The organism is Niastella vici (assembly GCF_002077945.1).
GTDB lineage: Bacteria > Bacteroidota > Bacteroidia > Chitinophagales > Chitinophagaceae > Niastella > Niastella vici.
Genome location: NZ_LVYD01000002.1, coordinates 403,701 through 518,155 on the forward strand (window position 1 = coordinate 403,701; position 114,455 = coordinate 518,155).

Below are 114,455 nucleotides of genomic sequence, written 5' to 3' on the forward strand. Positions count from 1 at the left end.
TAAACCCGTTTGCCAACTATTGGGATGGAACCTATGGTTTGTATGCAGGTATCAGGGATTGCAATATTTTCTTACAAAACGTAAGCGATCCCAAAAAGGTGTACGACCTGGAAAGCGATCTGCGTACCCGCTGGCTGGGTGAAGTAGAATTCCTGAAAGCCTATTATCACTTTTACCTGTTGCGCAATTATGGCCCCATTCCCATTGCAGATGTAGCGCTGCCTATATCATCAACCCCCGACCAGGTAAGGGTGAAAAGAGCTCCTGTAGACTCTGTGGTGAATTACATCGCCAACCTGTTGGATAATGCAGCGGAAAAACTGCCGATGAAAATAACCGATGTAGCCAATGAAACAGGCCGCATCACCAAACCGATTGCCCTGGCAGTAAAAGCCCGGTTGTTGGTAATGGCTGCCAGCCCACTGTTCAATGGGAACAGCGATTTCGCATCCTTAAAGAACGATGATGGCCAGGCGCTTTTTTCCAGTGCTTACAGTGTTGAAAAATGGCAGCGTGCCGCTGCTGCAGCCAAACAGGCTATAGAAGTGGCTAACCAGGCGGGTTTTGAATTGTACAAATTTACCGGCCTCAATAAAATGACCGACACCACCCGTACACAGATGAGCATCCGCAATGCGGTGTGTGAACGCTGGAATAGCGAACTGATCTGGGGTTCTACAAAGAACGTATCACTCACCGCCCAGGGACCCGACTACATCCAAAGCATCTGCATGGGCCAGATAGATCCACGGGCGCCCATCAACCTGGCTGCCTACAATCAATTGTGTGCTCCGTTGAAAATAGCGCAAACCTTTTATACCGATCACGGTGTACCCATTACCGAAGACAAGAATTATAACTTTTCGAACTTTTCAGAATTACGTACAGCAACAAATGCGGAACGGTTCAATTTGACCGAAGGCTACACAACAGCCCGGCTGAACTTCGACCGCGAACCCCGGTTCTATGCCGACCTGGCTTTCGACGGAAGCATCTGGTATATGCAGAACAGCATCTCAGGCAGCGACAGCGCCACCTACACGGTTGAAGCCAGACACGGACAAAGAATGAATGAGGTGAATACCGATTACATCAACATGACCGGCTACTGGATAAAAAAACTGGTGAACTGGAAATTTGCCTTCTCCGGAACTATTAATTCCGCCACCTCTGAAAATTATCCCTGGCCTATGTTCCGCCTGGCCGATCTGTACCTGTTGTACGCTGAAGCGCTTAATGAAGCATCGGGCCCATCAACAGAAGTATACCAGTACCTCGATAAAGTGCGGGAAAGAGCCGGCCTCAAGGGCGTTCAATTTTCCTGGAACCAATACTCCACCAGTCCGGAAAAGCCCTCTTCCAAAGATGGCCTTAGATCTATCATCCACCAGGAACGGTTGATCGAAATGGCTTTTGAAGGAAGCCGGCTGTGGGACCTTCGCCGCTGGAAAGATGCGGCTACAGAATTGAATAAACCGATCACCGGTTGGGACCGTACACAAGGCGCCCCTGCCGATTACTACCGGGTCGTAAATATCTTCTCGCAGAAATTCATAGCGCCGCGCGATTATTTCTGGCCCATTAGGGAATACGAAATTTCTGTAAATCCTAAACTTGTACAGAATACCGGATGGTAGACCTCTAACTATTATCAATAGCAAAACTTAGTAAATCATGAAACCAGCTATATATAAGTTCCTGTTACCGGCCCTGGTGCTGATTATAGGTTTGTGGTCCTGCAAAAAAAGAGATGTAATAGGACCATTAGACCATAATAGCACCCCGCCAGGTGCTGTCAGCAACGGTAAAGTAGAAAACCTGAAAGGGGAAGCCCGCATTACCTATACGTTGCCTACTGATAAAGACCTGTTATACGTAAAAGCCGAATATGAAATAAGACCCGGCGTTACCAGGCAGGTAAAAGCATCGTTTTACACCAACAACCTGCTGGTTGATGGGTTTAAAGATAGCACTGCCACCGAAGTTGCCCTATACGCAGTCAATAGCAGTGAGGTAGCTTCCGCACCTTATAAGGTAACGGTTCATCCGTTGAAACCAGCGTATCTCACTTCATTCGACAGCCTTAAAGTGGCAGCCACTTTTGGCGGCATAAACATCCGCACCAGTAACCCCGACGCAAAAGCGCTTTCCATTATCGTGCTGCTGAAAGATCAGTATGGGCAATGGGCGCAATATGGGGCAGTGTACAGCTCGCTCAAGGACATCAATCAATCCTTACGCGGTATGGACACTACCAAAAAGCATTTCGCTTTTTACGTGCGTGACCAGTTCCAGAACGAGAGCGATACGCTGTTTGCCGATCTGTCGCCCCTGTATGAAACTCTTATTCCCAAATCGGGTTTCACCGAATTCCCACTGACCGGCGATCTGGCGGTAAACGCCTATGGACGACAAATGCGCAATTTGTGGGATGGCGTATACAGCGGCTGGGGCTCGGCCATTTGTACCTATGAAACCATTACAGATACTACCAATGGCGTATGGTTCACCTTCGATATGGGTGTTACGGCGCAACTTAGCCGCTTTACCTGGTGGCACTATCCCGATCCTACTTATTTCGCGAACGCCAGTATGAAAGTGTATGAATTATGGGGAAGCACCAATCCATCACCCAATGGTAGCTGGGCCGGCTGGACAAAGCTGGTTGAATGCCGCGAAACAAAACCCTCCGGTTTGCCTTATGGAACCGAAAACTCTGACGACGTAGCGGCCGGGCAAGCCGGCAGTGGCTGGGAAATTCCCATTACGGCCCCACCTGTACGCTATATAAGAGTACGGCATAAATATAACTGGAGCGGCTTGCGGCAAACCCTCACCGGCTGTGAGATCTCTATCTGGGGAAAACCATTGTAAACAAACCTCAATCTGAAAATATGAAAATAAGAAGATCATATATTTTAATACTGGGCATTATAGCTGTAACCGCGGCCTGCAGAAAGATGGACGATTACAAGGATAAATATCTTTCATCGGGCAGCATTACCTATGCCGGAAAAATAGACTCGGTAAAAGCGCATCCGGGCGATGGCAGAATTATGTTATCGGGCCTGCTCATAGCAGACCCTAAAATAACAGAACTGCGTATTTACTGGAACAACTATGCAGATTCTTTCAAGCTGCCCATAACGCGTACGCCCAATGTTGATACCATAAAGGCCTTCCTGAATAAAATGGAAGAAGGCGTAAAAACCTATACCCTTGTCACATTCGACAAATATGGCAACCGCTCTGTAGCTGTGACCATCACTGGCAGAGTGTATGGAGATGTGTATAGAAGCCTGTTGCTGAACCGAACCATTAAGGACGGGCTGTTTGTTGGTGATTCTGTTAGCCTTGAGTGGAATGTACTGGACGCCAGCACCGGCGCATTGGGTTGTGAATTGCAGTATACCGACAAATCGAACAACCTGCAGAAGCTGTTTGTAAAACGCACTGATACCAGAACCGTGCTTACCAATTACCAGTATGGTACAAAGTTCTCTTATCGCACGTTGTTCTTACCCGATTCCCTGGCCATTGACACGTTTTACAGCAAATACCAGGATGTGGAAGTAAAAGCAGATATTACCAGTTTTTACATTAAAAATGCAGGAACGAATTTTGCCAATTCAGACGGTGGTAACGGCCGCTGGCAAACACCTGCTGACTGGACCACAACCGATGATGTGCGCAACGGAGGAAATAATATCGGTGGGCTCGACGCAGCTGGCTGGCTTCCTTCCAAAGCGCTGTCGCTGGAAGCCTGGTGGGGCATGACACCCATCCCTAACGGCAAAATATACCAGACGTTCACCCTGCCAGCCGGAAAATATGCATTAATAGTAACTGCAGGCGACTGTAGTACCGGCGGCACCAAATACATCACCGTTGCACAAGGCACTTCCCTGCCCGATATAGGCAATGTACCTGCGCAGGCGCTGGCATATACACTGATAAACAAATATACCGACAATACCCTTTCATTCACCTTGACCGGCTCATCACCGGTTGCGATCGGACTTCAGGCAGGAATGACTGCCGAGGGAAATTACATGAAAGCCTTCAAGGTTAGATTGATGCGTTACCCTTAGTGTTTTATATGTCTCATACCCGTACCCTATACCCCGGTAACCCTATGCCGGGGTATTTTTTTAGGGCTTACAGATAAGTATAATTCCTGATGGTTGTTATTCCATCGCTCGAAACCGCTTTTTCGCTGATCAGCCTTTTGTCGCCATCGAATGTGTACGTATGTACAATTGTAATCAGCGTTCCAAAACGCTGGGTATATGTATGTGTAGGCAATTGTTCCTGAACAGGAAAATAAAACGGTTCCAGCTGAACTGTATTCTTATAATCAGCATCGTAGCGGTAGGAAGTTTCATAATAATCATCTGATTTCTTGGTAAGCGTTCCCTGCAGATCATACTGGTATTTAACCGTATTAACCCATACCGGGCTGGGAATAAGATAAGAATGCAGGTATTCCTTTTCTTTTATGATTTGCCCATCGCTGTTATAAAGATACTTTACCGATAAAGTGTCTTTCCGGATATTATACTGGTATACGCTGTCGATCTTCGAAACTTCGGCATTAATATAATAAGTGCTGTGCAAGGTAACTTTATCGTCCTCGATCCTGTCAAAAGTGAATTGATCGCTATTTATGTAATTATAAACCAGCTTGTGGCCAGGCTTGGTAGTAGAGACCACACTGGTGATCCTGCCCTGAGCATCGTAGGTAATATTAAAAGTCTCCACGGTATGCCCTACTCCCAGGGCTGATACATCCTCGGTATAACTTTTTAATTTACGGGGAGCGTTGCTGGTTGAATCTTTTTTACAGGCTGTATTGAATGTAACAAGAGCCAGTAAGCATAGAGTAGCAACAGAAGCTTTGTTTAACATGAGCATAGGGGTATAGATTGACCGGCGCGAAACTATAAAAAATTATGGATTCATGCCAGCCAAACTAATAAGCGTGCAGTTTCAGCCCTTTTTCGTGCAGTTTTGGGGAATAAGTGTACAGCTATGCGTTTGCCATTATGACAATTGCCGGGCAATTACAGCCGGATCAATGGCATTATGGGAAGAGGTGTATACCACCTGTTTGTCTTTCAGTAGGATGATCTGTGGCGACTGGTGGGTAACCCGCAACTCCTGGGCTATAAGATTGGAGACAGGCCTGAAAGTCAGTAAATCGAGGTAATGGAAATCGGCCTTGCCTTCTATTAATTGAAAACCAAGCTCTAATCTATGCTTTGCATAGGCGCTGATGCCACAAGTGGTGCTGTCTTTGAAGATGATCTGCGGTTTTTCGGCCGAGTTTTCCAGAAGGGTAAAGAAATGTTCTTTCTCTGTGACAGGTTTCCAACTATTCATGAGGCAAAAATACAAAATATCCCGGATTCATAATCTGCTTTAGCTTCCAAAAGGATCCCCTACTCCACCTCCAGCTCAAACGCCTCATTCAACTTCAGTTTGCCTTCGGTTTCATTAGCGGCGCCGGCAAGTTTCCACCCTTTTATTTTTCCGGTTTTACCCCTGGTTAACAGATCGGCGATCTGTTTGTCAGTGAGTTTTTTGCCAAAAACTTCAAACGGTATCTTGAAACCACACACCTTGAAATTGGCGCAGCCGTAGGCTGTATTGCCTTTCTTCAGCACATGCGCTTTGCATTTGGGACATTGCTGTTCTTCAATAACCATCGCCTTTTTCGGCTCTTTGGGTTCTTTAGGCTTTGCTTCTTTCTTTGTTTTTTCTTCTTTCTCTTTTTCTTTTTTCTCCGGTTGATCTGCAGCAACGGTAATAGCCTTATACGTAGCCGTTTTTACTTCTACCGTAAGGTCAATGACCATTTGAATGAGTTCCTGTTTGAAGGTCTCAATGGCATATTCGCCCTTTTCTATCTGGCGTAATTTACGTTCCCAGATACCGGTGAGCTCAGGACTTTTCAGCAGCTCGGTTTGAATAGTATCAATTAGATCGATGCCGGTTTGGGTTGCAAAAATGTTCTTTTTACGTTTCTCTATATACTTCCGGCGGAACAACGTTTCAATAATATTGGCGCGGGTAGAAGGGCGGCCAATACCGTTGTCTTTCAGCAGTTCGCGCATTTCCTCATCGTCTACCTGTTTGCCTGCAGTTTCCATGGCTCGTAGCAGGGATGCCTCGGTATAAGGTTTGGGTGGAGTGGTTTTACCGTGATGTACCCTCGGCGTATGCGGGCCGCTCTCCCCTACCACGAATACCGGCAGCACTTTTTCTTCTTCCTCTTCTTCTTTTTTCGACTTCGCATCATTGGCATACACTTCCTTCCAGCCCGGTTCCAGAATTTCTTTTCCCGTCACTTTAAAGGGCACCTGCCCTACCTTACCCAATACGGTGGTATTTGATATTTTACATTCAGGATAGAAAGCTGCAATAAAACGCCGGGCAACCAGGTCATATATACGCTTTTCTTCCGCCGACAAATTGGAAGGATATACGCCGGTAGGAATAATAGCATGGTGATCGGTCACCTTTTTGTCATCGAAAACCGTCTTCAATTTGGGAATAGGATTGGCCAGAACCGGCGCCGTCAAAGCCGCATAAGGCGTCAGGTCCTGCATAATGCCGGCAATTTTTGGATGCAGGTCTTCGGAGAGATAAGTGGTATCTACCCTTGGGTAAGTGACCATCTTCTTCTCATACAGGTTCTGGATATATTTCAGCGTATCGTCGGCAGTATAAGCATATTTCTTATTGGCCTCTACCTGTAAGGCGGTAAGGTCGAACAGGCGGGGATTACCTTCTTTACCCTCTTTTTTCTCAAAGGAAGTGATCTCGAACGGATGTTCCTTCAGATAAGCCAGGCCTTTTTGCGCCCTGTCGAGCACCTTCATGCGGTCGATGGTCGCCGTAAATTCTGTTTCTCTGTAAATGGTTTTCAATTCCCAGTATTCTTCCGACACGAACGCATTGATCTCCTTCTGCCGCGCCACGATCATCGCCAACGTGGGGGTTTGAACCCTGCCAATAGAGAGCACGGTTTTGCCCTGCGCGAATTTTTTGGTGAACAGGCGGGTGGCGTTCATCCCCAACAGCCAATCGCCGATGGCCCGGGCGCTGCCGGCCGCATACAGGTTGTCGTATTGATCGGCGTTCTTCAGCTTCTGGAAGCCTTCCCTGATGGCGGCTTCTGTAAGGGAGGAGATCCATAACCTCTTAACAGGGGCCGGGCATTGCGCTTTAAGCAGCACCCAGCGCTGGATCAATTCCCCTTCCTGGCCGGCGTCACCACAGTTGATGACCTCCTCACATTGGTTCACCAGTTGTTCTATGACCCTGAATTGCTTTTCAACCCCGTTGTTATTGATCAGCTTGATGCCAAAGCTGGGCGGTATCATGGGCAGGTCTTCCAACCGCCAGTATTTCCATTGCTCTGTATAGTCATGGGGTTCCTTCAGGGTACAGAAATGCCCGAAGGTCCAGGTAACCTGGTACCCGTTGCCTTCAAAATACCCGTCTTTACGTACTTTGGCCCCAATAACCGCTGCAATGTCTCGGGCCACACTGGGCTTTTCTGCAATGCAAACCTTCATAGTTGTAAAAGTGGGCAAATGTCGTATTTTTTTGGCAGCCACGGTTATTGCCACAATCAGTAAATATTACCATAAAACCCATAAAAAACACCCCTTGTGGTGGTACACCTTTTATAGCTTTGTGCTACAAATAGATGAAATGACCAAGCAAGTGCTGCCGGTTTATGGCATAAGCAATTTGAATGAGTCGAAGCCTTCGCCCGAAGACTTTATGACCGATCATTTTGCGCATTATCTCGATGAGCATAAGAACCTGCGTTTCCCGCACAAGCACTCCTTTTACCAGCTGGTATATTTTTCAAAAGGATCGGGTAGTCATTCCATCGATTTTATTGAATTTCCTGTAGAGGCCGGTCAGTTGTATTTTATGATACCCGGACAAGTACACAGCTGGAATTTTGCAGACCAGCCCGATGGGTTTATCGTCAACTTTTCTGAACAGTACCTGAACGGTTTTATTACCAACGCCCGGTATCTCGATCAGTTCATCTTCTTCTCCGGCATTGCCCAGGAACAGGTGATCACCATACCTGAAAATGCAAAACAGGAAATAGAAACCACCCTGGAAGCGATCGTGCGCGAAGGCCTCTCAAATGCCAAATTCAAAGATGATTTTGCCCGCACTGCCCTGGTGCAATTGTTCATATTGGTTAGTCGCATTCCTGCAACAGCAAGCGACCGGCAACAGAATCAGTACAACCAGGTATTGTTACGGAATTTTCAAAAATTAATAGAGCAGCATTATAAAGAGAAGAAGCTCACCAAAGATTATGCAGCCATGTTATATATAACGCCCAACCACCTGAATGCCCTTTGTAAAGATGTAACGGGGCGGCCGGCCGGTGAGCTCATCAGGGACAGAGTGCTGCTGGAAGCAAAGCGGTTGCTGGTGAATGCCAGGCTCACCATTGCCCAAATAGCCACAGAGCTGGAGTTTATGGACAACTCCTACTTTTCAAAGTACTTTAAAAAATATGCAGGGGTAACTCCCGAAATATTCAGACATCAACATGTTAAAAAAAATAGCTAGTATATGGAAACCGCAATTAAAATAAATAACCAGGATGAAAGCATATCGTCAACAGCAGATAAAAAACCTGGCATCATTAATTTGCTGAAATGTAAATGCCCACGATGCAGGCGGGGCGATATGTTTGAAAATAAAAATCCTTATGTATTGACGCAAACCATGAAGATGAAAAAAGAATGCGCCGTTTGCGGGCAACTATTCAATCTGGAAGTTGGCTTCTATTATGGTTCCAGCTATATAAGCTATGTTGTTACTGTGGCATTAAGTGTAGCAACCTGTGTAGCCTGGTGGCTATTGATCGGATTCTCCGTAAACGACAACCGTTTCTTTTACTGGTTAACGTTTAATTCAATTTTACTGATCGCTGCGCAGCCTTATTTAATGCGTTTGGGCAGAACCGGTTGGTTGGCGTTCTTTGTTCGCTATGATAATAACTGGCGGGTGAAACCTGAGCAATCACTCGAAAGGCTGAATGAGGCACAGGAAGGGAACTGGTAAAGTAACTACCATATATTGGATTTCGGGGACATGGCTTTGTAAGCCTGCCCCGCCAATTTATTTCTTCACCCACTCCATATACGTCGCATCCTCTTTAATATCCTGAAAATCGCCAAAATCAGGAGAGAGTGTCAGAATCCTTTTTACAAGCTGATAGGCTTCTTCCTTTCGGCCAAGCTTTAACAATATTCTTACCTGTGTGTCATGAATATAATAATGAGACTCGCTTTCAATATAAGCAACGCCTTTTAAAATGATCTCCAACGCTTTCTCCAGGTCCTCCTGCTTATCTGAGATCACATGCATTTGCCAGGCTACAGAATTGGCAGTTATGCGGGTCACTTCCTCATGAAATTTACCAAGGTCGGTATAATGCCAGATCATTCCGGGAACCAGGTCAAGGGTATGCAGCCCCTGTTTAATAGCGGCCTGGTTCAATTCGAGTAAATCAGCCGGTGAAAAGGATGCTTTATGATTGGAGGTTAAATAACTATACGCATACACTTTACCATAGTTTGCATATAAGAGATTGTATTCATCAACTACCTGGCCCGAACTAAAAAATGCAAGCACCTCATCGTATACCTTCAATGATTGCAACAGCTTTTCCCGGTCATCTTTGGCATTCATCAGGATGTTGGCTTCCTTCATACGGTTATTCATCGCCTGCCATTGCTTCACATCTTCCCTATCGGTAACTTCATTATCAATCCGGTTATCGCGGAAATCAATCGTACAACCCGGCAGTTTTTTGCTGATCGTTAACCGCTCGCTCGTTGGCAGCCGGTTGTATCGAAGATTTAAATGTTGTAATCCTTTCAATGCATAAACCTCTTCTGGCAATGTGGTGAGGTCATTAAAAGAAAGATCAAGGACTTTCAGATTTTGCAAATTGGAGATCCCTTCCAGGTGCTCCGCTTTCAACGCTTCCCGTACGATCCCTTTTCTTCCGTCGCCATGTATGATGTTGGGCACAATGGATAGTTTGGAAACAAATGCAGCTAACCGTTCCGGATCATGCGCCAGGTTTTGTTCTATTTCTTTAAACTGATCCATTTTGATGAACTTCTCATTTCGTTCACCGTGACGGTCAATATACAATGTTTCCAGGCTGGTGATCTTAAAAAACGCTTTCAGTAAACTTTGCTTTGGAGTAGGCCGCGTAGTGAAGTTGATCAAACCATCAGCATGCAGGGTTTTCAGCTTTTTCAATTTCGACAGATCAGGCAATTCGTTCAGGTAACACAGGCTGGCATCCAGGTTCAACTCTTCCAGGTTCTGCAGATTAGTAAAACTATCCGGGATTGTTTTTATTGAAAGGCTACCCATGTTCAACCGTTTCAATCCTGTTAGTTGTGTAATCACTTCAGGGAAATCAACAGGTGCTGCGGTACTGCACTGGTAACACGTTAATTCTTCGAGGTTGGTAAGTTCAGCTACTGATGCCGGCAGGCCCAAACCCACATTATACGAAACATTCAGTATTCTGAGCGAAGAAAGCCGGTTGATGCTTTCCGGTAACACCAAATCGCCATTGTAGGCTACATTCAATACCCGCAGGTTGGGCAACATCCCAATTTCAGGCGGCAAACTCTTTAGACTGCATTTTTCCAAATGCAATTCTTCCAGGCTAACCAGGTCTTTTATACTTGCAGGAATGCTTTCAACGGGATTTTCATTAAGCACCAGTTTTTTGAGTGAAGTGAGCCTGGTAAGCGTGCGGGGAAATTCTTTCAGTTTTCTGTCGGTAAGGTCTAACTCCAGGAAGTTCGTATTCACTTTACCTAGTTGTTCCAATTCCTCTTCCAGGATCAGGCGGGCAGGGCGCGCCCCCTTTTTCAGGGGAGATTTGCCCGCTTTGAGCAGCTCAATAAATGCAACAGGATTGAATTTCATTTTTGCATCAAACACAGCTGACACCATCACCCTTTCAAAATCCTTTGTTGTATAATCGTATTCAAAAAAATCATCCCGATCGTCATAATAATTGATCAATATCGCTCCCTGGGGCGTAATGGTTGAGCTGTGATCTGAATTCAATACAAAGGGCACCCTTGTATTACCGCCAATTACGATACTGCCATCATTATAATTGCCGTCAAACGCATAAGTAATATCAGCATCCCCGGTGATATAAATACATTCATCATAACTCTGCAGTACGTCACAGGTAACATTCCCCAATACCAGTAAAAAAGGGAAGCACCCATCAGATGGACTTATAGTTCCTGCTACTGTAAGGTTGCCATTTACCAGGATCAGGGTACTGTCGGTATCGGCATCTGCGCCCAACGCAGTTAAGGTATTTTCTGTATAATCGTTGTTTAGGTCTCCGTTAATATACGTGTCGCCATCCAGCAATATCACCTTGTTAAAACCCATATCACCAAATGGGTCATACTGGTCAAGGTGGAATCGCTGTTTTGCTTCCCCATTACTAATGAGTTGGGGTATTGCTGTTATAGTAGTGGCGGGGTCGAATGACACCCGCTGCCTTTTGCCTTTTATATATTGCTCGCTGATAATATGACGGCCTTCATTAATGTATTGGTCCAGCTTTCCACTATTGCTGTAATGATCATTTTTGATGAGCTCGTCGAGCAGTGGCTCCGTGGTATTAAAATCAGCCTCTACCCCATCGATATTACCGGTATTTATGATCAGTCCCTGTACATCGCCGACGAATTTAAAGAAATGGTCTTCGGCAAAAATGGTAGTGGCTTCTGTATTGCCCGCTACAGTCAGGCTGCCGTGGTTATAATAGCCATAAATGGTTTGCTCAACGATCAGGTTCCCTTTGATGTAGAATTCAGCCCCGCCTTTATTAATGCTTTTGGCGCGCAGGTCGCCGGTCACAAACAAGGTTTCACCATAATCCATATCCGGTTGATACAGGACACCGGTTAACGTAAGATTACCATCTACAATGATGCCATTGGCGCCGGCTTCGGCACAAAATTTCTGGATATTTATGTCCTGGGGCATTTCAACATTTCCTTCCAGCAACAGGTATTTACCTTTGTTGCCATATTTCCCCCGAATATAATTTGACAGCTGAAAACGCGTGATGGCATCTTTCTCGGTGATAATTTTGTACTGTGACATTTGTTTTCAAAGGAGGTTTTAGATTCTTTTTCCTAACGGAAATTTTATTCCTAAAGTATTGACTGGCAGGAATAAACATTAATTATGCCAAATTAATTACTGATCAAAAGGACGTAATTTTTCTACCGCCCACCATTCCCGAAAAATATTCCGTAACACTACTAACAATGGCGCCAATATCTGCATTATAAAAGCCGGCACTGTTCAGGCATCCACATTCTACAATATAATAACTATCGCCAGTTTTGCAAATATCCATGACAAAAATATCATGGGGCGTATAATCACGGCATCGCTGCTCAGCAAATTGTATGACTGCTGGCGGGCAGCCCCGCTCCTTTTTAAGTTTGAAGTCTTCCCGGTATTTGGAAGCTGCCACTACCTGTTTGTTCACTATCCATAGCCGCCATTCATAGCGCAGCTGGTACGGTTCCGACACTATTATTTTACTGTCTAAAGACAAACTGGTGTTATCGAACATTTTTAATCGTTCGTACCATTCTCTTATTTCTCCATACTTTTTCACTTCCCCTGAAAAGGACTTGCTGTCATCATCGGGCCTGATGAAAAGTAATTTATCAAGCTCATATTCCTTTGACATTAGTTCGCTGAAAGACGTTACCAAAGCACCATAATTCAACATATGCCGGCGCCAATGATCAAAATAATTAGCGATTGAAAATGACTGATCATTAAAAAAGAACCCTTTATTAAGGCTGTCGTTCTCATAAACCAGCTTTCCCATAGTGGTAGACCCATAAAATATGCTATGCCTGCTTTTATCAAAATCAGGTAACTGCCCAATAAAAGGGATAATATCAAATTCAATATACTTTACTTCAATGCTGTCGCAGCTTTGCTTTAATGCGAGCAAATCATCCACATTGGTCAAATTTTTCTGGATCATCCATTGTATATTGTTATAGTTAGGTTTCATAGGTTAAAAATATTAATTTGGAAGCTGATTTTCGACCGGGCAATTGTAAATATTAATTAAATGAAGTTGCCTGGGAAAAATGCGGATATCCCAATTTGGAAAGAGGTAATTTTATATAGTTTACACAAGCTTTAGAGTTAAATCATGAAAACTTGTCTCGAGATAGGTTTTTTTCGACGATAATTTACTCGCCGGGATATATTTACTTTTGAGGGGCCAATAATTACTTTTTACAGGGAGATATTTACTTTTTGCGGCCGATAATTACATATTGCCGGGAGATAGTTACTTTTTGGGGACGATGCTTACTTTTTAATGGGAGATAGTTACTTTTTTGAAGACGATAATTACTTTTTCCGGTTTATAATTACTTTTTCCCGGGCTATAACATCAGAGTGGGCCCTTATAACATCATTTGCATTGGAGATAATTTTTTTTATCAGAATTAACATCATTTAAAGAAAAGATAATTACTTTTTGCCGGTTGTAACATCTTTTCATTTGTAGTTAATTACTTTTTAGCTGAAGTTGATCGCGGGATGCCAGAAGTACGTTTTTTTCCTATTTGTACATCATTTTTTATTGTAGCTCCATTGATTTCAGAAACAGTTCACTTAATATCATTAATAGTTGACTTTTTAAGGCGCAAGTGCACTCATTTACCTGTTTATTCACTTAAATACCGGAAGAAAATACTTTTACTTGCCTTATAATACCTCAACGCTGCCAAATAATAAAGTATGTTATGTTATGGTTCCCCAAATCCCCAGGTATTTGACTTGATCTAGTTCCTCCGCCAGTCCCGACTAGTCGGGAGAGGCTGGGGAGTAAATAAAAAAAGGTCTACTGTAGAAACAGCCGACCTCTAACGATTGCTTGCCATATGAAAAAAAACGTAAGCCTGAATTGTGTGAAGCTTTTGCTTCGGGGTAGCTTTCTGCTCTTTCTTTACCGCTTTACCGTACTACCGTTGTTGATGATGTAAAAATACATCACAGCCCAACACTTACATAGTCATGTTTTTCACAACTTTATTATGCCTAACGTTGCTATAAATTTGCAAAACCGGCCACAGGCGCGCATTTCAGCTGATTTTATAAATTATCTCCGGCACATGCAAACAGGATGGAGCAGGATAGTAAAGGGTCAATGTGGAAGGGTTCTGAGCGAAGGGAATAATCAACGGTTCATAATACATCCATCGTATGCCAGGTTAACGTAACACATACACCTTAAAATTAGAAAAGCCCCGGTGTGGAAACATCGGGGCTTTCAGTCAAAGTACTGATTAGTGTACTTATTAAAACAGTTGAACTTCGATACTGACTAAAGGATGACCATATTATTTTTTCTAAAATTCAGGTTTTCAGGGTGGTCTTACCCGCCTCTCTTTTAACTATCAACCTGTAAATCAACCACATTCCCCTATTGACAACAGGTTTTTGGGGTTGCCTTGGTATAAATATTAAATAATGGAATATCCACGAGAACCGATATGCTGAACCGGAAATAATAGTTTTTGTCTACATTGATATCCTTTGCATTGACACCCCTTAGTTGCGGCCCTAACTGCCCACCTAAACCCAAAGAAATGGGGCATTTACCAAAACCATAATATACAAACAAACCGGGCGACAGGATGTTCTTAAGCTTTACCTCAGATGCTACATTGCTGCTGTCATCTCCTAACCTGAATGCCGCCATAGCGCCAATATCTATCAAAGGAACGAACAGCGTTATACTTTTACCACCGATCTCTCTACCATTGCTGCGGAGCTGTCCTTTCCGGCCTAAATTACCCCAACTGAATGCCGGGCCTACCGGCGCAGTTAATCCAGTTACAAATGAAGCTTTCTTTTTCTTTAAAACAGGCATGTACTCTGTTCCGGCAAAGGGACCAATATAAGCGTTCAATGCAATATTGAAGTCAGTTTCTCTTTTTATGGAAGCACTTCCTACCGGCAATACAATGGCTTCAATGGCTTCTTTAACCTCGTCGGAGTTTTTGGCTTCCACTACATTCGCCATAAAAGTGCCATACCTTATAAACTCCTCTTTGAAAGTATAATTCGAATCCAATATTTCGGCCAGTATTTCAGAAGTGTGCATCACCAGGGCCGAATAGTTTTGCGATTTTATATCATAACAGGCATCTGTGGCCGGATCAATAATGCGCGTAAAATGCAGCATATCGTCTTTTAACTTTTCGAAACCGGGAAACAGGTTTGCATCGCCAATAAACAGGATGGAAGCTTTCAGAAAAGTAGACAAAGCCGAAGCATAATTGGCATAAATTAGTATAGATGACTCCTGCCCCTTCGCTTCACTGGTAGTTATATTATCAGTAAGAGAAGATACGCTGGCTGCTGAATTGGCGATCGAGCCAAAGTCGGTCCTGAACCGAAAATTCAGCGAAGCCCAATTGTCGTGGAGATTATTGATATATTGCTGCAGGGTTGTTGTAATGGCTGGGTTGCCGATGTTGAACCGGATATTATTTGCTCCTCTTTTTTTATCGGCATTAAAAACAAGCCCGAGGTATATTTTGATGGCAGCCTCATTTTTTAACAGATTACCGATCTCTGTTTTGGTAACCCATACCCTTCCTGCTTCATGACTGACCATAGATTGGGAAATGAGATTGGTAAACTGAACTATGTTCGATACATTTTCCTCACTATGCTGAAATACCGGGTCGTTGGCCAGGTTATTCAATGTTTCCGCGGCATTGTTGCCTTCCAGAATATTATTGCTTACAATTAAACCTGCAATAATACCACGTCCGGCCGGGTTGTTGTTTAAAAAAACGTTGATGGCAGTCAACCGGTCTTTACACTTTTGATTATCTGTGGGGCAATCAGCAGCACTGAGATCACGTAACGCGATCAGGTTTTTTGAAAATGCATTCAGGTCTTTTTGAAACCCCGCCCGTAATGCCGGCAGCATAGCTGCATATTGATAGGAATAAATATCCATCAGAAATTTATAAGTTGTGGGAAACACCACCTGTACTTCGGGATAAGCACGGATAAATTCCTGAAATTTCCTGAAAAAAGCGATGTTCAATTCCTCCTTGCTTCTTGCTACAATAAACTTTGCCAATCCATCAGCAAACTTTGTAACATCGGCATTGCCTACTGAAGATAATAGCCCGTTCAGCGAGAGATTACCCTGAACAAGATTAGTACCAGCAACCGCACGTACCAATGAATCCAAAAACTTATTGTCTTTATAAAATTCACCTAACTGTTCGGCACCTTCACCATTCGCATAAAAAGAAAGGATCTTGAGTTTGAGGACCACGCTGGTATTCTTATCAGCCAGGGTAACTGCATCGTACACAAACGACCCGGGCTGATATTCCCCGGAAACAGCAGTCGGGTTGCCGCCACCGTTACCGGTACCACCGCTATTAACGGCACCACCAGCACTGCTATCCTGCATAAAAAATGATTTCTCCACTTTTCCATTTAACAAAACCCTTATTCCCACCTTATTGGCTAATTTAAAATTACTTCCTTCTACCTGCCTGTTTGCAATTTTGGTAGTTTGACCAGGCGCCAGCGTTATTGTATCCTGGGACGCTTCTGTATTAAAAAGCAGGACCTTGATCTTAACTGCTGCAGGAGCGCTTGAGGTTACCTCCACCTGCTTTATATCATCTATCTTTATTGCAGCATTTTCGGCCGGCAAAGGGTTGCCATTAAACTCCAATACAATCTTTCGTGATTCTGTCCCCTTTATTTTCAGGTTCAGTTCCTGCGCATGAGAAAGGCACGTGCTAATAACAATTAACACCGTAAGTATAGATCTGATCTTCATAATTGGTTGTGTTTATGCAATTATCATTTCTGTATGAATGTCGAATATGTGTGAAAGCTTCACTGCATACGTATATTTAAGGTCGCCGCTGATGATCATAGCAATTGCAGCCCCATTTTTTTTGTCAAATACAATGGAACCTGAATTACCGGGATTGCTGATGGTTCGCTCATCGTCGTTTGTCAACAGCAGTAAGTCGTTAATGACCCTCGTTTTATCGAGGTAGTTGACGTTCGTTTCCCGGGCATTCGCAAAAATGAATCCAGTACGTACCGTTTGGTTAAGACTGTCGTAATACTGCACCTCAATCTGATCTTCAATATTGGCCGTGGTCAGCTCCCGGAACTTTATAGGCCCATTCAATTTCAATTTCTGTTTCAGGGTTGTATTAAACGTATTTCCCTCTGTAGTGATCCGCGCAAGGCCATAATCAAATTGGGCTTTAATGCCGCCGGCCCAACGTTGGGCGCAATCCTCCTCTTCATTATCGATTATTATATCCAGGTTATCACTGGTGTCGTACAGGGTATCTCCCTTCAAAACATGCCAGCAGGAAAGCATATGCAGCGAATTGGTATCGGTCCTTCGCAAAATGCAGCCAAGTGACCCAAATCCATTTCTTCCCGATTTATTAGCAATGGTACCAACATTACCCTGATGGGTTTGGGGCGTACCGCTTACAACTATCAGCGGTTGCAGTTGAATGGAGCCCACCGACAAGGTTGGAAATTTCTTGCCCACTTCCTGGGCTGTACCAGCAGTATCTACATTTATCTGCAGCTGTTTTTGTTTTGTTTTTCTGTCAACAACTTTGAAAACCGTTTTTACACCAGGTATGCTTTTGATCACCTTTTCATACAGTTTCAGCGCTTCATCGATGACGTCACCTACCGGTTCAACATTGGCTGGTTGTTCCTGGGGTTTATTTCCGGCTGTTACAGCAGGTTGTTCTGTCTCTTTTTTCTTCACCGGTTTTTCTTCGGGTTTAACACCATCACCTCTTACAGAAACCAGTTTCTTTAACAGGTCGAACCAAAAGGGGGCGCCCAGCGAAAGCATCAATGCTGTTATTACAAAACCAGGGAGGCCATACCAGAATACAGTAGCAAAAAAATGCCCTACCCTTCCCCAAAAACTGTATTTGCAAGATCCGCTGACCACATAAAAGCTTTTCTTTTCCCGTTCTTCCCGTGTTACAGACTTAATGATCGTAAATTCATTGCCGGTGGCGGCATTTATACTGCGCTGTATGTCGCGAATGCGCTTGCCGGTTACCTGCAGGGAAAGCGAATCCCTCGACTTGCTTTCCAGGCCAATTTGCAATTGTTTTTGCGCTGCATCAATTTCCTTTTGAACGGTAGTGGTATCCGTTAGGGGAACAGTCAGTAATTTAACTTTCAGGTCCTTCAACGATTCCCGGGTATTATCAATGTTTTCAAGATCATTTACCAGATCAGTTTGTTTGGTATGGAATTTCTGTTGCAGCTCATTCAGCCTGGCTGCATCTTTTGCAACGAGGGCAAAGGCTTTGTCCTCACTGCTCAATTCAACCTGGTGTGCTTGTAGCAGGGTATCCAGGTTCCAACCCAGGCCCAGCACCAGGTTGGCATCGTGAAGGTCTTTTGATACATGCGCATATCCACTGTCGAGAATATTTTGCGCATACCCCGTATCGCCCGGTGAACCGGTAAACTTACCATACCGTGCAGAATCTTTGGCGAGCGCAATGCCCATACTCACCAACTGATTACGTGCGTCTTTATCTTTCGACAATATGCGCGCTATTTTGATGGAGTCTACATTGAATATAATGGCAATAATGATCCCCAATGCAAAAAGGATAAGCTGTAACTTACTCTTGTACCAACCAGTCGTTCTGTCCTGTGTTTCATTAAACCAGATCTTTAATTTCTCCTTAAACACATTGATATCAGGCCCGGCTACCTCGGCCATATTGCGGAGGTTCCTTAACGTATCGGGTTGAATATGGTAGGTATTGAAGTTGAGACTGAAATGAACTTTATCCATATCTGTTTCCCCCGCCCCTTTATCTTTCAAAAGCTGAATAAGACTGTCGGCAAAAACTTCAGCCGACAGGTACGAAGGTTTTGTTTGGGTTACCACGGTGGTTTGTTCACCAGCCCGCATCGAAAGGTATTTGATAGCGGGGTAATGATAGAATTTACCGGCAAAACTGTGTTTGAAATCAGGGAACTCTTTCAGGAAATACCGTTGTACACGGTACCAAAAGCCACGATATTGCTTCGGTTTTAAATTGGCATAATACCCGTCATTGAGCATTTTTTCGATAGACACTCTTAGAATACGGGCACGCAACCCGATCCAGTTGCAAATAATTTCGCCCACAATAGTAACCAGTAAACTGTACAGGAGGTATACCAGTATTAAACCGATACATACATCCAGAACGGGACTGTTAAACATAATAGAATAATTTTTGAAAATATGAAGTGAATCAGGCCAATAGGTGAAGAGGGATCCCTACAAAGATTATAAAAAAGGATTGCCAAAGAGGGAGGTGTTTTCCCCGTATTTTATGGTAGGCTAACGGCAATATATAGGGAGGCCACGCCCCCCGAAGCTAAGGGATTGGAGATCAGCAACAAGCTGCAACGGGACTTAAACAATTAAGCCTGTTAACTTTTTACCAGCAGGTGTTCAAATGCCGCTTTGATCATTCCCTGTTCTGCAGCAGAAGGTTGTAGCTTTTCCATCAACCTGCATGCCTGTTTATATGTAGATTCAAGGGAGCCCTTTTCTTCCAGTGCCATGGCAACGGCTTTCTGAAACATATCGCCGGCTGCCGGGTAATTTTTCTGGATCAGAAAGACTTCTGCAATAGTGGCCGTTCTCCAGTAATCGCCAGGCACTTCTTTTGTGCCGGTTATCTCTTCCACCCGTTTAGCAAATGCAGCCCCTTTTGTAAGCTCTGCTTCGGTGCCTATTAATACACTCTTAGCCGCTGCATTAATGCCGGTATAATAATCATATGGTGCTTTTTCAAACCCTTCTACATACAGGTCCCGGGATTTTTTTAGCTCATTGATATCTCCGGATAATTCATAGCGGTTCATCCACGTTCTTGCAAAGATCCCCATTGTTTCAGGATCGCGTTCCCCTTCCACGTAGAGCTTAGCCATTATTATTTGCGCCTGCTTAAAACCTTCCAGTTTTACTTCCTTATTTTCTTGTTGTTCTGCTTTCCGGGCCAACGCCAATGCATGTAATTGTTTTGGCCGTATTGATTTGGGGAACTGCTCTACTACACATTCCAATATTTCAATAGCCTCATCATTTTTCTTTAGTTTGATGAGATTTTCAGCAGCCGTACAGCCTATGGCGGCGTTTGTTCGCCAGGGCAATGTGTTTGCTTTTGCTAATTTAATGATGCCTTCTGCATCGCCAATTATTTTGGCCGCATTCAATTCGGTGATAATATCTTTCGTTAAAGTCGTTTGATCATTAGCAAACCTGATGGCTTCAGCGCTCATCGTTTGTCCGGTTATAGCATAGACCAACCGAAGTAATTCGCCCCCGTTCGGTCCGTCAGGATAAGAGGAGAAATCTTCAAATACACGATTTTGTGCAAACACAGGCAATTGCTGGCCATCCAGTTTAACGGGAACAAATCTGAATTTCTCATCATTGGTAGCCCTGGTTTCCATTGTTTGAAATTCTTTGAATACCCATTTCGAATCTGCAGCAGCAGTTGACCAAATCAGCACACCGGCCTGGCTCATTGCCAATCCATCCTGCAGTTTTGCTATAAGCTCATCACCATCAAGGAGCTCATACTGATCAAGGAAAACTTTATAATCCAGCTCTTTCAGTACATCATACAGGTTCAGCACCCAAAACCTGTTCACAGAACGATATGATAAAAAAACATTCCATTTTTCATTTGCGCCAAGCGCTTTAGGCTTTGGTGCATATTTCAACCATTCATCTGGTATAGGCATGTTATAAAGATTAATTAGTTTTTACTATGCTGTTGCGTGTTCAAATTCCAGCGTTTTCAAATCAAACGCTTCAGGCAAATGCGCAGCCTTTACTTCAACACCGGCTGCGGCAACGCCTATTTGGGTAAGCAGGTCAATGTTTGCCGGCACATCCATATTCATGATGTTAGTGATAGTTGCCTCACTCAAATTGGTAATACCCAGTTTGTCGAACGTATCTTTTACCATTTCCACATTATACCGTACATAACTGCAGGCTTTCTGTTCGCCAAGTATATCTTCACTCAAATTTTCCACTTCAGTATCAATTTTCCGCAATACGCCAGTGCCTTTCCCAATAAAATGCATCATGAGCTCGACCATATCATTGGCATCGCTCATCAATTGATCGGGCGCAAACTGGGCAATATTCCACAACTTGGGATCTTTCCACTGGTTACCTGTCAATTTCTTATCGCGCCTTCCGGTTCCCACAGATACTATCAGCAAATTGTTTTCTCCCATTTTCCAGTCAAGCCTGTAACCTTTTAAAGTAGCTACCAGGAATAGCTGCAACGCAGGATTGTTCATGATGCTCATACCGCCATCTACAAAAATGCCTTCCTGCTCCTTGCCTACATTTATTAATTGAGGTTCAAAATAACTGGGCGCAGCCGTGCTTGCCCTTACTATCTCCTTTATAAAAAAACGGTTCTCTTCATAATATATCGCATTGGGATTGTTCGTTACCGGCCAGGTACTGCAGGTATCCAACCGCTTGGTCACTATGCATAACCCGGTTTTATTGGTATTGTCGCCCAGGCGGGCATCGCCAAATATTTTTTCCAGCTCTTCTTTCAGTGGCGTTGAATCATATTTCCTGTCCAGGTATATTTGTTTGCCCAGTAAATTAAAGCCATGATGATCACTGAATATTTTACCACCCAGGTCTTTATACATTTTTTTTATCTCTCCTACTGAATAACCGCCAACAGCCAGCAATGCGGCTATAATGGAGCCCGTACTGGTTCCACCAATAAGATCAAAATAATGGTGCAGCCTGAAGTCTTTTTTCGGAATGAGATGTTGGTGCCGTTCTGCCAGTGTAGCCTCTATTTTTTCCAGGAAACCAAGGGTAACAGCCCCTCTTAAACCACCGCCATCCAAAGCAAGTATGCGTTTGGGGCCTTTTGCGGCAAGCCGCTCTTTGAGCAATTGCGACGTTTCAAGCATAAAAAGAGTTTTGGTTTAATGAATGGTTCAGCGTGTTATTATTTCCTTTATCCCAAAACCATTTCTTTCTGCTTCGCGCTTAAAATTTGCTGTTGTGTCATCTTCCTTTTTCGGTTGCCCTTCCCATACAATAATTGCCACCAGGTCATTTGAATGGAATTCGAGCGCCAGTTCCTTAGCCCTTTTCAAAATATCTTTATTGGTATTGAGATAAGTGTCATTGTCTGTTTCATCATAATGCATTACCTGAATGCCTTTTTCTTTCTTAACGGCCTCGCCTATTTGATCATATAGCGCCCCCCAGTTCCCGGGCCGGTCGGTAACCGAAGTTGACCTGAACAGCAAGGGGTCGAAAGGCAATACCATGCTTCGGGGAATATTCAGTTCTCCAGCGGCTTCCAATGCGAGGAGATCGGCGCCACAGGCGCCCGAGGTAACCAGTACCTGTGGTTGCAATGCGCCCAAAAGGGCCTTCAACTCCTCTTTAACTTTTTCAATTGTACCAGATGGGAACCGGACCACTTCCGCCCCGGCGGCATCAATTCTTCTACCAGCAAGTGCAACGATCATAAAATGGCATTAAAACGATTTCAAAAACAGGCCAATAGGGGGAAAATAAGGCGGGTACTTTGACTGTTGGGATCAACCCCAAGATTACAAAAAAGAAGAGTGAAAAAGGAGGGTGTTTTTCCCGTTTTTTCATTCACCGAAAAATCAGGTCCCGGCGCCCGGTTCGTCTATAAATTTTCACCATTCGTCTTGTTCCCTGTATAAATTCCAGGAATGCCTTATTTTTACCCCATACCCAGGAAATGGCCCGACCAGGTATTAAAGCCTTTTAAACCAGGCAATAAATGAAGCGTACTATCATTTTTCTTCGACCTATTTTATCGCTGTTTTTAATATTATTATGCCAAACGGGCTTTGCCCAGTTGGTGATAAAAGGCACTGTGTACGATAAACAGGCCCGGTATGGGGTTCCCTCGGTGAGCGTGCTAAGCAATAGTGGCACTGGCACCATGACCGATTCGCTGGGCCGCTATAGCCTGAAAGTACCGGCTAATGACTCCATTTATTTTTCCTACCTCGGTAAATTAACGGCTAAGTTCCCGGTTAAAAATCTGAACCCCGATCAACCGCTCGACATCAGCCTGCCGGTTTCTATCGACAGCCTACCGGCTGTAACCGTACGGCAACCCAGTTACCGCATGGATTCAATCGCCAACCGCAATGAATACAGGAAAATATTCGACAATGACGCCACCTATCTTTCCGCCCCCGGCGGCGGCTTTGGATTTGGCATTGGGTTCGATCTGATCTTTAACGCCAGAAAGATCAGGAGCATGGAGCACCTGAAAGCCCGGCTCGAAAGAGAAGAAAAGGAAAAATATGTTGATCACCGTTTCACCAAAGCGCTGGTAAAACGCATTACCGGTTTAACACCACCGGCGCTGGATACTTTTATGGTGCAATACCGGCCGGAATATGAAACGCTGAAAAGCTTTGAAACCGACTACGAATATTATTCATACATCAAAACCTTCAGTACTTATTTCAAGGAACGGTGGAAGAATGACCACCCTGCTGAAACAAGCGACAGCACGTTCAGGGCAACTTTCTAGAAAGCATTTTTATAATAATCAATTAGCGTATACCCACAGGGCAGCACTGTGTCTTTCCAGCAACGCCTTCTACAAAACTGCTTCACAATTAAACACGCTATTTGGGTAATCAATGCACTGTTTTTGTCAATTTGTCCCTTTAGCCTTTTCAATGAACCCGCTTACATAGAATTTTACCGCCAATAAAATTCACACAGTTCAAAACTTATAACGGTTGCCACACAAAAGATAACCCTGTCAAAAGGATTTAACAACCGGGTTCTGCCAACCGGCTATTTGCCTTTGGGGATGTATGTTGGAGTGGTAAATTACAATGGAGGTGTGTATAGTGTGAAGGTGGCGAGGTAGTGTTGTAAAACCAGCCATGGCAAAAAACAAAAGCCTGCGAAACACATGATTTTGCAGGCTTTTTGATTATTTCAAACTGTCTTTCATTTGGTTAACTGGCGCTAACTATAATAGAGCTCTCACCTGTTCCAGCAGTATAAAGAACTCTAATATTTATTACATACGATCTTCCTTTTACGAGGGGCAATTTGATCCTGGAATTTTTATTTGTGCCTGAATCATCGTCACCAGATAAATATTCTTTTTTAGAATTAACCAATTCAGAAATTACCATAACCGTATCCAGTTCACCTACAGTTTGAAACGTATATTTTCTGGTCGTTGGGGCTTTAAATATAAAATCGACCTGTTTGCCTGAACCAGCTTTAATTGGAACAGATTTGTTTAAAGCAAGCGGCACATAGCTTGATTTGGAAACCGGTGGATAAAATGCTTTAACACCTGTTTTATCATTTTTCGAGATCACACCAGGCGGGAATACTCCGTTTTGATAAGATTCAGGTTTAACAATCAGTCCGGGGCCAAATTGATATTCCATGATCGATTTTGCATCCCAGGCAGATCCAAGCACTTGATCCCTTGGTATTTTTTCAATTATATTGGAATCTATTTCGTTTTTTTTCCAATTATTCGGAGGGCCTGAAAATTCTTTATATACTGCGGCAGTATTCCATTCAATACCTGAAAAAGGGCTTTGATGTTCATGTTCAAAACCAATAGTATGACCAATTTCATGAATCGCCGTAGTCATGCCATAACTATCAGCTGAAAGGTCCCATCCAAAATTCATAGTTTTCTGGTCTTTAGAAATAGTCAATATATCACGGCCAACGGCAGACCAGGAGCCATCAGTATGATCAAAGCCAATTCTTACCATGGCATCATCGGCAGTATTTACTTCCCTAAAAGATATTCCAATACCTAAGGCCTTCCAGGTTTTAAAGGCTTTTCGAACCACATTCTGATCAGGTAGCGTACCCTTTTCAACAAACATATAAGTGATCTCGGTTCCATTTACCCATTTGGCAGCGCCTGCTAAAATAAATGAAGCCCGATGTGCACTTACAGAGGGGTCAAAATTTCTTACAACTTTAGGAAACTGCCTGCAAAGTTTCCGATGGTTGTTTTCAGCTTTCTTTGCCATATATAAATGTTTTTATTTTTTAAAACAAGTTATAGTTACAAAGAATTACTATAAGTTAAAAGGGTGTTTTTCACGTATTTCTAAAAGTGAGCGTGAATTTTATTACCAGCTGGTTTCGTATTTTAGACTTGTACCTCCAGAAAACCCGTTGGCGTATCCCTGGCATAAACCGTAGAAGAAAATCTGAATCGGGACGCGGGCTTTATTCTGTCAACGGATAGTAGAAATTATGATCGCCATGAAATAGATTATTTTTGTATAATGACGAACATTTCCCTCCTTCGTTACCGTACCAATAAGCCTGCTGCCAGGGCAAAAATAATGCTGCAACAAAATCTGCTTACCTTTTTGCTTGCGGGTGAAAAAACGGTTCACTTTGCAGGCACACAGGTTACTGTACAACCTCACCAGTTTGTGATGCTGGCCGCCGGTAATTGCCTCATGAGTGAAAAGATGGCTACAAAAAAAGGAGATTATCATAGCATTCTTTTTTTCTTTGACAGTAACCTGCTGGCTGATTTTTTTACCCGCCATACTACATTACCCGGCCAACAAACTAATCAATCAACAACGCATCCATTCCTTCTGTTTGAAAAGGATGAGTATCTGGTAAATTTCACTCATTCGCTTGACTGCCTGCTTAACGGAAACAATACAATACATCCCGAGATGCAAAAGGTAAAGCTGGAAGAACTATTCTTATATCTTGCGGCACAGTATCCGGGAAAGATCCAGCAGATCAGAAAAATGAGCCCCGAAACAAACGAGGATCTGATAATTCGCCAGGCAGTTACCTCGCATTTAAACAGCAACATCACCGTAGAAGAACTTGCCTTTTTATGCAATATGAGCCTGTCGTCCTTTAAACGCAAATTCGCCCGCATTTATGGCAACAGCCCCAATAGATGGCTGTTGGAAAAAAGAATGGAAAGAGCTGCTAAATTGCTGCGTCACCATAACCGCAAAGCGAGCGAGATCTATTATGAATTTGGCTATGAAAATCTGTCGAGCTTTATTCAATCCTTCAAGCAGATCTACGGCATAACACCCAAACAGTACCAGTTATCAAATTGAACGTTCAGCTACACTTTTTGAACGCCTGCCTGTTATTTGCTGCCGTCTTCGCATCTACTTTTGAACAATAATTCAAATGAAAAAGATCATGACAGCAGACAAAAAATATTTTTCAACGTTAGCCAATTACAATAGTTGGGCAAACAATATTGCCATTGAATGGTTGAATCAAATTAATGACGGGCAATGGGAACAAGTCATCGTCAGCAGTTTCACCAGTATTAAACAAACCGCCATACATATTGCCAGCGCCGAAAAGATCTGGCTTGACTTCTGGAATCATATTCCTCAGCCAGTTTTTTTATCAGCCGAATTTAACGGCTCGAAGAATGATCTAATAGAGATCTGGAAAAGTTCCTCAGCCGGTTTAAAAAACTTCATCTCAGCATATCCCGAAGAAAATTACCAGCAACAAGTGACTTTTAAATATCCGCGGGGTGGCGAAGGCAGTATGGAATTCTGGCAAACATTTTCTCACCTCATCAACCACTGTACCTACCACCGTGGGCAATTAGTAACCTTGTTACGCCAGGTTGGTTTCACCAAACTTTCTTCAACTGACCTGGCGACCTACTATCGCATGACTCAAAAAACAACAACATTAACCTGATAACTTCTGCCTGAAATTTTCCTGGTACAATTCAGGCAAGGGGTCCGACTGCCAGAATTTTTTGGTATCGATATCCATAATAGTTAACCGTCCCGAATGGCCTGCACCGGTATCTACATTCAGGATATTCAATGCACTTAAAGGTTTGTCGGTCCCCAATTTAGTCGTTGGCAACATTGCCTTGTAAGCACCGTGAATGTCGCCCATTACAAAGGTTCGCATTTGCTTCAAAATAAGCGAAATTATTCGTTTCTACGAGCCCCTCGATACTTTATTGCCGGTGTAAAAGTAAATATCATGTATCCCATAAAAAACCAGCATAACATGGAATAGATACCAGAGACGGTTGTCACCCATTGTTTCCCCAATACCAGCATGGTCAATATCATAAAAGGCAACCATAAGCCAGCCATCAATACAATGTATCGTTTCCATCCGCTTAATACCGCTTTTACAGCTACGATGATCCCTATTACCAGCAGGCACAGGTTACTAAGGGGCCAGAAAAAATCCAGTATAAATGCTGGGATGAATGGAGAACCTATTTTGAAAGCAAGGGTTATCCAACGATCGCGCCGCCCTGGCCGCATAAAAATGATTCGCCGGAAACCCTTCGAAACAGCCATCCCAATACAGCAATAGCCTCAAACAGGCTTTCGGCATTAACTGATCACTTTGACAACACCGTTAGGCAACTTCCTGAAAAGCCCATATTGATTGGCCATTCAATTGGCGGGCTTATTGTTCAGCTTTTATTACAAAGGGGATTGGGCTCCTCGGGGGTTGCCATTCACTCTGTACCGCCTCAGGGTATCATTACTTTCAAATTCTCTTTTTTAAAAGCCGGCTGGGGACCGCTTGGCTTTTTTACCCCGGTAAAAAAATCATTTCTACTATCCTTTCGCCAATGGCAATACGCTTTCACCAATGGAATGGATTGCTAAGCGCAGAAAGAAGCCTACTACCTACCCAATCGGGCTACCTTAAAAACGAAGAAGCGATAGCAGCGATAAATGGGGGATCATATTTCATATCAATGGAACCAAAATTGAATCATTTTTTATGAGGAAGCCTTTCTATACGCTGACGGAGTTACACCTTTCCCTTTTTGAAAAAAACGATTGAGATGACTTTTATCGGTGAACCCAAATTCGCCGGCAATTTCATGTATCCGCATATTGCTGTGCTTTAGCCTGTTTTCAATTAGCTGCAGTTTATATTGGGCAATATATTCGCTGAGCGTTTTGCCCGTTTCGTTTTTAAAATACCGGCCTATGTACGTTTCAGCTGCCCCGAATACCCTGCTTAGATGGGCTGTTTTGAGCTTTTCGGGCTCATAAATATGCTGGTGTACAAATTGAATTATGCCGGCTGCTTTATCTTCCGTTTTTTCATTGATGGGAAGGGGAATCTGTTGTAACAGGTTGCGGCCCACTACCGTCATTATAGATTGTATAAGCAATTGCATTAATTCCTGCGAATAAATATTTTTATTTCTGAATTCCGCCAACAGGCAATGCATCAAATGCCCGATGAAAGCATGTTCCTCCCTGTTTTTTAAAATACTGCCTGGCAGCCGGCTGGCATTTTCAAGGGTTTGTTCCAGGCGCCGCCAGAAAGCCGATGACAGGGTGTTGGAGTGAAAAAATACTTTATTGAAACGGATAAAGAAAAGCTGGGTTTTTGTAAGGAAGGTAAAACAGTGCGCATCTTCCGGCGCCAGCAGAAACAGGTTCCCCTGCTTATACTTAAAATTGCTGCCATTGATAGTTTGCGTTCCGGTCCCTGATACAATATAAACCAACTCAAAAAAACTAACACTGTGTTTACCACGCGGGCAAATAGCTGCAGGCTCCTTTAACACCAATTCAACCGGTTGAGCGAGATAATCCTTTTTCATAGTATGAAAATACTCTTTAATAGTGTAAAAATACCCCATTTTAAATAAACGAATGCTCAACTTTGTAGTGTAAAACAGATCAACATATGAAAGCAGCAATTTTGGAACAATTCAATCATCCGCTGACAATAAAAAATTTAGAAATACCAACACCGCAACCTAATGAAGTTTTAGTAAAGGTTAAAGCCAGTGGGTTAAATCCATTGGATATAAAAATTCAACAGGGCGCAGCAGCACATGCACAGGTAGCATTACCGGCTGTACCAGGAATAGATATGGCAGGCATTATTGAAAGACCCGGTGATAATGTTCGGTCTTTCAAAGCAGGAGATGAAGTTTTTGGGATGGCAGGCGGCATTGGTAAACTCCAGGGTACGCTGGCTGAATATGTTTCAGTCGACGCAGATCTACTTGCCCTGAAGCCGGCTAACCTGTCTTTTAAACAAGCGGCGGCGATCCCGCTTGTATTTATTACTGCCTGGCAGGCATTGGCCAACAAAGGCAAGGTAACGTTTGGCCAAACTGTTTTGGTTCATGGTGGTGCAGGCGGCGTGGGCCACGTTGCAGTACAATTAGCTTTGGCAAAAGGAGCAGGGGTTTTTGCCACTGTTAGCCATAACAACAGGGAACTCATAGAAAGCTATGGTGCAATACCCATAGATTACACCAGGCTTTCGGTAGAACAATATGTAAACGAATATACTGACGGCCTGGGCTTTGATCTTGTACTGGATACTATCGGCGGCAGCGTGCTTGATGACTCCTTCAAAGCGGTAAAGAGGAATACCGGTCATGTTGTAAGCATATTGGGCTGGGGTACGCATAGTCTGGCGCCACTTTCATTTCGCAGCGCTACCTATTCGGGCGTCTTTACTTTGTACCCTTTGCTTTCAGGAGAAGAAAGGGCGTCTTATGGCAATATACTGAGAGAAGCAACAAAACTTATAGAAGCAGGTAAACTGCGCCCTTTTGTGAGCAGTACCCACTACACACTGGAAACCGTAAATAATGCCTATGCCGATTTGGCGAATAAATCCATTTCGGGTAAAATAGTTGTAGAAATTTAGATTATTTTACCACGCTTATCTTGCCTGTTTGGCTCCAGGTTGTGTTTGTTGATTTAACTGTGATGTGATAGTAGTACATCCCATTCCCTATTGTTTCCACGTTGAGATCTGCGTTGTGGATGCCAGCTTGTTTGGCTGCATCTACAAGTGTTGTTATTTGCCTGCCCATCATATCATAAACCTTTATACATACATGGGCATTCACCGGTAGCGCATAACTAATTTTCAGGTGTGTAGATACAGGGTTTGGGGCACAGAATACCTCGATATGATCAGGTTGCGCGTTGCCGGGTGCAAAAAATTGTCTTGCGGTAATAGCAGGCTCCGCTTCTTCTACCGGGCATTCGCCTATTTTGTCGCCGTGCCTGAGATGTTCTAAAACATCAGTTTTACTGATGCAAAGAGTCCTTTTCCCCTTATGACATACCATTACTTTGTCTTCTTTGGTACCGCAAACGGCCAGTGGCTGGGAATATTTGATGGTTACGGGATCCCCTGTAACATACACATTCGCTAAAGCATCCACGGCAATGGAATGAGCTACGGCGCCAAAACTCAGGTCTTCACTTCCTTTAGCCACCCACTGCTGCACTCCATTGGTATTGTATTTTACCGTGGTATAGTTAAGGTCGCTCTGCCCCGTTACATATACATTGTCAAAACCGTCAAGCGCAATAGCAAATGCACGATGGTCAAAATCGGTGCTGGTATACCTTGCCGCCCACTGCTGAACGCCATTTGCATCATATTTAACTGTGGCATAGTCTTCTTCGTCGGTCGTAAATCCGCTTTGTCCGGTTACATATACGTTTCCCATGCCATCCACGGCAAGAGCGGATGGCCTGGATACGATGTGCTGGCCAACAGGACCATCATAGGTAGCTTCCCATTGCTGTACACCAGCTGTATTGTATTTAACTGTAAGGTAATTCGTTATTGAAAATTCTTCTCCTTCAAACTGAATGAACCCTCTGATAGAACTTCCTGTTACGTAAATATTGCCGTTAATGTCGAGGGCTATATCTCTGGCCGCATCATCATTGTTAACCGGGCCGTTGTACCTGGTAACCCATTGTTGGTTTCCGTTTGAATTATACCTGACCGTTGCAAAGTCATTACCGGTTCCAACGCCCTGACTAATTCCTGTTACAAACACATTACTATTATCGTCCACCGCCAGGGCAATTGCCGCATCAAAGCCATTTGACGGGCCATTATATCTCGCGACCCACTGTTGTACGCCAGTTGCATTGTACCTGATAGTGGCATAGTCCATACCAGTTCCCGAACCTGCGCTTGGCCCTGTCACATATACGCTACCGGAAGCATCTACTGCTATACGCTTCGGGATACCATGGCTAATAAAATTTGAAGAACCGTCTTCACCGTTTCCAGGGCCATTGTACCGCGTAACCCATTGCTGCACGCCATTTGCATTGTACATAATGGTCGCAAAATCCAACCCGGTTCCGCTGCCGGTACTTTCTCCTGTAACATACACATTGGCATTTTTGTCAATGGCCAGCGAAAATGCCTGATCAAGGCCATTGCCAGGACCGTTATAGCGCACCATCCACTGCTGCACTCCATTAGCATTATATTTAACGGTAGCGTAGTCGCTTCCGGTTGCCGTGCCTGCTGTAAATCCTGTTACATAAACATTACCGTTGTCATCGACGGCTATATCGTTTCCGACAATATCTTTTGTCACCCATTCCTCTTTGAACTGAGCAAAACAAAGAACCGGGACCAGAAATATGAAAATAATAAGCAACGACATCTTCAGAAATTCATTCTTTTTCATAGCTTATATTTTTGTGATCAACTATTAAATACAAACATTTTAAGGATGCCCCGGGGTGGTTTTAAAATCCGTACACTTGTAGCATGTTCGTTAGGGAAAGATCTTTATAATAGAACCAGGAAACAGTGTAATTATATTTACAGGTTGGTCCTTGAGAATTCCGGGTCACAATAATTTCACGGGGAGTGCATTACGTGGTTACTTCACATTCAGGGATAGAATAGAAAGCTACGCCAATTCCAGCATAATACGTCAGAAACCTGATATAGATCATAACGAAGGTCGATCTGCTTCTGATAACAACCTGATCATGAAATGTGGGCATGTGCAGCAGCGAAAAATGCAGCCATCAAATATAAACAAACGCTTACATGAACGAAATCTTCCATTCGCCACTCCTTCAGGATCAGATTCAAAAACTGATATCGCTCATTGAATAGATTACGCAAATAGCCTTACTTTGCAAATCACTTTGCACTTCATTCAACAGATTACTTCATGCTCATTCAAACGCATTTGCACCTGCATACTTCCAATATCTCCAATTATCCGCCGAAGAACTATCCTGTTGCAAACCTAATTTATGGATACAAGTATCACCACAAAAAGAAATGCTTCTTATTATGCATCGATAGAAAAGTCAATCTGGGAATTAGACTTGAATTCTATAGTTGAAAAGAACAAGCCATACCACCACTCCCCTGTCGATTGGGAAGAAACGAATAAGGAAATTTAGAAGGGCCCACAAAACCAGCGTTTTATGAACCATTTAATATTATCATAGCAACTTCCTTCTATTCTGTTACATAAAACTCAATATTATATTCAGTTTCACCCAGGTAACCGTATTTCCCAAAAACTACGGTCTTGGTTTCTTCGTTGTTATCATCGGCATGTCGGTTATTGAGTAATAATCTTTTACCGGCATATACAGCTTTGATGGTATATTTTCCGATGGGCACATCTTTCACCATAAAAGTACCGGCCACCTCCTCTACAGGTCTTTCAAAAGAAGCAGCAGTGGTTCCATCAATAAAACCGGTTTCACCAGGGAAAGGAGTAAATGACAATTTTACTTTTGTAAGATCCACATCGGCCCCAAACTGGTACAGGTCAACATGCGCACCATAGTAACCGGTACCACCCGGCCGCTGGCCACTTAGCTTCCATGTAAAGTTTCGCACAGCGCCATTGGCTTTATTAAAAGCATCACTTTTATCTGGCTCCAGGTCAAATTTGTAGGTTTGGCCGTAAGCAGTTTTGGTAAGCTGGGCTTTGGCCGTCCAGTCGCCTGCCGGGTCATCGGGCAACGACACCTGGTATTTCCCATCATTATCACTGGAACCAAATAGATAACTGTTATACCATACGGTATGCTCAATGGTTATGCGGGCATCTTTCACCGGCTGGTTTTTGGCATCGGTAACAACACCGCTCACTATGCCTTTTTTCGTTCCGGGCGCTCCGGGATCTTTGTCATCATCATTTTTGTTACAGGCTGCTAAAACCGCGCTGTAGATGAATGGCAGCAACACACTGCACACTTTATGTTTCATTTGTAATAATTTTTGAGCTTTGATCACCAGCCGCTTTCAGGCGACCTTTGAAAGCGGCAATTTTTGTTCGGGAACACTATCAGACTCATTATCTCCGGGCATAATGAGCTGGCTCTTTAAGATCTTTTTGAAGCAATAAGCAACAACGAGCGCGGCCGGACTACTGATTGACAACCAGGTGGCCAGATCCCGCGCAATTCCGGGGAGGTTCTTATAGAAAAGAAGAAAAGCGCCCAGCCCTATAAAAATGCCGGCTATCGCTGCCAAAAAATAAACCCCGATGCATTGCCGTACCCATTTTGTTGGAAACTTAACCAGCGGTTTTAATTGTATGGCATTGATTATACCAATTGACAGGAACATAAACAAAATGTCGAAGGGAACGAACAGGGTATAGTAACCGAGCCAGAACGCCCACGGGGTAAAAAATAAGAACGGCCAAATGCCCGCCAGGGTTTTCCGGTTCCCTACAATTTGCAACGTTTTGTTCTGCGTTCTTACGAGAAAGAAAACAAAAACAAATAAAGACAGGGTATGCATTATAAACTGCGGGGTGGTTAACAGTTTATCATGATCGCCGGTAAAACCGTGCGCAATAAGCGGATGAAGAAGCCCCAGGGCGCCGCAATAAACGGCCAGGTTGCCTGTTACCCAGTTTTTTAAAAATAATTTTTTAGCTGATTCCATATATTTTCGATTGACAATACAAAGCACCGCCATTTTACAGACGGGAAAAGGGGTATTTTCTGCCTAAAATGATATATTTTACGACATGGCTTTACAGGGAACGGTCATTCGCACTATTTTTCAAACGGCTACTTCATTTGGAGCAGCCTTCGATACACTTTGCCAGCTATCTGGTATCAGGCCCGAAGAGATCAGCGACTCCGAAAACATGGTTGAATGGGAGAAAGCGGCGCTCATTTGGGTGCCTCTGTTAAAGCTGTCGGGCGATCCATTGATTGGCCTGCATATAGGTATGGGCGTAAACACCCTGCTTCAGGGTATGGTTGGCTTTTTGATCCAAAGCAGTAAAGACCTTGATCAAAGCCTTCAGTTATTATGCCGCTATGGCCATATGACATCGCCAATGGTTGAATACAGGTATACCGTCAAAGAGGAGGCTATTCTTGAAATAACGCAGAATAAACTGTGGCTAATGAAACATCCGGAACCAGCCAGGCATGCCAATGATTTTTTATTAGCAGCCATTGTAAATACCTCCCATACCCTGTCGGGTAAGCACATTGTTCCTTTACGAATTGAACTGGCTTACGAAATGCGGGAAATTTCAGAATACAGAAAGTTCTTTGGCTGTGAGGTGCTTTTTAATAAAGATACCAACCGCATAGTGTTAAGTAAAGAAGCCGTATCCACCCCTATACTCACCAGCGATCAATCGATGTTTCAGTTGTTCAACTCTATTGTAGCCAATAAGGAAGCGCTGTTGGAAACTAACAGCACGGCAGAAAATTTAAAACAGGTATTATTCATGCAGTTCAGGGGAAGAATACCTACCATTGAAGAAGCAGCCTCCGCTTTGAATATGACACCACGCAATTTGCAACGCAAACTGTTGCAGGAACAGACCACCTTCCGCGATATTGCCGGAGAAATAAGAAAAGAAATTGCCATCCAGTTAATGGAAAACCCGGCCATAAAGATCTCCGAGATTGCTGACATCTTAGGTTATTCAGACCTTACGGCATTTAGAAAGGCCTTTAAATCGTGGACGAATGCAACGCCACGGGCAATAAGGAAGGGGCAGTTGTAGAAGTGTAGTGTAACTTTGGCAACATTAATTGCTTTTTAGCAGATCCGGTGTGTTATTATCCCCTTTTCTTGCTTCCATATTTTTGACATATTCACTGGGTATTTTGCCATACTGTTTTTTAAATTCCCTGCTGAAATGCCGCCTGTCGTAAAACCCAACGGCAAAAGCTATTTCGTTAACTGTTTGATTGCCCTGCTGTAATAGCATGGCCGCTTTTTTAAGGCGGATGAATTTTACAAATTCATTCACCGACATACCTGTCACCGCTTTTATTTTTTTGTAAAGTATGGGGATACTCATAGCTACTTTTTTAGAAAGCAATTCTACGCCGAATTCAGGATCGTCTATATGTTCTTCAATTATCAGAGCGATCTTTTCTAAAAATTCCTTATCTACTGTATTAACAATACTATCCCCAGCAGTTTTTACCAGCGGGCCTTCAGCCTGGTTTTCTTCAAGTATATGCCTGCTGAATTTCCGGCGCAACTTTTCTCTCGAAGCCAATAAATTCCTAACATTCAATTCCAGCACTTTTGTACTGAATGGTTTGGTAATGTAAACATCTGCGCCTGTTTCGAGGCCGGTTACCTGGTCGCTTTGAGTGCTTTTGGCAGTGAGTAATATCACGGGTATATGACTGGTACGCTCATCTTTTTTTAATTTTTCGCACAATTCAAATCCATCCATCTCCGGCATCATTACATCACTGATGATAAGATCGGGAAGCTGTTCGGTAGCCGTTATCCATCCCTGCAACCCGTTTTCACATACCAACACATAATACTGAGAGATAAACGCCTGTTGAATCAATGCGCTGAGTTCCGGATTATCTTCTGCAATAAGAATGGTGTTCTTTTTATTCCCGGCTTCTTCGCACTGTTCAATAGCAACAGGAACGGTTACCGGCATTTCTTCCGTTTGCATCACAGGTTTGGCTTCTTCGGTAACAGGCAATAAATAATTCATTCCCTCAAAATGTGCATTACCCTGCAAAAGCGTTACCGTAAAAATGGTTTTACCCTCGCCTCCATTAGCAGCAGGCTCACTTTCTACTTCTATCTTTCCTTTGTGTAACTCCACAATATGTTTGGATAACGCAAGACCAATTCCATAACCGGTGTTTTGCATACCGTGATCGGCTACCTGAAAAAAATTGGTAAATAGCTTATCAAGATATTGCGGTGCTATGCCCCTTCCATTATCTTTTACTGAAATGCTGACCGTTCTTTTATGCATTTCTGTATGTAGGATGATCTGTCCGCCCGGAGGGGTGAATTTAAATGCATTGGTAAGCAGGTTAAAGAATACTTTTTCCAACTGTTCCCGGTCAAAATAGAGCGGAATGTTTTCTGCATCATGGATAAAGGAGATTTTTATATCCCTGGCCAGGGACAGTTCCCGGAAACTTATATAAATTTCCTGTAGAAACGGAATAAGGTCATAACGGCCGATATGTAGTTTTAAATGTTGCGTTTCAGCTTTCCGGAAATCCATTAGTTCGCTTACCAGTTTCAACAGGCGATTGGCGTTTGCTTTCACCTGTGTCAATTGCTGCTGCTCAAATTTGTCTTTCTTTTTTCGATGAAGCAGTTGATCTACCGGCGTTATGACAAGTGTCAGGTGCGTTCTTATTTCGTGCGAAATATTGGTGAAAAAATTCAGCTTTAACTGGTGCAGTTCATCTTCTTTCTTCAGCAACGCTCTCAGATAGAAAAACCTTGTTATAAAAAATAAGACGATAACCAATAGAATAGTATAGATACAGTAAGCCGGCCAGGTAAGCCAAAAAGGTGGAAGTATTTTTATTTCAATAGAGATGGGCTTGCTCCATATGCCATCATTGTTGGCTCCTTTTACCCAAAAAGTATAGTTTCCGGGCGACAGGTTGGTATAAACAGCCGATGGCGTACCTGTTTCGTTCCAGCCCCTGTCAAATCCCTCCAGTTTGTAAGCATACCTGTTTTTGCTGCTCTTGATAAAATTCAACAGCGCAAACTCAATGGTAAATACGTTCTGGCGATGTTTGAATTCAATTTTTTTGACAAATTCAATATTCTCTTTGATAAGCTTGTCACTGCCGGCTATTTCTATATTCTCATTGAATAATTTCAGCCCGGTAAAAACAAGTTTGGCGGCGTGTTTATTTGTCTCAATTTTATCAGGGAAAAAGCTGGTGATTCCATTTAGTCCGCCAAAGTAAAATTCTCCCTTACTGTTTTTCAGGTAAGAATTGTAATTGAACTCGTTTCCTGCTAATCCATCCCGTGTTGTATACGTTTGAACCGTGTTTTGCACCGGGTCAAACTTTATCAATCCTTTATTTGTACTTAACCAGAATTTTTCCCTGTCATCAACAAGTAATCCGAAAATATTGACATTCAACAATTCACCGGATGCCGTAAAACGGGTTATTTGTTTATCCCTGCTGTTATAGCTTGCAAGACCGCCAGATGCGAGACCAAACCAGATATTTCCTTTTCCATCGTCGAGGATACAGTTTACGGCAAGTGCGGCATCCATTACCCTTGCGTTATTACCCGATGCCAGGTACAGGCCGTTTGCTGTTCCTATCCAGATATTATTGAAATGATCTTCATACAGGCTGTTTGCCACAAGGCCGGGGAATTGAATCGCATTCACAGCATCCATAGGTTCCAGGGTTGTATTATTTTTCCGGAAAACCTGGATGCCCGTATGGGAAGCTACCCATAAGCGGCCTTTGCTGTCTTCCAACACTGAGCTTATTTCACTGATAAGCGTTGCCGGATCATTTTCTTTATACAAATACCGGGTAAATGTTTTTGTATTCCTGTCAAAAACATTCAGTCCTCCCCCGTGTGTGCCTACCCATGGATTACCGGCTTTATCGAGGTAAACAATTTTTACAAGATTGGAACCAAGACTTGCTTTATCACCGAGTTTATTTTTGTAAATGGTAAATACTCCTGATTGCCTGTTAAAATAATTTACCCCTCCCCCTTCGGTACCAATCCATAAATTATGCTGGCTATCTTCAACAATGCTGCTTACTACATTATTGCTCAGTCCTGAGGGGCTGCCATTGCTTTGCAATATATTGAAAGAGGTGCGGTAAGCGTAAACACTATTGGCGCCCCCAAAATAAGTACCTATCCACATGGAGCCGTTATTATCCTCAAAAAGACTATAAACAGAGTTCTGGCTCAAACTTCTTTTATCAAGGGCATCATGTTGGTAAGAACTGATAGATCTCGTATCCGGATCAATGATACTAAGTCCCTCCTGCGTACCCACCCATATTTTGCCATTGCCTGCAATTGTTATTTTCCGGATACTATTATTAATAAGGCCCTGTGCTGTTTTGCCGGAACGATAGAACGAACTGAAAGTACGGGTAGCGGCATCGTAGAGGTTGACGCCGTCATTTTGCGTGCCTATCCACATACGATGAAGTGAATCTTCAGCAATCGTGGTAATATAGTTGGCATTGATGCAGCCCGCTTTGCCTGGCTCATGCCTCAATGTCTCCATTTGATACCATCCGTTGACATTTTTCATTATTGTCAATCCGTTATCGGTACCAATCCATAAATTATGCTGCTGATCCTCTGCAATAGAGCGAACAATATTTCCTGCAAGGCCGTTGCCGGTTGAAGTGCTGTAAAATGATTGAAAATTATTTTTTTTGCGGTCGGTTAGCAGATACAGCCCGATGCTGCTGCCTACCCAGATATTTCCCCCGTGGTCTTCAAAGATGCAGAAAATGTTTCCCTGCCTTTTTCCATTTATCCATACCCTTTCAAATACATCTTTCTTTGGATCATATCTGTTTAACCCTGCAAGGGTACCTACCCAAAGGGTTCGGCGGGAATCGCAAAAAAGGGAAGTGATGTTATCATGAGAAATGCTGTTGCTGTCTTTACTATTATACCGGTACACCCTAAAACGGGTACCGTCATAGCGGTTCAACCCAATTTGCGTACCAAACCATATAAATCCCGTTGCGTCCTGGGCAATGGATAAAACCGAACTGCTGGTGAGTCCGTTTTCTACCCCCAGTTGATTGAAGTCCATGTTCTGCCCATATGTATTCATTAAAACAGAAAGGCATGACACCCCAATTACCATGCACAGCCGGGATACTGTTTTAAAAATCATTGAAACAAAAATATAATAAAAATATACCTGCACCTGCTTTTTTACCGCTCATTTCACAGGTGCGATTGTATAAAACGAAAATAATCTTCATTGAGAAACAACATCTTAGGGGGTGTTTAAAATATTCACACCAATCATTTATAAGGCTCACACCAGTTTCAATGCCACCAATGATACTTTGCACCAGACCTATTAAAATGGATGGATCCTGACAGAAAGAACTAAATAAAATGCCATCCACTAAAACGATTGTTTAATTAAACTTAACCACATGAAAAAGAAGGGCTATTCCCGCAGGTTCCGATTTCTGCACAAGGGGCCACCAGCTTTTCCAGGGCGGTAACCATCGTCATCATCATTTAGCCAATTCTCAATTCTCACATCACAAAAACCAAACATGCAAAAAAGACTGCTAACTGCAAAACTACTCTTTATTGTAATTGCCCTTTGCGCATTTGGCCCGGCAATGGCACAAACAGTTAAGGGGAAGGTAACCGGGGGAAATAAAGCTCCCCTTTCCGGCGTATCGGTTCAAATCAAAAATTCTTCAAGAGGCGCCACAACAAATAATAATGGTGAATTTTCCATTGTTGCCGATCAGGGTACTGTGCTCGTTTTTTCTTTTGTTGGGTATAAAACACAGGAAGTGATAATTAACGGAAGTCAGCTTACCATAAACATGGAGCAGGCTGCTGAAACAATTCTATCAGACGTGGTAGTAGTGGGGTATGGCACCAGGAGCAAACGTGACGTGGGGGGAGCCGTGCTTTCAGTAGATCAAAAATTCATGAAAGACAGGCCCGTAACCAATACCATTGCTGCATTACAGGGAGCGGCACCAGGACTGGTAATTACCCGCAGCAGCGGACAGCCGGGACGTGAAGGATGGTCGGCCAACATAAGGGGCATCACTTCGCTGGGAGCAAACAATTCACCCTTGGTGATCATTGATGGAGTGGAAGGTGACCTGAACGCCCTGAACCCAAACGATATTCTCAGCCTGTCTATACTGGAAGACGCAGCCGCTGCATCCATCTATGGGGCTAAAGCAGGCGGAGGTGTAATACTGGTAACCACCAAAACCGGAGGCGTAAACCAAAAAACGAAAGTCGACCTCACTTCCCTGTACACCTGGAGAAAACCCTTCGCAAGACCCGAGTTGATCAGTTCCCGCAGGCAGGCAGAATTGCAAAACATAGCACGGATAAACGGGAATGCCAATCCTGACTTTACAGACGAACAGCTTAACTGGCTCGACGATCCTGCAGTAAATGAGGTATGGAACACCAATACAAAATCATGGGACTATTATTACAATAATAACCTGGCCGGTATCCTGATGCGTGACCAAAGCCCGCAGCGGAACATCAACCTGTCGGTAAGCGGGGGTGGCGACAAATCCTCGTTCCTGTTTTCAATGGGTTACTTTGATCAGCAGGGTGTTTTTAAATTCGGACCCGACCAGTATAGCAAGTTCAATGCACGGTTAAATTATACAAACAGGATCTCCAAAATATTCAGCTTTGATTCCCGCCTTTCCTTTGCAAAAGAAAATATCGACGCTCCGCCGGTTGGTATTACCGGGGAGGGATTAATGTATAACATTTACTCGATCCGCGCCAGCCGTAATCCGATCTTCACGCCCGGCACCAATGAATCCAAATATGCTTTTATCGGCACTATCTCCAATGCCTATCCCATCCTGAAAGATGGCGGCTATGACTACGAAGACCGTTACAATATGAATGGCGTTTTTAGTTTGTCGGCCAAACAGGTTGCGAAAGGCCTCGATCTTAAAGCTGTATATAGCCCGGGAATGGTGCTTTCGGACCGCGAAATATTTAACAAAACAGTTCCCCGCTGGTCAATCGATCAAAATAAGATACCGGTTCCCGGAACTTCTATTAACCAGGTCAGCTCGTTGAGTAAAACCAATCCACATACGATTAACCAGAATTTCTTTTCTACGGTGGATTATGACCAGGCTATTAATGAACACCATTTTCATTTATTGGGCGGGTATGAATTTAAATCTTATAAATTCGACTGGGTGCAGGCAATACAACGGGCTTTGTTGCTCAATGACTTTCCTACACTCAATTTCACCAGTCTTGCCACAGCCGATATCGGGAACGTAGGCGATAATATCCAGGTCAATACGTGGCAGTCCTTTTTCGGCCGGCTCTCCTATAATTATAATAAGAAGTATTATTTAGAAGGAACACTGAGAAGAGATGGAAGTTCCCGTTTGGCACCGGGAAATAAATACCAGAACTTTCATGCAGTGAATGCATTCTGGAGGGTTTCCGAAGAGCCGTGGGTTAAAACGGCGCTGCCCTGGCTCGATGAAATGAAGATCGGTGCTTCTTATGGAACCGCAGGTGGTGCGCAAACTTCCAACCCAAATGCAAACAACTATGATTTTCAACCGTTCCTTTCAAGGGGATTCTATCCTTTTAACGATTCCCGCACCGCTTATTTCTTTCAGGCAGATCTGCCTTCACAGAGCAAAGCCTGGGAAGTGATCAAAACCACTAATTTCAGTTTTGATATTGAATTACTGCAAAGAAGACTACGCCTTCACTACGATTACTTTATTAAAGAAAATAACAACGTATTCGTTAGCCAGGTATTACCGGCCATGTTGGGAGTAACTCCGAATGCTGCAAACCTGGCAGCAGTTCGTGTAAAAGGCTGGGGCGTTACCCTGAACTGGAACGACCGGTTTAACAATGGAAGTTATTTTATCTCGGCTAATCTGAGCGATGATAAAAATAAAGTGACCCGCTACGACGGCTCTCTTGTATATAATTCCGGAATTAATACCAGCCAGCTCGGTCAGTCTACCAATTCGATCTATGGTTACAAGGCAGATGGATATTTTAATGATGACCGGGAACTTATCGGCTATCCGGTGCTTACACCCGGCACTGGTGTTGGAGACATCAAATTACTGGATGTAAATGGTGATGGTAAAATAAACAGCGGCATCGGTACACCCGCCGATCATGGCGACCTGGTGTATTTGGGGAATACCAACCCCCGATACGTTTTTGGTTTTAATACGGGAGTAAACTGGAAAGGGTTTGATCTATCGGTTTTGTTTAATGGTGTTGGTAAAAGAAGCATTCTTATGGAACCTTACGCCACCATGGCTTTCTTTGACAGTTGGCGGATGCCTTTAGCGATACACCAGGATTACTGGACGCCCGACAACAGGAATGCAAAATTTCCAAAACTTCGTTTTGCCGACCGCATCAATAATCAAATTTCCTCCCATTGGGTTCAGAATGCCAGCTATATCCGCTTAAAAAACCTGCAGATAGGTTATACACTTGAGAAGAACAAACACCGCCTGAAATATCTCGGTGATATTCGTTTCTATCTTTCCGGACAGGATCTATGGGAAAAAACAGGTATGTGGTATACCTATTACGATCCTGAAAATCCAGACAGGGTAAGTTTTTCTTATCCACTGTGGCGTAGTTATTCAGTTGGTTTGAATGTCACCTTTTAAATACCGGTTGTTCATTCTTCATGTGATTGTATATCTCAAAAAAATTATAGCACAATGAAACTAGCATATAAAAAAAATTACCTGATCATATTTGGTTCGGCGATCCTGGCAGGTATGATAATGACCGGGTGTAATAAAAAACTCGACCAGTTTTCACAAACCGCTATCACGGATAATATCTTTTGGAAAGATTCAGGCCAGTTAATCATGGCTACCAACTATCTCTATACCAGCCTGCCCGATTTCAATTCGGCGTTAGATGAGCTTATGAGTGATTTTGCCGTGGACATCAGGACAACAACCGTCAATGCCATCAGTGAAGGATCACGCACAGCGCCAGCTAACGACGCGCAATGGTCAAATCCATATGCCTTCATCAGGGCAGCGCATAACATTATGGAGAAATCGGCCGCCATCCCTGATGGCCCCATGAAGACCTATTGCATTGCCCAGGCACGCTTCTTCAGGGCGCTTGCGTATTTTAACCTGGTAAAAGCATATGGCGATGTTCCCTATTTAAGCAGGACCATTACCGGTCGTGAAGATGAAACTTTGTACACGCCCCGGACCGACAGGCGGATAGTAGTGGATTCTATTTATGCCGACCTGGATTTTGCAGCAACAGTTTGCCCGCAGCCCGATCAGTTACCTGGCACCACCACAACAACCGGAACGGCTGGCAGGGAATATGGCCGCATAACCAGAAGTGCGGCGCTTGCATTAAAATCAAGAATAGCACTCTATGAAGGGAGTTGGGAAAAATTTCATGGCGAGCCCGAGTTAAGCGGACCTAAAGACCCAAACAAGCATTTCAGAATAGCTAAAGAAGCTGCACAACTGATAATAACGGAAAACAAACATAGCCTGTATACAGCCGATGGCCCGCTTAGCTTTCAAAATCTTTTCAGGTACCCGGGCGAAACATACGCAAAAAATAAAGAAAATATACTGGCACGCCTGTATGGAAAAAGCATTACCGAAAATGTGGCATCAAATGCTTACCTGCGCACAGCGAATACAGACGGCGGTAATGCTGCAACACGTGCTCTTGTAACGACAGCCTTATATACTGACGGATTGCCTGCAGGCAAATCTCCTTTGGATTCCAACGGAAAAGAAACAGGCCTGCTAACCGATTATCAGAATCGGGATCCCCGGCTGATACAGACTTTATTTAAACCAGGAGATCCTTATGCATCCATTGCAGGCGGCAACCCTGTTTATGGCAACACCTATTACTATCATCAACAGAAATACTTCACAGGGCAGACAGACTTTATAAACTCAGCTTCGTTCCTGGATTTTATCGTTATTCGTTATGCGGAAGTTTTATTAAACTATGCAGAAGCCACGTATGAATTGAATGGCAGCATATCTGATCAGGATCTGGACCTCTCTATTAATCTTCTGCGCAAAAGGGCTACCAATAATGACAACTCGAAATTATCCTTGCTTACTAATAGTTTTGTGAGCGTTAATGGTTTGAATATGCGGGAAGAGATCAGGCGGGAACGCGCCATTGAACTGGCGTATGAAGGGCATCGTTATTGGGACCTGATCAGGTGGAAAACGGCAGAAATTGAACTTCCAAAAGCTATCCTGGAACGCAAATATTTTAACGATGTAAATTATGGCGGCAGCACTAAACCGCCTTTATTGAACGGATATGTATTGTTCGAGGCGGCCGATAAACGGAAATTCGATGTTGCCAAAGATTATTTATGGCCCATACCCACCGCACAAATCGGATTAAGCAAGGGTACATTGACACAAAACCCCGGTTGGAATTAGCATTTATCCCGCTACAAGGGCAGTTTTTTCAAATAGCAGCTAGGTTAGGTTACAGTAAAACCCCGGCAAAGCCGGGGTTTCCCATGATCTTCTGCAAAAAATCTACAACATTCAAAATCATTAAATATTAACCGATGAGATCCAAAACGATCCTTTCCATTTGTTTTTATCTGATCTTTTGTTTACCCTTCAACAGGCCTGAAGCGCAAACATCTGTGCGGGAGGGAAAAATGCAACGGCTCATCAACGAAAACTTTGCATTTGCGGATTCTCAATACAGGTATATGATGACCCTTATACAAAATGACAGGATGCCGCAGAGTTATGATGAAAAAAATAACAGGTTTATTACCTATGATATCAGTTGGTGGTGCAGTGGGTTCTATGCCGGCTCACTCTGGTATATCTATGAACAAACCCGGGACGAAATGATCCGCAAAGAAGCGGAACGCTGTCTTGGGGCTTTGGAACCCAATCAAAACTTTACAGGTAATCATGATATTGGTTTTATGATGAATTGCAGTTTTGGCAATGGGTATCGCATTACAGGAAATGCCCGGTATAAGGATATTCTTTTTACGTCCGCAGCATCACTTGCCACGCGCTACAGGCCGTCGATACAAAGTATACAGTCATGGGATAAAAGCAAGCGATTTGAATGTCCGGTCATTATTGACAATATGATGAACCTCGAATTATTGTATTGGGTAAGTAATAGCGGAGGTGATAAAAAGTATAAAGACATTGCCATTGCCCACGCAAACACTACACTTAAAAATCATTACCGGCCCGATCACAGTTCCTTTCATGTAGTAGATTATGATCTTACTACAGGCAAAGTTATTCGTAAAGTCACCTGGCAGGGAGCAGCCAATTGCTCGCCATGGGCAAGAGGACAGGCATGGGGCCTTTATGGTTTTACCACCATGTACCGCTTTTCAAAGAATAAAACCTATCTTAACCACGCCAAACATATTGCCGGCTTTATTCTGAACCATCCCAACCTTCCCAAAGATAAGATCCCTTACTGGGATTTTGAAGCGCCTTTTATTCCCAATGCCAACCGTGATGCTTCGGCAGGAGCTATAATTGCCTCGGCTCTTTTAGAGCTTGGCCAGTATACTACCGGAGCAGAACGAAAAAAATATGTAGATGCGGCTACGCTGATGATCGAATCACTTTCAAGTTATGCATACCGCGCAAAGCGGGGAGAGAACGGGGGATTTTTGTTAAAACACAGCACAGGTGCTTTGCCACAAAATTCGGAGATTGATGTACCGTTAGTTTATGCCGATTATTATTTTCTGGAAGCACTCAAAAGGTATAAAGACTGGTATTTGTAAAAAATTATGTTCCGCTCTTAAAAAATAAAAAATGGTTGTAAGATCTTTAATAACAGTATCGCTTTTTACACTTTGTATTTCAACAGGGATAGCTCAAAAGCAAAAAACCAAAGGAAAGACACCGGAGAGCAGCATGCCTACAGGTATACAGGACCGTGCATACTGGAGTGATCTTTTATATAAAATGGCATCACCGGTAATTTTAAATTTAGCCAACGGTACATTGAAAAAAAACATGCCGGTAGAAAAAGCACCCGGTTATGGCCTGAATGCAGAAAAAGTAACTTACCTCGAAGCAGTAGGAAGGACCATGGCGGGTGTAGCTCCCTGGCTGGCATTACCGGATGATGATACAAAAGAGGGCCGGCAACGAAAAGAATTGAAGGACGCATTGTTGAAAGGGATCGTCAATGCTGTAAATCCATCTAATCCCGATTATTTAAATTTTAGAACAGAGGCACAACCAATTGTTGATGCAGCTTATGTGGCCCAGGCATTCTTAAGAGCCCCGAAAGCGTTGTGGGAACCACTTGATTCCGTAACAAAGAAAAGAGTGGTGGAAGAATTTAAGTCGTTGCGAACAAGAACAGGGGCTTATAATAACTGGTTGCTGTTTGCCGGTATCAGTGAAGTATTTTTGTGGAGTATTGGCGAACAACCCGATCCGGTGCGTATTGAATTTGCCAGAAGAAAGATCATAGAATGGTATCAGGGAGATGGCTGGTACAGCGATGGGCCTTCTTTTAGTATGGATTATTATAACAGCTATGTGATCCATCCCATGCTGGTTGATTTTTTTAAAGTGTTACTGGATAAAAAAAGGATAAGAACTGAGGATTATGAAACAGCGGTAAAGCGGATGGTACGCTATTCAGAGTTTTCTGAACGTATTATTGCTCCTGATGGAAGCTACCCTGCATTCGGTCGCTCTATCACCTATCGCACCGCAGCATTCCAGGCATTGGCTCAAACAGCCCTTATGGAGAAACTGCCGGCATACATTGCCCCTGGGCAGGTGCGTGGCGCCCTTACCGCCGTAATGCATCGCATGTATGATAACTGCAATAATTTTGACAATAACGGATGGCTGGTATTAGGTTTCTGCGGACATCAACCGGAGATCGCCGATACTTACACATCAACAGGGAGTTTATATATGGCTACGCTTGGGTTTCTTCCGCTGGGGCTCGCGGCTGATAATAAATTCTGGACAGATCCTGCTACCGACTGGACCTCGAAGAAAGCCTGGAGCAGCCAGCCTTTTAAAAAGGATTATCATGTAGACTACTGATGAAAAACCACTCCGGTAATGCTGGCAGGTGTAAAAAAACAGTCCCGGTGTAAACACACCAGGACTTCTAAATAACCCTTGAAGAGGAACTTGGTAACATCTAATTTTTTAATGCCTGATACAAATAAACCTGGCGGGAGGCAATGACCCGGTCGCCGGCTTTCAAACCAGCCAGCACAAACACTTTATCTTCAATACGCTTACCCAATTGTACCGGCTGAATACGAACATTGTCTCCCGCATCCATGACCAATACATGACTGCGATCGCGGTCAAATACCAGGTCATTGGCGTTAATGCAGGGCAGGTTATTGCCCTGGTGGCTATTGACCTCCACATTGGCAAACATGCCGGGCTTTAGAATAAAGTCGGGATTGGTGACGTTTACCCGCGCTTTCATCACACTGCTTTCGGGATCCAACTGATCGTAAATTTTTTCAATTTTGCCTTCAAACACCCGGTCGGGGTAAGAAAGTGTCGTGATCCTGACCTTATCACCAGGATGAATACCTGCAATATCAGATTCATAAATATTGACGATCACATATACAGTAGAAAGGTCTGCGATGGTAAACAAACTTTGACTGTTATCTAAACGAACCTGTGTACCCGAGGTAACGTTTTTTTCGACCACAAACCCCGACAGGGGCGTTCGCAATTCGTACACCTGCTGTTTACCACTCCTGTTCACCTGCAGCACCGCCTGGTTCTTCCGGTCCTCTGCCAGGGCCTTCTGATATTCACCTCGAAGCTGTTCCAGGTCCTTCAGGGAAGACAGGCCCGATTTATAAAGGTCCTCAGCCAGTTCCATAGCTCTTTGCGCATTGCTGAGATTGGTTTTGGAAACGGCGGCATCTTTGGCAAACCCTGCCATTTCAGGGCTTTGCAGGGTAGCCAGCAGCTGCCCCTTTTTAACCCGGTCACCCTGCTGAATATTCACCCCTGCCGCGATGCCACTAACCAAAGGAAAGATCCTGATCAACTTATCCTCCGCCGGCTGCACCTTACCATTTAGTATGGTCTGGGTTATAGAACCATTCGTTCGTACAGTATCGATGAGCAACTGCTTCAGCATGGTACGGGTCATCACAAAACTGCGGTCAGGCTTCTGGTAATTTTTTTTCTTTTGTTGGCAGGCCGGCAAAAGAACGGCTGCACAAACCGTAAGGATAAAGCCAGATAATATTGAGATCTTCATCTTCATGTCGCTACATTCATTTAGGGATTGAAAAATTCGGTTCCGGTAATAAAATTGAGTTTCTCCAATGCATTTATTCGTTGTAACTGCAGATTGTTCATTTGCAGAATATGAGTTTTATAGGAAGCATAGAGATCCAGAAACTCGAGCAGACTGATGTTCCGCTTTTCAAAATTGTCGTATGCGCCCCTGATCACCCGGGCGAAGTTCGAGGTGAAGGCCGGGTCAACAGAATGATAAAGTGCATCCAGTTTCAATGCATCCTGATAGCCGCCGGCCAGTTCATTGTCTAACCTGTTTAGCTGGTCCTGCAGTTGCACCCTGCTTTGTTCAACCTCAACTCTGGCCAGCCTGATACTTCCCTGGTTGCGGTTGAACAAAGGCAAACCCATAGCCACCCCACCGGCAACATACCCTAAACCATATCCCGCCTTCTTATCATAGTTGAGTGAAAGCGTTAGGTCAGGATAGTTCATCGCTTTTTGTAATTTTAAATTGATGCCAGCATAATCCATATTGGCAATGGCAATCTTCAGGTCGTGCCGGTTGGCATGCGCTGAATCGAGAAACCTTAAATAAGGAACCTGTTGCGGTACCACTTTGGCATATGGTATCGCCGGCATTTGGGATTGAATATGCATCTTGCTATCGAACCTGACAAAAGTTCTGAGCTCGGCCTGCAGGTCATTGATCTGTAATTGAAGTTCTGTTTGTTCCGACTGAAGGGTATATAGCAGGGATTGAATTCTTAGTATTTCCTTTTCAGCAATATTCCCTTTCTGGAAGATCAGCTGAAAAGCTGCCAGTGTTTTTTGCAGCGACCCAATCTCCTCATTATACAACTGCACAGATTGTTGGCGGTAATAAAGGGTGTAAAAGGTGCTCCTTAAACTGTATTTGAGCGTTCTGAGCAAATCGAAAAATTCATGCCACGCATTCGCTGTATTGATACGCGCCAATTGAATATTCTTGTTACGCTTCCCTGCCGTTTGTATTAATTGTGAAATGCCATACGTTTGCTGGCTGAACGCGTTGGTGTCTTTTATTTTACTATAAAGTCCATTGCTAAACGAAAAAACAGGATTGGCAAAAAGCCGGGCTGTCATTTCGCCGGCCCCTGCTTTATCAATATTATACCGCTGGGCCAGCAGCTGCAAATTATTTTCAAGGAATTGCCTCTCTAATTCAGACAGGGTAAGGCTTAGCGTATCCTTCGTCTGCGTCATCGCAGCATTACTACACAAAAAAATTGCTGTAAATAACAGGCCCGGCAGTTTTAAAGACATGATTCGTTAATTAGACTTTCCATAAAAGCGAGTACGGTTTAAAGACACCCTTTTATGAAATAAGTCCTAATCCGGAAACATTGTCTTTATTTATTAATGTCCTTAACAGCCTCGGTCTGTGTGTCTACATCGATCGCATAAAAATAACCATTGGCATTTCCTGAAATGTTTCCATGAACATTTGCGGGCGTGGAAGAAAGCAGGCCCTTCCAGTCTGTTTCCTGAAAAACGTTATACAAATAGGTGCTGTAGGCAGAAGAAAGAGAAAATTTATAAATGATGAGGCTATCGTTCAAACCGGCATGCAGGATGTTCTTTTGCTGGGTAAGCGGGTTCAGGGCATTGGGGGTACCGAACACATGTGAATAGCTGTAATTGTATTTGGCATTGAATTGCGAGGGGTCCCAACTATTGCCTTGCGACATGATGAGCCATTGCTGGGCAAAGCTGACGCCGAAAATATGGCGGGGTATGGTTATGGTAAAGTCACTGCCCTGCTGTATGGTAAGCGGTATATAAGAGGAATCTATTGGCACTACACCCGTAAGCACATCAGTGGCCTGGTACTGTTTACCCTGGTAATTGATGTGCAGTGTATAAGGCTCACCGTAATTGTTGTTATTATTTAAGATCGCTGTATACACGCCGCTGTTTCCAATTTCTGTAAAGGTAATATCGTTGCTACCGTCAAACACACTGACTGCGGCGCCATTGACCGGCTTTACAGACAGCTCCGCCAACCCCGCGGGTTTGGTGAGGCGGATATATTGCCTTTCATTCAGGGTATTGATCCCTCCTTCTACAATAAGATCATAGTTAAATGTAGTGGAAGCGGTATTGTTCTTATTGCAGGCAATCACCAGCAACGACAACAGCAGATAGGTATTTCGTATTTTTTTCATTCTAAAAACTAAAACTATAACTGAATACCGGGGTAATACCCGAAAATGTTTGCTGCTCAAAAAGATCATCATTACCCACCTGTGGATTTATCTTATACAACAATGGGTTCTCCCAATTATAGATATTATACAATCCCACAATAAAAGTATTGATCCATTGCCGCCCGTTTTTAAGTGGTACAGGAAGGGTATACCTGATATTTACATCCAGGTGATGGTAATCGGGCATTCTATCGAGGTTACGTCCGGGATAAATAGGCACCCTCACGCCTTGCTGTTCAAAGTAACCTGTAGGAAACGTAACCGGCCGGCCGGTTGTGTAGGTAAAGTAGGAATTTACCTGCAACGAATTGTTCACCTGGTAACTCATCGATAGCTTCACCGCATGTGGTATATCATAATTGGCCACATATCTTTTACCGTTATTGATCTCCTTTATTTTCCGGAAAACTTTTGACCATGCATAGCAACCTGCCAACCGGAATTTACCAAATTGATGTAGCGTGCTAAGTTCAAGACCATATGCATCAGACCTTCCTGTTCGAAGCTCATCCTCAATTAAGGGATTGGAGATGAGTTGGGCATGGTCTTGCAGTTCGAGCTGGTTCCCCATATATTTGTAGTAGGCGCCCAGGGAGAAAGACCCACGGCGGTACTTTCTTTTGTAAGTAAGCGAATACATATCAGCATATTGCGGTAAAATATGCGCGCTGGAAGGGATCCAGGTTTCCAGGGAAGAGAACGCCAGTTCATCACTTTGTACCAATTGCAGATACTGGTAATTACGGCTATAGCTGAACTGTACCGTAGCATGAGCACATAAGATATACTTCAACATAAGCCTTGGCTCAAATCGTACATAGTTTGTGTGCTCCCTTTCGGTAATGGGATCAAAGTCATCATACAATCTACGCTTTGAGTAGTTGCAAAATATACTCGTTCTTACACCGTATAATAGTCTTAAACGATCACCGATGGAAATTTTTTGTGAGAAGTACAGGGCGTTTTCCGAAGCCCTTGCGCGGGGAATATTGCTATAGTAAGAATTTGCCCCGGTTGTTTCTCCCGGTATGAAAAGGTGAAAGATGCTGTTGAAACCAAACTGCATTTGATTGCCCGGTTTCTTAAAATAAGTAAAATCTCCTTTCACCGTAATATCCCTGATGCCTGTTAGCCACCTTTCCATGCCGGCCGAAGAATCAGCATTCACGTTCAGGGCATTTCTATAATTACTGTATATGGCCGACAGGTTTAAAAACAGCTTCGGGTTAAACACATGGTTCCACCGTAAAGTGGCGGTCTTGTTACCCCATTTATTCAGGTACCCATTGTCGGCATTAACCCTGTCGCGGCCAAAGTAGGCAGAGAAAAACAGGCGGTTCGAAGCATTCAATTTGTAATTGATCTTGCCATTGAGATCATAATAGGCAGCGTTCAGATTATACAGATCAAGGTCTTTATTCAGCAGGTTGGCAATACTTCTGCGGCCGGTGATCAAAAACGATCCCCGCTCTTTGACCACGGGCCCCTCCAGCGACAATCTTGCCGACAGCAGGCTCATACCGCCTTTAACGCGGAAAGCCTTATCGTCGCCGTCTGCCATGCGGGCATCGATCACCGAAGACAGGCGCCCGCCAAAATTAGCAGGTATCTCATCCTTATAAAGCTGGATATTTTTCAGGGCATCGGGATTGAATACAGATGTAATGCCAAACAGATGTGCCGGGTTGTAAACAACCGCTTCGTCGAGCAGAATAAGGTTCTGGTCTCTATTGCCGCCCCTGATAAACAGGCTGCTGCTGCCTTCAGTAATGCCAACCACTCCATTTTGCATTTGAAGGGCTTTTACAACATCGGCCTCGCCTTTAAAAAAAGGTTGCTCCCGCAACAGGTCCCATTGTAACTGTTGTGCAGGTGCGAAGGGTTGCAATGAATCAATACCGTTTTTCCTGGTAACAGTTACTTCCCTGAGCGCACTCACCTTTTTTTCTAATTGAATATTGAAAGACTGGTCTGAAGCCGTGAATGTGACCATGATCCTTTTGGCTGCATACCCAACACTGCTCACCAATAACTCATAGTTTCCGGCAGGCAGGGTCAGTGAATAAAATCCGTAGCTGTTGCTGCTGGTGCTTTGATTGAGCTGGAAAACGAAGATGTTCGCACCAATAAGGTCTTCGCCATTTTGGGCATCGATCACATGGCCACTGAGCGTGGAGCTTTTCGTAGCTGGCACAATGATGATCTCCTCGGCAAAATATCTCCAGGTGAGCGGTGTGCCCTGCAGAAGATCGCGCAGGATATCTGCGACCTGGGCATCATAAAAATTCTTGTTGATGGTTTTCTCCATCCCCGGTTGAGTGGGTTCAAATGAAATGGGAAGATCATTTTGCATCGACAGCTTTGTTAAAGCATCCCGGAGCGAAATATTAAAAAAACTGATCGTAAGCCGCCTGTTCAGGGAACTTCGCTGTGCATTGGCATCGAAACCAAACAACAGAATATATACGAAAATAAAAATTGCCCCTGCCAGTAAGTTGCTCTGCGCAGGAGGTATGTGCACATGGTTATCAATAAACTGTTTGCCCGGCCGGTTTGGCATGAATGCTGTTTGCTTCTACTAACAACAATTGTTATCGCGAAATTATAAAAGTACTGTCTTTTTTAACTATTTTAAGTTGAAGGGATGCGGCGATGATGTGCATGATCTGATCTTCGGTTTTTTGATTTAAATAAGCATTCAGCTTTTTTTCCGCTAATGCAGTATCCTGAAATACGACCCGCGTGCCATATATCCGGTTCAGGTCGCGGCACACCATTGACAGCGGAGTTTGAACATATCGCAATTTTTTATCCTGCCATGCTTTATAATTAAGCGGAGCGGCAGCATCATAGCTTATGCTTTTAGTGTTGCGGTTGAACAGGGCCATTTGATTGGCCGTCAAAACAACTTTTTGTAAATTGGCTGCGGGTTGTTGATGCTCCATGGATACAGCACCATCATTAACGATCACCTGTATATTACCTGTATCTATCTTAATATCGAAGCTGGTGCCAATATCCCGCACCACAATAGCTCCCAACTCAACAAGAAATTCATTTTTATCATCATGCACCACCTCAAAATACGCTTCGCCTTCGAGCAGCTTCACCTGTCGCTTTTGGTGAAAACTTCGCCTTATATAGCTTATGGCCGATCGTTCATTTAAAAAAACATGGCTGCCATCGGGAAGAACAATTTGCCGCCGCTCATTAGCTGTGTGGTAAATGGTTTCTCCTGTTGAAAACCAATTGAACAATATGATCGACACGCCGGTAATCACTGCGGCTGCCAGTGCGCCAAACAGCAACAGCAAATTCCCTTTTCTTCCTACCTGCGGCTGCTCCTGTTCGCGCTGTACGCTGGCGCTCATCCTGCTCCAGGCATTATCAACATCGGCTGTTTTATAAAGGTTAAGTAAGGTCAACCGGTCACCCGCGTTCCTGACCGTATTATAGAACGTCAAATTTTCGGGTGAAGCGTCCTTCCACTGTTCAAGCGCTATCGCTTCAGCTGGCGAAAGCACCCTTTCCATTTCATCAAGAATGAGGTGGTAAGGTATATTATCTTGTTGATAGTTTTCCATGATACTTATTAGACAGGCATTTCGTAAAAAAGTCCTAAAATTATCGTGGCAATAAAAAATATAATCGAAAAAGCCACGTTGCCGGAAATGGCCTTACGAATTTTCTCATAGCCGATGGTCAGCTGGTTCTTCACTGTTTTAATAGAAACATTTAACCGCTCCGCAATCTCCTGCTGCTTACACTTTTCAAATTTGCTCATTAACAATATCTTTTTGCATTGCGGCGGCAGGCCTTCGAGGGCCTTTTCTAGTTGCAACAGCTGCTCCTCCAGGGCTGCCGCCTCATCTTCATCGCTGTCGGGGATCCCTGAATTGACCTGGTATTGGGTAAACTTTGCCGATAGCCGGTTCTCCTGCCTGATCACATTAAGCGACCGGTTAACCACACTCCGCGAAAGATACGGTCTCAGGGAATGTGCAATGTTTAGCCGCGGGGCTTCCATCCATATCTTCAACAGCACATCGTTCACGATCTCTTCTGCCGTTTCTTCATTTCTCACATATTGATAGGCAAGAACCAATAATCTACGGTAATGAGTGCGATATAACTGCTCAAAAGCTTTTTGATCTTTCTGACAGATAGCGGCAAAAAGCTCCTTGTCTTTATCTTGATCAGGCATACACAGACTTGACATTCATTTATAAATGTAAGGTAAATATGCATGACACCGAATCTGATCAAAAGTCCCGGTCAGCACTTAAAAAAATTATATTTTTTTTGCCGCCCCGATACCCAATCGCCTTCACATTACCTGATAAAAGTTCAATCGCTTTAGGACCCTATTTTCATTTTGTTGTCTTTATGGGTTGAATATTTCATATGTACAACAAATTGCGTTTAATCTTACTATCCTTCAACTGGAAATTTGGAGGCGGAAACCGGGAAGAAGATCTGGATAAAGAAAAAGAGCCGGGGCATAACCGAAGCATGCCGCCGGGCAAAAGAAAAAGGTAGTACTACAAACGGGTGCTATTATTAAGCTCTTTTATCTTTACATATTTTACAAAATGATAAAATGAGCTCAACATTGACCAGTAGAACCCCTGGGCGCCGTTTAAAAAATTCCGCTCAAGCAAATAATACTTGACAAAATTGAGTGGTATTGAAAGCAATACCGAACATGTTGACTTATTACTTCCTTTATTATTTGCCATCGCAGCCGAATACGAACTGTACCGGTTCATTTTCTCGAGGTACTGGTCAATACTGTGATAGCTATAATGTCGAATAATATGATTCGCTTTTTTTACCGGGCCGTTTACCTGTATGCCTTCATGCACTTTGTCGCTGGTAAAACCGCCTCTTTTCCTGTTGAACATTCGTAAAAAATACCGGCCGCTTTCCTTTCCGTATTTGAACTCCTTATTTAGAAAGACCAGGTTCATGGGAATTGAATACCCGGCATACGCCGTATCCAGTTCTGTAAACTGGCTTATTTCCTCCACCAGTTCATTTGATAACACTTCATCGGCATCTATGCATATTATCCAGTCGTTTACCGCTTTTGAAACGGCAAATTGTTTTTGTGAACCATATCCCTCAAAATGCCTGGAAAATATTCTGCAACCGTATCGCTTGCAGATGTCAACGGTATTATCGGTACTGTAGCTGTCGACTATTACAATTTCATTACACCAATATAATTTTGACAGTGTTTTCTCAATATTGCGCTCTTCATTAAAGGTAATTATCACAGCGCTCACTTTGAGTTTGGAAGGAACAGCTTTCATTAAAGGTGGCACTATCCTGAGTGCAAATGTTTTTTTAAATAATGGCATTACTACACTATTTTTCAGGGATGATGGGGTGAGGATCAGAAATCAAATTGCAGCCTGGCCCTGATGTCCCAACAGTTTATTACCATGACAAGCTTCAGGAATAAAAGTCCCAACCGTTACCATGTCTTTTTGTTTTGAGCTCAAAGCAAAACGCAACAGGTCCTCTTCCTGTCCTTCTTACAAATTTTCCCGGCCAGGTAGTTACCCAGTTCGGCACTCAGCATGCCAATAGCAGCTCCGGCCAGTATATCGGGCACCCAGTGGCGATTATTGAACTGCCGGGTCATGGCCGTTATAGTTGCTGCCGTATAACCAAATACGCTGTACCCCAACGAGCGGTTTCCATATTCATGGTCCAGAAAGGAAGCGTTCATAAAGGCATTGGCAGTATGGCCCGAAGGAAAGGAATTCCGGGCGGAGCCGTCGGGCCGCTCTACCCTGCTTGTATATTTCAGGGAATTGGTTAAACCCGCCATAATGAAACTGGAAAGCACATAGGAAACCACTGTTCTTTTTGTATTGTACTTTCCCCTGACCCCGGCGGTCTTGAGCGAAAATACCAGCGCTGCGGGTGCATATTGCAGATAGTCATCATAGTGATGGCAGAATCCGGGCATATACTTATTGCGAAGGTCACGAAAGTCCTTGCGATAATGCCAGGTAGCCATGCTCCCCGCCAGCAGGCATGCCGGAACGAAAGTTTTCCGTAGCAACTGATCATTATCAGTTGCTGCATATGCCTGGCAGGTTGAGTCCTGTGCCACTACATGCAGCCGATTAAAAACTGCAAGGCAAATCAACACTATGTTGATTGAAATTTTTCCCCGAATACTATTCATAGCTGCCGGTTGTAGCATGCAGCATAACCCGGGTTGCCCGTAGTTGAGCTGCTTTCTTTTTATGGATCCAGTAAAAAAGAACAGGAAATATGAAAAGATTAAAAATGGTATTGGTAACCAGGCCGCCAATAACTACAATGGCCAGTGGCCTGGATGCTTCGGAGCCAATGCCTGAAGAAAGTGCAGCCGGCAGCAGACCAATCGCCGCCATCATGGCGGTCATGATCACTGAACGTAAGCGGTCGCGCACTGCATTGCGTAAGGCTTCGCTCAGGGACCCTGCTCCGCCGGGGAATTTCATTTCATTAAGGTTTGTTTTAAACCTGGTCAGCAGTATTACCCCATTCTGAATACAAATACCAAACAAGGCGATAAAACCTATGCCGGCAGAGATACTGAAATTCACTCCACTGAACAGCAAAGCCAGGATGCCGCCGATAATAGCGAACGGCACATTCCCCAACACCAGCAACGCATCACTGAACGAGCCAAAGAGTATAAAGAGGATAAAGAAGATCAACAGCAATGAAAGCGGTACCACCAGTTGCAGCTGTTTGGTTGCACGCTGTTGGTTTTCAAAATCACCTGCCCACTGTATAGAAAATCCTTTGTCTAATTTTACCCGCGCATTAACTTTTTGTTGCGCCTCAGCGATCGTGCTGCCCATGTCACTGCCACGGATGGAGAATTTTATAGCGCCATAGCGCATGCCTTTATCCCTGTAAATGATGCTGGGGCCAATACGTTTTTCAATATGGGCTATTTCGCGAAGTGGAATTTTGGCGCCTGATAAAGTTGGTACCCGCAGATCTCCAATGGCCTGGATGTTATTGCGGAAATTTTCCGGGTAGCGAACCCGCAGGTCAAATTTGCGTTCACCTTCATATATCTGTGTGGCAGCCTCGCCACCAATCGCCATTTGTATAACGGCATTGGCATCGGCTGTTGTAACGCCATACAAAGCCATTTTTTCCTGATTCAGTATAACGTTGAGCTCTGGTTGCCCCAGATTATATAAAATGCCCAGGTCGGCGATGCCGGCCACATCTTTGATGATGCCAAAGATCTGTTTCTCCTTTTCTTCGATAACTTTCAGATCGGGCCCAAAAGTTTTGATCACAATGGAACCCTTTACCCCCGAAACCTCTTCTGCCACATTATCCGAAATAGGTTGCGAAAAATTCAGGTCAATACCGGGGAAACGCTGAAGCGTATCATTCATCTTAGCGACAAGCGCCTCCTTGCTTACACGGCTCTTCCACTCCCGTTTCGGATAAAGATCTACCAGGAATTCCTGGTTATAAAACCCGGTAGGATCGCTGCCCCCATCGGGTCTGCCGGTTTGGGAGATCACCTGTTTTACTTCGGGGAAGGTGAGCAGGATGCTGCGGATCTCATTGGAAAGCATTACAGATTCTTTGAGGGAAGTACTCAATGGTCCGGTAGCCCGAATATAGATGGAGCCTTCTTCCAACTGCGGAAGGAATTCAGTGCCTACAAATTTGAAGCAGAACAAGCCGGCGGCCAACACAGCAATGGCTATAAAAAAGCTTTTTTTCGCATGGGTGAAACAAAGTTCAAAAAAAGCCATGCAACCTTGCGTTACCCAGCCAATGAACAGGGTGTGTTTCTCGCGTACGTTTTTTTCAGCAGTACCGCCGCCAGTACAGGCACCAGTGTGAAGGTAAGGATCAGGGCGCCTAACAAAGCAAAACCGAGTGTCCAGGCCAGGGGCGAAAACATTTTACCTTCCACCTTCTGAAAACTGAAAATAGGCAGCAGGGCCGCCACAATGATCAACTTGGCGAAAAAGATACCCTTACCATTTACCAGACAGGCTTTTTTAATGAGGCTAAGCTTGCTGAGCTTGTTGAATTTGTCCATACTGGTTTCCCGGGCCTTATGATCAAGCAAAACGAAAATGCCTTCCATCATTACCACTGCGCCGTCGATGATGATACCAAAGTCAATGGCTCCCATCGAAAGCAGGTTGGCAGGCATGCCTTTCAGCCGCAGACAAATAAATGCAAAAAGCAGGGCCAGGGGAATCACCACTGAAACGATGATGGTAGTGCGCCAGTCGGCCATGAATAGCAGCACGATCAGTGTAACCAGGATAATACCTTCCAACATGTTATGCAATACAGTTTCTGTAGCATAGTTGATGAGCACATCCCGGTTATAGAAAGTTTTTATTCTTACATCATCGGGGAGCAGTTCATTGTTCAGTTTGGCAATAGTTACATTTAACGAGGCGATCACTTCGCTGGGGATTTCTCCTTTTCGCATTTGCACAATACCTTCCACAACATCGGGGTCTACATCGCGGCCCACCTGACCCAGTGGTGGCAACGACGATTCGGTGACCTCCGCAACATTCCTGATGTAAACCGGAATACCGCCCACATGCGTAACAATGATATTTTTTATTTCCCCGATATTACTTAGCAGTCCGATCCCTCTTACCACAAATGACTGGCCATTCTGCTCAATTACGTCGCCGCTGACATTGATATTACTTTTCGACACCGCGGTAAAGATGTCGACCGGTGTTACACCATATTCAAGCGCCTTCTGAGGATCAACCGTGATCTGAAAGGTTTTTGTTTGGCCGCCAAAGGTGCTCACATCAGCCACCCCCGATACAGACCGGATCTCCTTTTCCACAACCCATTGCTGAATAGTTTTTAATTCTCTTACCGATTTGCGGTTGCTGGTAAGGGTATACCTGAAGATCTCACCCGTAGGCCCATAAGGCGGTTGAATTATGGGCAGTATATTCCCGGGCAGCGATGCAGTACCGATAAGGTTACTGACCTGCATACGTGCGAAAACATAATCTACCTTATCATCAAAGGCGATCTTGGTTACCGAAAGCCCGAAAAGAGACGAAGAACGGATGCTGATCTTTTTTTCGGCAGGGTTCAGGGCCATTTCTATTGGCCGGGTAATAAACTTTTCAACCTCTTCGGCACTTCTGCCAGGCCATTGAGTGATGATGGTGACCGTGGTATTGGTTACGTCGGGAAAAGCATCGATGGGTGTATTTTTAAAACTAACATACCCTCCCACCACTAATAGAAAGGTCAGGAAGAAAATGAAGAATTTATTTTTAAGCGAAAAGGCAAGTACTGCTTTTATGAATTTATTCACAGGCCCAATTAATTTGCCTGTATAGACACACTTGTTATTAAAAAGTCCCAGCACGCACGTTTAAAAAAAGAGCTTAATACTGGTTGGGACTTTTATTATAAAGGGGTGTCTATAGAAGCAAACGCCCGGTTTGATCACATTCATTTGGGCCTTAAAGGGTAAACAAAGATCACCCCGCAGCTGGGGGAAACACGTTTTATAGTTGTGAAGGACGGTCAATCTGTAAAAAGAGCAAGCTGTTGTCTTTCCTAAAAAAACAGCTTCTCCCCGGAAATCATTCCAGTCAGGCAGTAGGGTGAGCATGCAACTTCCAGAGCTACCCGGTGATCTTATATGCCGGGTATGTCTTTGGAAGATGTACTACATGCGTGTCATCATCCACGTGTTCTTTTGAAATGATCCTTGAATTCAACTTATTTGCTTTTCATTTTCAATCTAACCCAAACCGGCAGGTGATCAGAAGCTACCGGCTCATTTTCGACAACTGTTTGTACTACTTTAAAAACCTGGCCAGTTCGTTTACGGGCCATGATATAATCAATACAGGAGGTTGGCTTATCGGCAGGAATAGTAAACCGGGTAGTGTCATTTAAAATTTCCCAGTTTTGTGAAAAAGCTTTTATGACGGGTGAAGCAGGTTCTGCATTCAAATCGCCCGCCAGGAAAACCGGCTTTTTGAATTTTTCGGTGAGCTTATCAATCAGTTCCACCGATTGAAGCCGGTCAGCCTCCGTCAGGGAGAAATGGGTGCAAGCCAGCACATAATTTTTCATTTCAACCACTACTACGCTGCGTTGTTCTTCCCGGCCCGGCAAAGGCATACCTTCCACTTTCAATGGTTTTTGCCTGGTAAGGATGCCGATCCCGTATTTACCACCCTGATAATCGATTGACGCCCGGTAGGTAGGAACCATACCGGTCAACTTTGCCAACTCATTCAAAACACCAACTCCTTTGCTTCTTGAAGTGGCGCTATCCAGTTCCTGCAACGCCACTATATTGGCCCCGGTCTTATTGATCACATTCGCCACCCGTTGATAATTTACAACATTATCCATACCCCGGCAGTTACGGACATTATAAGTAAGAATGGTGATCTCTCTATCATTAAAACCGGCTCTTTGCCCCGCAGCACTATAATGAAGGGGAAAGGCCATACTTATCAGCAAAAGGATCATTACAGAATACCGTTTCATGTATTGTATTTTATAAATGCCAGGCGAAATTACCTGCTTTACCCTACTTACTACCAGCGCTATTTTGACACAAACCGATACTTTTTTCACTGCTTGCAACAAGGTCAGTAAGCGCTGCGTACGTGGAGTTATTGCTAAAAAGATACTAATATGTTACCGTGGAAAGTCATTAGATAAAACAATTTAACCCCTAAAATTTACCAAAATGTACCCGATCATTCAATAGAGATTAATTGAGATTTGACCTGCCTGTTAAATTTTATTTACATAGGGAAGCTACAAATTAACTAATCTCAAATTGCCATTATGAAAAAATTAAATCTAATCGTTATTGTCTTTCTTTCTGTTATGATGGGTGCATCCTGTAAGAAAGGAGTTGCAGACGCCAATTCAGCACCAGAGCAACAAGCACGTCCCGGGGCAACAGAAGAAGCTACCTGGGTAACCCTCCTTCCCACCACTTCATTTAATTCGTACAGCACTTACTGGAACAACCTGTATCCATGGGGGTCAGATCATAACGGATCGGCTCGTATGCGAACCCAAAATATTGCTACTTCAGGTGGGGTCCTCACTATGACTGCTTACCCCGGAACTGTTAGTGATAAGGCAAGCATCCACTACTTTTCCGGCACCTGTTATGCCAAACAACAGGTTACCGTTAGCGCGTCATGGCCCAAATGGCGGGTTTCCGGTGAATTCCAGTGCCCTTCTGTTAAAGGTACCTGGCCGGCTTTCTGGTTAAACGGAGCTAATCAATGGCCACCCGAAAGCGATATTATGGAGTTTAAAGGAAGCGCTACCTGCTGGACAAACACCTATAAAAATGAAAACGGTCAGTGGTCAAGTGTGGGCACATCGATTTCAGGCCCGGCTAACTGGCATACCTACACCGCCTATTTAATAAGAATTGGCACTACTAATAACGTGAGTATCGAATACTGGATCGATGGTACGAAAGTATCAACACAAACCGGTCAAAACTTCCTTAATGAACCGCTTAACTTAATAATTGACCTTCAGATGGAAGGTTCATCAGGTACGCCCGGCCCAACAGGAAACACTGTTATGAGTGCGAGAAACGTTACCATTCAAAGAAGCGCTACATTATAAGGATCATAATTAAACAGCAGCTTCACTATCATAAAGTTTAATTCAGGTTAAGCCAGGCCTTATACTAACAGGGGCCTGGCTTATTTTATAAAACAACGTGTTGGGAAAATTCACTGACAAATCATCAAGAAGAAGAAAAATAAACAAACAGGCTTTACTATGAAATTTTTTAAACCATATAGCATTAATACGCTTACTTCGTTTATTGTTTGGTTGCTTTCTCTGAATCAACTCCGTTTTCTCCCGAAATACAGGAACGCCTTCAGTATCCTTTCGTTTTTAATTCAGCCAACGTTGTTGTTTTTGTTTCCCCAGCTTTAACCGAAACAATTGGACAACTGCTGATAAACCCCTGTGGATAAACCTTTGCAGGAATTTCATCAATAAACACCCTCACATGTGCATCGAACTTCGTCGGATTGGTGATGGTAATTGTGTTGCCGATCAGTTTTGCCTCTACATGATCAAATACTACCAATTCCTTTTTACCGGAATTGATATAAATACCTGGAATCTGCGCCACAGTAAGCATGGCGCTAACCTGCGCCCACGTGTTGCCGTGAAATATATTACCGATATTTTCTATTCCTTCCCAATCGCTGAGGTTCACTCTTTCATTGATCCAGCCTATATGCTGATCTTTAACAGGACGATCTTCACGAGCAATGTACTGCATGATGTTGTGGGCCACATCGTATATCATGCCGAGGTATATTTTATTGCCGGTTGCCCTGTACAACTTAAACAAACAATCTCCCGATAAAGTACAAATGCCGGGGCCTCCATGTTTGTTTTGTGTGTTAGCCCATACAGCGCCGGTGGTTTTGATATCCAACTGCCCAAATAACGCGGATGCAGGAAACTTATAATCGTACGTTACCATCCAGGTAGAACACAAACCGGCGGCATCTTCGGCATAACGCAGCCATTCTTTTTCTTTTGTTGTTTCATAAAGTGTAACAAAAGATTCGAGCATGGCGAATGCTGATTCCGAATCGTTGTTCTGCAAAATTTCACCGGGCCCTCCGCATGAAATACCTTTCACGGTAAAGTTTTTGTAGTAATAACGTGCGGCTTCTTCGGCCACTGTCAGCCATTGCAGTTTGTTTTCAAATTTTGCCGCCAGCGCCAATCCGGCTATGGCCATAGAGGCACTGTTGCTGCCGCCCACTTTTATTTCGCCGGTTTCAATATCAATAAACTGACCCCATTGGTGATTTTGTTGCCAGAGGTTTACAAATGATTCGGACAATTTATTGAGAGGCTCCTTCCATGCAGCCGGCATTTTCCATTCTTTATTTTTTAACTGTTGTGACAAACAATACTTATATATAAAGTACAACGCATCAGCATTTTTACGCAAGAGGTGTAAATTGTCTGGATGCGCCCCCCCAAAACAATCGCTGCACCATTGGTTATTGCCTTTACCACAACCATAAAAGAAACCGCTATTTGACTGGCTTTGAGTAATGATCTTGTGATAATTCCTGAATGACCTGTCCGCAGAAGAATCGCACCCTATTTCACTTAGAGGAAGGGTAACCATCAAACCGCCAACCCAGCCTAATTGCCATTTATGATTCCAACTGTTGCCACCTAACGTATAGATACTGTCCTGCCCACTCCAGAATTCCCCTTCCTGTTTTTCCATCAGCTCAAATGCCTTGCTGAACGGCAGTTGGTTTATATAAGTTGAATGAGCAAAGCCTTTACGGATACTCAAAAATTTATTATTTAAATCTTTGGGTGAAGACAGATTACTGAACGTATAAATTTTATACCGGAAGGTTACTTTATCGCCCTGCTTCAGGTCGACCCCCGTTTCCCCGGATGGCGATAAGTGGGTCATGCTGTAATACATCTTACGTACACAGGGTGCAGCAATGGTGAACTCCGCCTTATTGCGTTGTTCATTTTCTTTAAAAATCAGAACACTGTTGCCCAATTCAGTGGCCTGCTCTGTCAGTATCCATATCCCCGTTTTGGTTTTGGGAAAATAAATGCCTATTGCCGGTGTTGAAAGGTCGCCTGTGTTGAGGTCTATTCTGGATTCGCCTGCGTATTTATTCAACCTCGGCACATCGGTAATAGTTACGGGCGGGGTTTTGCTGTAATCTTTTTGCTTAAATAATGGAGGGTAATCATATTTCAGCACATCAAAGCGGTTACCGTTGTATGCAGCAGATGGCATGATGACATAATTATCCTTTGCCCAGTTGCTGAACAAAAAATTGATAGCCACACCCGCTTTTTCTGCATTTCCCTTTGCCAATTGAATGGTATAAATAGTTTCGTTGCCGGGAGCGGTGCTGCTTTCTTTTTTACATTCCCATACTGCATTATTCAGGGCAATAACTGAGCGGTTGCTTTTTAATGCAAACGCCTGAGGATCTTGAGACTGGCGGCCATTATAGTAAAGCGCTTCGACGGTAACGATAACACCTGATGAAAGGTTTTGTCCAAAGGTTTGTGAGCTAATAAATAAAAAAATAACAAAAACCTTAAAATCATTCATTATATTCTTTTTTAAGAGGGCTCCAAAGCTACTTTCTGGCCTACTATTATTTATACATCATTTTACCAATTACTGATGCTTTTTTACCTTTCCAACATAACGATGGGATGCAGCTATATCCTTGTATTTGTGAACCAGGTAAAACTATCGAAGCAACTGTGAATAGGAAACACATAAGATCAACCAGGCATGGCGCTCAGTATCTACAAAGCACCATTTAACCTAAAAAAAGAGGTTGCCTCTAAATAAGAGACAACCCCTTGTTTTACCAAAACAACTGCTTAAAACAAAAAGGCTATACTATTCTTTCATCATTTCTTTGATGAGGCGTTGCTGTCCATTGACCACCTGTACGTAATACATACCGGCAGTCAGGTTCTTCATAGGTAAATAAGTTGTATTGTTCATCAATGACTTTGACAAAACGAGAACGCCCATGGCATTGTATACCTGAACCATGGCGGCCTTATCAACGCGGCTTACCCGAACGATCAGTTGTTGCTGCACCGGGTTGGGGTACAGCCTTATCTGCTTGTCTTCATCCTTAACAATGGGCGCCCTGGTATTTACTTTAGCGGCTGTTAGCGCCAAAGGCATCAGGTTCGCCAGATTGCTGATGTTCTGTTCGCTCAGGGCATAGTTGTAGATCCTGAACTCATCTACTGCCCCATTCAGGTAAGGATCGGAAAACTGTGATTTACCGATGTAGTTTAGACTGGTGCTTCCCAGATCGGATGGTTTAATGGTAACACCCGTATTGGCGGCTACGTTTTGCCCATTCACATACAGCTTTACGGTATCGCCCAGCCGCCTGATGGCCAAATGCGTCCAGGTATTCAGTGCCCAGGTATAAGAATAGTTTACCTGCTGTTCAGCGCCTCCGTTCTTAATAGCGAATCGAACGGTAGATACCCCACCTGAAACGCTTGCCTGAGGTGATAAGAACATGTATTGTGCAGTGCCGGTACCAAAATCAAAAATGCGCATCCAGGTAGCCAGGGAATCCATTCTTACCCAGGTAGAAATAGTGAAATCATTCAACGGGGCAAGCAATCCGGCACCCAATGATACATAAGAAGTGGAAGTACCGTTCAGCTTTACCGAGCTGCCGCTGTTCCCTGTAGTATGGGAAGCTGTTGCGGCCAGTGCGCCATGATAACCGCCCCACGCATCACGGGCAAAAGTACCTGAGGTTTCATCGAAGGCGAGGTACAGGTGTTGGCCGGCAACCGGAGTACCTGATAATACAGCAGTTTCGGGACTGCGGCCGGCGTTATTATACGCCACAACCTTATAGTAGTAGGTAGCGCCATTGGAAGCGGTCTTATCTTCATACCGTATCGCATTTATATTGCTTGCAATAACAGTATAAGTACCGGTGGCGCTGGAAGCGCGTGAGATCTCATATTTCGCATCGTACTGAAAGTCCCAGGTCAATGCTATTTGATTATCGCCCGAAGCAGCATTGGGATTAAGCACGCTTGCCGGCGTTACCAGTGCATTTGTCGTGAGTTGCAGCACCGTTGAATTGGCGCTTTCACCGGCCGAGTTCAGTGAAGTAATCACATAATAATAGGTAGTGGACGGGCTCAAAGCGGTATCCATGTACTGCAGCTGAGTGGTCCTCGATAAAATAGTAGTGAATGGTCCGCTGGCGCTCAACGATCTTTTCAGGTTATAGGAGCGCGCATTGGAGCCTGCATTCCAGATAATAGAATCCTGCGTGGCAGATAGTACAGTACCGGTGAGGCTGGTGGGCGCTACAGGAGCTGCATCCCTGGTTATAACCAGGCTTCTGCCGTAAGCATAGGTAGTGCCATCCTTTGCATAGGCTTTTATGCGATAGGTGGCTTTGTCGAAAACACTGTCAATAAAACTGATCGTACTGCTATAGGCATAACCGGTAAACGTATTGATGCCAATAAAACCGGTATCCCTGCCATCGATCAATCTTTCCAGTACATAATTCAAACCGGTTTCGCCGTTCATGTCCTTAAACGTAAGCGTGGTTTTAAAATAGTCGTCACCATTTATGCTGTTCGTTAAAGGCGGCCCCACCAGTTTCCAGGTATGTACAAAGGCTTTGGCCGGATTGTACGCGAAATTCGACTTATCGGCTGCATAATATTTACCGGCTGGGGTAAGTGTATCGGCCAATACCAGCGAGCGCTTGTACTGAACCCAATCGTATTCTGCATACCGCTCAACAAAGGAGGTAGTATCCAACACCTGTAAAATTCCTTTGATGTCGCTCAACTGTTTCTGAAGCGCCAGTGTGGTATCGGTGGGCCAGGTTTCGGTGGTCCAGTTGGCGCCATTGTTCCATTCGGTTATCCACAGCGGACGTTTTACCCGGTCGTAAATCGCTTTTAACCGGCTATACCATTGCGAAGGCGTTTGTCCACCCCAATAGCAGTGAATGGCTACATAATCAACCCGGTAATCCAGTGAATCGGTTTTTGCCAGGAAGTTGGTGATCCAGCTGCTTTCGGGATTGGCCGGTGCAGGTGACCCTATGCGGTAGCCCGATTGCATGAAGTCGGGCCAGTAGCTCACCGCCTGATCTACTGTCAGGTTCGACTGATCGCTTTGATCAGGTTCATTAAAGCCCGACAAATGGTTGATGCCGGTTTTGCTGTTGATGCTGCTCCATGATGGCCAGCCGCCATTTTGCCTGATGGCAACATAATTATAGTTACTGCTCGAGCTTCCGGCAATATTCCAGTCGTAATACCAGGTGCAATTCAGTTTATTGGGGTCCCAGCCGGCCTTTCCTTTTTTGCTCACCCAATCCCATTTGAACACCCTGATAAAGGAAACAGTGGTATCAAGGCCTTGCGGCATAGCATTAACAATAAGATCGCTGTCGTTGGCAACGAATACACGGCTGTAGCCTGAACCATCTGCATTATTGGCCATGGTAGCCATATAGCCGCGGTGCAATTTGAACGACCTGATGCGGTTATCGAATGCGGCCAGGCTGTCGTGATAGGTATTTATTTCATAGGACGTAGTGTTTCCTGCCAGGCTGGGTTGTGTAAATACATCCAGGGCAGCCTGCGAGGTTACATTACCATTTGGAATAACCGCTGTTCCGTTCTTATAAATGGCCACCCGTACATTGGCATTATTAGCGGCTGATACACCGTTGATGGTCACTTTACTCAACCAATTGGCGGTTACTGTAGCTGGCGGCACATTGTCGAAGATCAACCAGGCATCGTTTGAGTTGAGCGCTACGGTTGAGTTGATCAACGGGGAGTAATCGCCGGTAAGATGCAGATCGGTTTTACCCGGTACAGTGAAACTGGTATTAAATGTTGGCAGGTAAGAAGCCGATGCACCGGTAACGGTTACATTCTGCATGGAGCCGGTAACAATACTTGCGGGCGCATAGGCGCCGGAATCATAAGTTACCTCAGCTATTTGCATATCTACTGCGCCCGTGGGATAGTTCTTGCCAAAAATAAAACGGGGTGTTGCGGCAAACCGCTTTACCGATAATTCAGCAATGGAATAAAGAGCAGTAGGCCCTGTAAATGTAATATAGTAAGTGGCGGATGTTGGCGCAGTAAAAATAAAGTCGTTCTTTTTAAGGGCCCTCACCGTGGTAGAGGTGGTGAGCGTTTGCGTGGCAATACGGCCGCTTGCGGCAGTGGTAGTGCCAATGCCTACTGTCATGCTTGAGCCGGGCGTACCGTTCGAGATATAGGCATACAGCATCGACAGGTCGTAGGTAACACCGGCCTCAAGCGTTACAGGGTAACTGTATACCGTGCTGCTATAGCTGCCGTCCCACCGCAGGAACAGGATGCGGCCCGTATACGTGGAGCCATTGTAGGTATGCAGGTTGCTGCCCGATGAGGCATTGATATCAAGGTAGCGCGAGGTACCTGCCGTAGTGGAATTGGCCACTGCAAACAGCGTGGTGGATGTGGGGTTCAGGATCCATCCATAATCGCTGGGTTTACCGGTGTTATTGGGCGCTATACCTGCCCAGTTGGGGACCAACGAGGTATCGCTATTGGTATTTACCACGGTATCGATCTCTGCGCCGGCGGCAATATTCCTTATTTGTGAAAGGGGCTGCGATTGAATATAAGCCCCGTTTTGATAAATATGCGCCGAATCATTTTTAACGGCAATTCGAATGGTATAGTCCTGCCCCGCCCCTGAAGCAGTCAATGCAGTGCTGCCGCTGAGCGGCGCCGTGTATTTCAAATTGGCCGCATCGAGCGAAAGGCGAAAGCCCTTTAACAGCTCATTGCGTCCTTCTATATCCATGCCGCGCCCGGTGGCGGAATTCACCCTGCCTGTCAACTCAATGGTGTACGCAGCCGGGAGCGTATGCGGTTTTACAACAGTGTCTTCCTGGGTAGCGTTGGTAAATGTTCTGGTAGTGGAAAGAAGGGTTTCACTTAAAGTACCCTTTGCAGGCAGGTTAGGCGCCTGTGCAAACAAGCATATTTTGCACAGGCACAACATAACCAGCACGAATAAAGTTTTATTCATACAGATTGTTTATCGTTAGTAAATGGTATTGTTTGACTAGTGTGTTTATTGTATTACCACCCCGGGTTCTGCACCATCAAAGGCATTTTCCGTATTTCCGCATCCGGTATGGGCAACAGGTACATTTCTGGACGAAATACGTGTTGGCGAATGGTATTTTCAACCGTATACGTAAACGTTAACCCTACACCTGTGGTCAATGAACCGGCGCTTCCCACCCGGGCCACATGCATCACCTTGTTGTAACCGGTCGCCGTGCCATTGTACAGGGTCATGGCTATCTTCCAGCGGCGGATATCATTCCAGCGATGATCTTCATAGGCCAGTTCTATTCTTCTTTCGTTCTGAATGAACGCACGCATTTCGGCCTGCGTCATGCTGGGGTTCATGCCATACATATTGTCGATACCGGGATTAATGCCTGCTCTTGCGCGCAGCTCAACCAGCTTTGGATAAGCCAACGCGGTTTGACCGGTTTCATTGATCGCTTCGGCATAGTTCAACAGTATTTCGGCATACCGCATAATGGGCCATGTTCTGTCGGGACCGGCAGCACTGCCACCATAGGAGGCGGAGCTGTCGCACATTTTACGGATGTAGTAGCCGGTATTTGTTCCTGCCACGTATTTATCATTGGTTTCACCAGTGCCGGTAAACGTCCACACAAAATCCTGCGCATTTGAATTGGTAGCATATCTACTGCCATTATAGATCAACGTATAACGGAAACGTGGGTCCCTGTTGGCGTAAGGATTAGCGGCGTCATAGCCTGAGGTAGCATCGGTAATGGATTTCCCGTTTATCATGGGAAAACATTCTGCCAGGTTGTGTGTTCCTCTTGTATAATTGGCGCCGCTGCGGGTGGGCGGGTTGTATACATACTCGAAGTCTTTATTCGAGGGGCGGTACTTTCCGAAGATGATCTCGTTATTCACGCGGCTGATGAACATTTTATAGAACCCGAACCCTGCCTGCGTGGTATTATCTACATTCAATGCATAATAACCTGAATTGATCACTGCCTGGGCCGCATCGGCAGCAGCCTGCCAGCGGCTTACACTATACGTGGGATAGCTTACCACTGCGGCAATGCCAGCATCGGTGGTATTGGCCCCGCCATTGAACAGCGGACTGGCGGCATACAACAACAACCGCGATTTCAAACCCAAGCAGGTGCCTTTGGTAACGCGTCCGTAATCGAGGTTATCATATCCTGCCGGGTAAGCAGCGCCCGGTGTTGGCAACAGAGCGGCAGCGGCATCCAGCTCATTCGATACATAAGTTACCAGGTCGGCATAATTTGCCCGGGGAAAATTCAGCTTGTCAGTGATCACGAATACTGAATCGCCTACATTGGGCACGCCGCCATAAGCGCTCATCAACTGCATGTAATACCAGGCGCGCAGGCACCGGGCCTCGCCCTGCATTCTCGACTGCATGGTTGCCGATAAAGGGGTTACAGGCAAATTCCTCAACAGCATATTGCAACGGCGGATATTGGTATAGGGTACAGACCAAAAATCGATCATCGTAGGGTTGGTAGTGCCCAGGTTGGTGGCCGATAAGGTGCCCTGGTACAACATCACCGAAGGCCGGTAAGCAGCGCTGTACGTATACTCGCCATCATCGACCGATTGCTCGGTATTCCCGTGCGTATCCCATCGTTGTTTATTGAAGGTGAAACCGATGTCGCCATAAATGCCATTCAAAAACTGAATGGTGCGAAGACTGTCTGAAAACACCTGTGTTTCATCGAGGCCGGCCGTTTTATTTTCAAGAAAGCCTTCCGATTTGGTGCAGGAGGCGAATATTACCCCAACAGCCAGTATGGTCAGTAATTTCTTCATTTCTCTTTTATAGTTATACATCTGAAATTAGTTTTGTTAAGTACACCTGGTAGTCATGTTCTTCGCTCAGAACGTAGCGCTTATTCCAAAGTTGATGATGCGCTGAGGCGGATAAGTTACCCGGTCGGTACCCGAGGTAATTTCCGGATCGAGCTGGTACAGTTTGCTCAGTTTCGTCCAGGTGAACAGGTTGTACCCGTTGCTGTAGATCCTGATATCTTTCATCCGGAGCCTTTTCAACCAGGAAGCAGGTAAGGTGTAGCCAAATTCTGCTGTTTTTAATCGGATATAATCGCCTGGCAGCAGCCAGAAGGTTGATACGTTGGCCCGGGTATCGCTGATGCCGGGAATAAATGTAAGGCGGGGGTATTTGGCATTGTCGCCCAGTTCAGGTGTCCATGCCTGTTGATGAACCGAAGTAAGGTTGGAACCGAAAGCCTGGATGGCTTCGCCGCCGCCACGCACATAAAAGTTGGCAGCGCCCTGGAAAAATACGCCTATGTTAAATCCTTTGTAACGAAGGCTTAGGTGAATGCCCGCTGTTGTATTGGGAATATTCGAGTAGCCCTGTACTTTTTGATCGTAGCCGTCTATTACGCCGTCGCCGTTGAGGTCGGCATATTTAAGGTCGCCGGGGCGTACGGTTTGCCCGGGTTTGGGACTTTTTACGATATCGGCGCTGTCTTTATAAAACCCAACAAACGAGTATACGCGCTGCATGCCAATACTGTGCCCTGTATACGACATCCAGTCGTATTTATAAGAAGGTTCGTCCTGCTCCAGGATCTTGTTTACAGCATAGGAATATGTGCCCTTCACGGCAAAGCTGAAATCTTTCCCGATATTGCCATTGTAGTTCACTTCCACTTCCCAACCCTTATTGTTCACCTTGCCCAGGTTTACCGGGGGAAGGGTTTGCCCGAAAGCAGCCGACATGGAAGAACTTCTGTCGGTAAGGATATCGTACCGGTTATTATTGAAATAATCAACTGTAGCGGAAAGCCTGTTGTTGAACAGGGCGAGCTCCAGACCAATGTCGAGTTTCTTTTCTTTCTCCCAGCTCACGTCCGAATTACCAAGCGTTCCTTCATAAATGGCGCTGCTGGTATTGGCGCTGGGATTACCGAAGTACACCGCGCCGCCCGAGGTGTTCCAGGTAGGCAGGTAATAGTAGCTATACTTGTTACCAATTTTGTCGTTGCCCACCAGTCCATACGAAGCGCGCAGTTTCAGGCGGTCAACAAAATGAACATTATCCTTGAAGAATTCTTCTTCCGAAATATTCCATCCCGCAGATGCCGCCGGGAAGAACCCGAAACGATGGTCTTTGGCAAAACGGTCGGACCCATTATATGCGCCGTTCAGTTCAAACAGGTATTTCATATGATAATCGTACCCTATTCTTCCTGTAAAGCCCCGGAAATTATTGGGAATGAAATTATAACTGGCGGTGGTGTTCCTTTTCAATACCGAATTCTGGCTCATAAGGAACAGTCCATACACATGGTGTGTGTTATCAAAGGTCCTGTCGTAATTGAGCGCCACCTGTGTAGTGAGGTTGCGAATGGTACTGCCGCCAGAAGCGCCGCGGACCAACCGGCGAACCCGGTAAATATTCGTATTGCGGGCCGCATAGGTATTGGCAACAGGATTATAAATAAAAGAGGGAAAATCGCCGCCTATCATGCTAACGGTATATTTGTTATCCGGATCTCCATAGGTGGAAGCATAAGAAAGCGTTCCTTTCAAAGAAAGGCCGCGTGTAACAAAATCGAGTTTCTGGTTAACCACACTGGCCAGGTTCATATTGTTCTCGAAAGTTCTTGTGTAACCCAGGTAGGTTAATCGGCCCACTACATTGTTCACATCATAGGCGGTGCCGCCGGTACCGGGACTTTTTTGCCACTGGCTGTAGCCAAACGACCCATCGGGGTTATATACCGGATAGGCAAAGGGCGCCAGGGTTAAAAAGCTGCTGTAATCATAGAACAGGTCGTTATAACCGTTGGGGCTGTTTACCTGCGGCTGGTTGATCTGGCTGATATTACCGGAAAGATCTAACCGCAGATCGGTGGTGCCTGTTGCTTTGATATCGAGGTTTGAGCGATAGTTGTAACGCTGGCTATAGTAATTGTTATTGATGCCTACCTTGCTGCTGAAATCCTTTACCATACCATCCTGGTAAAGATACCCGGTGGAAATAAAGTATTTCACTTTTTCGGTTCCGCCCGAGATATCGAAATTACCGCGGTATTGCCTGCTGAATTTTTTGAACAATACTTCTCTCCAGTTCACATCAGGGTGTCCGTAAGGATCGGTATGGTCTCTGTAAGCGGCCAGGTCGGCATCGGAGAAATAAGCGTTGCCGCCATCATTTAAACTGGCCTGGTTATACAGCTTGGCCGATTCATACGCATTGAGGTAATGCGGAATAATATCGGGTTGTTGCAGACTGGTTTCACCGCGAAAAGCAATTTGCGGCGTGCTGATCTTACCCCTGCGGGTAGCTACCAGCACTACCCCATTGGCGCCGCGTACACCGTAAACGGCCGTTGTAGAGGCATCTTTTAAAATAGAGATCGATTCAATTTCATTGGGATCGAGCCGGGCGAATTGCTCGTAGGAAAATTCAATATCATCTACAACGATCAGCGGCGAATTACTGCCGGTGTTATAGGAACTCACTCCACGAATATAAAAATCTGCGCCATCGGCGCCTGGTTTTCCCGAAGTTTGCTGGGAAAAGAAACCGGGCAGCCTTCCGGCCAATGTGTTCTGAACGCTTGCTGTAGGGTTATCACGCAGTTCCTTACCCGCAACAACGCTTACCGCCCCGGTCAGCGTTGCTTTTCTCTGCCGGCCGTAACCAACCACAATAACATCCGACAAACCACCGCCTTTGAATTTCATGGTCACCGGCATTTCACTGCCCCCCACTTTCACATCCTGTGTTTCGTAGTCGACCATCGAGATCGTCAACGTATTGGAATTGCCTCTTAAGGTTATTTTAAAACGCCCCGAGGCATTGGTAGAGGTAGCATTGCCCACTATGCCTTTTTCAATAACGTTGGCGCCTATAATGCCGGCACCGCTTGAATCTGTGACAATACCGGTTACCTGCCGCTGTGCATAGGAAGTAAATCCCAACAGCAATACCGGAATAATAATGTATATAATGCGTTTCATCATTTTAGCTTTTTGAAGAAGTTTATTAAATCCATATTGCCCTGCTTACCACCCTTCGTTCTGCACCAGTTTGGGATTTTTCGATATTTCGTCATAAGGAATAGGCATATGGTATAACCTGTTCTGGAAAGCCGGAGTTGTTACAGTGACTACCTGGTAGGTAAGCGGCGTTCCATTGGTGATCTTCATACCGGTAATGGGTGTACTCATAACCTGAGCGGCAATTTTCCACCGGCGCAGGTCCCAAAAACGATGTTCTTCAAAAGCCAGTTCAATGCGGCGTTCATTTCTTATGAGATCACGCATTTCTGTTTGTGTTATACCAACCCTGATGCCATACCGGTTACTGCTGCCTGCAGTGATACCGGCGCGCGCCCTTAGTTTTATGATCTCGGCCACTGCATTTTCCACCTGTCCCAGTTCATTCAATGCTTCGGCATTGGTGAGCAAAATTTCTGCAAACCTGAAAATGGGAAAATTGTGGCTCTGGTTCGAGAAAGCAGTGCTTGTAGTGAAGTTGCCGAGGAATTTTCGCAGGTAATAACCTGTTCTTGTTTGCACCTGGGCTGTTGCCGGATTATCGGGTTTATCTACGCCGCCCTGGTAAGTTTGCACTGCGCGGTTCAACCAGGTCAATCCGTTATAAAAAACAGTGGCGCCGAGGCGCGGGTCTCTTCCCGTGTAAGGAGCAGCTGCGTTATAGCCCGAAGAGGCATCGGTAATAGCCAATCCGTTATTCATGGGAAATGCATCTACCAGGTTTTGTGTTGGACTGGTAAGCCCATAGCATTGCACATTTGAAACAACATAGCCAACAGGTGTTTGATAGGTTTCAAGCAGCGAGTTATTGGCGTTCTGTTTTGCAAAAATGAGCTCGGTATTCTTTTTATTGATGAACACATTGATAAAACCTGCGGGCGCCGTTCCGCTGGTCACCAGGGTATAATATCCCAATGCTTTAAATTCTGTTACCGCATCTGCCACTTTTTGCCAGCGGGTGGCGTCGGCAACGGGATAACCGGTCAGCGCTTTTTTCGTTGCATCACTTTCAACACCGCCGCCGTTAAACAACGGGCTTGCAGCATACAGCAATACGCGGCATTTCAGGGCAACGGCTGCGCCTTTTGAAGCATGCCCCCACTCCGCATCGGCGGCAGGATCGGCACGTAAACTGTCTTTGATAGCCGTGCACTCGTTGACGATATAGTCAACAGTTTGGGCATAGGTGGCACGCGGAATTTCGATATTGTCGTTCAATCCCAAAACCGTATCACCCAGCAGGGGTACGCCACCATATCTTTTCAGTAATTCCCAATAGAAATAAGCTCTTAAAAACCTTGCTTCGGCTTTCCAGTATTGCATATTGGTAGCTGAAATGGGCGTTCTCACAACATATTTCAGAAAAATATTGGCCCCGCGAATGCCATACCAGGCGTTCTTCCAGTAAGGATCGGGGTTATTGGTAAGGCTTACGGTGCCCTTTGAATAATTCTCTACCGTTGCGTTCAACCGGGAAGGCAGCGCATCATCGGTACCGGCATCCAGGTAGTCACCGTCGACCCAGTTATAACCGGCGGGCAGGTAGGTATAGATGTTATTCAGGTCATAGGCCGTTACCGTACCATTTTTATCGAGCGAGTCGAATGTAAGATCGGAAGTAAACCAGTCTTTGGGCTCGGTTTCATATTTCCGGCAGGAGCCCGTCATAACCATTAGTCCCGACACGAATATGGAAAGAAATAAAATTGAATTTTTCATAAACAGCTCCCTTAAAATTTAATGTTGAGGCCAAAGTTTACCAATCGTTGAACAGGATAACCGCCGGAAAAAGATTCAGGGTCCCTGTCTTTGAAATCGGCCCTGGCCCAGGTCAATAAATTATAGCCATTGGCAAACACGCGTACGGTTTGCAAGCGTATTTTACGGATCAGCGATCCGGGCAGCGAATACCCGATCTCTGCATTTTTCAGTCGCACGAAATTGTCGTTCCGCATCCAGTACGAAGAGATAGCCTGGTTATTGATGTTAGTACCATAGCTTAACCGGGGGTACGTGGCGCCGGCTGCATTGGCAGGCGTCCACCGGCCCAGGTTCTCACTCCATGCCTGGCCTAAACCATTACTGGGGAAGGCCCAGTAATAGCTGCCGGCCATATAAGCCTGAATGTTCCTTACACCTTGCAACACCGCGCTGATGTCGAAACCTTTCCAGCTTACGCCGAAGGAGATGCCATAAAATAAAAGTGGTTTGGACGTGCCTATGGCAGTTTGATCGTTCTGATCAATAACCCCATCGGCATTCATGTCTTTGTATTTGATATCGCCCAATTGTGGTTTATAGCCAACCGTGGTGGCATGGGTGTTAAGCTCGTCGGCAGATTGATACAAGCCTTCGGCGAGGTAGCCGAAAGACTGCCCAACATGCCGCCCGGTTCTTTTCATCCAGTCGTAAGGCCGGTCTACTTCATCGGCGTACAGTACTTTCGATTGAATAGTTGAAATATTGGCAGCAATGTAGTATTGCCATTTCTTATCGGTGTGTTGCCAGGTTAGCTGGCCCTCCCAACCGGAATACAGGTTCTTCCCAATGTTTTCATCAGGATAATCGTTACCCAGCATCGTACTGTTCTGACCACGCTGCATAACAATGTCGTAATTTTTGTTGCGGTAATATTCTACTTTAAAGGCCAGTTGTTTTTTGAGCACGTCGCCGCTGAGGCCAATATTCAATTTGCTGGCTTTTTCAAAAGTTATGTTGGGATTGGCAAGGGTGCCTTCGGTGATGGTGGTAACGCCGCCGGCGCTTGTACCAAAGTAATAACCGGGCCCATCATAAAAACGGGGATAGTATACAAAGTAACCCGGCTTATCCCATCCTGTTTTGCCATAAGAGCCATAGAGTTTCAAAGACGACACGAATGGAACATTGGCCATAAAGGCTTCCTGGTCTATATTCCAGCCCAACCCAATGGCCGGAAAAAAGCCCCGTTTGGTACTGCCATTGGTGGGATACCTGTTAGAACCGTTGTAGCCCCAGCTGCCTTCCACCATATAACGGCCTTTATAATTATAGGCCACACGCCCCGACATACCTGTGATAGTATAAGGCAGATCGTATCCATTGGAAGTATTATAGCGGTTAACCAGTACAATGGCATTGATACCATTATCATTAAAAGTTTTATCGTAGCCAAGGCTGAATTCTTCATAATCGACCCTGCCCATGTAATCGATGCCATTTGAATTTCCCTGCGTACCATTGGTTCCGAATTGCGAATAAGACGAACCATTCTTCTGGAACACAGCAAACGATTTGGAACGGATGATGGATTCAGAAAGGCTTCCGTAATAAGCTACTTTGGCTTTTGTCCACAAGCCGGGTAATAATTCATCGAGCGTACGTTTCAGGTAAACATTCACCAGCACATCTCTTTTGTACGTTTGGCGATAACCCGTGGCTACCGTTTGCGCCCAGATGTTGTTCTGGTAGATCTGGCTGCCACCCAACGAACCGTTCTGATTTAAAATGGGATAGGCATTGGCAGGCGTAAGCAGTAAACTGGAAAGAATGGCACTGGTGGTGGCGCCGGGTTCGTTTGCATTTTGAATGCGGCCCAGTAAATAAATGCCACCGGTGAGTTTGCGGGTAATATTTACATCGACATTCGAGCGAATGACATAGCTCCTGAAATTATTATTGGTGTTATAAGAGTTGCTGTCGACCGTTTTAAAAAATCCCGACTGGTTTACATGTTCTACCGAAACAAAATACCTGGCAAATTTGCTTCCGCCCCTTGTGCTCAAGGTGTAGCGATTGAGCATGGAGCTGTTCTTGGTGATCTCTTTCCAGTAATTTACATCGGGATAACTGTAAGGATCGGTATGGTTTTGATAAGCATCGAGGGCCGTTTGGGAATAATATAACCCCGAGTTGGCGCTGTCGATGCCATCGTTACGAAGCGCCTCATTGTGCAGGCGTGCATAATCGTAAGCATTCAGGGCCTTCGGATAACCGAGCGGCTGCTGAGTGGCAGTTTGTACGGTCAATGAAACCTGCTGTTTTCCTTCAATGCCTTTTTTGGTAGTTACCAGAATGGCGCCGGCCGAACCGCTTACGCCCAGCATGGCCAGGGCGCTGGCATCTTTCAAAACGGTCACCGATTCAATTTCTTCGAGGTCATATTGCGTAAGCCCGGTAACTACACCATCTACAATGATCACGGGCGACTGGCCTCTTAAATTAAAAGAAGCCCCATCGGCGCCGGGCTGGCCCGACAATTGAAACAAATTCAACCCCGCCATTCTGCCGGCAAGCGCATTGCCAAAAGTTGTTACCGGCGATTTCATAAGGTCATTATTATATACAGCATCTGCTGAAGAAACATTCAACCGTTGAGGCACAGTGGAATATAACAACTGAACAGGCTGCGGGCTTTTCAGTGGTACCAGCATATATTCATAATCCAGGGCAATGGAAAAGGAGTTATTTTCCCCCAATACATATTCTTTATCCTTAAAACCGGCTTTGGAAATAATAATGGTGGCGCCGGCATTTGCCTCGATGGTAAAAACACCGTTTTGGTCGGTTTTTGCGGATATGTCGGTACCAGCCACTTTAACCAATGCCCCTGCTACGGGTGAATTGGTATTATCGAATACGGTGCCGGTATACTTTTGCGCAAGGCAACCGGCATAGCATGGATCGGTTGTTGTTTTCAGGGGTACTGCTTTTGACGAATACGTCAACAACAACGTACCCCAAAAAAGAACAAAACGAATAAGGGTCAATTTCATAAGCAACTATTATTGGTTAAAGAATAAACAGGATGCAGGATGGTCGAAATGATTGGTTGCTTTTTACCTGGAAGTGAGTGAATGAAATTTTCCGGAGGCCGTACAAAGCAGCTTTCGATCATATGGCAACTGTTTTGGTTAGTTAGTGGGAATCAATCTCCTACGTAAATAAATTTCTAAAACATTTCGACTATTGCTAAGGGGATAATTCGTAAAAATGGGGGGTGGATTTCTTACATCGATGAAAAAACCGGAGTAAAACCCAAGTAATTGGAGAATGAGACCGAAGTTCAACTAGGTGATCACTTTATGTAACACATATATGCAAAGCACCCGTCTTTTATTTGAACTATTTGGGGCCAGATTAGAAAATCGTTTTTTTATAAAAGGGCTGGCCGCCGGTCGTTCGGCCCGAACATCCCGGCATGTGAACAGCGCATTGCGGGGCAGGCTTATTTTTATAACTTTATCTGATACTTTCGAAAATGCCGTTAAAAAAAGTGTATGGCCTGGTACCAATATTTTCTGTTGATAGCGCTTATTATTACCCTACGTTATTTTATAATTGCAGGTATTCTTTTTTTAATTTATTATAAATGGCTACGCAAACGCATTTCATACCGTAAAATACAGTTGCGGTTTCCTAAAAATGCCGATTACCGGCGCGAAATTGTATACTCGATCATTACCGTTGTCATATTTTCCCTGGTAACTGTATTATTCCTGTTCACGCCGTTGCGAAATAGTACGCAGTTATATTCACAGGACGCTAAATACGGGATTGTTTGGTACATAGCGTCATTTCCGCTGATGTTTATAGTGCATGACGCTTATTTTTACTGGACGCACCGGCTGATGCATCATCCGGCTATCTTTCGAATCTTTCACCTGATGCATCACCGCTCAACCAATCCTTCGCCCTGGGCGGCATTGGCTTTTCATCCCCTGGAAGCGGTTGTTGAAGCCGGTATTTTTCCTGTTCTGCTTATGGTAATGCCGCTTACGACCGGACATTTTACGGTATTCTTTATTATAATGCTGGTATATAATGTATACGGCCATTTGGGATGGGAAATATACCCCAGATCGTTTAGCCGTCACTGGCTGGGCCGCTGGATCAATACGTCGGTTAACCATAATCAGCACCACCAGTTTTTTAAAGGCAATTACGGGTTGTATTTTCTTTGGTGGGACCGCTGGATGGGCACCATTCGTGATGATTATGAGACAGGGTTTGAAGCGGTGCATGAGCGTGGACCCCATCAAGCTGCTGAACAAAGGTCAGCGTGATAACCATACTGTCGGCACAGGAAAACACGATGAAGAATGCCGCTGGCTTTTCTGGAAAAATGAAGCCGGGCCCCTGAAGTGGTAGATTGAGCAACGGCTCATTAATTTCGGCAGGTGCATTTTTTTAAAGCCCGGAAATAATTACAACTTTTCAGCCGTAACGCTTGGACACCCAAAAGAACGACAATAAGAATAAGTATGTCATCAAAACAAAATAGAATAGCATGACGGATTTTTGGGAGAAGAACTTTCGGGAAAAACAGGAAATGTGGGGATCAATGCCCGCAAATTCTGCAATAGCAACAGCAGAAATATTTTACAACAATGGATTTAATAAAATTCTTATTCCAGGTATCGGTTATGGACGGAATGCGCAGCCGTTTATCAATAAGGGAATGGAAGTAACAGGCATCGAAATTTCAAATACCGCCATGGAACTTGCTGAAAAACGTTACGGAAAAACGTTGAAAATTCATCATGGATCAGTAACCGATATGCCTTTTGACAGTAATCTTTATGATGGTATTTTCTGCCATGCTTTAATTCATCTATTAGATGAGAAGGAAAGAACACAACTAATTGCCGACTGCTACAATCAACTTACGGAAAATGGCATAATGGTTTTCACTACCATTACTAAACATGCACACACGTACGGACAGGGAACATTACTCAGCAAAGACAGGTATGAACAGTTCGGCGGAGTGAAAATGTTTTTCTATGATGAAAATTCAATTCAGGAAGAATTTACCTCCTATGGTCTATGTCAGGTTGATGAGATAGTAGAAAATTACCCATTTTATTTGATTCAATGCAGGAAAAAGCATATGATACCAATCATCGGTTAGCCAGGCTGGATGGAAGTATATTTCCCGGCTTTCGCAAACCTGATCGTTGTAAGCACTTAACTGATTTAAAAAACAAATAAAGCCTTATGTTAAAGACAGGGAATTGGAGTGGGTATTATAGTTTCTTAGACCCCGAGATTAACAAAATAAGAGGGTTATAACCCTAATTCAGCCAGGCAAAAGCCCCATGTAGTTTTCGTTCTACTTCGTTTTTATCCATTCATAACGCCCGTTTTGATTAACATAGAATTTCGTAACCTTTCCTTCTTCAACTACAAATTCGCCACTGGCGCCCAGCAGGTTTTTAAATTGAAAATTAGTTTCCGATAGAAAAAGTAAAGGCATTTTTTGTGTAGGCGAAACGACGGCGATAAGCCGGTCATTGACTCTTTGTATGGTGATCGTTCTGTTGGGGTCTATAGACAGTTTATAAGCCCCTACATATTTGTCAAGAATTTCTGGATCTACTTTTACATCGCATTGCAATGGCTTTCCAAGTGTAATAACCGAAATACTGGCCGACAATTCATCTATATTAACAGCCCCGCTGTTACACAATATGGCAATAAACAGGTCTTCGGCAGGATAATATATTTCATTGGTCTTAAACCCGGGCATTCCGCCCTCATGTTCTATAGATTTAATACCGTTGCTTGTTTTTACAAACCACCCATATCCATAGCCCGTTGTGGTGCCATCGGCCAGTTGAAAAGGTATAAATGCTTTTTGTAAAGTTTCTTTTTTCAGCACCTGGTAAGAATAAAGGCCATTGTGCCATTTAAGCAAATCGCCTGCATTAGAAATCAACCCTCCTGCGGCATATTCAATGGTCGGGCTCCAATAGTCGGCCATTTTAAAATCCGCGCCATCTTTCCGATAGCCATCCACCCGCCCCGGAATAATATTTCCATCGCTGTCAAAACAGGTATGGGTTAACCCCAGGGGTCTCAGAAGATTGTCCATTATATATTGTTGATACTGCTTCCCCGTTACTTTTTCAATGATATACCCCAACAGAAAATAACCTGAATTGCTGTAGGAAAACCTGGCGCCAGGTGTAAAGTTCAGGGGATAATTTTTAAAGCTGTCGATCAACTGTTGGGGCGTAAAATCCCATCTCTCCATATTCTGGCCTGAATAATCAAGCTGCAGGTAGTCTTTAATACCTGAAGTATGGGTAAGTAAATGTTCAATAGTGATCGTGTGCCCTTTTGAAGGAAAGCCGGGAATAAATTTTTGCAAACTGTCGTGCAGTGAAATTTTACCCTGTTCCTGTAATTGCAAAATAGCCACGGCTGTAAATTGCTTGGTGATAGACGCAAGATTAAAGACCATGCCAGTGCTAAGCGGAACATTTAATTCGAGGTTGGCGCGACCGAATGCTTTTTCATAAATGATCTGCCCATGCCTGGCCACGAGCACTTCGCAACCGGGTTGCGATGGTATGAAATATCCGGCCAGCAGGCTGTCGAGTTTTTTCTCCATTTCACTGGCTTGTCCATGAGAAGCAATAACAGTAATTAAAAGACCGGCAATCAGTAAAAAACGCTTGTACAATACACGCATTAGCAAAAAAAACAATACCAGGCATATTTGTTTCATGGCCGTGAGTTTGATGCAAACTCCGGGTTTTCTGACTTAATTCGCTGAAAACAAGTTCTCAAATCCGGATTTGAGAATAATTAGTTGTTTGAACCGATCGTTTTCAGGTATGCCGAGGGGGTTACCCCCTCTGATTGTTTAAATATGCGTTGAAAAGTAGCCTGAGAATTGAACCCGCATTCCATGGCAAGGGCCGATATGGTGAGTTGCTCAAGGCAACCGTTCCGGATCCTTAGTTTGAATTCCCCGATGCGATAGGCGTTTACCCATTCGCTAAAGCTGGTTTGCTGGTGTTGGTTCAGGACCGTAGAAATCATTTTGGCAACAACGCCGGTATGCTTTGCCACGGCTTCAAGGTTCAATTCGGGGTTCAGATACAATTTGTCATCTTCCATGCTTTTTTGAAGCAGGCTCATTATTTGCGTACTCCCCTCTTTCGTTACACGGGAAATTGTCTTTTTTGCTTTTTCGGTATTAACAGCCAGCGAAATAAAGTATCCTTTTAACCCCAGCCAATAGATCATAATAGCAATCGGGATATAAATAGGATACCAGTCAAACTTGTTTAAAAGCCAATCACTATAGGCGGGATGAATATAAGGGATCAGATAAATGAACCAGATAAGTTGAAAAGCTAAAAATATGGTAATAAACAGTTGCAGCCATTTACGTATAGCTTCTTTATCGGTATTACCAGCTGTAGTTTTTTCTTTTCGCAAAAATTTAAATGCAAGCAATACATAAATAGTAAGTGATAACCACCGCGGTATATCGGAATACATATTATAGCGATCGATAAAAAGCCCCCAGGGTTCGGGGTCATACTTTATAACTTTCATGTAAATACCGGTAAGGAAAATAATAGTTGTTAGCTGGGGAACAATATCAATGATGCCAGGCAGGAACTGAAGCCTGTGCCTGCGGGCAAGCCGGAAAGAAGGATTGAGCATTGATTGAATGTAAAAATAAATGAGGGGCCCCATGGGCATTATGATGATCAAAGGCACCACCCAGGAAATAAATCGCAATATGTGGTTGGATTCCAGCATATGATTATGAATGCAATAAAGGTTCAAACTTGCCATTGACATCAGCAAAATGAGAAAGGCCAGCATACGGTTGGAACGTTTATTGACGGTACGGCGAAAAAGGAGAATGCATAGGATCAATCCCTGTAGTGCACCCAGCAGGATAACGGTATTTAGAAAGGCTGTCACGTTTTTTTTGATTTGTATATCAAAAATAACCGCATTTTGGTATTACCGGTCAAGTACAGCGCCAATTGTTTGCTTTCTCATACAGAGGTATGATTCAGGTCATCAAATTACCGCTGTACGGCGTAAACATGGTGTTTAATCTCAGGCTACTTAAAATCAACCCCTTCCTTGACAACGATCATTGATGTTTTCGAATAGGAAGGCTAGCTTTCCTGTTAAATCGTGTTAAATGAGGTTTTGTGTTTCCCTTTTTTGGCTTTTATCAATTTCCAGTCTTTATGGGCAAACAGCCAGGGAGATCGTGCAGGCTGCTGATTCAAAAATGCGTGGCAATACTTCACAGGCTCAAATCACCATTCAAACCATTCGGGCCACCTGGTCCCGTGAAATGACTGTAAAAACCTGGATGAAAGGAACCGATCTTGCCCTGATCCTTTTACAATCACCTGCAAAAGACAAAGGGATAGTGTACCTGAAGCGTAAAAAAGAAGTCTGGAATTGGATGCCCTCGCTGGAAAAAATAATAAAACTTCCGCCATCAATGATGAGCCAGTCATGGATGGGTACTGATTTTACAAATGATGACCTGGTAAAAGAATCTTCAGTAGTAAATGATTACGATCATAGCATTGTTGGTGATACTATTATCGACGATCGCAATTGTTACATCATCCAAATGCTACCCAAACCCGAGGCGGCCGTGGTATGGGGCAAACTGCTTGTCTGTATTGATAAGAAGGACTTTCTGGAGTTACACACTCGTTTTTATGATGAAGATGGAAGCCTGGTCAATACCATGAATGCTTCTGATATAAAGACTATGGATGGAAGGCTGATACCAACCCGGTTTGAAATGATACCGGCCGGCAAGCCTAACCAGAAAACGGTGATGGTATATAAAGCGGTTATGTTCAACCGGCCCCTGGATGATGCATTTTTTACAACGGAGAAAATGAAAATATTAAATGATTAGATATGTGGATCATCAAACTGGCATGGAAAAACCTGTGGCGCAACCGGAGCCGTACACTGATCACGGTGGCTGCCATATTCTTTGCCGTGATCTTATCCACTATCGCAGAGAGTTTAAAGCAGGGTGTTTTTGAAAACCTTGTAAAAAATGTGGTAAGCTTTTATACCGGCTATATCCAGGTTCACAAATCCGGATACCAGGATGAACAAATTCTCGACAATAGTTTTGAGCAAAATCCCACGATAGAAGCCACGATTTACAGAAAAAGTAACATTAGCACTGTAACACCCCGCCTGGAAGCATTTGGGCTTGCATCCTCAGAAGACCTCACCAAAGGTTGCCTGATCACGGGCATTTCTCCCGAAAAGGAAAACAAAATCACGGCGTTGAAAAGCAGATTGGTAAGTGGGCACTATCTGGATAATGATGACCGGTCTGTACTTCTTGCAGAAGGGCTGGCCGAAAGATTGAAACTTGGCACAGGCGATACAGTTATCCTGATCGGACAGGGTTATCACGGTGCTACCGCCGCAGGAAAATACCCGGTGAAAGGTATTCTGAAATTTGGCTCGCCCCAATTGAATGATAAAGTCCTGTATATGTCTTTACCCGCAACGCAGGAGTTTTTCAGTGCCGAAGGAATGGTAACGTCTTATATCCTTTCAATCAGAACTGAAAAGGAATTAAATGCGAGCGCGGAAGCCGTTAAAAAAGCAATTGGGAAAAATTATGAAGTAATGACCTGGGAAGAACTGCTTCCAGATATAAAACAGCATATTGCCGCTGACTCTAACAACATGAAAGTAGTACAGGGCGTACTATACCTGCTGATCTGCTTCGGTATTTTCAGCACGATGCTTATGATGATGCTTGAACGAAAGTTTGAGTTGGGAATGCTGGTAGCTATAGGCATGAAAAAAAGCAGGCTGATCCTGCTGTTTATTGCAGAGTCTGTACTGACAGTACTGACTGGATGCCTTACAGGCATACTGGCAAGTGTTCCATTGATCTTTTATCTCAATAAACATCCCATTCGCATCGGTGGTGACACGGCAAAAGCTTATGAGCGGTTTGGCTTTGAAGCCATTTTTCCAACTTCAACAGACAGCTCCATATTTGTATACCAGGCGCTGGTAGTTTTGCTGATTGGTCTTGGGCTATCCCTGTATCCTATTGCAAAAGTGATGCAACTAAAGCCTGTAACGGCTATGAAAAAGTAAAAAAATGAAGGATGATACTTCTTATGGCATGGCGTAACATATGGCGAAATAAAGCACGAAGCATTGTCATTATGCTTTCCGTTGCCATTGGCCTGTTTGCAGGCATCGGCGTACTGGCGCTGTATAAAGGAATGATGAAAAGCAGGATCAGGGCAGTGATCGACTCTGAAGCCGGGCACCTTCAAATTCACCATCCCGATTTTAAAAAAGATAACCATCCTGCCTTTATACTACCCGATGCGAACGCACTGCTAAAAAAAGTGCAATCATTCCCCGCAGTAAAAATGGCAGTACCAAGGACCCTCGCGCAGGGAATGCTGGTCACCACAACGGGCAGCGCCGGGGTTCAAATCAATGGCGTAGTACCGGCGCTCGAATACAGCGCTTCACAATTAAAGCGTAAAATCATTGCCGGAGAAGGTTTTCACGAGGGAAAGAAAAACGAGATCGTCATTGGCAAAAAGCTGGCAGATAAAATGAAATTGAAGCTGGGAGCTAAACTGGTATTGACGTTTACGGATACAGCAGACAATCTCGTTTCATCGGCTTTCCGTGTGGCAGGTATCTATCAGTCAGGCAATGCACCCTTTGATGAATTGAATGTTTATGTTTCCCTAACCACATTAAACGAGTGGCTGCTCACAGGAAATTCCTTTCATCAAATTGCCGTGATCCTGAAAAACGATGATGATTTGCAAGTAATGCAGGATCAATTAAAAAAAACTTATCCATCATTGCTGGTTCAATCCTGGAAAGACCTATCACCTGAAACAGAGCTGATGGTCAAAACAGTAGATGAATATTCCTATATCATTATGATCATTATCCTGGTTGCGCTTGCTTTTGGCATTCTTAACACCATGTTGATGTCGATACTGGAGCGAACAAAGGAAATAGGGATGATGGTTGCGCTGGGAACAGCTAAAGCGAAAGTCTTTTTGCTGGTTCTCATGGAGACGGTTTTTCTTACCATAGCAGGAACACCTATCGGATTCCTGGCGGCATATATTGTTATCGGTTATTATCAGAAACATGGCCTGGATCTTTCCGGAATGGGAAAAGACATGATGGCCAGTTTCGGGTTCGAAACCACTATATATCCATCTTTCCCTTCGGAAAAACTCGTAATGATATTGGCTATGGTCATTTGTACAGCGCTGCTTTCCTGCCTGCTGCCGGCACTGAAAGCTTTGCGCCTGCAACCTGTGGAAGCATTAAGAAGATAAAAACTCAGTCTATGGAAAAAACAGTCATCGATGCGCACAACATCAGCAAGATATACAACCCCGAAACCATCCCCGTGTATGCTGTGAACAATGTTCACCTGCATTTACTGGAAGGTGAGTTCACAGCATTGGTGGGACCGTCCGGTTCAGGTAAAACTACACTTCTGAATCTGATCGGCGGATTAGACAAACCCAATGAGGGAAACATATACATCAATGGCACCGATATCACGAAACTTTCAGCAGGCAAACTCATTGACTTCCGGTTGCACAATATTGGCTTTGTGTTTCAATCTTTCAACCTCATTCCGGTTCTTACCGCCAAAGAAAATGCCGAGTTCATCATGCTGTTGCAGGGTATTAAAAAAAGCGAACGGGAAAAAAGGCTGCAACAGTTGTTTAAAGAAATTGGATTGGAAGACAAGACCGATATACGACCGTCGCAGCTTTCAGGCGGTCAGCAACAACGGGTAGCGGTGGCAAGGGCCCTGGCTTCCCGGCCCCACTTCATTTTGGCCGATGAACCTACTGCTAATCTTGATTCTGTTTCGGCTTCCAATCTGCTTGACCTGATGGAAAAACTGAACCGGGAGGAAAATATGACATTTCTTTTTTCCACCCATGACCAACGCGTTATTGAAAGAGCGCGCCGGGTTATCACGCTGGTGGATGGCCGTATTGCTTCCGATAGTGCAGCCGTGCCTACCTCCATACCTCATGAGCAGGTTGTAACATGAAAAGGTTTCTAATTATATTATCTGTTTTTTCCCCTTTATACCTGCTTGCGCAAGACAGCATGGCAAAGAAAAATGCGTGGTCGTTTTCCGGCTACCTGAAAGACCTGGAATGGGTTCGTTTTGAAAAAGGGTTTACAAACGTTGCCGCCACAAACCTGGTACACAACCGGATGAATATAAAATGGAATCCGGTGGAAAACTGGACGGCCCGGCTGGAGGTTCGAAATCGCTTATATTGGGGCGATGATGTGCGGGTACTACCAGGTTTTACGCAACAGTTACGCAATGAAAACGAAGCAGTGAATCTTTCCATAAAATGGTTCGAGGCAAAATCAGCCATCCTCCATACTAATGTAGAACGGCTTTGGCTGGAGTATAAAAAAACCAAATGGAATATCCGCGCGGGAAGGCAGCGGATCAACTGGGGTATCACTAACACCTGGAACCCAAACGATCTTTTTAATAGTTACAATTTTCTTGATTTTGATTACGAGGAGCGGCCGGGCAGTGATGCCGTCAAAGGTCAGTATCTGGTCAATGATCTTTCAAATGTAGAGATAGCGGTCGCAGGCACGGGTCATCGGCCTGTTATAGCCGCGAGGTACTTCACCAATTACCACAAATACGATCTGCAATGGAACGCCGGGGTGTACCAAAGCAGATTTACAGCCGGTTTCGGCTGGGCGGGAAGCATCAAAGATGCCGGCTTTAAAGGAGAAGCACAATTCTATGCAGATCAGAAGAATGAAATTTCCCGCCTGCTGTTGGTACTGGAAGGTGATTATATGTTTAAAAACGGATGGTATCTGTCTTCAGCTTTTTTGTACAACGAAAAAGGGATCGACCGGCCGCTGAACGATTGGACTCAACTCAAATTTCAGGCTTCACCCAGAAGCCTGATGCCTGCAAAATGGAATATACTGATAAATACTTCCAGGGAATTTTCGCCTGTCTTCAGCGGCAGTATGAACGTTGTTTATTCGCCGGGAATGAACATGCTGATTCTTTTTCCGGCATTCCGCTATAATCTGAAAACAAATTTTGACATTGATTTCGTGTGGCAATCTTTTTTTGCAGAAACTGCCCGGTTCGACGCGCTTTCGCATACAGGCTTTTTACGCTTGAGATGGAGCTTTTAACCTGAAAAGAAAGCGTGTCTTATATGACTACCGGCACCCGCTAATTCTAATGATCTTTTAATATATCCCTCAGAGAAAATAGTCTGAACTTACGATACATTAATATTTACAAGCTAATATCTTATATGACTATATTTGTTTTTACACTAATTCTTTTCATCGCATCTGCATTTGCAGGATTAATTGGATCCCTTACCGGACTGGGTGGAGGTGTGGTTCTGATACCTTTGCTGACCCTTGTGTTTAAAATAAATATTCATTATGCCATTGGCACTTCATTGATCAGTGTAATAGCCACCTCTTCAGGCGCTGCAGCAGCTTATGTAAAGGAAGGGATTACCAATATTCGCCTCGGCATGTTCCTCGAATTGGCCACTACCTCAGGTGCAATAATAGGGGCAATGACAGCCACTTTTGTTTCCACCAGTTTTATTGCTGTTACTTTTGGTGTTATTCTTCTCGTGTCAGCCATTACCTCCTTCATGAGTATCGATGAAAAAATAGATTCCGGTGCAAAGGGAAAATTTGCCAGTTTTTTAAAACTAAATAATAGTTTTCCAACAGGGGACGGCATGCGGGACTATACAGTTAAAAATGTTGCAGGTGGTTTTTTGATGATGAATATTGCGGGAATTGTGAGTGGTTTACTTGGAATCGGGTCGGGTGCTCTAAAAGTGATTGCGATGGATAGGGTCATGAGAATCCCCTTTAAGGTATCCACCACTACCAGTAATTTTATGATAGGTGTAACCGCTGCGGCCAGCGCAGGCGTATATCTTAAACGTGGATATATCGATCCGGGCCTTTCTATGCCGGTGGTATTAGGCGTTTTATTGGGAGCACTGATTGGGTCAAGAATATTATTCCGTGCCGAAACCCGAATACTCAAAGTGCTCTTCGCAATAGTGATATGTATTCTTGCCGCTGAAATGATCTATAACGGAATAAAAGGCACATTATAAAGATAAAACATGGAAAAGAAAATGATAGACGACAAACGTATTGAAATAATTATGGGCAACCTGTTGAGGTTTGGGGTATTTTTGTCTGCATTGGTAGTATGTACCGGATCGTTCATCTACCTCTTTCAGCACGGAAGTGCAACACCCCAATATCGTACCTTTGAGGGTGAACCCAAAAGACTAACGGAATTACACTCCATTCTCACATCCGCCCTCAACGGCAGGGGAAGGTCAATTATTCAATTCGGGTTGCTGCTGCTGATCAGTACTCCCATTGTCCGGATCATCTTCTCCATCATTGGTTTTATCATGGAACGCGATCTACTGTATGCTTTAATTACCCTCGTTGTTCTTGCAACGATTATGGTGGGCTTGTTTTAAATCCATAAAGATGGTCAAAAACCGGCAAGCGCAGCAGTGAACAATGGTCTATCTTTGCCTTATGACAAAACAGGAAATTAGCAGGCATTTCCCCAGCCTCGAAAAGGAACTGGTTGATGAAATGGTGGAAGTAGCAGATATTAAAACCTTTAAAGAGGGTGAAGTAGTATTGCGAACAGGACAAAATATCCGGTCTGCTATTCTGGTAATAGATGGACTGGTTAAGGTATACCGGGAAGACGAAGAAAGTTCAGAATTCTTTATGTACTACCTGGGCCCGGGTAAGGCATGCGCCATATCCCTCGTGTGTGCTTTGGGAAAAGGAACAAGCGGGCTCATGGCAAAGGCAACTACAGATGCAACTGTGATGTCTATACCGTTACCGTATGTTGATGACTGGATGGGTAAGTATAAAAGCTGGGCGCAGTTCGCTGTAAGTACCTATCGCGAAAGGTTTGAAGAACTTTTACAAACTATTGATCACGTTGCTTTCAGAAACATGGACGAGCGGCTTTTGTTTTATCTCAAAAGGCACCAGGAAAAATTTAAAACCAATATCGTTTCTATCTCATATACCGAAATTGCGCAGGACCTCAATTCATCCCGGGAAGTTATCTCAAGACTTATGAAAAAATTAGCAGAAAGAGGAATGATTAAACAACGCCGCTCAGAAGTTGAAATCATTGATTTGGGGAAAGCGTTGACGTGACCAAAATCACGTTTTACTATGCTGACATGACCCAGCTTTGCATGCAATATAAATTGCATGGAAATTTTCGGATATATAGCTGCTCTCCTGATTGGCATTTCGCTTGGGTTGATCGGCGGTGGCGGATCTATACTTACTGTTCCCGTTATGGTGTACCTGTTTGGATTACAGCCCCTGGTTGCTATGTCTTATTCGCTTTTCATTGTTGGTTCCACCAGTATTGTCGGTGCTGTCAGCAATTACAGAAAAGGACTGGTCAATGTAAAAGCAGCAATCTTTTTTGGCGCTTCATCTATAGCCACCGTCTTCCTCGTTAGGAAATATATTGTACCTGCCTTACCCAACACTATTTTAAAAATCGGGGGATTTCCTATTACGTCATCATTTATTTTGATGCTCCTCTTTGCTTTACTCATGCTGTTCGCTTCTGTAAGCATGATCCGTAAGCCCAAACAGCATTTTAAAGAAAAGGAAAATAAATCATCTATCCACTTTTTCGGGTTTATTGGTTATGGTATCATGATAGGGCTCATTACCGGATTACTTGGCGCAGGCGGTGGCTTCCTACTCATTCCAACACTCGTTTTTTTGATTGGGCTTTCTATGAAAAAAGCCATTGGCACATCTCTGTTTATCATCGCTTTAAATTCTTTAATAGGCTTCCTTGGGGACCTTGGACATATTTCGATCAACTGGGTCTTTTTACTGAAGGTAACCGGTATTGCTATTGCCGGTATATTGATAGGCGGCGCATTTAGTAAAAAAATAAAAAGTGAAAATCTAAAGAAAGGATTTGGATGGTTCATCCTTATTATGGGGGTTATCATAATTGTTAAAGAAATTTTCTCCAGCTGATCTTTTATGTGTGACCCAGATCACGATGTTTATAGTTGATTAATCAGAGATTTGCATCAGTATCTCCATACCTTAAACGAACACCTGGCTTCAGTGGATAAAAATGAAACTTATTATGTGTATTGCGCAAGTGGCTATCGCTACCAGTAACAGATAAGCAGATTTCTTACAATAATTAAAATAATTCAACTTATGATATCCTTAATAAAACAATTATTCGGTTCTAAAACAGACCTGGAAATGATATTGAAAAATGGAGCTGTCATCCTGGATGTGCGAACGAAAAATGAATATGATGCCGGCCATATCCAGCATTCCAGGCATGTGCCACTTGATATTATCAGACAACAACTAAATCAGCTGAAAAAATTAAACAAACCAATAATTACCGTTTGCAGAAGCGGCAGCCGTAGTGCTATTGCAAAAAGCCTGTTGCAAAATGCCGGCATAGAGGCATATAACGGCGGTTCATGGATCACATTCAAAAATAAATACGGAATAAAATGATAGCATACTTTAAGAGGTGGACGTTTTTCCGCTGGGTTAGGCTAATTATGGGAATTGCAATTTTTATCCGGGGTGTATCAACCGGTGAATACCTCCTTTACCTGGCCGGTGCTTTTGTAACATTTATGGCTTTTGCCAATGCAGGATGCGGCATTGAGGGATGCGCAACAAATGTCAGGCTGCCTAAAAGCAAAATATATCATGATGGTAATGTTGATAAGAAATAAATTGTTTCTGGCAAATCAAAGAAAAACCCCGACGGCGCCGTCGGGGTTTCTTTATTGCTGCGGATCTTTTTGCAATAATCGTTCTTCAATTACCTGTTGAAATACTTTTTTCGATAACGCTCCCGGTTGCATTACAGGGATTCCTTCCACCGGGATAAAAAGAAATGTTGGAATACTTTGGATACCGAATACAGCGGCAAGTTCCTGCTCCGTTTCAGTATTGACCTTGTAAATTAATAACTGCCCTTCAAATTGTTTGGACAGATCTTCCAACACAGGAGCCACCATCTTACAGGGGCCACACCAATCGGCATAGAAATCGATCATAGCCGGAATCTTTCCCTTGTATTTCCAGTCCTTTTCTACTTCATAGTTGAAAACTTTATCTTTAAAATCCTGCGTTGTCATTTGTATTGTCGCCATGTTTAAATTGTTTACTCCAAAGCTACTTTCTGCTGTTTCTCTGATTCGTGATATGAGTCACACTAAAAGCTCAAACCAAATCAAGGTAGCCAGAAGTGATAAAAGTCACGACTGAAGCAACGGCATACATTTATGTTTGGTTTTTAATCATTACATCTAATCGTCCGGAAACCGGGCTTTAAAATCATAATTATGAATTACAACATTAGCAAAAAGCTACAAATAAGTTTTCAGGAAGCTATCAATAAGGTAACAGACGAATTAAAGAAAGAAGGGTTCGGGATCATTACCGAAATTGATCTAAAAGAAAAATTTAAAGAAAAAATAGGAGTTGATTTCAGGAGATATACAATTCTGGGCGCCTGTAATCCGAAACTTGCCTATGAAGCTGTGCAACTGGAAGATAAAATCGGCGTGATGCTGCCATGCAACATCCTGGTACAGGAACATGAAAACGGCGGGGTAGAAGTGTCAGCAATCAACCCAATGAACGCTATGGACGTTGTGAATAACGAGCGCCTATCATTACTTGCCAACGAAATCGGCCAAAAGCTACAAAAAGTAATAGCTAATATTTAAAGTGAATGACAATGCACCATCCGCAAAGTTAACCCGTAGTAAAAAAGCGAACAGCAACGGTCGCCTGCTAAATAGGCGGCCTTTGCTGTTATATGAATACGACTGTACGCTATACAAGATCCATATCAATCTGTTTAGCAACCTGTAAAAAAGATGGGCATAAAGCCAGCCTTGTAGATAACTGGTTCAGTAGCGGTGAAGAGGAATACAATTCGGCAATCATCTTCAGTTTTACCAGTGAAGGAAATGTTGGCTATACCTCTGAACCTGTTACAGTCTTCTGTTACAAAGTTTTGCCCGCTGAAATTGATCCTGAACAAGCTGGGAGTTAAGGGTAGCACCTGATCGTTAAATACAAAATTCAGGTTGCATATATAATGTTTATTGAAAACCTTCATGCGGAATAAGGAATATTCAGTGGTCTTGTTTTATGAATATTAGAAGACTATTAGAATTTAATATTTTATCAGTCAATAATCCTATTTCGGGTAATTTTATTGCACTTATGCCTTCTCGACAACTTCTTCCTTTAACGAGTTGCAGGCTCTTCAAACTAACATATGTATCCTGATCTTCAGTATTTATTTGAACAGGTTTTCAAAACAAACGTCCCGTCCTTTCTGGGCCTTTTTAAAACCTTTGGTTTTTTTGTAGCATTGGCTTTTCTTGCAGCAGCGTATCTTTTACAAAAAGAATTGCGCCGTAAAGAAGCCACTGGGCTATTGCAACCTGAACTCCTGCCATTACCGAAAGCTAAAAAATATTTATCGAAAGGCGATATTACAACGAACACCCAGGACCTTGTTCCTGTATATCCGCATAAAAGAGTAGGAGAAGTTGTTCTCATTGCAGCTATAGGCGGCCTGGTAGGTGCGAAGGTTTTTAATGCATTGGAATCGTGGGATCAATTTACAGCCGATCCTATCAGCAGCCTGTTATCTGGTAGTGGCCTTACTTTTTATGGCGGTTTAATTGTGGCGGCCTTATTGATCTTTAATCATTGCAGGAAACATAAAATTAATTTCATTCATTTTTGCGATGCCATAGCTCCTGCGCTTATGCTTGGTTATGGGATTGGAAGGTTAGGTTGCCACTTTTCCGGCGACGGCGATTGGGGCATTTTTAATAGTGCTTACATAAGTGCGCCTGACGCTTCTTTGAAAGCCATCACCGCAAATGAATATAATCAGGCAATTTTAAACGCGACGGATTACTACTTAACAAATTTCGGGACTGTCACCGATGTACCGTATGCCTATGTAACGGCACCATCAGGATTGCCAACCTGGCTTTTTGCAATGAATTTCAACCATAACGTAAATAATGAAGGTATTCCTATCAGCGGTTGCGTTGGCAAGTATTGTCATATGCTTCCCATGTCAGTATTTCCAACCTCATTGTATGAAGCGGTAATTTGCATTTTTCTTTTTATACTACTCTGGTGGCTTAGAAAAAAATTAAAACCCGGAATGCACCTCTTTGGACTCTATCTTGTTCTTAACGGTCTTGAAAGGTTCTCCATAGAAAAGGTAAAAGTTAATTATCGCTATGATTGGGGCTTTATTCACCCGGCGCAATCTGAGATCATTTCAATTATTTTACTCATTACCGGACTGTTTATCATATTTTTTTATCGAAGCAGGAAATATAATATTGAGCCAACATAAAGTGATGCATTTTGTGGGAGACGTACATGCCGGTATGTATTTGCTAAGGGTCACCCTGAACACATTGATATCAATTGCAGAAGAACTTTATACTACCCCCAAACCAGATAAGATAAAGCTTTAGACACAAAGCGAGTGAATAAAAAACAATGTGTGAAATTGTATTACCCTAACCAAATCAATAATCTACTACCGACTTACATTTTTAGCCAACATTTCCTGTAGGACTGGAACAATTTGCCCACAGGGATCGTTCGGACGCCTGGAACTACATATCGTTGCCATTTCTTGATCTGCATCTATAAATTTTCTGATATATAAATTTTGATATTGGTTCAATTTGATTAATTTCACTGTCGGAATAAGCGTCTGTCTTTACTTAAACTTCACATTTCTCCTCCTTATAAAAAACATTTTTTCTTGCTGTACTCCTTTAGGATTTATAAATGATATCATCTGGGCCAATCTATTCCCCATGAATAGTAATATTCACTTATAAATACGAGGATTATGTACACAAACTTCTTCAAGGCGACATTCGCCTTACTAACGATTTCTTTTCTGCTATTTGCTTGTCAGAAAAATAAGAATGAAACCAGTGTGCCCCGGCAGCTGGCGCAAGGACTGGGAGTCAGTTTCGGCAGCACGACTGGCCCTGGTGGCGATCTGTTTGTTCCTGACGCCCAGGCGGGCGTAATATATCGCATTGACCCGAAGACTGGCGTTAGATCCGCCTTCGCCAGTGGATTACCTAAGTTGATCCCCGAGGTTGGTATTGGTGGGGTTACAGATGTTATATTCATCGGTGGTACCGCTTACGCGCTTGTTACGCTGGTTGATGATCCTACTTTTCCGACCGGCCAGGTCAACGGCATTTATCGGATTGACGGTCCGAACAGTTTTAAAGTTATTGCAGACATCGGCGCTTTCAACATAGCCCATCCTCCAACCGGCTTTGAATTCGACGTTGCAACCGGAGTGCTGTATTCGATCGACTTTTATCGCGGTGGCTTTCTTGTAACTGATGGTCACCTTAACCGGGTGCTGCACATTACACCTGATGGTGAAATCAAACTGGTTCAACAGTTTGATGATATCGTCCCCACTGGCCTGGCGGTTAAAGGCAATATGGTCTACGTCGCCCAGGCAGGTCCTGCGCCTCACCATCCTGAAGACGGGAAAGTTGTTTTATTAAATGATAAATTTTCTTCGATTACAGAAGTTGCCTCGGGAGCTCCGTTACTCGTTGATGTGGAGTTCGGCCGCGGCCAGTTGCTTTTTGCGCTGTCGCAGGGTGTTTTCGGGGGTGGTCCGAACGGTTCGCCTGCGCTGCCTAATACGGGCTCACTCGTGCTGGTTAACGCGGACCGGACATTCACCATGGTAGCCGACAAACTTGATATACCTACTTCACTTGAAATCATCGGTAACAGCGCTTACGTCGTGACACTCGAGGGTGAAGTATGGGCTATTGATAACATCGCTGATTCGCCGTTTGCACGGCCAATTTAATAACACTTCCTGCAATACCGTATCATTAGGCACCCCATTAGTGAACGTTACTGTGGTAGCGAACGTATGCCGCACAATGTGGCGTTTTAATATTGACATTAGTTGTAAACATTTGGGCTTATGTTGCCAACGTTGAATCAAGGTCATTTCAGATAAATATTTACTAACGGTTATAAGGCCACTGAATGATCTAAAAACTAACTTGATTCGTATTTGCACTACCTTAGTGGGCGTATTAAAATACATTCAACGAATAAATAAATCTCTAAATAACATTATGATTTTAATTAATCCACAGTGGCGGGGCTCAGTTTCACAGATGATTTGAAATTGGGAGCAGAGACTTTCATTTCATATTTCAAGGATAGTGACACCAAAGTTATCCCACTTTCAACGAAAGGCTTAACAACAATCGCCAACATTAAATGCTTTGAACCAATACTTGAGCAGACAAAGTTTTTCAAAGAAATAATTATTAACAGTAAACCTGATAAAATATCAACTATTGGTGGCGACTGTGGAATTGAAATCATACCTATTTCCTATCTAAACAAGATATACAAGGAAGACATTTGTATCATTTATATAGATGCACACGCAGATTTGAATACACCAGAAAGCTCCCCAAGCAAGGCATTTCACGGAATGCCACTACGAACACTTTTGGGAGAGGGGAACGAAGAATTTATTGGCTTACTGTTTTCAAGACTGAAACCAGAACAAATATGTTATGTTGGATTGAGAGACTTAGACGAGCCTGAAAGCAACTATATCATACAGCATAATATTACAACAATTACAGATTGTCAATATGAATACGTTCAAAATAAAATTAAGAATTTCAAAAATATTTACATTCATCTTGACTTAGACGTTTTAGATAAATCCGAATATGAGTTTTCAATGTTTCCGACAAACATTGGTTCTTCAGTATCTGACGTTGCTGAACTTATAAGAAAAATAAGCCGTCAATAATATCTTCATGGACTCCCCTGTGTATATTTCTCTGAATTGCGGTGTGGTGAGCCATTCCGGATATTTAAAACAAATAACGCCAGTCAGGGAAAGTAAACCAAGGAATATCGACGAATAGCCGCTTATTTTCCCTTCGCCAATTTTAAGACGCTGAACAGGTGTACTCATATTAATACATTCAATATGTTGAATTGGGAAATTATGTAATTAAACTTAAACTCCCGGTGGACTGCTTTTATTGTAAATTGTCTATAAGCTGGCATTAGTAGCTAAAAAGCGCACAAAAAAAGCGCTGAAATTCAGCGCTTTATAAGTTAAGATTTTAATGCGGAGAGAGAAGAATGACCCCACCCTACCCCTTATTGTTAGTCAGTTCTCACATCATTACATTTTGCTTGTTTAACCTGCTGCTAATAGTACAGGGAGCTACCAATATGCAATTGGTAGCTTTTCCTTTTTGCTCAAGCCCAATTTGATTAAAAGATTGCTTTAGTGATAAAGTTTGACTACTCAACATTTTGACTGCTAACTCATTTACAGTCGCCTTGCTCACAGGATCTACAGGATCTACAGGATTGTTTGAGTCCTTCAACCTGTAACAGTTTGCATTTATAACAAATAAAATTGGTAGTACGATGTGAATTTTATTCTTTTTGCAATATGCAACATAGCGCTTATCCCATATCTTTAGCGGGTCAGCAAGCAGGCTTTCAATGCGCCTTTTATAAACGGAATTTAAATTGCCTGAAATAAATGTGGACATCGATCCCGATGAGAAACTAATTTCCAGAAAATGAATTCCGGTATAGCAGGTGTCTACAAAAGATTCGGAGTAAAATTGACGTTGTAAATATGTTGCCAGGACTGTGTCAGCTGGTTCAACCGTTTGTTTTTGCTGAGCCAGGGAGGCTACAGCAATTAAATTCAAAATAAAGAACAAATAAACTTTCATGAAATACTATTAAGGGTTACGGGCTTCTAAATCCTTCATTAACGTTAGCTAATGGTAAATTTGGATTTAGTAATTATATCGAACAACCATAATAGCAAATATTTGGCCATTTTTTAATAAGTTCCTTAGAATACCCCTTCAAGATCAGATATTTTATGCATTACGAAACTTTACCAGGGGATTTTACGAAGAGGAAAGCTTACAGTAGTTTACCATGCACTTACAAGTGTATAACCCAAATACTGATTATTGTGATACTAAAGTGGGCCAATAACCGGACTGCTGCTCAGAAACCCTTTTACAAAAAGACTTTTCGGCTTACCAGGCTTCGGATGCCGCATTTTGATATAACTATGTCGCATTTTGATTCAACTTTTCGACTTACCCGACCATCTTTAGAGCATTGCAGCCCCGGGTTGGGTCATACCTGAATGGAATTTCATCATACCAGACTCGATTTTCATCATACCCGAATGGATTTTCATCATCCCAGGCAAAGATTGGGCTATACCTCCCTTTGTTATGGTCCAATCTTAGGCCGGAACGGCGAATTCGTAGCCAATGACACCACAATGTTGCTTACTGACGCTCCATAATGAGATCTGGATACAACATAATGAATGTCGGATACACTATAGTGATACCGGGATATAATATTGTTAGTACTGAAAATTGGATACCTACTTCCGAATGATCTATAGTAACGTGCCAACTGAATTTTTTAGGAACCTTCCCTCTCATATCATTTCCATGTATAATGATTGTTCGGATACACCCAGGAATTCAACCTGATCCCCAACTTTTCAACCCGATCCATCCATTTGTTGTCAACAGTTATCTTTTGAAATATAGCGGTCGTAAAAAACACCATTCCCTTTCGCGTCAAGCCTCCCCACAATTACCATCTCTGAACTGTTTGATAAGTCAAACTTTGGTCGCAGGTGAATGTGCTCTCTTGCGCCTATTGGAAGTTCGTCAACATTATCCTGGTTGAGGTCGGCTATCTTTATTAAAAGTTTAGCAAATGATTTTAGTCCGTCAGGATCACCGTGAATTAATATTTCCTTCCACCGCATTTTTTCACCATTTAATTCGTCCTCGTTTTCAGTTACAAATATGTCCAGGTGCCCAGTAATTTCTGATTTGAATTTTTTCATTGTCCTAAGTCGAATAATTTGAATTAAATGATATTCTTCAGCCAACAGCAGAAAACTGCTACGATGCCACAATACGTGCCGCTGACCGGGGCAATGGACCCAGGGGGTCATTTTGTATTTTCGCGCAAGACGAATTGACTCCCAATGTCCGATCCTCGAAAGCTTGAAACCGCCTTATAGATTTACAGCCAGCTTCGCGAATAGGCGCATGCCGTTATAACCCATTTGCACGGCGTCCCATGGGCCGCCTGTTTCACCGTCATATGCCTGGGCATTGGCGCCGGGTACGATCCCCAGATCGGGATGCACATTGAAGATATTGTCCACTCCCCAGAAAAGGCTGACTGTTTTGGAGAACCTGTAAGAAAAGAACAAGTCAGAAACCACTTTACCATTGTAGTTAAAGATCTCAGGCACCAGCGGGCCGGATTGATCCGCTCCCAGGTTGACAACAGGCGTGATCCCCGTTCCTATCAGATCGGGGTCGCCCTGCTTCCCTGTCCCTGTCAATGAATTTTCTCCTGAATAGCCATATCCTTCCAGCCTGATCTTTCCAAAGTAGGTGAAATGGGTGCCTGCCGTAAATTTATTGACATCGTACTGCAGGTTGAGGCTGATCTTGGCGGGTGGAGCCGAGGCCTTTACAAAGTATTGTTCCCTTCCGCTGAAAAAGGTCTGCTGATGCAGATAAGTATCATTCAGCTTCGCAGGCACGTTGACCTTGTCGATATTCATGTGCTGAAGATTTCCAGCAAGCAGAACGCTGAGTTTGTTCCTGCCCCAATTCTGTTTCCAATCTGCCACTACATCCAGCCCGTAATTCGAGGTATTGACGGCATTGGCGAAAAATTGCGCGCTATTGACCTTCAATGCCTGGAGCGTATTGGTTAGATTGGAATTGAGCGTAGCGTCTGTTGCCTGGAACGTACCGGAAAGGACGACCCTGTTCGTGATCTTCACGAAGTACCCGTCTATGGTCAGGGTAAAGTTATTCACCGGCTTCCAGGTACCGCCCATGCTGGCATTCACCGATTTCTCCTGCTTAAGATCCGGGATGCCTGCCGCCCGGGTTATGGGGCTATAGTTTGGCGCGATTTTCACCAGCGATGGAACACCTGCAACCACATTACTTTCTGTATTGCTGAAATTGATCTGCTGCAGGGAAGGGGCGCGGTAGCCCGTGCTCACGGAGCCCCGGAGGTTGACGTTGTTGGACAGCTTGACACGTGTGGCCAGTTTATAGGTATTGACGAATCCAAAGTCCGAATAGTTCTCCAGCCTAACGGCGCCGTCCACCAGCCAGGACTTTGTAATGTCAATGGCTACATCCGCATAACCTGCTACGTTGGAACGGTTGGCCTTGTGCACATCCGACGGCTGAAAACCGGGAAAACCCTGCGCGCCTGTAGCGGGATAGGTAGTATCTCCGTTCGGATAGGCGACGGGTTGGGTGCTGTAATTCGCGTAAGAGGCTTCTTCTCCTTTGTAGATCGCATACTGCTCATACCGGAATTCAGCGCCAAAGGCAAGGGTCATTCCTTCTGCAACGTCTTTGTATCGCTTATCGAGATCAAGGTTGGTCGTGTTCTGGAAAAAATAGAATCCGCCGTCATCGAAATGGTTTTTGGTTGCGCCGGCCGCTCCGAGCGAGGAATTGAAGGTTCCGTCACCGTAGTAATGGAAATTATTGCCTCCTGCCGTATTGCTGATGTCCCAATTCCACTCATCGGCTGTTCCCTTGAAGCCGACCGCCAAAGATGCGTCGGTTATATGGACGTCTTCGATGGGATTGTAATAGATATCAGCAGCCGAATTAATATTCACAGGACTGGTATAGGAGATAGAGGCAGGGCCGGAAAAATGCATGATACCCGGTACGAAGATCAGGTTTCCATTGCCATCGTTGGGGAACCGCTCCGGATGCCCGGTGAAATTCCTGGAGTAAGCATAGGCATTGGAGTTTTTATAATTGTACCCGCCAAATGCATAGAAGCTGGTTGTGCCGGTGAGGGGGATCTCTGAATTAAGCATGAGCCCGCCCGAAGTGACGGAGGCGTCGCCCATGGCCCTGCGCACGTTGTTAACAGGGAGTGCTTTCGAATTTGAAAATATAGTGGTGTCCGGCACCTGACGAAAGGTCTTACCCTGGCTCAGGAAGTTAAGGGAATAATTGAGGAATCCTTTATTAGGGCCTATAGAAAATCCGTGGTTAAGTCCAAATGTGAATGTTTGCCCGTCAAACCAGTTTCCCTTGACATATTGACTAGGTTGAACGCTGTTGAGAGAATTGTATTTATGGTCATAATAGGCGGAATAGCCGGCGGTCACAGCAAGGTGGTTTACATCCCTTTTCAAAATGATATTCATTACCCCTGCTATGGCGTCGGACCCGTATTGCGCGGAGGCGCCGTCCCGTAGGATCTCGACTCTGTCGATCGATGCCTCCGGGATGGCGTTCAGGTCGGTTCCTGAATTGCCCCGGCCGCGCGTGCCGAACAATGCTACGAATGCAGTCTGATGGCGGCGTTTGCCATTGATGAGAACCAGCGTTTGATCGGGTCCCAGGCCCCGAAGGGTTGCGAGGTCGATGGCATCGGCGCCGTCACCCCCGCTTTGCTTATTGTAATTGAAAGATGGTGCTGTCATATTAAGCAGGGAGGTCAGCTCCATTTTACCCGTCGGCAGACCCACTTGATTCACTTTGATGACATCCACCGGAACAGGTGTTTCCGTTTTAGCCCTTCCGGCACCACGGTTTCCCACCAGGACGATATCCGACAAAGTGGTGGAGGCGGGTTGGAGGGCGATCGTAACCTCGGATTGGCCGTTGAGCGGGAAGGATTGCGGGCTGTACCCGATGAAACTTATTTCCAAAATATCATTGGCCGCCCCTACCTGGACATTAAAAACACCATCGTTGTTCGTAGAAGTCCCCGCTTTGCCGATGCGGCTCTTTACTGTGGCGCCCGCTAGCGGAGTTCCTGTTTTCGCATCCACAACTTTGCCGGTGATCATTTTCTGGGCATATAGCAGGCAGGAGGATAGCACAAGGCATATCAGCAGCAGTGTTTTTCTCATAATTACAAGTAATTGTTAGCGTTAAGTTAACTATATTCAAAGAAGTAAAAAAACTAACTCCAGCGTGCGACGAACTTCGTGAACCCTGGCTTGCAAGGTGGCTGGGTATCTACTGAGCACAGAGGCAGGGGTTCTTAGTCCTTCTCTGAGTGTGTTTTCAATACACTGGATGGTGACAGGTTTCTCCCGCTTCTGAATACATAAATATATGCCTGATACCGGGAGGTTCTCCCCTATCTAATTGTTGTTTGACGATACCATTATTTTAATACTTCTTTCAGGCTGCTAAGCTGACCGATAAAGCTCTGCTGTGCGAAATCGCCAGGTTTTGTATTTTAGCCATTCAATTTGACCACTTTGACAAAAATTACTTTCGAACAGGCAAGAATAATAGCAGAGCAACAAATTAAAGCATTATCCCATGGCGACATAGAGTTAGTGATTTTAGAATCTGAAACCGTAGAAAAGTGGTATGGATGGATATTTTGTTATACTTCAAAAAAGTTTATAGAAACTGGCGATATGAAGTACGCTGTGGCCGGCAATTGTCCCCTATTTATTTCAAAATTAAGCGGTGAAATTGCCACGTATTTTACGTCCTATTCACTCGAATCCATGACTGAAATCCATGAAGAAGAATTTAAGCTGTGGCAGCTTCATTTAGACCATGACATATATGATAATACCCAGCTCCTGGCATCTCTAAAAAAATGCATGAATTTAACCATGGCAGACGTCGTTAAATTAAAATCGAACTACTCATTATTAATAGATGCCGGCTCGTACAACCGGCTGTTAACGGCTCAAGAAAAGTTAGCCGAATTCAACATAAAATGCTCCATCAGAAAAGCACTTGATCTTTAGAAATATTGAGTAAGGCACGTTACCGTTATCAATTCCAGGCATATTTCTGCTAACCGTCTGTTAAAAGACATTTAACGCTTTAAAAAATCACACTACCAAATTAGTAACGCCATGAAGGTATTGCAAGACATAGATGATATTTCATATAATAATGACGACTACGACTACCAACCACTACTAACTATTAAATTAGATCAGGCTCACTCTCAGACCTTCACTCAAGAATTAATCAACGAGATTGTGCTATGGAAGATTAATCGCTATGCACAAATTAATCCTGAAACTTTAGAATCGTTAAACTCGGAGGTTTTAAAAAACAACATTTTAGATACAGAATTTACCAGGCATATATTAAAAGCACTTTTGAAAACGCCCGGCATTCGTCTGCCAATGGCATCAACAATACTAAGATTTCGCAACCCAAATGTTTATCAGATAATTGATCAACGCGCCTACAGAATTCTGTATGGTTCGGAGTTAAGGTCAACTGATCCAAGAAATGACAAGGTGATTGATCAACAAATTTTGCATTATTTAAACTATCTAGAAAAATTGAGAATTACAGCTGGTGAACGCTCCTGGTCATTTTCAGAAATGGACCGCATACTCTATATGCTTGACCTAAAACATAACAAGAATATCCCTATTAAAACTTAAAGCGAATCTAAGTTTTTGAAGACAGTATCGATTTCACCTAAATGATACAGCATAGTTAAATTAAATCAACCTTGCGCTGCCGCTTTCTTATTTTTATTCGATTTGCTTTTTTGCTCCTCCTTTTCCTCTCTCAACCTAAGTTTATAAATATCACTACTTAAAGGAATTCCCGAACTTGCTCTTTGTTTTTTAGAAAGACATTCCCCGCTTTCAAAAACACCTTGGCCTATATTTCTATACTTTTTAGGAAGCCTGCCTAGCGAGCTTCTTTGAAACACCCATCCCGAGCTTCTCAGATATTTATATACAGCATAATTAATTACATAGTCTATCTCTTCAAAATACCGTCCCACATCAGTAAACAAATAAGTTGAAATCCAACCATCATGCGAATTTCTTAATTTCGTTAAAAGCTTTGTCACATCAAACCCCCATTAGTAAGCGTTACAGTAGTTGCGAACGTATGCCGGGCAATGTGGTAAGTAAGCGTTTTTTGTATTCCGCATCAGCTATTTCCTTCAGGTAAGCATTCATCTTCTGGTTGCTCAGTATGGGCAGCACCAGGTCTTTTTCCTGGCAGTGTTGGTGGTCTTTGTACTTGCTAATAATTGTAAGGGCAGCGGATAATAAGGGTATGCGGGCAGAGATATCTGTTTTCTGCCTTGGGCTAACCAGCCACTGTTCGCCATCAACACCGATTATGATCTCGGAGCGTTTGAGCTTCTTTACATCGGCGTAGGCCAGGCCGGTATAACAACTGAACAGGAAAATATCGCCCACCACTCGCAGGCGGTCGGTGGGAAATTGTTGGGCAACCAGGGTTTGCAATTCTTTTTCTGTTAGGGCTATTCGTTCCACTTCCCGCAGAGTCATTTTGAAATTGGCAAACGGGTCCTGCGCCAGCCAGCCATGCCGCACACACCGGTTGATCACCTTCCGGAAATTGGTCAGGTACTTTATGGTGGAGTTGTGGTTGCACTTCCGTACACTCTTAATCCAAAACTCGTATTCGCTTATAAACTCATAGTCCAGCTTACTGATATCAATATCGTCTTCCTTGTACTTCCCCATTGCAAAAAGGATAATGTATCCCGGTAAGCAGTTTGAAACCGTTCCATGGTACCGGGTGCATATTCCAGACCTACCAACTCCGCCATCTGGTCATTATGCTTTTTAAACACTTGCATCAACATGTACTTATGCGTCTGGATTTCCTGCCCATGAAAAACGGTTTTAATATTCTCGGCAGTTACCGGATAACCATTATGTAGCAATTGCTTCCGGGCCTCATACACTTTCCGCTGTAACAGGTCCAGGTAAGAATTGAGGGACTATACGTTCTCCGTTTTGCCTTCTGCCCTAGAATCGGAATTCCATTTTGCCGGGTCCTACTTCCGTTTGGTACTTATTTCGCGACTAATCTTATCCACTGTTACGCACAGGTAAATTGGCAATTCGCCCACGCCCTTGTAATTCCTGGTGCTTTTGAGGTGAAAGAACAAACCGAAACTCTTTTCCATAAATGACGCTTCATTTAATAGTTTAAAATTACCCCAATGGGGCAGTTAAAAATCGAGTTCAGTTCTTACAAAGTGTTAATAAACAGCGTCTTGAGTTAAGTTTCTGGAGTCTTTATAAAATCCGGTATGACTCCACGGATGACTCCGAAAAACTACATCCATAAAGTGCAGTAAAATCAGGTATGCCTAAAAAGCAAAAAACCTGCAAATCATTGATTTTGCAGGTTTTATTACTTTAAGTTTTATCTCAATTAACTGAGGCTAGCGGGCTGTAGGTTACAACTTTCGAACCGGTTTATTGAGGAGCTCAATAATATTATAGATTTCCACAATGAGTATTTGATAAAAATTCAATCATTAACTTGAAAAAGACATATCTGTCGGTGATGGGGATTGTGTTCGAACAAAAAGGGTATTTCAAAGAAAATTTTACTGAAAATTATAAAATCCGCCGGATGTCTAAGCTAACCGAACCTGAGCTCGTCTTGGCTCAGCCGGGCCATGTCTGGGAATATTCATTTAAATATAATGTTAGTGGGTTGGTTGACCAGACATTCAAATATTCAGGTTTGCCCCGCTTTAATTTCTTTTCACGGATTAATGCTGATCGTTTATCCGGATGCTCTTCGACATATATCAACCCATTTACTCCTTTTGACTATCGGGCTACGAGGCAGGAAGACCTACGTCCCCTGAATATGCGACTATTCTCTTGCCTGATACCCTTATTTAAAAGAAACATGGTACTTATTAGAATATGACAAAGTTTGTGAATGACAAAACGCATACGTGAACATCGTATTGGCAGGTGAGGAAACAGGTAGCAGTAAAATCCTCCGGTAATTAAGTAACAAATAAAAAGATATTGCCGCAATGGGGGCCGACATGCCATAATCAAGGTCAGCCCTTTTTTTGTGTATTTATGCAACCCACAGGATCTATTCAGTTGATTATATAAGAAAAATGTAGTATATTAAAGAACGACATAAAATGGGTATATACTCATTTCCAAATTAAACCTGATGAGCATTGAACCGCATATTATTGATCCGAAATTTACAATCCTCTTCAAAGACACATTTGGACTGAATGAAAAAGAGTTCAACATGCTGTTGTCATGTTTCGAAGTCAAATACATTCGCAAAAAAGATTTTTATGTAAAGCCCGGTACCATTTGCAGGCATAAAGCGTATGTAAATAAAGGCTGCCTGCGTACTTATGTAATAGATGAAAAAGGCCATGAGCGGATTCTTTTTTTCCCTATGGAAGATTGGTGGGTTGCCGATATCGACAGTTATTACTCCGGCCATGCAGCAACTAATTACATCCAGGCCATAGAGAATTGCGAACTGCTTGAAATTTCCAAAGAAGATTTTCAGATGTTGGAGAATACAATACCTAGGCTCAAGCAATGGTATATAGTAAAAATGACCCGCAGAGCCACCGGTTCTGCAAGAAGAATGGAAGAATTGAGAACCATGACGCCGCAGGAACGTTATGTTAGCTTAATTGAAAAAAGCCCGGAGATTTTTGACCGCATTCCACTTCAGGACATTGCTTCCTACCTGAATATAGAACCCCAGTCGCTGAGCCGCCTGCGCAGAAAACTAACTAAACATTAAATTCCCCGTCATTTTTTTTCTTAACCTGGGTTAAGTGATTTCGTAATTACAATTACCAATTTTATGTAAACAAAAATTGATAATTATGAAAACATTAGTAATCGGTGCAACCGGGAATACCGGTTCTATCCTCATTCCAGCATTAATAAAATCAGGTCAGAAGGTTCGTGCATTTGTGCACCACGAACAAAAAGCACAGGCGCTTAAAGAAGCCGGTGCGGAAATTTATGTCGGCGACCTGGATCGTCCGGAAACCATTGATGGCGCTTTGAAAGACATTGACCAGGTATATTTCTGTTTGTGGAATGGGCCCACAGCGGCCACCCAGGGTATCAACGTCATTAACGCCATTAAACGGGTGGGAACCAATTCGTTTGTGGTAAGGCATTCGGCTTTTGGCAGTAAAGGATCAAGGATCATTCAGCAGATAGATGAAGTGGATAATGCGCTCAAAGCCTCAGGTCTTCACTGGACCAGCATCAGGCCCACCTTTTTTATGCAAAATCTTCTGATGGCTGCATCCACTGTACAGCAGGATGGGAGCATTTATTGGGATTGGGCTGATGGCAAAGTTGGAATGATTGATGTGCGGGATGTGGCAGAAAGTGCCCTGGGTGCTTTAACCGGAAAAGCAGAAGAAGGTAAAGAATACGTTCTTACCGGACCGGCGCCGGTATCTATGAAAGATGTTGCCACAACATTTTCAAAAAAATTGGGTAAAAAGGTGAATTACGTGCCGGTTTCTCATGAAGCATCCAAACAAGCCATGATGGGCATGGGTTTTCCTGAGTTCATAGTAGATGGCTATATTGAATTGAATGAGGGATTTTCTAACGGTGTTGCCAATACCTCCACTAAAAATGTTCAGTTACTAACAGGGCATCCGGCCCGGTCAGTAGAAGATTTTGCCAGTGATTTTAAGGATTATTTCATCAGCCATAATTAAGCGGAAAAGAAAACTACCACTTTTTCCCGGCCGTGTCTTCATTGGTGAGACACGGCATTTTAATATACCTGCATGTTACTAAAACATTTAATTGATTAACTTTAAATAATCCGGCTCTTTTGTATACTTAACCAAAAACTCAATTAAAACGAATTGATATGAGAGCTATTATTTTGTTTATCACAACGATGGTTTTTGGGTGATAGGGAGGAAAGGTGGAGAAGAAAAATTTCAGCAGTTGCTATCCCAGAAGCTGGCGGGAAAAACTCCTTCGATCACTGTAGTCGATTACAAGGATGCATCTATTGCCGGTATATTCAATAAATCACTGCCGGGTTCCTCTGTTAACTGTACAGGAGAGACATTTTCAAGTTATATGAAATATTGCATGACGGAACCTGATCACTTTTTTAAAATTCCACGCCCCTGATTGATGAGGTTCTATACAGAGTTGCTTGTCGTAGCATATGGTTTATTTTAAAAGTATCGCGTCAGCCGTAATCTGGGTTACAGCATTTGGTTTATATACAAAATTTAAACGTCTAACAAATTAGGACCTGTGATATGCAACCCAAGTAAGCTTCATCGGGTGCGAAGCATCAACGACGAAGCTTAATGTTGCTTGGAACCGTCGGTAGCCGGGCAATAGAAAAACTAATTTCTTTGCAACACTTCGAACCCGTTAATGATCTGATAGCCAACACTTAATGTAAAGAAGAATAAATTGCTGATAATAATTCGAACAAAAAAACGCCTTCAAATTCAACAACTTGAAGACGTTTCGATTTTCCGCGGAGAGAGAGGGATGTGAACCTACTCTACTCCTTATTGTTAGTCAGTTAGTTGAGTGCTGCAAAATGGAATACTCAATGGATGACGCTTGTGATTTTTGACAATATAAGAACTGATATTATTTTATAAAGATAAATAAAACTGTTGAGAAGAGTTTTCGCACTAACAAAAGGGTACTAATCTCTAATTTATTACAATGCAATACTGCCACGAAGACTAAACTAAATCGTCCCTTTATCTTTAATATTATTTTTACTCGTTTCTCTTGCCTAAATCAAATCCCAGGCAAGATTTTCAAGATTGAGAAAATCAAAATATGACAGTTGTATCTATATTGCATTGCAATAAGTTTTCTAGCAAAAATTATTTACCATACTAAAATAGGAGAAAAGGAAACGAAATGTTTTTTAAGGCAAGAGAATACAGGGTTTAACTGTACAAATCATATCCGGTCCTGCTTAGGCAAAAGGGTTTTTAGATCGGGCAATAAACCAACCAGCTTCTCCAATACAATAGCCGCATTCTCTGAAGCCGGAATCCGCCATTTGTCGTCTTTGTCAAAATCAGCATGATCAGAAATTCCCCGGATAATAAGCACCCCTATTCTTTCAACAACATGGTTTAATTCTTCTTCATAAAAAGTATTACTCATCCCCACAGCTTCAGTTTCTAGCGCTAGTGTCTTGCTGTTGAAATTTTTTAGCCATAGCTTAATTGCAGAAGAAGGGTTGCCCACTACTGCATTCCCGGATCCAATTGGTCCGGGCTGAACCAAAAATGTTTTTTCAAGAGAATCCGGGCTTGCTTCTAACCTGCAAAATTCCCCATACTCGTTAAAAAATTCATTAATAAAGATCTGCAACTTGGCAGAAACCCTGTATGTGCTACCACGCTCCTTTATCTCACCATCCGCTACTTCCTTTCTTTTGTCATAATCTATAACCTGGTTCGCAATACAAACGTCACATAATTTCATTTTATCATCAATACATCCGCCCACCCCAAACAGAACCATTAGCTTTGGATTAAATTCATCTACAATATCCCTGTAGGCGGGCGCTACCGATTCATTGCCCTGGATCAATTGCTGAGTCATTACAACAGAATGCTGAATGCCGCCCAATCCCTGCAATGTACCTTTGCTATACTTTCTAACCGTTTTCTTTCCATGTTCAGCCTTGAAATTTTTGAGGATTTTATCAATAGCCCTTTTCTCAGGCGGAACAATTGTAATTATCCCAATATCAAAAGTTTCCGAAACAGGTTGTACCATATCGAAATATCCAATTATGATTTGTTCTGTGATAGTTGAATTTATAGTGACAATGCCTGAAGTTGAAAAATTGATCAATCTGCCGGAATCCTTTTCAATATCATTTACCAATACGTCATGCTGATCTTTTGACAATGAAACGGTAGCGAAAACTGGCCGGCATGTAAGATTAGTCAAATGCTCAACAACAGGTTCTGCCCTATCGAAGAAAAAGCCAAATTTAATATTATTGTTATTTTTAGCCTGTACTGTAATTGTGGAATTGGAAGGAAGATCAGTGAAAAGTACAAAAAAGTACGTACACTTTCCTTTTATAGCAGCCGAAATTCTGCCTATCAGCTCTATCAATCGCCTTTTCGCAAATGCGCCTCTTCCAATAATTAACCTGCCGCTGTTAAGTTTATTTTTACCTTCTGAAACAGCATAAAAAGAAGGCGGCAGATTGTTTTGCTCTTTATACCGGAATATTTCTTTTTCAAATTCTAACAGCACTTCAGAAATAATATGATCAATTTGCCGACGGTTATAATCGTCTACGTAATCATAATGTACCCAAAAAGCATGTGGGTACTCGGCCGCATACTCCACCTTTCCAAAGGGAGACACTATTAAATCAACTTTTTCCAATATTAGCCTGGCATCATCATGCAATTCATCGAGTTTACGCAAGGTAGTGCTAATAAAACGCCTGCTTTTAAATGCATTTATTTCCTCTAACGCTAAAGTAAGCCGGACGTCATTTATATATTTTTTAATTGTTATAACATTTTCACCTGTATGCTGCTCAAGCAAGGACATCAAACCATTAACTTCTTCTACGACTGGCTCAAAACCCTGAATAATATCTTTTATCTCATCTGCAATTTTGTCCTTTGAATAACTTGCTTTTCTAAGCTCCTGTTGTAACCTTTCATGAAGGGGATTGTTTTCTTTCTGGAGTTTACTGTCTTTTACCTGTCTGCGAAGATTAGCAACATTCTGACTTTGATATTCCAACTGGGTGTTAAAATAATTTAAGGTAAGTTTATCTTCACCCGACAACTGTAACAACTTCCTGAATAGCGAATCCAGTATCCTGAGGTATATATTTGCTTTAAATAACCAAGCAGCCTGCCTGTCAATTAAAACTTTAAGGTTCTCATCAATACTATTCTCATCCCACTCCATATTTTCCGACCAAAACTGCCGCCAATTCCTCGCCGTTACTTTGCTTACATTTAACAAGCCTGTTGTTATATCTTCTATTATTTGATGTCCTCTTTTTGTTTTAAAGTCAACAAATTTGTCCTGGCCGCTATTAACAGCCGTCCACATTTTATTTTTATGCCTTAAATCTCTAATGATAGTGTAATACTGCTTTTGGTTCCTTGCCTGCAAATTAACAGATTCTTTGTACCGCTTCCAACGATTTTTAAAGATCGAAATTTCAGCAGCCATAGAAGCAGCAATATCGTTTGGATTAAGGCAGCTTGTCAAAATCACCATATCCTTTTGAACCAGCCGGGGCATTTCCTCATTAGCATACAGCATACCAAAAATATCGCCTATATTTTCTGCTTCCATTCTGATATTTGCATTCACATCCGACGCATCAATCTCTTCTACCTTATAAAAATCATCTTCTGCTTCCGACAGGTATTTCTTTTCAAGAAGAATGGTTGAGAGCCACTGGCTTTTCTGGTCTTCATTCAGATATACAGGACTAAGTTGCTTGTCATTTTCCATCACCTGCTCTGCCGCCACCTGCCCAAACATAAAATTCTTTACACTAACAATCCTATAAACTCCTTTCGGGGGATTATCATAAATAAATTCACGCAAAAGTTTTTTATGTACACCTATCTTCAATAACAGTACAAGTAACTTTTCTGTCCAGATATGTGGAATTGTAGTCCGGTTAGCACTTTTCGAAAACTCTTCCAACATAAGAATACAGACCTTCTCTTCCAATTCGCTGAAAATAACATCTTCACCATGACGATAAGCTCTGAAAAGAATGCCATTCTCCTCGCCTGTAATAGGCACAACGATACCCATGTCTATAGACCGATCCAGGAAAAGTGATACCAGCTTCTCTGTATCATAACAACTGGCATAGTCAGACACAAGGTTTTGCAGGTACGTAACAGAAAAACCTTTTTTCAGCCTTGTAAGAATAGTTTTGTACTCCTCGTTATTAAATACCTCCTTGTGATGTTTCTTTACAAGCTCTCTTGACTTTAGTTCCTTCGAATAATACAGATCAATAAATGGTTCTGCCAGCTTTGCATTGATGCTTAACAAATTCACTTCCTTTATCTGGCTTTCAAACTTTGTATTGTTTAAATCGTAATGGGTTCCCGATGTAAAAGTGGCAGCTTTAAAAATATTGTCAGCCTGTGAGAAAATGGCCCTAACGATCGTAACCATGCGAGGGGGATATAAAAATTCCAGGGCCCGATTATCCTGATGTAGCGAAATCTTACTGTCAGTTAACCTTGCAATCTCCTGTACCCAGATCCTGCCCAGATAATGAGCAGCAATATGCTGGATCAGTCGAAGCTTTGATTGTGAACTGGTAAAACATTCGGTAAGAATTTCCACCTCATCACCAAAATGGCTTAAAATGGAATTGAAGATATCATTAACAGCAACAGCGCTTATTGGTTTTAAGATTACAATTGGCAGTATCTTGAGATGGTAAACATTCCTTGTTGTAAGATTAGATACAGCTACTTTCCGGGACCGTGAATAGGTACTGCGGTTGTTTTCTATAAGCTTACCATACAACCTCAATTTGCAGATGGAGGTGCCCGAAATTTGAAACCCGAGATCCTCATCCAATTTCTCCAGAAAAAACTTGTTAGGAGTAATAGTCAGTGAGATGACAGAATTCAGTTTCTGAAGGCTGGAAGTGATTTCATCACAATCCCAACAGGAATTGATTAGGGCATTATCTAACACACTTTCAGGGACCCTGATGCGCGTATAAAGCGGAAAATCTACCGCATAAGGCCGTGGAAATATAGATAATGCCGTTACAATGTCTGAACAGAGTTTAATACACTCGTCATTCTTTAATTTTAAATATGGCTCCTGCAAATAGGAATTTCCATTTTCGTCAAGAAGCAGTTCCGGCGTATACCAATCTTTGTTAACGGATATTACTGTAACCTGTATCGCCGCAACTTCTGCTTTTTTTAAAACATTGATCGTTTCAAAAATCGTTGTGCCAGACACTATAGCATCATCCACAATTGTAATTCTTTTACCCTTTAGCCACTTCAGATTCATGTCCAATATCCTGTCGGTGGTTACATGGCCATTTAGCTTTAGCAATCCTAACTCCTGTAAACATTCGGTAAAACATGCCGCTTTCCTGGCCAGCAACAAAAAAACATCTGTATCGGTGTTGGTTATCTTTTTTCCAAATTCAATTATGCCTGTATGTAGATTCCTGCGCATGTTGACCCACC

General features: G+C 43.6%; 82 protein-coding genes (1 of these 82 only partly in view). 37 read left to right on the forward strand and 45 right to left on the reverse strand.

From position 1 onward, the window contains the following. The 3 genes in view from A3860_RS05025 to A3860_RS05035 are tightly spaced (at most 37 nt apart) and all read left to right on the forward strand, a layout consistent with a single transcriptional unit that may run on beyond the window. On the forward strand, positions 1–1,637 hold the 3' portion of the coding sequence (locus A3860_RS05025) for a RagB/SusD family nutrient uptake outer membrane protein (RefSeq protein ID WP_081145454.1). It extends 307 nt beyond the left edge of the window; 1,637 of the gene's 1,944 nt are visible here — the last part of the coding sequence; its start codon lies beyond the left edge, outside the window; the stop codon is at positions 1,635–1,637. A 37-nt stretch (positions 1,638–1,674) separates the two neighbouring features. Next, positions 1,675–2,874 (forward strand): DUF5000 domain-containing lipoprotein, encoded by a 1,200-nt coding sequence (locus tag A3860_RS05030; RefSeq protein ID WP_081145455.1) that lies wholly within the window; start codon positions 1,675–1,677, stop codon positions 2,872–2,874. A gap of 20 nt (positions 2,875–2,894) precedes the next feature. Then, positions 2,895–4,091 (forward strand): DUF4998 domain-containing protein, encoded by a 1,197-nt coding sequence (locus A3860_RS05035; RefSeq protein WP_081145456.1) that lies wholly within the window; start codon positions 2,895–2,897, stop codon positions 4,089–4,091. Between the two features lie 67 nt (positions 4,092–4,158). Here A3860_RS05035 and A3860_RS05040 read toward each other — a convergent pair whose 3' ends face one another. From A3860_RS05040 to A3860_RS05050, 3 genes are all read right to left on the reverse strand, one after another. After that, the gene (locus tag A3860_RS05040) at positions 4,159–4,908 is read right to left on the reverse strand and encodes a hypothetical protein (protein ID WP_216823378.1); all 750 of its coding nucleotides are present in this window, start codon (positions 4,906–4,908) and stop codon (positions 4,159–4,161) included. Positions 4,909–5,043: 135 nt separating this feature from the next. Further along, a complete protein-coding gene (gene ytxJ, locus A3860_RS05045) occupies positions 5,044–5,382 on the reverse strand; it encodes a bacillithiol system redox-active protein YtxJ (RefSeq protein ID WP_081145458.1) in 339 nt (112 codons plus the stop codon). A gap of 59 nt (positions 5,383–5,441) precedes the next feature. After that, positions 5,442–7,601, reverse strand: a complete 2,160-nt coding sequence (locus tag A3860_RS05050) for a type IA DNA topoisomerase (protein WP_245843478.1) — start codon at positions 7,599–7,601, stop codon at positions 5,442–5,444. Between the two features lie 121 nt (positions 7,602–7,722). Between A3860_RS05050 and A3860_RS05055 the strand changes: the two genes are divergently transcribed. Both A3860_RS05055 and A3860_RS05060 read left to right on the forward strand, forming a co-directional pair. Next, positions 7,723–8,613, forward strand: coding sequence for an AraC family transcriptional regulator (locus A3860_RS05055; RefSeq protein WP_081145549.1), 891 nt, complete (start codon positions 7,723–7,725; stop codon positions 8,611–8,613). Positions 8,614–8,616: 3 nt separating this feature from the next. Beyond that, positions 8,617–9,111: a DUF983 domain-containing protein gene (locus tag A3860_RS05060; RefSeq protein ID WP_081145460.1), complete on the forward strand. Its 495-nt coding sequence runs from the start codon at positions 8,617–8,619 to the stop codon at positions 9,109–9,111. 57 nt (positions 9,112–9,168) lie between these two features. Here the strand turns inward: A3860_RS05060 and A3860_RS05065 are convergent, their stop codons facing one another. The 7 genes from A3860_RS05065 to A3860_RS05095 form a co-directional block, all read right to left on the reverse strand. Continuing rightward, a complete protein-coding gene (locus A3860_RS05065; protein ID WP_081145461.1) occupies positions 9,169–12,216 on the reverse strand; it encodes a leucine-rich repeat domain-containing protein in 3,048 nt (1,015 codons plus the stop codon). A gap of 103 nt (positions 12,217–12,319) precedes the next feature. Continuing rightward, on the reverse strand, positions 12,320–13,153 hold the full coding sequence (locus A3860_RS05070) for an ATP-grasp domain-containing protein (RefSeq protein WP_081145462.1): 834 nt from the start codon (positions 13,151–13,153) through the stop codon (positions 12,320–12,322). A 1,425-nt stretch (positions 13,154–14,578) separates the two neighbouring features. Continuing rightward, the gene (locus A3860_RS05075; RefSeq protein WP_081145463.1) at positions 14,579–16,975 is read right to left on the reverse strand and encodes a hypothetical protein; all 2,397 of its coding nucleotides are present in this window, start codon (positions 16,973–16,975) and stop codon (positions 14,579–14,581) included. 12 nt (positions 16,976–16,987) lie between these two features. After that, positions 16,988–19,420, reverse strand: coding sequence for a serine protease family protein (locus tag A3860_RS05080; RefSeq protein ID WP_081145464.1), 2,433 nt, complete (start codon positions 19,418–19,420; stop codon positions 16,988–16,990). Positions 19,421–19,632: 212 nt separating this feature from the next. Beyond that, the gene (locus A3860_RS05085) at positions 19,633–20,955 is read right to left on the reverse strand and encodes a toll/interleukin-1 receptor domain-containing protein (RefSeq protein WP_081145465.1); all 1,323 of its coding nucleotides are present in this window, start codon (positions 20,953–20,955) and stop codon (positions 19,633–19,635) included. Between the two features lie 24 nt (positions 20,956–20,979). Beyond that, on the reverse strand, positions 20,980–22,167 hold the full coding sequence (locus tag A3860_RS05090; RefSeq protein WP_081145466.1) for a patatin-like phospholipase family protein: 1,188 nt from the start codon (positions 22,165–22,167) through the stop codon (positions 20,980–20,982). A 27-nt stretch (positions 22,168–22,194) separates the two neighbouring features. Continuing rightward, positions 22,195–22,737 (reverse strand): hypothetical protein, encoded by a 543-nt coding sequence (locus A3860_RS05095; protein ID WP_081145467.1) that lies wholly within the window; start codon positions 22,735–22,737, stop codon positions 22,195–22,197. A gap of 284 nt (positions 22,738–23,021) precedes the next feature. On the opposite strand from A3860_RS05095, the gene A3860_RS05100 reads away from it, so the two are divergent. Then, entirely contained in the window at positions 23,022–23,789 is a 768-nt protein-coding gene (locus A3860_RS05100) for a carboxypeptidase-like regulatory domain-containing protein (RefSeq protein WP_081145468.1), read from the forward strand. Between the two features lie 439 nt (positions 23,790–24,228). On the opposite strand, the gene A3860_RS05105 is transcribed toward A3860_RS05100, so the two are convergent. Next, positions 24,229–25,281, reverse strand: a complete 1,053-nt coding sequence (locus tag A3860_RS05105; RefSeq protein WP_081145469.1) for a M12 family metallopeptidase — start codon at positions 25,279–25,281, stop codon at positions 24,229–24,231. Positions 25,282–25,542: 261 nt separating this feature from the next. On the opposite strand from A3860_RS05105, the gene A3860_RS05110 reads away from it, so the two are divergent. After that, positions 25,543–26,355: a helix-turn-helix domain-containing protein gene (locus tag A3860_RS05110; protein WP_081145470.1), complete on the forward strand. Its 813-nt coding sequence runs from the start codon at positions 25,543–25,545 to the stop codon at positions 26,353–26,355. A 76-nt stretch (positions 26,356–26,431) separates the two neighbouring features. Beyond that, complete coding sequence (locus A3860_RS05115; RefSeq protein WP_081145471.1) at positions 26,432–26,965, forward strand: DinB family protein; 534 nt, start codon at positions 26,432–26,434, stop codon at positions 26,963–26,965. Here the strand turns inward: A3860_RS05115 and A3860_RS05120 are convergent. Then, a complete protein-coding gene (locus A3860_RS05120; protein WP_216823379.1) occupies positions 26,957–27,196 on the reverse strand; it encodes a hypothetical protein in 240 nt (79 codons plus the stop codon). The genes A3860_RS05115 and A3860_RS05120 overlap by 9 nt on opposite strands. 278 nt (positions 27,197–27,474) lie before the next feature. Between A3860_RS05120 and A3860_RS05130 the strand changes: the two genes are divergently transcribed. Beyond that, entirely contained in the window at positions 27,475–27,909 is a 435-nt protein-coding gene (locus A3860_RS05130; protein WP_143773963.1) for an alpha/beta fold hydrolase, read from the forward strand. A gap of 116 nt (positions 27,910–28,025) precedes the next feature. Here the strand turns inward: A3860_RS05130 and A3860_RS05135 are convergent, their stop codons facing one another. Beyond that, a complete protein-coding gene (locus A3860_RS05135) occupies positions 28,026–28,865 on the reverse strand; it encodes a helix-turn-helix domain-containing protein (protein ID WP_158085139.1) in 840 nt (279 codons plus the stop codon). Between the two features lie 86 nt (positions 28,866–28,951). Between A3860_RS05135 and A3860_RS05140 the strand changes: the two genes are divergently transcribed. Next, complete coding sequence (locus A3860_RS05140; RefSeq protein WP_081145474.1) at positions 28,952–29,932, forward strand: zinc-dependent alcohol dehydrogenase family protein; 981 nt, start codon at positions 28,952–28,954, stop codon at positions 29,930–29,932. 1 nt (position 29,933) lies between these two features. Here A3860_RS05140 and A3860_RS05145 read toward each other — a convergent pair whose 3' ends face one another. The 3 genes from A3860_RS05145 to A3860_RS05155 all read right to left on the reverse strand — a co-directional run bounded on the left by A3860_RS05145 (position 29,934) and on the right by A3860_RS05155 (position 33,979). Next, positions 29,934–31,736 (reverse strand): SBBP repeat-containing protein, encoded by a 1,803-nt coding sequence (locus A3860_RS05145; protein ID WP_081145475.1) that lies wholly within the window; start codon positions 31,734–31,736, stop codon positions 29,934–29,936. A 794-nt stretch (positions 31,737–32,530) separates the two neighbouring features. Beyond that, on the reverse strand, positions 32,531–33,292 hold the full coding sequence (locus A3860_RS05150; RefSeq protein WP_081145476.1) for a carboxypeptidase-like regulatory domain-containing protein: 762 nt from the start codon (positions 33,290–33,292) through the stop codon (positions 32,531–32,533). Positions 33,293–33,328: 36 nt separating this feature from the next. Continuing rightward, positions 33,329–33,979 carry a hypothetical protein gene (locus A3860_RS05155; RefSeq protein WP_245843479.1) on the reverse strand — a complete coding sequence of 217 codons (651 nt, stop codon included), beginning with the start codon at positions 33,977–33,979 and terminating at the stop codon, positions 33,329–33,331. 85 nt (positions 33,980–34,064) lie between these two features. On the opposite strand from A3860_RS05155, the gene A3860_RS05160 reads away from it, so the two are divergent. Continuing rightward, positions 34,065–35,066 carry an AraC family transcriptional regulator gene (locus A3860_RS05160; RefSeq protein WP_081145477.1) on the forward strand — a complete coding sequence of 334 codons (1,002 nt, stop codon included), beginning with the start codon at positions 34,065–34,067 and terminating at the stop codon, positions 35,064–35,066. Positions 35,067–35,090: 24 nt separating this feature from the next. Here the strand turns inward: A3860_RS05160 and A3860_RS05165 are convergent, their stop codons facing one another. Together A3860_RS05165 and A3860_RS40440 are read right to left on the reverse strand one after the other, a co-directional pair. Then, the gene (locus tag A3860_RS05165) at positions 35,091–39,119 is read right to left on the reverse strand and encodes a hybrid sensor histidine kinase/response regulator transcription factor (protein WP_158085140.1); all 4,029 of its coding nucleotides are present in this window, start codon (positions 39,117–39,119) and stop codon (positions 35,091–35,093) included. A 73-nt stretch (positions 39,120–39,192) separates the two neighbouring features. Then, the gene (locus A3860_RS40440) at positions 39,193–39,444 is read right to left on the reverse strand and encodes a hypothetical protein (RefSeq protein ID WP_143773948.1); all 252 of its coding nucleotides are present in this window, start codon (positions 39,442–39,444) and stop codon (positions 39,193–39,195) included. A 156-nt stretch (positions 39,445–39,600) separates the two neighbouring features. On the opposite strand from A3860_RS40440, the gene A3860_RS05170 reads away from it, so the two are divergent. The 4 genes from A3860_RS05170 to A3860_RS05185 all read left to right on the forward strand — a co-directional run bounded on the left by A3860_RS05170 (position 39,601) and on the right by A3860_RS05185 (position 47,145). Then, entirely contained in the window at positions 39,601–42,720 is a 3,120-nt protein-coding gene (locus A3860_RS05170) for a SusC/RagA family TonB-linked outer membrane protein (RefSeq protein WP_081145479.1), read from the forward strand. Between the two features lie 54 nt (positions 42,721–42,774). Then, entirely contained in the window at positions 42,775–44,511 is a 1,737-nt protein-coding gene (locus A3860_RS05175) for a RagB/SusD family nutrient uptake outer membrane protein (protein WP_081145480.1), read from the forward strand. Positions 44,512–44,645: 134 nt separating this feature from the next. Then, entirely contained in the window at positions 44,646–45,854 is a 1,209-nt protein-coding gene (locus tag A3860_RS05180) for a glycoside hydrolase family 88 protein (RefSeq protein WP_081145481.1), read from the forward strand. A gap of 31 nt (positions 45,855–45,885) precedes the next feature. Further along, a complete protein-coding gene (locus tag A3860_RS05185) occupies positions 45,886–47,145 on the forward strand; it encodes a DUF2264 domain-containing protein (RefSeq protein ID WP_081145482.1) in 1,260 nt (419 codons plus the stop codon). Between the two features lie 100 nt (positions 47,146–47,245). Here the strand turns inward: A3860_RS05185 and A3860_RS05190 are convergent, their stop codons facing one another. The 11 genes from A3860_RS05190 to A3860_RS05235 all read right to left on the reverse strand — a co-directional run bounded on the left by A3860_RS05190 (position 47,246) and on the right by A3860_RS05235 (position 61,124). Further along, entirely contained in the window at positions 47,246–48,349 is a 1,104-nt protein-coding gene (locus A3860_RS05190; protein WP_081145483.1) for an efflux RND transporter periplasmic adaptor subunit, read from the reverse strand. A 14-nt stretch (positions 48,350–48,363) separates the two neighbouring features. Continuing rightward, complete coding sequence (locus A3860_RS05195; RefSeq protein WP_081145484.1) at positions 48,364–49,629, reverse strand: TolC family protein; 1,266 nt, start codon at positions 49,627–49,629, stop codon at positions 48,364–48,366. An 86-nt stretch (positions 49,630–49,715) separates the two neighbouring features. Continuing rightward, positions 49,716–50,531 carry a DUF4249 family protein gene (locus tag A3860_RS05200; RefSeq protein ID WP_081145485.1) on the reverse strand — a complete coding sequence of 272 codons (816 nt, stop codon included), beginning with the start codon at positions 50,529–50,531 and terminating at the stop codon, positions 49,716–49,718. Position 50,532: 1 nt separating this feature from the next. Next, the gene (locus tag A3860_RS05205; protein WP_081145486.1) at positions 50,533–53,133 is read right to left on the reverse strand and encodes a TonB-dependent receptor; all 2,601 of its coding nucleotides are present in this window, start codon (positions 53,131–53,133) and stop codon (positions 50,533–50,535) included. A gap of 31 nt (positions 53,134–53,164) precedes the next feature. Beyond that, the gene (locus A3860_RS05210) at positions 53,165–54,157 is read right to left on the reverse strand and encodes a FecR family protein (RefSeq protein WP_081145487.1); all 993 of its coding nucleotides are present in this window, start codon (positions 54,155–54,157) and stop codon (positions 53,165–53,167) included. Positions 54,158–54,165: 8 nt separating this feature from the next. After that, positions 54,166–54,777, reverse strand: a complete 612-nt coding sequence (locus A3860_RS05215) for an RNA polymerase sigma factor (protein WP_158085141.1) — start codon at positions 54,775–54,777, stop codon at positions 54,166–54,168. A gap of 337 nt (positions 54,778–55,114) precedes the next feature. Continuing rightward, positions 55,115–55,936 (reverse strand): glycosyltransferase family 2 protein, encoded by an 822-nt coding sequence (locus A3860_RS05220; RefSeq protein ID WP_081145489.1) that lies wholly within the window; start codon positions 55,934–55,936, stop codon positions 55,115–55,117. A 140-nt stretch (positions 55,937–56,076) separates the two neighbouring features. Beyond that, positions 56,077–56,775 carry a phosphatase PAP2 family protein gene (locus A3860_RS05225; protein ID WP_216823381.1) on the reverse strand — a complete coding sequence of 233 codons (699 nt, stop codon included), beginning with the start codon at positions 56,773–56,775 and terminating at the stop codon, positions 56,077–56,079. Further along, on the reverse strand, positions 56,768–58,366 hold the full coding sequence (locus tag A3860_RS42045) for an efflux RND transporter permease subunit (RefSeq protein WP_262497280.1): 1,599 nt from the start codon (positions 58,364–58,366) through the stop codon (positions 56,768–56,770). Before A3860_RS42045 ends, A3860_RS05225 begins: the two co-directional genes overlap by 8 nt. A gap of 11 nt (positions 58,367–58,377) precedes the next feature. Next, complete coding sequence (locus A3860_RS42050) at positions 58,378–59,928, reverse strand: efflux RND transporter permease subunit (protein ID WP_262497281.1); 1,551 nt, start codon at positions 59,926–59,928, stop codon at positions 58,378–58,380. A 413-nt stretch (positions 59,929–60,341) separates the two neighbouring features. After that, on the reverse strand, positions 60,342–61,124 hold the full coding sequence (locus A3860_RS05235; RefSeq protein WP_143773949.1) for an endonuclease/exonuclease/phosphatase family protein: 783 nt from the start codon (positions 61,122–61,124) through the stop codon (positions 60,342–60,344). A 306-nt stretch (positions 61,125–61,430) separates the two neighbouring features. On the opposite strand from A3860_RS05235, the gene A3860_RS05240 reads away from it, so the two are divergent. Continuing rightward, entirely contained in the window at positions 61,431–62,237 is an 807-nt protein-coding gene (locus A3860_RS05240; protein WP_143773950.1) for a LamG domain-containing protein, read from the forward strand. Between the two features lie 262 nt (positions 62,238–62,499). Here the strand turns inward: A3860_RS05240 and A3860_RS05245 are convergent, their stop codons facing one another. The 6 genes from A3860_RS05245 to A3860_RS05270 all read right to left on the reverse strand — a co-directional run bounded on the left by A3860_RS05245 (position 62,500) and on the right by A3860_RS05270 (position 79,090). Beyond that, entirely contained in the window at positions 62,500–64,752 is a 2,253-nt protein-coding gene (locus A3860_RS05245) for a hypothetical protein (RefSeq protein WP_081145493.1), read from the reverse strand. Positions 64,753–65,052: 300 nt separating this feature from the next. Next, positions 65,053–69,264 carry a LamG-like jellyroll fold domain-containing protein gene (locus A3860_RS05250; protein WP_081145494.1) on the reverse strand — a complete coding sequence of 1,404 codons (4,212 nt, stop codon included), beginning with the start codon at positions 69,262–69,264 and terminating at the stop codon, positions 65,053–65,055. Between the two features lie 53 nt (positions 69,265–69,317). Further along, a complete protein-coding gene (locus A3860_RS05255) occupies positions 69,318–71,111 on the reverse strand; it encodes a RagB/SusD family nutrient uptake outer membrane protein (protein ID WP_216823382.1) in 1,794 nt (597 codons plus the stop codon). Between the two features lie 66 nt (positions 71,112–71,177). Then, positions 71,178–74,300, reverse strand: coding sequence for a SusC/RagA family TonB-linked outer membrane protein (locus A3860_RS05260; protein WP_143773951.1), 3,123 nt, complete (start codon positions 74,298–74,300; stop codon positions 71,178–71,180). A gap of 42 nt (positions 74,301–74,342) precedes the next feature. Next, positions 74,343–76,055 (reverse strand): RagB/SusD family nutrient uptake outer membrane protein, encoded by a 1,713-nt coding sequence (locus A3860_RS05265; protein WP_081145497.1) that lies wholly within the window; start codon positions 76,053–76,055, stop codon positions 74,343–74,345. Between the two features lie 11 nt (positions 76,056–76,066). Then, entirely contained in the window at positions 76,067–79,090 is a 3,024-nt protein-coding gene (locus tag A3860_RS05270) for a SusC/RagA family TonB-linked outer membrane protein (RefSeq protein WP_081145498.1), read from the reverse strand. A 504-nt stretch (positions 79,091–79,594) separates the two neighbouring features. On the opposite strand from A3860_RS05270, the gene A3860_RS05280 reads away from it, so the two are divergent. Both A3860_RS05280 and A3860_RS05285 read left to right on the forward strand, forming a co-directional pair. Beyond that, a complete protein-coding gene (locus A3860_RS05280) occupies positions 79,595–80,380 on the forward strand; it encodes a sterol desaturase family protein (protein ID WP_081145500.1) in 786 nt (261 codons plus the stop codon). 224 nt (positions 80,381–80,604) lie between these two features. Then, positions 80,605–81,228 (forward strand): class I SAM-dependent methyltransferase, encoded by a 624-nt coding sequence (locus A3860_RS05285; RefSeq protein WP_081145501.1) that lies wholly within the window; start codon positions 80,605–80,607, stop codon positions 81,226–81,228. Between the two features lie 201 nt (positions 81,229–81,429). Here A3860_RS05285 and A3860_RS05290 read toward each other — a convergent pair whose 3' ends face one another. Further along, positions 81,430–82,830, reverse strand: coding sequence for a serine hydrolase domain-containing protein (locus A3860_RS05290; protein ID WP_081145502.1), 1,401 nt, complete (start codon positions 82,828–82,830; stop codon positions 81,430–81,432). Between the two features lie 80 nt (positions 82,831–82,910). Further along, the gene (locus tag A3860_RS05295; protein WP_143773952.1) at positions 82,911–84,047 is read right to left on the reverse strand and encodes a helix-turn-helix transcriptional regulator; all 1,137 of its coding nucleotides are present in this window, start codon (positions 84,045–84,047) and stop codon (positions 82,911–82,913) included. Between the two features lie 229 nt (positions 84,048–84,276). Here A3860_RS05295 and A3860_RS05300 point away from each other — a divergent pair, with 229 nt between their 5' ends. The 11 genes from A3860_RS05300 (at position 84,277) to A3860_RS05350 (ending at position 92,983) form a co-directional block, all read left to right on the forward strand. Next, positions 84,277–85,020: an outer membrane lipoprotein-sorting protein gene (locus A3860_RS05300; RefSeq protein ID WP_081145504.1), complete on the forward strand. Its 744-nt coding sequence runs from the start codon at positions 84,277–84,279 to the stop codon at positions 85,018–85,020. Between the two features lie 2 nt (positions 85,021–85,022). Further along, positions 85,023–86,240 carry an ABC transporter permease gene (locus A3860_RS05305; RefSeq protein WP_081145505.1) on the forward strand — a complete coding sequence of 406 codons (1,218 nt, stop codon included), beginning with the start codon at positions 85,023–85,025 and terminating at the stop codon, positions 86,238–86,240. Positions 86,241–86,251: 11 nt separating this feature from the next. Then, positions 86,252–87,466, forward strand: a complete 1,215-nt coding sequence (locus tag A3860_RS05310; RefSeq protein WP_081145506.1) for an ABC transporter permease — start codon at positions 86,252–86,254, stop codon at positions 87,464–87,466. Between the two features lie 11 nt (positions 87,467–87,477). Beyond that, positions 87,478–88,203, forward strand: a complete 726-nt coding sequence (locus tag A3860_RS05315; protein WP_081145507.1) for an ABC transporter ATP-binding protein — start codon at positions 87,478–87,480, stop codon at positions 88,201–88,203. Beyond that, positions 88,200–89,342 (forward strand): hypothetical protein, encoded by a 1,143-nt coding sequence (locus tag A3860_RS05320; protein WP_081145508.1) that lies wholly within the window; start codon positions 88,200–88,202, stop codon positions 89,340–89,342. The genes A3860_RS05315 and A3860_RS05320 overlap by 4 nt, the downstream gene beginning before the upstream one ends. A gap of 125 nt (positions 89,343–89,467) precedes the next feature. Then, on the forward strand, positions 89,468–90,304 hold the full coding sequence (locus A3860_RS05325; RefSeq protein WP_081145509.1) for a sulfite exporter TauE/SafE family protein: 837 nt from the start codon (positions 89,468–89,470) through the stop codon (positions 90,302–90,304). Positions 90,305–90,313: 9 nt separating this feature from the next. Continuing rightward, complete coding sequence (locus tag A3860_RS05330) at positions 90,314–90,685, forward strand: DUF1634 domain-containing protein (protein WP_081145510.1); 372 nt, start codon at positions 90,314–90,316, stop codon at positions 90,683–90,685. A gap of 61 nt (positions 90,686–90,746) precedes the next feature. After that, the gene (locus A3860_RS05335; protein ID WP_081145511.1) at positions 90,747–91,394 is read left to right on the forward strand and encodes a Crp/Fnr family transcriptional regulator; all 648 of its coding nucleotides are present in this window, start codon (positions 90,747–90,749) and stop codon (positions 91,392–91,394) included. Between the two features lie 57 nt (positions 91,395–91,451). Beyond that, a complete protein-coding gene (locus A3860_RS05340) occupies positions 91,452–92,249 on the forward strand; it encodes a sulfite exporter TauE/SafE family protein (protein ID WP_081145512.1) in 798 nt (265 codons plus the stop codon). Positions 92,250–92,441: 192 nt separating this feature from the next. Continuing rightward, the gene (locus A3860_RS05345; protein ID WP_081145513.1) at positions 92,442–92,756 is read left to right on the forward strand and encodes a rhodanese-like domain-containing protein; all 315 of its coding nucleotides are present in this window, start codon (positions 92,442–92,444) and stop codon (positions 92,754–92,756) included. 47 nt (positions 92,757–92,803) lie between these two features. After that, complete coding sequence (locus tag A3860_RS05350; protein WP_143773953.1) at positions 92,804–92,983, forward strand: hypothetical protein; 180 nt, start codon at positions 92,804–92,806, stop codon at positions 92,981–92,983. Positions 92,984–93,034: 51 nt separating this feature from the next. Here A3860_RS05350 and A3860_RS05355 read toward each other — a convergent pair whose 3' ends face one another. Next, entirely contained in the window at positions 93,035–93,406 is a 372-nt protein-coding gene (locus A3860_RS05355) for a thioredoxin family protein (RefSeq protein ID WP_081145515.1), read from the reverse strand. A 192-nt stretch (positions 93,407–93,598) separates the two neighbouring features. Here A3860_RS05355 and A3860_RS05360 point away from each other — a divergent pair, with 192 nt between their 5' ends. From A3860_RS05360 to A3860_RS05380, 4 genes are all read left to right on the forward strand, one after another. Beyond that, positions 93,599–93,985: a DUF302 domain-containing protein gene (locus tag A3860_RS05360; protein WP_081145516.1), complete on the forward strand. Its 387-nt coding sequence runs from the start codon at positions 93,599–93,601 to the stop codon at positions 93,983–93,985. Between the two features lie 560 nt (positions 93,986–94,545). Next, entirely contained in the window at positions 94,546–95,652 is a 1,107-nt protein-coding gene (locus A3860_RS05370; protein ID WP_081145518.1) for a prolipoprotein diacylglyceryl transferase, read from the forward strand. A gap of 510 nt (positions 95,653–96,162) precedes the next feature. Next, complete coding sequence (locus A3860_RS05375; RefSeq protein WP_081145519.1) at positions 96,163–97,164, forward strand: ScyD/ScyE family protein; 1,002 nt, start codon at positions 96,163–96,165, stop codon at positions 97,162–97,164. Positions 97,165–97,461: 297 nt separating this feature from the next. After that, positions 97,462–98,139 (forward strand): arginase family protein, encoded by a 678-nt coding sequence (locus A3860_RS05380; RefSeq protein ID WP_081145520.1) that lies wholly within the window; start codon positions 97,462–97,464, stop codon positions 98,137–98,139. Between the two features lie 376 nt (positions 98,140–98,515). Here the strand turns inward: A3860_RS05380 and A3860_RS05385 are convergent, their stop codons facing one another. The 3 genes from A3860_RS05385 to A3860_RS05395 form a co-directional block, all read right to left on the reverse strand. After that, entirely contained in the window at positions 98,516–99,091 is a 576-nt protein-coding gene (locus tag A3860_RS05385; RefSeq protein WP_081145521.1) for a hypothetical protein, read from the reverse strand. Between the two features lie 827 nt (positions 99,092–99,918). Beyond that, positions 99,919–100,248: an Imm32 family immunity protein gene (locus A3860_RS05390; RefSeq protein WP_081145522.1), complete on the reverse strand. Its 330-nt coding sequence runs from the start codon at positions 100,246–100,248 to the stop codon at positions 99,919–99,921. A gap of 174 nt (positions 100,249–100,422) precedes the next feature. Further along, the gene (locus A3860_RS05395; protein ID WP_158085142.1) at positions 100,423–103,296 is read right to left on the reverse strand and encodes a TonB-dependent receptor; all 2,874 of its coding nucleotides are present in this window, start codon (positions 103,294–103,296) and stop codon (positions 100,423–100,425) included. A gap of 387 nt (positions 103,297–103,683) precedes the next feature. Here A3860_RS05395 and A3860_RS05400 point away from each other — a divergent pair, with 387 nt between their 5' ends. Both A3860_RS05400 and A3860_RS05405 read left to right on the forward strand, forming a co-directional pair. Further along, positions 103,684–104,190, forward strand: a complete 507-nt coding sequence (locus A3860_RS05400) for a YrhB domain-containing protein (protein WP_158085143.1) — start codon at positions 103,684–103,686, stop codon at positions 104,188–104,190. Between the two features lie 111 nt (positions 104,191–104,301). Beyond that, a complete protein-coding gene (locus tag A3860_RS05405) occupies positions 104,302–104,847 on the forward strand; it encodes a hypothetical protein (RefSeq protein WP_081145525.1) in 546 nt (181 codons plus the stop codon). Positions 104,848–104,912: 65 nt separating this feature from the next. Here A3860_RS05405 and A3860_RS05410 read toward each other — a convergent pair whose 3' ends face one another. From A3860_RS05410 to A3860_RS42055, 3 genes are all read right to left on the reverse strand, one after another. Further along, complete coding sequence (locus A3860_RS05410; RefSeq protein WP_081145526.1) at positions 104,913–105,269, reverse strand: hypothetical protein; 357 nt, start codon at positions 105,267–105,269, stop codon at positions 104,913–104,915. Positions 105,270–105,291: 22 nt separating this feature from the next. Further along, entirely contained in the window at positions 105,292–105,918 is a 627-nt protein-coding gene (locus A3860_RS41600; protein ID WP_216823384.1) for a site-specific integrase, read from the reverse strand. 317 nt (positions 105,919–106,235) lie between these two features. Then, positions 106,236–106,367, reverse strand: coding sequence for a hypothetical protein (locus A3860_RS42055; RefSeq protein ID WP_262497282.1), 132 nt, complete (start codon positions 106,365–106,367; stop codon positions 106,236–106,238). A 1,022-nt stretch (positions 106,368–107,389) separates the two neighbouring features. Here A3860_RS42055 and A3860_RS05425 point away from each other — a divergent pair. After that, on the forward strand, positions 107,390–107,989 hold the full coding sequence (locus tag A3860_RS05425) for a Crp/Fnr family transcriptional regulator (RefSeq protein ID WP_081145528.1): 600 nt from the start codon (positions 107,390–107,392) through the stop codon (positions 107,987–107,989). A gap of 85 nt (positions 107,990–108,074) precedes the next feature. Further along, the gene (locus tag A3860_RS05430; protein WP_081145529.1) at positions 108,075–108,935 is read left to right on the forward strand and encodes an NmrA family NAD(P)-binding protein; all 861 of its coding nucleotides are present in this window, start codon (positions 108,075–108,077) and stop codon (positions 108,933–108,935) included. Positions 108,936–110,169: 1,234 nt separating this feature from the next. Here the strand turns inward: A3860_RS05430 and A3860_RS05435 are convergent. Then, a complete protein-coding gene (locus tag A3860_RS05435) occupies positions 110,170–114,444 on the reverse strand; it encodes a phosphorylase family protein (protein ID WP_081145530.1) in 4,275 nt (1,424 codons plus the stop codon). Positions 114,445–114,455: the final 11 nt, after the last annotated feature.

Bases quoted from the DNA above. Each gene is read 5' to 3' on its own strand.
- A3860_RS05030 (WP_081145455.1), top strand. From the start codon at position 1,675: ATGAAACCAGCTATATATAAGTTCCTGTTACCGGCCCTGGTGCTGATT.
- A3860_RS05035 (WP_081145456.1), top strand. From the start codon at position 2,895: ATGAAAATAAGAAGATCATATATTTTAATACTGGGCATTATAGCTGTA.
- A3860_RS05040 (WP_216823378.1), bottom strand. From the start codon at position 4,908: ATGTTAAACAAAGCTTCTGTTGCTACTCTATGCTTACTGGCTCTTGTT.
- ytxJ (WP_081145458.1), bottom strand. From the start codon at position 5,382: ATGAATAGTTGGAAACCTGTCACAGAGAAAGAACATTTCTTTACCCTT.
- A3860_RS05055 (WP_081145549.1), top strand. From the start codon at position 7,723: ATGACCAAGCAAGTGCTGCCGGTTTATGGCATAAGCAATTTGAATGAG.
- A3860_RS05060 (WP_081145460.1), top strand. From the start codon at position 8,617: ATGGAAACCGCAATTAAAATAAATAACCAGGATGAAAGCATATCGTCA.
- A3860_RS05065 (WP_081145461.1), bottom strand. From the start codon at position 12,216: ATGTCACAGTACAAAATTATCACCGAGAAAGATGCCATCACGCGTTTT.
- A3860_RS05070 (WP_081145462.1), bottom strand. From the start codon at position 13,153: ATGAAACCTAACTATAACAATATACAATGGATGATCCAGAAAAATTTG.
- A3860_RS05075 (WP_081145463.1), bottom strand. From the start codon at position 16,975: ATGAAGATCAGATCTATACTTACGGTGTTAATTGTTATTAGCACGTGC.
- A3860_RS05080 (WP_081145464.1), bottom strand. From the start codon at position 19,420: ATGTTTAACAGTCCCGTTCTGGATGTATGTATCGGTTTAATACTGGTA.
- A3860_RS05085 (WP_081145465.1), bottom strand. From the start codon at position 20,955: ATGCCTATACCAGATGAATGGTTGAAATATGCACCAAAGCCTAAAGCG.
- A3860_RS05090 (WP_081145466.1), bottom strand. From the start codon at position 22,167: ATGCTTGAAACGTCGCAATTGCTCAAAGAGCGGCTTGCCGCAAAAGGC.
- A3860_RS05095 (WP_081145467.1), bottom strand. From the start codon at position 22,737: ATGATCGTTGCACTTGCTGGTAGAAGAATTGATGCCGCCGGGGCGGAA.
- A3860_RS05100 (WP_081145468.1), top strand. From the start codon at position 23,022: ATGAAGCGTACTATCATTTTTCTTCGACCTATTTTATCGCTGTTTTTA.
- A3860_RS05105 (WP_081145469.1), bottom strand. From the start codon at position 25,281: ATGGCAAAGAAAGCTGAAAACAACCATCGGAAACTTTGCAGGCAGTTT.
- A3860_RS05110 (WP_081145470.1), top strand. From the start codon at position 25,543: ATGACGAACATTTCCCTCCTTCGTTACCGTACCAATAAGCCTGCTGCC.
- A3860_RS05115 (WP_081145471.1), top strand. From the start codon at position 26,432: ATGAAAAAGATCATGACAGCAGACAAAAAATATTTTTCAACGTTAGCC.
- A3860_RS05135 (WP_158085139.1), bottom strand. From the start codon at position 28,865: ATGAAAAAGGATTATCTCGCTCAACCGGTTGAATTGGTGTTAAAGGAG.
- A3860_RS05140 (WP_081145474.1), top strand. From the start codon at position 28,952: ATGAAAGCAGCAATTTTGGAACAATTCAATCATCCGCTGACAATAAAA.
- A3860_RS05145 (WP_081145475.1), bottom strand. From the start codon at position 31,736: ATGAAAAAGAATGAATTTCTGAAGATGTCGTTGCTTATTATTTTCATA.
- A3860_RS05150 (WP_081145476.1), bottom strand. From the start codon at position 33,292: ATGAAACATAAAGTGTGCAGTGTGTTGCTGCCATTCATCTACAGCGCG.
- A3860_RS05155 (WP_245843479.1), bottom strand. From the start codon at position 33,979: ATGGAATCAGCTAAAAAATTATTTTTAAAAAACTGGGTAACAGGCAAC.
- A3860_RS05160 (WP_081145477.1), top strand. From the start codon at position 34,065: ATGGCTTTACAGGGAACGGTCATTCGCACTATTTTTCAAACGGCTACT.
- A3860_RS05165 (WP_158085140.1), bottom strand. From the start codon at position 39,119: ATGGACTTCAATCAACTGGGGGTAGAAAACGGACTCACCAGCAGTTCG.
- A3860_RS05170 (WP_081145479.1), top strand. From the start codon at position 39,601: ATGCAAAAAAGACTGCTAACTGCAAAACTACTCTTTATTGTAATTGCC.
- A3860_RS05175 (WP_081145480.1), top strand. From the start codon at position 42,775: ATGAAACTAGCATATAAAAAAAATTACCTGATCATATTTGGTTCGGCG.
- A3860_RS05180 (WP_081145481.1), top strand. From the start codon at position 44,646: ATGAGATCCAAAACGATCCTTTCCATTTGTTTTTATCTGATCTTTTGT.
- A3860_RS05185 (WP_081145482.1), top strand. From the start codon at position 45,886: ATGGTTGTAAGATCTTTAATAACAGTATCGCTTTTTACACTTTGTATT.
- A3860_RS05190 (WP_081145483.1), bottom strand. From the start codon at position 48,349: ATGAAGATGAAGATCTCAATATTATCTGGCTTTATCCTTACGGTTTGT.
- A3860_RS05195 (WP_081145484.1), bottom strand. From the start codon at position 49,629: ATGTCTTTAAAACTGCCGGGCCTGTTATTTACAGCAATTTTTTTGTGT.
- A3860_RS05200 (WP_081145485.1), bottom strand. From the start codon at position 50,531: ATGAAAAAAATACGAAATACCTATCTGCTGTTGTCGTTGCTGGTGATT.
- A3860_RS05205 (WP_081145486.1), bottom strand. From the start codon at position 53,133: ATGCCAAACCGGCCGGGCAAACAGTTTATTGATAACCATGTGCACATA.
- A3860_RS05210 (WP_081145487.1), bottom strand. From the start codon at position 54,157: ATGGAAAACTATCAACAAGATAATATACCTTACCACCTCATTCTTGAT.
- A3860_RS05215 (WP_158085141.1), bottom strand. From the start codon at position 54,777: ATGCCTGATCAAGATAAAGACAAGGAGCTTTTTGCCGCTATCTGTCAG.
- A3860_RS05220 (WP_081145489.1), bottom strand. From the start codon at position 55,936: ATGCCATTATTTAAAAAAACATTTGCACTCAGGATAGTGCCACCTTTA.
- A3860_RS05225 (WP_216823381.1), bottom strand. From the start codon at position 56,775: ATGAATAGTATTCGGGGAAAAATTTCAATCAACATAGTGTTGATTTGC.
- A3860_RS42045 (WP_262497280.1), bottom strand. From the start codon at position 58,366: ATGGCTTTTTTTGAACTTTGTTTCACCCATGCGAAAAAAAGCTTTTTT.
- A3860_RS05235 (WP_143773949.1), bottom strand. From the start codon at position 61,124: ATGAAACGGTATTCTGTAATGATCCTTTTGCTGATAAGTATGGCCTTT.
- A3860_RS05240 (WP_143773950.1), top strand. From the start codon at position 61,431: ATGAAAAAATTAAATCTAATCGTTATTGTCTTTCTTTCTGTTATGATG.
- A3860_RS05245 (WP_081145493.1), bottom strand. From the start codon at position 64,752: ATGAATGATTTTAAGGTTTTTGTTATTTTTTTATTTATTAGCTCACAA.
- A3860_RS05250 (WP_081145494.1), bottom strand. From the start codon at position 69,264: ATGAATAAAACTTTATTCGTGCTGGTTATGTTGTGCCTGTGCAAAATA.
- A3860_RS05255 (WP_216823382.1), bottom strand. From the start codon at position 71,111: ATGAAGAAATTACTGACCATACTGGCTGTTGGGGTAATATTCGCCTCC.
- A3860_RS05260 (WP_143773951.1), bottom strand. From the start codon at position 74,300: ATGATGAAACGCATTATATACATTATTATTCCGGTATTGCTGTTGGGA.
- A3860_RS05265 (WP_081145497.1), bottom strand. From the start codon at position 76,055: ATGAAAAATTCAATTTTATTTCTTTCCATATTCGTGTCGGGACTAATG.
- A3860_RS05270 (WP_081145498.1), bottom strand. From the start codon at position 79,090: ATGAAATTGACCCTTATTCGTTTTGTTCTTTTTTGGGGTACGTTGTTG.
- A3860_RS05280 (WP_081145500.1), top strand. From the start codon at position 79,595: ATGGCCTGGTACCAATATTTTCTGTTGATAGCGCTTATTATTACCCTA.
- A3860_RS05285 (WP_081145501.1), top strand. From the start codon at position 80,605: ATGACGGATTTTTGGGAGAAGAACTTTCGGGAAAAACAGGAAATGTGG.
- A3860_RS05290 (WP_081145502.1), bottom strand. From the start codon at position 82,830: ATGAAACAAATATGCCTGGTATTGTTTTTTTTGCTAATGCGTGTATTG.
- A3860_RS05300 (WP_081145504.1), top strand. From the start codon at position 84,277: ATGAGGTTTTGTGTTTCCCTTTTTTGGCTTTTATCAATTTCCAGTCTT.
- A3860_RS05305 (WP_081145505.1), top strand. From the start codon at position 85,023: ATGTGGATCATCAAACTGGCATGGAAAAACCTGTGGCGCAACCGGAGC.
- A3860_RS05310 (WP_081145506.1), top strand. From the start codon at position 86,252: ATGATACTTCTTATGGCATGGCGTAACATATGGCGAAATAAAGCACGA.
- A3860_RS05315 (WP_081145507.1), top strand. From the start codon at position 87,478: ATGGAAAAAACAGTCATCGATGCGCACAACATCAGCAAGATATACAAC.
- A3860_RS05320 (WP_081145508.1), top strand. From the start codon at position 88,200: ATGAAAAGGTTTCTAATTATATTATCTGTTTTTTCCCCTTTATACCTG.
- A3860_RS05325 (WP_081145509.1), top strand. From the start codon at position 89,468: ATGACTATATTTGTTTTTACACTAATTCTTTTCATCGCATCTGCATTT.
- A3860_RS05330 (WP_081145510.1), top strand. From the start codon at position 90,314: ATGGAAAAGAAAATGATAGACGACAAACGTATTGAAATAATTATGGGC.
- A3860_RS05335 (WP_081145511.1), top strand. From the start codon at position 90,747: ATGACAAAACAGGAAATTAGCAGGCATTTCCCCAGCCTCGAAAAGGAA.
- A3860_RS05340 (WP_081145512.1), top strand. From the start codon at position 91,452: ATGGAAATTTTCGGATATATAGCTGCTCTCCTGATTGGCATTTCGCTT.
- A3860_RS05345 (WP_081145513.1), top strand. From the start codon at position 92,442: ATGATATCCTTAATAAAACAATTATTCGGTTCTAAAACAGACCTGGAA.
- A3860_RS05350 (WP_143773953.1), top strand. From the start codon at position 92,804: ATGGGAATTGCAATTTTTATCCGGGGTGTATCAACCGGTGAATACCTC.
- A3860_RS05355 (WP_081145515.1), bottom strand. From the start codon at position 93,406: ATGGCGACAATACAAATGACAACGCAGGATTTTAAAGATAAAGTTTTC.
- A3860_RS05360 (WP_081145516.1), top strand. From the start codon at position 93,599: ATGAATTACAACATTAGCAAAAAGCTACAAATAAGTTTTCAGGAAGCT.
- A3860_RS05370 (WP_081145518.1), top strand. From the start codon at position 94,546: ATGTATCCTGATCTTCAGTATTTATTTGAACAGGTTTTCAAAACAAAC.
- A3860_RS05375 (WP_081145519.1), top strand. From the start codon at position 96,163: ATGTACACAAACTTCTTCAAGGCGACATTCGCCTTACTAACGATTTCT.
- A3860_RS05385 (WP_081145521.1), bottom strand. From the start codon at position 99,091: ATGAAAGTTTATTTGTTCTTTATTTTGAATTTAATTGCTGTAGCCTCC.
- A3860_RS05390 (WP_081145522.1), bottom strand. From the start codon at position 100,248: ATGAAAAAATTCAAATCAGAAATTACTGGGCACCTGGACATATTTGTA.
- A3860_RS05405 (WP_081145525.1), top strand. From the start codon at position 104,302: ATGAAGGTATTGCAAGACATAGATGATATTTCATATAATAATGACGAC.
- A3860_RS41600 (WP_216823384.1), bottom strand. From the start codon at position 105,918: ATGGGGAAGTACAAGGAAGACGATATTGATATCAGTAAGCTGGACTAT.
- A3860_RS42055 (WP_262497282.1), bottom strand. From the start codon at position 106,367: ATGGAAAAGAGTTTCGGTTTGTTCTTTCACCTCAAAAGCACCAGGAAT.
- A3860_RS05425 (WP_081145528.1), top strand. From the start codon at position 107,390: ATGAGCATTGAACCGCATATTATTGATCCGAAATTTACAATCCTCTTC.
- A3860_RS05430 (WP_081145529.1), top strand. From the start codon at position 108,075: ATGAAAACATTAGTAATCGGTGCAACCGGGAATACCGGTTCTATCCTC.
- A3860_RS05435 (WP_081145530.1), bottom strand. From the start codon at position 114,444: ATGCGCAGGAATCTACATACAGGCATAATTGAATTTGGAAAAAAGATA.